The following is a 112452-nucleotide window of genomic DNA, read 5'->3' as shown; positions in this document are numbered from 1 at the left end:
CTCGCTCGCCGACGCCCCCGAGCTCGGCCCGTGGCTGTAGAGGAGTGCATCCCATGTCCCACCCTGATGTGATCGTCGTCGGCGGCGGCATCGGCGGCCTCGGCGTCGCGTTCTCGCTGACCCGCCAGGGCCAGAGCGTCCGCCTGCTGGAGAGCGCCCCCGCCTTCGGCGAGGTCGGCGCCGGCATCCAGCTCGCCCCCAACTGCACCCGCATCCTCGACGACTACGGTCTCCTGGAGGAGGCCAAGAGCCTCGGCGTCGTCCCGGACGCGATGGTCATGCGCGACGCCGTCGACGGCGACGAGCTGACCCGGCTCGACCTGCGCGACCTGGAGAAGCGCTACGGCTACCCGTACCTCGTCATCCATCGCAGCGACCTGCACGGCCTGCTGCTGCGTGCCTGCGAACGCGCCGGTGTCGAGCTGATCAACGACGCACGCGTGACCTCGTACGAGAACACCGATGGGGGTGCCCGTGTGACCGTCGCCTCCGGCGAGACCCACGAAGCCGGCATGGTGATCGCGGCCGACGGCCTGCACTCTCCGGCCCGAAGGCTGTTCGTCGACGACCAGCCCGTCTCCTCGGCGTACGTCGCCTACCGCGGCACCGTGCCCGCCGAGCAGCCGCGGGTGAAGTCCGTCGACCTCAGCGAGGTCGTGGTGTACGTCGGCCCCGGCTGCCACTTCGTCCACTACGGCCTGCGCGGCGGCGAGATGCTCAACCAGGTCGCGGTCTTCGAGTCGCCCAAGGCGCTGGCCGGGCAGGAGGACTGGGGCACGCCCGACGAGCTCGACGCCGCCTTCGCCAAGACCTCCGACTTCGTCCGGGAGGGTCTGCCGTTCATGTGGCGGGACAAGTGGTGGCGGATGTTCGACCGCGACCCGATCATGAACTGGGTCCACGGCCGGATCGCGCTGCTCGGTGACTCCGCGCACCCACCGCTGCAGTACATCGCACAGGGCGCGATCATGGCGATCGAGGACGGCTGGGTGCTGGGCGAGCACGTCGCCCGCAACCGTGCCGAGGACGGCACGGTCGACTGGAGCACCGCGCTTGCGGCCTACGAGGCCGTCCGCCCGGAGCACTGCCGCCGCGTGCTGACCACCTCCCGCAAGTGGGGCGAGCTGTGGCACCTCGACGGTGTCGCCCGCGAGCAGCGCAATGTGCTGCTGCGCGTCCGCGACACCTACGACTACGCGTTCACCGACTGGCTGTACGGGCCGACCGCGCTGACGCCGGACGAGGAGCCGCAGATGTTCACGCCGGTTCCGCTGTCCTCGGCGGCCGTCGGGGAATCGGTGCTCGCGGGTGACGCGGCATGAGCGACGCCTACTTGTACGCGGCGGCCCGCACCCCGTTCGGCCGGTTCAACGGGGCCCTCGCCGGGGCGCGCCCCGACGACCTCGCCGCCACCGCGCTGACCGGCCTGCTCGCCAAGGCGCCCGGCCTGGACCACGCCGCGATCGGAGACGTGGTGTGGGGCAACGCCAACGGTGCCGGTGAGGACAACCGCAACGTCGGCCGGATGGCGGTGCTGCTGGCCGGACTGCCGGTGAGCGTCCCCGCCACCACCGTGAACCGGCTGTGCGGCTCCAGTCTGGACGCGGCGATCATCGCCTCGCGCACCCTGGACTCCGGCGACGCGGACGTCGTCGTCGCCGGCGGCGTGGAGTCCATGACCCGGGCACCCTGGGTGTTGCCCAAACCGGACCGGGCCTACCCCGCACGCGATGTCACCGCCGTCTCCACCACCCTGGGCTGGCGGCTGGTCAACCCGGCGCTGCCGAAGGAGTGGACGGTCTCGCTGGGGGAGAGCAACGAACTGCTCCAGGAGAAGTTCTCGATCTCCCGTGAGCGGCAGGACGAGTTCGCGGTGCGCTCGCACCGGCTCGCGACAGCCGCCTGGGACGACGGCTTCTACGACGACCTGGTCCTCCCGACGGAGGACCTCGCCCGTGACGAGGGCATCCGCCCCGGCACCGACCCCGCGAAGCTGGCGGCACTGAAACCGTCGTTCCGCCCGGACGGGACGATCACGGCCGGCAACGCCTCCCCGCTGAGCGACGGGGCGTCGGCCGTGCTGCTGGGGACCGGGGCGGCGGCCGGCCGGATCGGGCTGGCCCCTGTCGCCCGCGTCGCCGGGCGCGGCGTGCACGCGGTCCAGCCGCAGATGTTCGGCTTCGCCCCGGTGGAGGCGGCCGAGAAGGCGCTGCGCCGGGCCGGGATCGGCTGGGGCGACGTCGGCGCGGTCGAGCTCAACGAGGCGTTCGCGGTCCAGTCGCTCGCCTGCGTGGACGCCTGGGGCGTCGACCCGGAGATCGTGAACACCCGGGGCGGCGCCATCGCGCTCGGACACCCACTCGGCGCCTCGGGCGGCCGGCTCCTCGGGACCCTGGCCAAGGTGCTGCGCGAGCGGCGACAGCGCTGGGGCGTCGCGGCCATCTGCATCGGCGTGGGCCAGGCCCTCGCCGTGGTTCTGGAGAACGTGACCGACGAGGTGAGCCAGGGATGACCACGACCATCGCCGCCACTGCCGACGAGGCCGTGGCGGGCATCGAGGACGGCTCGACGGTCCTGGTGGGCGGATTCGGTCTGGCGGGCATGCCGTTCGACCTCATCGACGCCCTCATCCGGCAGGGCGCCGGCGACCTGACCGTGGTGTCCAACAACGCCGGCAACGGGGACGTGGGCCTGGCCGCGCTGCTGAAGGCCGGCCGGGTGCGCAAGGTGATCTGCTCCTTCCCCCGGCAGAGCGACTCCTACGTCTTCGACGGCCTGTACCGGGCCGGCCGGGTCGAGCTGGAGGTCGTACCGCAGGGCACCCTCGCCGAGCGAATGCGGGCCGCCGGGGCGGGCATCGGCGCCTTCTACAGCCCGGTCGGCGTCGGCACCCCGCTGGCGGAGGGCAAGGAGACCCGGGAGATCGACGGACGCGTCCACGTCCTGGAGTACCCGATCAAGGGCGACGTGGCTTTGATCTCGGCGCACCGGGCGGACAGCACGGGCAATCTCGTCTACCGCAAGACCGCCCGGAACTTCGGCCCCGTCATGGCCACCGCGGCCGGCACGGTCATCGCCCAGGTCACCGAGATCGTGACCGCCGGGGAGATCGACCCGGAGACCGTGGTCACCCCGGGCATCTACGTCGACCGCCTGGTCCGGGCCGAGGCCCGCCGGCTGACCGTGCAAGGAGCCCGCTGATGACGACCGCAGCCACCACCGTGGAGCACACCGACCGGGGCCCGCTCACCACCGACGAACTCGCCGCCCGCATCGCCCGCGACATTCCGGCCGGCTCGTACGTCAACCTCGGCATCGGGCAGCCGACCCGGATCGCCGAGCACCTGTCGCCGGACGCGGGGATCGTGCTGCACACCGAGAACGGCATGCTCGGCATGGGTCCGGCCGCGACCGGCGACGAGATCGACCCCGATCTCACCAACGCCGGGAAGGTGCCGGTCACCGAGCTGCCGGGGGCGGCGTACTTCCACCACGCCGACGCCTTCGCGATGATGCGCGGCGGCCACCTGGACGTGTGCGTCCTCGGGGCGTTTCAGGTGTCCCAGCACGGTGACCTGGCCAACTGGCACACCGGTGACCCCGATGCCATCCCCGCCGTGGGCGGTGCGATGGACCTCGCCGTCGGAGCACGGCAGGTCCTGGTGATGATGAAGCTGTTCACCCGGGACGGCGCTCCCAAACTCGTTCCCGCGTGCACGTACCCGCTCACCGGACCCGGCTGTGTCCACCGCGTCTACACCGACCACGGCGTCTTCACCGTCGGCCCGGACGGGGTCCGGGTCCTGGAGACGTACGGCATCTCGGTGGCGGAACTGAGGGAGCGGCTCTCCGTGCAGTTGGACGCCTGAAGTCCTTACGCCAGATAAAGGTCACGTTTGGCATGTAAAATAAAAGTCCGGTGTGTGCGTTCGCCATGCAGAGACGGCGTTAGGATCTCGGGCATGGCGAACCTTCGTGAGGCACAGAAGCAGATGACCCGCCGTCTGCTGCTGGAGTCGGGACTCGAGCTGTTCAAGACGAAGGGGTACGCAGCCACCACGGTCGACGACATCGCGACCGCCGCGGGCACCACGCGCGTGACCTTCTACGCGTACTTCCCCTCGCGCAGTGACCTGATGAGGGCGCTGATCGACGAGCAGCTCAACGAGGTGCTGCAGCGCGTCCGCTCTCCCGAACACGGTTCCACGGCGCGGGACCTGGTGGCCACCGTCGCCGAGGGGACGCCGGAGGCGATCATGGCGTGGCTGCGGCGGACCGCCGAGAGCTGGCCGGCCGTCCGGCCGATCATCCGCATCGGCCGCGATGCCGCGGTGATCGATCCGGAACTCCCCGACCTGGTCGAGCGGTGGCTGGAGGAGGCCATCAGCGACATCGAGGACGGGCTGACGGCGGCCGGGCGCCTCGAACCCCACCAACGCCACTTCCGGGGCGTTCTCGCCATGTCCCAGCTCGACTATGTCGCCCAGCACTGGGACGGTGCCGACTGGAAGATCACGCGCGACCAGATGCTCGACGAGCTCGGTGCCAGCTGGGTGCGGCTGCTGAGCTGACCGGGGTCAGAGCCCCGCCGCGGCGTCGAAGAGCAGCGCCCGGAGCCATTCGATGAAGTCCTGATCGGCCAGCCGGGGGTTCCAGACCATGTCGATCCCGAGTCCGGGAAGCGGGAAGGGGAACTCCTCGATCCGCACGTCGGCGAGCGTGCGCATGGCGGCGGCGACCCGGTAGCGCAGGAGAGCGACGCCGCCCGCGCGGGCGACCAGGAAGGGCACCAGCAGGAAGTCGGAGCTCAGCTGGCCCACCCGGTAGGGGATGCCCTTGTCCTCCAGCACGGAGTAGGGAAAGACCCGCCGGTCGGTGTCGACGACGATGTGCGGCTGGGTCGTCAGGAGTTCGAGCGCGCCGACGTCCGGTGGGGTGTCCGGTGAGGCCACCACCACACAGCGGTCGTCGTACAGGCGCTCGCGCGGATACGGCGAGAAGTGCCCCTCGGAGATCAGCACGACGTCGACGCCCTGATCGGTGAAGGTCGCCTCGGTCGGCACCGTGATCGTCCGCAGTCGCAGCGTGGCGTGCGGAGCGCGCTCGGTGACGAGCCGGGTCAGCCGGGGCCCCACGACGAACGCCGTGCTGTTCGTCATGGCGACCGTGATGACCCGCCGGTCGGTCGCGGGGTCGAAGAGGGGGAAGTTCACGACGCGTGCCGTCTGCTGCAGGGCACTGCGCAGCGGCCCCATCAACTCCAGTGCGCGCGGGGTCAGCGTGATACCGCTCCCTTGCCGGACGACGAGGTCGTCCCCCAGCATCCGCCGCATCCTCGTCAGGGCGTGGCTCATCGCCGGCTGCGACAGACCGACCCGCTCCGCGGCCCTGGTCACCGAACGCTCCTCCAGGAGCGCGAGGAGGGGCACCAGCAGGTTCAGGTTGACCGATGCCAGCCGGTCCAGGCCCGAACCCGTGGCGCCCCGTTCCTCTGTGCTCATGCGAAGAACCCTACGTGGCCGCCCCGGTCATCCGGCGCAGCCGGGGGATCGGGATCCGGTAGTTGAGCGCCACGGCGTCACCGGTGCCGTCCTCGTGCGACCAGCGCATCAGCGCCGGACCGCCACCGGACCCTCCGTCGACGTACTCCGGCTCCCCTTCCACCGGCAGGTTGCCCACCGCCTTCAGGCTCAGTCCGAACTGCTCCGTCCAGAAGTACGGCTGGAACTGCAACGGCGGAGCCTCGTCGCCGCGGACGAGTGCCCGCGCCGCGACCTTCGCCTGCTCGATCGCGCTGCTCCACAGAGGGATGCGGCGCAGGCCCTGCGGGGTGGGGAAGGCCGCGAGATCGCCGACAGCCGCCACGTCGGGGCGGACGAGACCGCGCTCGTCGACCGGGATGGCGCCCGTGGCGGCGAGTCCCGAGCCGGCGAGCCACTCCGTGTTGGGAACGTCGCCGGCGGCGGTCAGGATCACCTCGGCCTCGAGAACCCCGCCCTCGTCGAGGACGACCCGGGTGCTCCTGTCGCTCCCCTCGAGCCGGGCCGCCGCGGTCTCCAGGATGGTGAGCCCCCGGCCCAGCGCGGCCTTGACGAACACGTCTGCGAGATACGGGCCGAGCTGGAGAAGCAGCGGCGCGCCCTGGGAGACGAGCGTGACCTTGCAGCCGGCGGCCAGACAGCCGGAGGCGATCTCCATGCCGAGTGGGCCGCCGCCCACCACGACGACCGACGGCCCGGCCGCCAGCCGGCCGCGCAGGGACAGCGCGTCGTCCAGCCCGCGCAGGGTGACTTCCCCGGGCAGATCGGAGAGACGTCGCGCCCGGGAACCGGTGGCCACAACGACGCGGTCGTACGGCAGCGCCGTACCGTCGTCGAGCGTGACGAGCCGGCGGTCGAGGTCGAGGCCGGTCGCCCGCACGCCGAGCAGTTCGCTCGCCCCGTGGCCGGCCGGCGGCAGCTCGTGCGACGACGTGTCGTCACCGTCGAGCAGGAGCGCCTTCGACAGGGCCGGGCGGCTGTATGCCGGGTGCCGTTCGTCGCCGACGATGGTCAGCTCGCCGTCGAAGCCGGCCTCGCGGAGGGTGTCGGCCGCGGTGAGCCCGGCGATCCCGTTGCCGACGACGACGACGCGCTTCAGGGTGCCGGTGCTCATACGACCCTCAGCGCCGCGACCGGACACACACGGACGGCGGCCTTCGCCAGGGCGGCGTCGGCCTCACCGACCTCCTCGCGGTCCAGGACCAGTTCGCCCTCGTCGTCAAGGTGCATGAGCTGCGGCGCGGCCTCCTCGCACAGGCCGTGGCCCTCACAACGGGGGCGGTCAAGGACGATCTTCATGCGGAGATCACCTCCAGGACGGGGAGCTCCTCGATGCTCCGGGTGGTGTTGCTGGGGACGCGGACCTCGGGTCCGGCGACGAGGCGCTCGACCCGCCGGGAGAGCGCCTCGATCACGGCGTGGGCCTCCAGGCGGGCGAGCCCCTGGCCGGCGCAGCCGTGCGGGCCGTAGCCGAACGACAGGTGGTCGACCGGATTGCGCTCGACGAGGAAGGCGTCCGGGTTCTCGTAGTGCCGGGGGTCGCGGTTGCCGGCGCCGAACAGGACCGCGACCTGTGCGCCCGCCGGGACGACCGCCCCTTCGATCGTGACGTCCTTCGTGACGCGTCGGCCCCAGGCGTGAACGGGAGCCCAGAAGCGCAGTACCTCGTTGAACGCCGCGGGGACCAGCGACGGGTTCTCGCGGACCAGGGCGAGCTGGTCGGAGTGCCGGGCGAAGAGGGCGACGATGTTTCCGATCGCCGCGATGGTGGTGTCGACGCCGGCCCCGAGGTACTGGTGGATGATGCGACCGGCCGTGTCCGCCGGGATGGCGCCGCGGGCCTCGGCCTCGAAGATGCCGCGGCCCACGGACCCTTCCACGAGGTCGTCGGCCTTGACCTGGGAGCACCAGGCGTAGAGCTCGCCGGCGATGGGGAAGTTCTCGGCCGTGCGCTGGTTCATGGGGCCGAGGACCTGCATGGCGGCCTGTCCCCAGCGGAGCATGTTGTCGCGTACGTGACCGGTGAAGCCGATCAGGTCCGCGACGACCGCCAGCGGGAAGGCCCGGGCGAGCGCGTCGATGGCCTCGAAGGAGCCCTTCTCGACGAGTTCGGCGACGAGGGCGTCCGCCTTCGTCTCGATCCCGGCCTTGAGACCGCGCAGCGCACGTGGGGAGAGGTTCTCGGTGAGCGTGGCGCGCAGTTGGGTGTGCACGGGCGGGTCGGACGCGAGCGAGGTGCCGGTGAGCGCCTCGTTGGCCATCGGATTGAACGCGATCGAGGCCGAGGAGAACGACTCCCAGTCGGCGAGGGCGCCACGGACGACGTCGTACCGCGTCAGTGCGTAGACGTCGTTCTCCGGGAGGTGGACGACGGAGCCCCGTTCCCGGAGTTCGGCGTAGACGGGGTAGGGATCGAGGACTACTTCGTCGGCGAAGAGATCGACGTCGGAGGTGGGCGGGGTGCTCATGCCCCACAGTGAAGTGTCCGATCCCATATCGAACAAGTGAATGCTTCTCATGCCCCTGCATGCATGACGTGCATGTGCCATGCACTCGACAGTACGCCCGTGCAAGGGATCCGGTCCCGTTCGCGCAACCCTTGGCGAATTGTTTTTTCGTGGTGTTCGTTTCATTGACGGCATGTAAAGCAAATGGCTACCGTGATTCCAGCCACAGGGTGCGCGGGCACCCCACACCGGACATGTGAGGCAAGGCATGAGCGTCGAAAGCAACACCGTGAACACCGTCCTGGGCCCGGTGCCGGCCGCCGAGCTGGGTGTCGTCTCGGTCCATGAGGCGCTGCTGTCGGTGGTGCCAGGCGCCGAGCACGCCTTCGACATCACCATCGACCGCGCCGAGATCTTCGAGACCCTCGCCGCGAAGCTGAAGGACTTCCGCGCCCACGGCGGCGGCACGATCGTCGACAGCACCGGCATGTTCCACGGCCGGGACGTCCGGCTGTACGAGACCCTCGCCCGCACGACCGGCGTGCACATCGTCGCGTCGACGGGTCAGGGCCCCGAGGAGTTGCTCGGCGGTTACTTCCTCACGCCGCAGACCAACCCGCCGACGCCGTGGCCGGCCGAGAAGTTCGCCGACCTCTTCACCAAGGAGGTCACCGAGGGCATGGTGGTCCCGCGGGTGGAGCGCCGCGGCGCGGCGGGCCTGGTGGCCACCACCGCGACCCGCGAGGGCATGACCGCGACCGACGAGAGCCTGTTCCGGGGTGCGGCCCGGACCGCTCTGAGTACCGGCATCGCGGTCTCCATCCGCTACGGGAGCGACGCCCTGCACGACCTGGACGTCGTCCTGGACGAGAACCTGGCGGCCGACCGTGTCGTCGTCGGCGGACTCGACCGCAAGGACGCCGTCGCCGCCGGAGCACCCCTGGAGGTCGCCCGGCGCGGCGCCTACGTCGCCCTCGACCACGTGGGCGTGGAGGACGGGGAGCACGTCAGCGACACCGAGCGTGCCGCTCTGGTCGCCGACCTGGTGAAGGGCGGCTTCGCCGACCGGGTCCTGCTGTCGAGCGGCGCGACCGGTGTGGCGAAGGGACACTCCGGCAACGACCTGCCGTACAGCCATGTCCTGACCACCTTCGTCCCGCTCCTGAAGACACGGGGTCTCAGCGACGAGGACGCGCGGCGGATTCTCGTGGAGAACCCGCGCGACCTGCTGTCGGTGCGCTGAGCGCGCCGACACGAACGACCATCAAGTCTCTTACTCAAAGGTGAGTGTTGTGTCGAGAGTGAACACGGTCCTGGGGCCGGTCCCGGCCGAGGAGCTGGGGCTCGTCGCGGTCCACGAGCACATCGGGTACGGCATGCCCGGCTCCGAACTGGACACCAAGTGGTGGAAGACCCCCGAGCAGCGGTACGAGGAGACCGTCCCGAAGCTGCGCGCGTTCCAGGAGTACGGCGGCGGCACTTTCGTCGACGCGACCGGCATCTGCAACGGCCGTGACGTCGACTATTACAAGTCGCTGTCCGCGAAGACCGGCGTCCACATCGTCGCCTGCACCGGCTTCGTCGGCGGCGACACCGCCCTGCCGCACTTCGCGAACGCCGACGTGGACTACCTGATGCGGCAGTTCGTCCACGAGATCACCGTCGGCATCGGCAGCACCGGCGGCCTCGCCGGTGTCATCAAGGTCGGTGTCAGCCGCGGCGGCCGCATGACGGACCTGGACAAGCGGATCTACCGCGCCGCGGCCCGCGCCTCGCTCACCACGGGCGTGCCGATCCTGACCCACCTCGCGATCGACGCCGAGAACGCGATCGACATCTTCGACGAGGAGGGCCTGCCGCTGGACCGCGTCCTGTTCGGACACGTCGACGACGGCGTGAACGCCGACAAGACGCGCGACGTCTGGATCGCGGAGAAGGGCGGCCGCATCGGCTTCGACACCTTCGGCTACGAGACCGAGCTGCCCGGCCCACCGTTCTGGGCACGCCCCCGCAAGGAGCGGCTGGACCACTTCCTGCGGTTCATAGACGGGGGCCGGCGGCTGAAGCAGGTCCTTGCCTCCGCCGACGCCAACTGCAGCCCGCTGGGCTGGCCGGGCGTCAAGGGCCACACCGTCAACTACATCTTCGAGGACCTCATCCCGGACCTCCGCGCTGCCGGTCTCGACGAGGCAGCCATCAAGACGATCTTCGTCGACAACCCCGCCGACTTCCTCACCCTTCAGAAGTAAAGAGAGAACCACCATGCAGTCCTCAGACCTGAAGAACCTGAAGATCGCCATCGTCGGAGCGGGGTACGGCGGCGCGGCGGCGGCCAAGGCCCTGAGCCTGCTCGGCGCCGAGGTCGACGTCTATGAGCAGGCCAACCAGATTCGCGAGGTGGGCGCCGGTATCGGTCTGCGTCCCGTCACCATGAACCGGTTCCGCCAGTGGGGGATCTTCGACGCGATCGCGAAGGTGACCTCGCCGAGCGAGTACTTCGAGATCCTCACGGCCACCGGTGACCCGATCATGAAAGAGACGTGGCCGGTCGACGGCGAGCAGACCCATACCCACCTGATCCACCGCGGCGACTTCATCGACGCGCTTCTGGGCGTCCTCCCCGAGGGCATGGTGCACCTCGGCCACAAGCTCGAGAGCATCGAGGACAAGGGGGACAGCTCCGTCCTCACCTTCGCGGGCGGCAAGACCGTCGAGGCCGACCTGGTCGTCGGCGCCGACGGCATCAAGTCGGTGGTGCGGGGGCAGCTCGTCGGCGAGAAGGGCCCGGTGTTCTCGGGCGAGCACGCCTACCGCGCGGTCATCCCCGTCGCCGCCGCCCACGGGATGGTCGTCGACGACAACCTCCGGATGTACATCGGCAAGGGCACGAAGATCTACCTGCTGCCGCTGCGCCACCGGGGCCAGGTGTCGTTCGACATCACCGCCCTGTGCCCGGACGGCACCTGGAACCCGCAGGTCACGAAGGACGACATGCTGAAGACGGTGGAAGGCTTCGACGAGCGCCTCGTGAGCATCACGCGCGACCTCGACATGGACACCGTGAACATCCGTGCCGTCTACGACATCGACCCGGTCGACACGTGGCACTCGGACTCCGTCGTCCTCGTCGGCGACGCAGCCCACTCGATGCTCCACCACCAGGGCCAGGGCGCCAACTCGGCCATCGAGGACGGCGGCGCGCTCGCCGACGCCCTGCGGCAGGCGGACTCCGTGAAGGAGGCGCTGGCCCTGTACCAGGCCACCCGCAAGCCGGTGACCGACGAACTGCAGCGCATCTCGCGCCAGGGGTGGACCGAGGACGAGATCAACGACGTCTTCCCCGGTCAGAAGCCCGCCGCTGCCGGGCAGGAGTGACACCGTGACGCTGCATCCCGAGATCGCCGAATTCATCGCGAGCCTGCCCGCCCCGCCCGAGGGCCCGCTCGACCCGGTCGCCCTGCGCGCCGCGGACGAGGCGCACGTTGCCCCCCTGGAGGAGCGCCTGCCGCTCCACGCGGTCGACGACGTGACGGCCAGGACGGCCGCCGGCGAGGTACCGGTACGGATCTACACCCCTGTCGAGGCCGACAGCTACGGCGTGCTGGTCTACTTCCACGGCGGCGCGTTCTTCCTCGGCAGCCTGGAGACCCACGACCACGTCGCGCGCTCACTGGCCAAGGAGACCGGGCTCAAGGTCGTCTCCGTCGGCTACCGCCTGGCACCCGAGGCGGCGTTCCCGGCCGGTCTCGACGACTGCTACGCGGTCGTGCGCTGGGTCGCCGAGGAGGGCACGGGCCTGGCCTGGGACGGTACGACCCTCGCCGTCGCCGGTGACAGCTCCGGCGGCACCTTCGCCGCCGCGGTCGCCGCCAGGGCGCACGACGACGGCTTCGACCGGATCACCCACCAGATCCTCTACTACCCCTCGCTCGACCTGGACTTCGACGTCGACCGCTACCCGTCGCTGCGGGAGAACGCGGTGGGCTACGGCCTGGAGACGGCGGGGCTGAAGCCCTTCAACGCCTTCTACCTCGACAGCGGAGCCGACCCCGCGGACCCACTGGTGTCGCCGATCAAGCGGACCGACCTCACCGGTCTGCCGCCCGCGCTGGTCGTCACCGCCGAGCACGACCCCATGCGCGACGAGGGCGAGCTGTACGGCGAGCGGCTGCGCGAAGCCGGTGCGGAAGCGACGGTGAGCCGGTACGAGGGAGCGGGCCACGGGTTCGTCCAGCACTTCTCCTGGATCCCGGAGTACCACGCGGTCTTCACACAGACACGCGACTTCCTCGGCCGCAGCTGACCGGCCGGCCGTGCACGAGCGGAGTAGGAAAGCATGACGCACCCAGTCACCGTCCACCCCCTGGTCTCGCCCTGGGGCCGGTTCGGTCTCTACAGCTTCTTCATCGACGCACCCGAGCCGGCGATCGTCGACACCGGCATCGCCTCGTCGCCCGCCGAAGGGATGGCTCCCGTGCTCGAGGCCATCGGACGCCGCATCGAGGACGTGCGCTGGATCCTGCTGACCCACGGTCACATCGACCACGTCGGCGGAGCGCACGCCCTGTGGGAGCTCACCGGGCGACGCGCCCAGGTGGTCATCCACGAGGCCGACGCACCGATGCTCCGCTCGCGCAGGGCCCACGTCGAGGAGTACCTCGCGGGACGGGGCCGGTATCTGGACGACCCCGAGGGCGAGGCGAAGGTGGCGGCCGCCACGGAGGCCGTCATCTCCGGCGGGATGGAGCCCTCCCTACTGGTCAAGGGCGGCGAGACCCTCTCCCTCGGCGGTGATGTCACCGTGTCGGTTCACTCCGTACCGGGCCACACACCCGGATCGGTCGCCTACGTCGTCGACGGACAGCGCTCGGTGTTCACCGGAGACGCCGTCCAGGTCCACGGGGCGGCCAACGGCTTCCCGGGCTACACGGACCCGGTCGCCTACCGCGCCGGCCTGAAGTACCTGCGGGACGAGATCCGCCCGCGGCACCTCTACCTGGGGCACCCCTACCGCCGCGTCGACGGCACACCGTACGGCGTCGAGCTCGACGAGGCGCAGGCCCAGGAGGCCATCACCCAGAGCCTGGACATCGAGGCCCGTGTCGCCGCGGCCGCCTGCGGATGCCTGGAGGCGGGCCTGCCGGAGACGGATTCGCCGTACTCCCCGTTCGCCCGTGCCGCCGAGGAGCTCGGCTACACCGGGGACCCCGCGCTCGAGCCGTCGCCGTTCTTCACCTCCATGGCCGGCTACCGCACGCACCTCGAACAGAACGCGTAACACAGGAGCTTCACACCCATGACTGACCTTCACACGATCCGCGCGGGCGAGCAGTCGATCGTCGTCCGCAAGGATCTCCAGGTGCCGATGCGCGACGGCGTCACGCTGGTGGCCGACGCGTACAGCGGTGTGGACGACACACCGCGGCCCGCGCTGGTGGCCCTGAGCCCGTACGGCAAGGAGCTCCAGGCCCTGGCCCTGACGACCCCGCCGCAGCGCCGGCCGAGCCCCATGTGGGACGGCTGCATCGAGGCCGGCGACATCGCGCGCGTCGTCCAGGAGGGCTACGTCCACGTCATCGGCGACCTGCGCGGCTCCGGCGCCTCCGAGGGCGAGCACATCGGCAACTACAACGCCGGTGGCGTCTCGCTCGGCCAGGACGCGTACGACTTCATCGAGTGGGTCGCCGCGCAGCCGTGGTGCGACGGCAACGTCGGCATGATCGGCATCTCCTACTTCGGCTCGATGCAGGTGCTGGCGGCGGCCGAGCGTCCGCCGAGCCTCAAGGCGATCTTCGTCAGCGGCGGCCACTACGACTTCTACGAGACCACCTACCACGGCGGCGTCATGTGGTTCATGCCGCGCGCCGCCCGTGAGGGGCGCGGCGGCGACTCCGGCTGGGCCTTCACCGACGGCGTCAAGTCCCGCATGCTCGAGACCTGCTCGCCCGCAGAGATCAAGAAGCGGGCCGCCGAGCGACTGCAGGACCCGGACGTGGCCGCCTGGCCCAACCTGGTCCACGTGCTGAACTACCCGAAGAACCACGAGGCCTGGTTCGACATCGTGATGAACGAGGTCGACGGCGAGTGGTACGAGGAGCGCAACCCCGTCACCCTGGCGCCGAACATCGACATCCCGGTCTGGCTCCAGATCGACCAGGGCCGCGGCTGGACGATGGACGGCACCATCGAGGTCTTCAACCGCCTCAAGGGCCCCAAGAAGCTGGACATCGGACCGTACCCGCCCATGCAGTCGCGCCCCTTCATCGAAGAGCACGACAAGATGTTCCGCTGGTACGACTACTGGATCAAGGGCATCGACAACGGGATCATGGACGAGCCCGCCGTCACCGTGCACGTCGAGGGCTCACGCCAGTACGTCACCGGGGCCCAGTGGCCGCCGAAGGACGTGGAGCACAAGCCGCTCTACCTCCGCCCGCGCCACAAGCTCTCCTTCGAGCCCGAGCCCATGGGCGCCGAGCACGCCGTCCCCGACGGCTTCTACCAGGCGCCGCTCACGGTCACCGACAAGGTGGAGATGGTCAGCTGGAGCACCGAGCCGTTCACCGAGCCCACCGAGATGATCGGCCAGGGCGCGGCGCACCTCTTCGCGGAGATCGACCAGCCCGACACCAACTTCATCCTGCGCATGTGGGACGAGGCCCCGGGCGGCAAGCGACAGCTCATCACGACCGCCTACCTCAAGGCCTCGCACCGCGAGCTCGACGAGGGGCGCACCACCGAGGGCGACCCCTACCACCCGCACACCCGCGCGGTGCCGGTCGAGCCGGGGAAGATCGAGGAGTACGTGCTGCGCGTCTACCCGTTCGCGGCGTCGTTCCTGCCGGGCCACAAGCTGGTCGTGGAGCTCTCCAACGACGAGCCGCTGGCCGACGCGCACAACGCGCTGCTGCCACCGGACGCCTTCCACCTGCCGGTGGGCCGCCCCGTCACCCACAAGATCTACCGCGACGCCGCACACCCCTCCCGGCTCGTGCTGCCGTTCACGACGGTCACGGCGCGGGACGTGACGCGATCGGGCTCTGCGCGCAACGAAGGCGGCGACCGGCGCAGCGGCTCCTGACGAGGCCGACGCCGACCCGGGGGGACCGCCGGACCCCCGGCGGCCGGCCTCGCCTTTTCGCCCGGTCGGCGTCCGGACCTTCGCGCTCCCAGGCGCGTCGTCCCGGCCGCCGGCCCAGCAGCGGTCCGCCATGCCGGATACCGGCGGTCGGCCGATCCGGTCCGCGGTGGGCCGGCCAATGTGTTCGCCGAGGCAGCAGAACCATCGCCGACCCGTCCGTCGCCGCGTGACCAGTCAGCTGTGTTCCGTCCGGTCGCCTCGGGCTCGACCACCCAGCGCCGACATACAGACTTCGACAACCCGCTCGCCTTGAACCAGCTTCCAGCCTGGCGCGGAACGGCTTGCTGAGGCCCTTCGCCACGCACCACCCCGGCCCGCGTGCGCCGCAGACATCCGATCCTGCACCCACCCGTGTCTTCTGCGCCCACGCGGCCGTGACCGCAGGCGATCCGACCTGCCGGCTGCGTGTCGTCGCGGAACGTCACTGTCCGTGGCCGTCTGCGCGTGCCGTGGAGACACCGAGTCACTAGGCTCGTCATCGTGTCCACCGTGTGTGTGATGTCGGCTTCCCTGATCCCCGCCGGAATGGCGGTCGCGACGCGCTATCTCGACCTTGCCGGTGTCTTCTCGTGCGCGCTGTTGGGGGGCGCCGTGGCCCGCACGGCCGGGTTGGACCTGTTCGGGTTCCTGGTGGTGGGCATCATCTCCGGTCTGGGCGGTGGCGTGATCAGGGACGTGCTGCTGCAGCACGGCACACCGGTCGCGCTGACTGACTACGCCTACCTGCCGACCGCCATCGCCGGTTCCGTGGTGGTCTTTCTCATCAAGATCAGCGAGGCGTCCTGGACCCGGCTCTTCACCGCCCTCGACGCCGCCGTCCTCGGGTTCTGGGCGGTCACCGGGGTCAACAAGACGCTCGCCGTGGGGCTGGGATGGCTTCCGGCCATCCTCCTGGGCACGGTGACCGCCGTCGGCGGCGGCGCCCTGCGCGATGTCGTCCTCGGCCGGGTGCCGGCCGTCTTCGGGGGCAACGGTCTGTACGCCACCGTCGCCGTCGCGGTCGCCGGAGTCACGGTGCTCTGCGTGTACCTCGGCGTGCCGGCCATCGGTGCCGGCCTGGGCATCACCCTGGCCCTGGCCTTCCGGCTCAGCGCCGTGCGGTTCGGCTGGAATCTGCCCAACAGCCTGGACTGGCAGCCCCGTTCCAGGATGGCCGCGACACTGCGGCACGGCACCGGCACCGCCGCCCGGAAAGGGAAAGAAGACCAGTCCCACCCGCGCAAGGAGACGTCGTGAGCGACCGAAACGCTGCGGTACTGTCCGGCCTCGCCGGTATCCGCTCCGATCTCGAGGACCTTTACCGGGACCTGCACAGGCATCCCGAACTCGGCCTGCGCGAGCACCGCACGGCGAAGAAGGCGTCCGACGCCCTGCGGGATCTCGGTCACGAGGTGACCGACGGCATCGGCGGCACGGGTGTGATCGGCGTACTGGCCAACGGCGACGGACCCACCGTCATGGCCCGCGCGGACATGGACGCCCTCCCGGTACGCGAACAGACCGGTCTGCCCTACGCCTCCACCGTGACCCTGACCGGTCCGGACGGCACCGAGCAGCCGGTCATGCACGCCTGCGGGCACGATGTGCACGTGACCGCCCTGCTCGGCTGCGCACAGCTGATGACTCGGGCCAAGGACGCGTGGCGCGGTACCTTCGTGGCGCTGTTCCAGCCCTCGGAGGAGAACGGCGACGGCGCCCAGGCCATGATCGACGACGGTCTCACGGCAAGGGCGCCCCGGCCCGACGTGGTACTCGCCCAGCACGTCCTGCCCTATCCGGCCGGCTACGTCGGCACCCGTCCGGGGTCCTTCCTGTCGGCCGCGGACAGCCTGCGCGTCACCGTTCACGGCCGAGGGGCCCACGGCTCCATGCCCCAGGCAGCGGTCGACCCCGTGGTGATGGCCGCCATGATCGTGGTGCGCCTGCAGACCATCGTGTCCCGGGAACTCGCCGCCATCACCCCCGCCGTCGTCACCGTGGGCAGTATCCACGCCGGCACCGGTCCCAACGTCATCCCCGACAGCGCCGTCATCGAGCTCAACGTCCGCACCTACGACGATGCGACGCGCAGCCAGGTGCTGAAGGCGATCGAGCGCATCGTCCGGACCGAGAGCGAGGCGTCCGGGTCGCCGAAGGCACCCGAGATCGAACGAACGGCGGCCTTCCCGCCCACCGTCAACGACGAGGAGACGACCCGGCGCGTCGCCGAGGCGTTCGCGGCCCACTTCGGCGACGACGCACACACCATCGACCTGCAGACCGCCAGCGAGGACATGAGCGAGATCCCCCAAGCGTTCGGCGCGCCGTTCACCTACTGGGGCATCGGAGGCATCGACGCCGAGCTGTATGCCGAGGCCGCCAAGAAGGGCACCGTCGCCCAGGACGTCCCGGTGAACCACAGCCCCGCCTTCGCCCCCGTCGTCCAACCGACCCTGGACACCGGCGTCAGCGCCATGACGGTGGCTGCCCTCGCCTGGCTCGGCGGCTGACGTGAAGGCGCTTCCAGCGGGCCGTGGCTGAGGCGACCGCTGCCTGGCAGCGCGTCGGCGCTGCGGTCCCGGAACGTGGTGCGTAGAAGGCCGGCTTGCGGGTGCTGACGAGCTACGGGCATGGGAACGCCTCGGCGGCATCCTCCATGAGTACGAGCATGCTGCATGACCTGCGTAGGCGCGATTTTCGGCAAGGGCAGGGGGTCCCTCTCCGGAGGAGACGCAAAGCACCGCCGATGCCTGTCTGTTGTCACCAGCCGGCGTGGCCAGGTGACGCCACATCACCCGCCCGAGCGACCCACGCGATGACCGACGAAACGTCGAAAGTGGAGAGTACGTCACCGCACCAGGCAGGGGCGTTTGCTGTCGAAGGCCCAGTCCTTGACCAGGTAGCGCATCCCTGCGGCGTCGTCACGGCCTGACAGCCGCTTCTCCAGGTAGAGCTCGTGGGCGGCGAGCAGCCTGTCCGTGTCGAGCTCGATACCGAGTCCGGGTGTGTCGTCGACAGCGATCTCCCCGTCGGTGATCTGCGGGGGCCGGACCGTGAGACGTTCCAGACCCTCCTGCCAGATCCAGTGGGTGTCCAGCGCGTTGTAGTCACCGGGGACGGCGGCTCCGCAGTGCGCCATCATGGCGAGTGAGATGTCGAAGTGGTTGTTGGAGTGGCAGCCCCAGGTCATGCCCGCGTCGTGGCACAGCTGGGCCACCCGCACCGACCCCTGCATGGTCCAGAAGTGCGGGTCCGCGAGAGGGATGTCGACCGACCGCAGCGCCAGTGAGTGGGTGAGCTGGCGCCAGTCGGTCGCGATCATGTTGGTCGCGGTGGGCAGTCCGCTGGCCCGGCGGAACTCCGCGAGGATCTCCCGGCCCGAGTAGCCGTCCTCGGCTCCGCAGGGATCCTCGGCGTAGGTGAGCGTGCCGGCCAGTGGCCTGCACAGGTCGACGGCTTCGCGCAGGGACCAGGCCCCGTTGGGGTCGAGGGTGATCCGCGCCTCGGGGAAGCGTTCTTTCAGTGCCTGTACCGCCTTGACCTCCTCAACGCCCGGCAGGACGCCGCCCTTGAGCTTGAAGTCGCAAAAGCCGTAGCGTGCGTACGTCGCCTCGGCCTGCCGGACGATCGCCTCCGGAGTCAGCGCCACCTGGCGGCGGATCCGGTACCACTCCACGGCGGAGTCCTCTTCACGGACGTAGTCCAGATCGGTCCGATCGGGGTCGCCGACGTAGAAGAGGTAGCCCAGGACCCGTACGGAGTCGCGCTGCCGGCCGTCGCCGAGCAGCGCGGCTACGGGGACCTCCAGATGCCTGCCCAGCAGGTCCAGCAGCGCCGATTCGACGGCCGTGACGACATGCACGGCGGTGCGCAGGTCGAAGGTCTGCTCGCCCCGTCCGCGATCGTCACGTCCGCCGAATCTCTCCCCCACGGACCGCAGGACGCGTTTGTAGTCGCCCAGCCGTGCGCCGACGACGAGGGACTCGGCTTCGCGCAGCGTCCGGGTGATGTCCTCACCGCCCGGCACCTCGCCCAGTCCCGTCCGGCCGTCCGAGTCCTCGACGACGAGGACGTTCCGGGTGAAGTACGGGGCGTGCGCGCCGGAGAGGTTCAGCAGCATGGAGTCACGGCCTGCCACCGGGTACACGGAGAAGCGGGTGACGACAGGCTGGCTCATGAGATGAATCCTTCGTTGCTAGGGGGTTGGGCGTGGGGGAAACCGCCGCGCGGGCGGGACGCCGCTCGTGGAGTGCTACGGCGCCCGCTCACGGGTGAGGGCGTCCACTCACAGGTTGAGGACGTCCAGGACACGTTCCATGGCCAGGACGCCGCCCAGGCCGAGGATCGCGAGGACGGTCGTGTAGGTGGTACGGACCTTGATCGCGTCGATGACCGACAGGTTGAAGTACTCCTTGAACATCCAGAAGCCCGGGTCGTTGACGTGCGAGAAGGCGATCGAGCCGCAGGAGACGGCGAGCACCATGATTTCGGCGTGGATCCCGCTGCCCGCGACCAGCGGCAGCGCGACACCGGACGCCGTGACGACGGCGACCGTCGCCGAGCCCAGCGCCACCCTGAGGATCACGGCGATGAGCCAGGCCAGGATGATCGGCGACACGGACCAGCCCGAGGTCGCCTGCTTGATGTAGTCCGAGATCCCGCCGTCCACGAGGACCTGTTTGAAGGCGCCGCCGGCCCCGATCACCAGCAGGATCATCGCCATCGCCTGCGCCGCTCCCCGGCACGAGGCACTGACCTCCTCCAGGCTCCGGCCGATGCGCGGTCCGAAGGCCCAGACCGCGACGAGCAGCGTCAGCAGCAGCGCGATCGGCGCCGAGCCGACGAAGTTGATGAAGTGCACCCACGCGGTGTCCGCCGAGGTGACCATGTCGGTCACCGCCGCGCCCGCGATCAGCACCACGGGCAGGAGGGCGACCGACAGCGACCAGGCGGTGCTCGGCATCTCTTCCTCCTCGAAGGTGCGGTCGCTCACCAGGCCCGTGGGCACGGACGGGTTCATCGCCCGGACGAACGGCAGCCTCGGCCACACCAGGGCGATGAGCGCGCCGGCCGGGACGGCGATGAACAGGCCGTAGAACAAGGTCAGTCCGACCGAGGCGTGGAAGGTCGCGGCCACCGCGGTCGGGCCCGGGTGCGGGGGCAGGAAGCTGTGCATGGTGGACAGCGCGATGGACATCGGCAGTCCGACCCAGAGCAGGTTCGAGCGGGTGACCCGCACGAGCGTGAAGGCGACGGGCACGATGATGACGAAGGCGACCTCGTAGAACATCGTGACGCCGATGAGCATGGCCGTCAGCACCATGGCGACCTGCACCCAGCGCGGACCGCAGACAGCGAGCAGCTTGGCGGCTATGCGCTGGGCGGCGCCGGAGTCCCCCATGACACGGCCGACCATCGCGCCGAGCCCGATGGTGAGCATCGTGTCGCCGATCTGGCCGCCGATGCCCTTGGAGAGAACGTCCGGGATGTCCGCGACCGGGATCCCTCGCACTAGGGCAACGCCGACGGCCACGAGGAGGAGGGAGGCGAAGCCGTTCAGTCTGAGCTTCGTCATGAGGAAGAGCAGGACCAGCACGCTGATCCCGACGACGACAAGTGGCATGAATCAGTTCTCCTTTGAACTGTGCTGTCGGCTGTCTTCCGGCTGTTGGGCTTCCGCTCGGGGTCAGTGCTCGACGCCGACCAGGTCCAGACCGTGGTCCAGGAGATCGCGGAGGGCGGCGAGGTCGTCCGGGCCGGGGTCGGTGAGCGGGGCGCGTACGGAGCCCACGGGCAGTCCGCGCAGCCGGGCCGCCGCCTTGACCAGCGAGACGGCGTACCCGGGCCTGCGGTCGCGCAGTTCGACGAGCGGGACGTAGAAGCCGCGCAGCAACTCGTCCATGCGGTCCGAATCGTTCTTGTGAAAGGCCTCGAAGAAGGCGCGTGCGATTTCAGGGGCGAATGCGTGGACGGCCGACGAATAGGCGCGCACGCCCATACCGGCGTACGCACGAGCCTGGACCTCGGCCGTGGCGGCGCCGTTGAAGAAGAGGAAGTCGTCGGGCGCGGCCAGGGTGAGGCGTTGCAGGCGGTCGAGGTCGCTGTGACCGTCCTTCAGACCGATGACGGTCGGGATCCGGGCGATGTCGCGCAGGCTGTCGGCGGTGAAGGCGACCTGGTCGCGCTGGTAGGCGATCAGGGGCAGCCGGGTGCCGTCGGCGATCCTGCGCAGCTGTTCCACGAGGCCGTCCTGGGGTGCCTGGATCAGATAGTGCGGGAGGACGAGCGCGGCGTCCGCGCCCGCGTCCTGCGCGATCCGCGCGAAGCGCAGTGCCTGGGCCCAGCCGTAGCCGATGCCCGCGACGACCGGAAGGCGTCCGCGTGCCACGTCGACCGCGATGGTGATGACCGTGCGGTACTCGTCCTCGTCCAGGGCTGTGAACTCACCCGTCCCGCAGGCGGGGAAGACCGCTCCCGGGCCGGCCGCGATCTGCCGTTCGAGGTAGGCATGGTAGGCGCCCGGATCCAGGTCGCCGTTGCGCTGAAAACTCGTCAGCGGGAAGGACAGCACACCCCGCCCCATCCCTTCACCGAGACGCCGCACGACGTCCGCGATCTCCCTCATGTCCACCCCACTGGAAGCGTCTTCAAATAAAGACGGTGTCTATGTATGAAGACGGAGGCTAGGTACATGGACAGTTGAGGTCAAGGGCTCTGCACCGACGGGCTTAGGATCGCGACATGGCGCAGAGTGGGGGCGTACCCGAAGTGAAGTCAGCGGTCCGAACCGTCGCACTGCTGGAACTGCTGGCCGCGAGGGGTGACCGCCCGGCGCGGCTGCGCGAGCTTTCCGAGGAACTGGGCGTGCCCCGCAGCAGTATGTACGCACTGCTCCAGACCCTCGTCGAGCACGGCTGGGTCCGCACCGACACCACCGGGTCCCTGTACGGCATCGGCATCCGGGCGCTGCTGACCGGCACCAGCTACCTGGACAGCGACATGCGCGTCCGCCTGGTCCGCCCTTACCTCGACGAGGCGTCGGACGCCCTGGGTGAAACCATCCACCTGGCCCGGCTGGACGGCGCGGATGTCGTCTACCTGGCGACCAGGGAATCCCACGAGTACCTGCGGACGATCAGCAGGGTCGGCCGCCGGGTCCCCGCACACGTCGGCGCCCTGGGCAAGGCCCTGCTCGCCGAGTGCCCGGACGACGAACTCCCGCTACCCGAAGACCCGTTGCCGGCCTCCACCCCAAACACGCTCACCACCCGGACGTCACTGCTGGCCGACCTGGCCGAGGTGCGGGAACGTGGCTACTCCATCGACCACGAGGAAACCGTCACCGGCATCACCGGCTTTGGCTTCGCCCTGCGCTACGACACCCCTGCCACCGACGCCATCAGCTGCTCGGTGCCGACCTCCCGCCTCACCGACGAACACGAACACCGCATCGTCGCCGTCATGCGCGAGGTCCGCACAAAGATCGAGACCCTCCTGCCGCTACCGTCCCGTGACGTCGACTGGCGGGAACCGCAACGATGAGCGAGCGGCAGGCCTCACGAGTGTCCACGATGGTTGTGAGCCCACCGCACTGCGCCGACTCGGCACACGTTCGAATGCACTGTGTGAAGGGATACGGGCAGACGTTGGCCCGGCTATGGTCCGGACCTTGGGAGAGGGGACCCGACCGGCCGTCTCAGCGGCTCTGCTGTTAGGCAGGGGCGGCCACCGTCCGCTGGCTGAACGAGCGGCCTGCTGGGCCCAGGAGAGCCCCGAGGCTTGGTCCGCCACCTGTACGCCGATCTGCTCGACCGCGTCGGCGGGCACGTGGCCGCCGACGCAGCCATGATCGTCCTGCAACGCACCGCCTGGGGGCGAGGCCCCGGGGAGGTCGGCGGCGCGCACCACCGCGGGATGCCAGGGCATGAGCTGCGCGGGTCCGGGGTCGCTGTTAGTGCTTGCGGGGGCGGATCTCCACGAAGCCGGATACTTTTCCATGCTTCTCCACGATGAGGAGGCCCCCATGTGTGGAATCTCCGGTTGGGTGTCCTATGGGCGTGACCTGCGGCAGGAACGCCCCGTCGCCGAGGCCGTGAACGCCACGATGGCCTGCCGTGGACCGGATGCACAGGGCCTCTGGCTCGACCGCCACGCGGCCATGGGCCACCGTCGGCTCGCCATCATCGACCTGCCCGGCGGCGTCCAGCCGATGACGCAGGACACCCCGGACGGCGATGTCGTGCTGGTGTATTCCGGGGAGGCCTACAACCACACGGAGTTGCGTGACGAGCTGCGCCATCGCGGGCACCGCTTTCGGACCGACAGCGATACCGAGGTCGTGCTGCGTGGCTATCTGGAATGGGGCGCTGAACTCACGAACGCCTGAACGGCATGTTCGCGTTCGCGATCTGGGACGGACGGTCAAAGTCGCTGCTCCTGATCCGCGACCGCATGGGCATCAAGCCCCTGTACTACTTCCCGACCGAAGACGGCGTGCTGTTCGGCTCCGAGCCCCGCCGTCCTGGCCAACCCCATGGTGCCCCGCAGTGTCGAACTGGACGGCCTGCGCGAGCTGTTCTCCAGGGCCAAGACCCCCGGCCACGCCGTCTGGGCGGCGATGAGGGAGGTGGAGCCGGGCACGGTGGTCACCGTCGAGCGCTCGGGCCTGCGTGCCCGCCCCTACTGGCAGCTGCGTGCTGCCGAGCACACCGACAGCCGCCAGGACACCGTGGCGCGGGTGCGAGAGCTACTCGACGACATCGTCCGCCGCCAGTTGGTCTCCGACGTGCCGCGGTGCGTCCTGCTCTCGGGTGGTCTGGACTCCAGTGCGATCACGGCACTGGCCGTCGAGCAGATGCGCGGAAAGGAGACGGTGCGCAGCTTCTCCGTCGACTTCGTCGGCCAGAGCGAGAACTTCATCCCCGACGGTCTGCGCTCCACGCCGGACACCCCCTACGTCCACGACGTCGTACAGCAACGGTGCGAAACCCAGCGCGAACAGCACGATGCCGAGAAACTTCAGCCACCACGGGTACGGCGGCGGCGCCGCCTCGATCTCCATCAGTCTGCGGTCGGCCTCCGCGATTCCGGTCCGGCGTGCCCGCACTTCGGCGAGGAACGGTTTGAGGGCTTTCGAGCCCTCACCCATGACGGGGATCGTGCCGCCCGAGGTGCCCTGAGGCGGCCGCTCGTGTAAGCAGGAACTCCTGGCTCTGGAGCGAGGAACAGGCGGTGGAGGCGGGCGTGGAGCAGCGATCGGTCGCGGATATCGACGATCTCACGGCGTTCCTGGCCCGGCTGGCCGGCCTGTTGCTGCGCTCGTCCGGCGAGGGCGCCCATCTCATCGAGCGAGCCGTGGCCGACAGTGCCCGTGCCTTCGGCGGCGTCGCGTCCCTGCTGCTGGTGCCGGAGGCGGCGGCGCTCACGGTCACCGCGGCGGACGGCAGTACCGGCACCGTCATCGTGCACGGCTTCCCGGAGGTCTTTCGCCTCGACCAGGTCGCCGCGCGATGTGAACACCGTGAGGCCGAGGCATTGCGCCCACCAGCAATACCGCCCCTTCACCAGTTCGACGCCTGTAGCAGGCAGCCCAGACGCAGGAGGGGCCCGAAGGCCCGGGCGTGATCAGGGCCCCTCCTCCGCGTACGCGTCCACGGGGGCTGCACGCGTGCCGTGTTCAACGTCTAGCCCTGCAGGAAGGTTACGTCGCACCGCACCGCACCGCACCGCCTGCTGCTGGAGGCTATTCGCATGCCCGGCCCAGCGGCCTCGGCGCGCGTGGGGCGGGCAGCGGTGCGAGCGTGGAAGCAGATGCCGACTAAGGCGCTGAAACGCACGGGATGGAGCACGGTCCCGGAACGTCGTAACGGCCGGCCCGCGGAGCGTCGCACGACGCGGCGCGGGCCGACCGATGGTCGGTGAAACCGCAGGTCAGCCCACCTTGCGGAACAGCCCCTCCTGCACCACGGACACGATCAGTTGCCCCTCGAGGTTGTAGATGCGGCCCCGGGCAAGGCCCCGGCCGCCCACCGCGATCGGCGACTCCTGGTCGTACAGGAACCACTCGTCCGCACGGAACGGCCGGTGGAACCACATGGCGTGGTCCAGCGACGCCATGTCGAAGCCCCGCGGCCCCCACAGCGGCTCGACCGGGATGCGCACCGCGTCGAGCAAGGTCATGTCGCTGGCGTAGGTCAGCGCGCAGGTGTGCACGAGCGGGTCGTCACCGAGCGGCCCCACCGCGCGCATCCACACGGCGCTGCGCGGTTCGGCTTCCTTGAGGTCCTCGGCGCTCCAGCGCAGCCGGTCCACGTACCGGATGTCGAACGGCTGACGCCGTGCCATGCGCTCCAACTGCTCCGGCAGCGTGCCCAGATGCTCCCGGATCTCGTCCGCGACCGTCGGCAGGGACTCCGGCTCCGGGATCTCGCGCTCCGGCGGCATCTGGTGCTCGAAGCTGCCTTGTTCGGGCTTGTGGAAGGAGGCGGTCAGATTGAAGATCGTCCGGCCCTGCTGTACGGCGGTGACCCGGCGGGTGGTGAAGGACCGCCCGTCCCGTACCCGCTCCACCTGGTACACGATCGGCACACCCGGCCGGCCCGGGCGCAGGAAGTACGCGTGCAGTGAGTGGACCGGGCGCTCGCCGTCCGTGGTGCGCCCGGCGGCGACCAGCGCCTGGCCGGCCACCTGGCCGCCGAAGACCCTCTGGAGGGACTCCTGCGGACTGCGACCGCGGAAGATGTTGACTTCTATCTGCTCCAGGTCGAGCAGGTCGACGAGCCTTTCGGCCGGGTTCGTCATGGGTGGAAGACTCCTGGGTTCAGAACGGGGCGACCTTGGCTCACAGCTGACCGACGTCGGTCACACGGATGACCGCGCGGCCCTCGGCGTCGGACGCCGCGAGATCGACCTCGGCGCTGATGCCCCAGTCGTGGTCGCCGGCGGGGTCGTCGAAGATCTGCCGCACGCGCCACAGCGCGTTCTGCGGCTCCTCCTTGATCACCAGCAGCTTGGGCCCGCGGGCGTCGGGACCGGTACCGAGGTCGTCGTACTCGTCCCAGTACTTGTCCATCGCCTCGCCCCAGGCCTCGGCGTCCCATCCGGCCTCGGCGTCCATCTCGCCCAGCTCCGCGACCTGGTCGAGGGCGGCGAGTTCGGCGCGGCGGAACATGGCGTTGCGGACCAGGACGCGGAACGCGCGCGCGTTGGAGGTGACCGGCTTGACCTGGTCGGCCTTCTCCTGGGCCTCCTCCGCGGTCATCTCCTCCGGGTTGGCCAGCTGCTCCCACTCGTCCAGCAGGCTGGAGTCGACCTGGCGCACCATCTCGCCGAGCCAGGCGATCAGGTCCTGAAGGTCCTCGGACTTCAGGTCGTCCGGGACGGTGTGCTCCAGGGCCTTGTACGCGCTGGCCAGGTAGCGCAGCACAATGCCCTCGGTGCGGGCCAGCTCGTAGTGGGACACCAACTCCGTGAAGGACATGGCCCGTTCGTACATGTCGCGGATCACGGATTTCGGCGACAGCGGGTGGTCGCCCACCCAGGGGTGGCTCTTGCGGTAGGTGTTGTACGCGTGGAAGAGCAGCTCTTCCAGCGGCTTGGGGTACGTGATCTCCTGGAGGCGCTCCATGCGCTCCTCGTACTCGACCCCGTCCGCCTTCATCGCGGCCACGGCCTCGCCTCGCGCCTTGTTCTGCTGGGCGGAGAGGATCTGCCGCGGATCGTCCAGCGTGGACTCCACGACGGACACCATGTCCAGTGCGTAGGAAGGCGATTCGGGATCCAGCAGCTCGAACGCGGCGAGCGCGAAGGTGGACAGCGGCTGGTTGAGCGCGAAGTCCTGCTGGAGATCGACCGTGAGCCGGACGATCCGGCCTTCTGCGTCCGGCCGGTCCAGCTTCTCCACGATGCCGCCGTCCAGCAGCGAGCGGTAGATGGCGATCGCCCGTCGGATGTGCCTCAGCTGCTGCTTGCGCGGCTCGTGGTTGTCCTCGAGCAGGCGCCGCATCGCCTCGAAGGCGTTGCCCGGCCGTGCGATCACCGACAGCAGCATCGTGTGCGTCACGCGGAAGCGGGAGGTCAGGGGCTCGGGTTCGGAGGCGATGAGTTTGTCGAAGGTGCTGTCCGACCAGCCGACGAAGCCCTCCGGCGCCTTCTTGCGGACGACCTTGCGGCGCTTCTTCGGGTCGTCGCCCGCCTTGGCGAGGGCCTTCTCGTTCTCGATGACGTGCTCGGGGGCCTGCGCGCAGACGAAGCCCTCGGTGTCGAAGCCCGCGCGGCCGGCCCGGCCGGCGATCTGGTGGAACTCACGGGCGCGCAGCGTGCGTACCCGGCTGCCGTCGTACTTGGTCAGCGCGGTGAACAGCACCGTACGGATCGGCACGTTGACGCCCACGCCGAGCGTGTCCGTGCCGCAGATCACCTTCAGCAGCCCGGCCTGCGCCAGCTTCTCCACCAGACGCCGGTACTTGGGCAGCATGCCGGCGTGGTGGACACCGATGCCGTGCCGGACGTAGCGGGAGAGGTTGCGGCCGAACCTGGTGGTGAAGCGGAAGTTGCCGATCAGCTCGGCGATCTGGTCCTTCTCCTCACGCGAGCACATGTTGATGCTCATCAGCGCCTGCGCCCGCTCCACCGCCTGCGCCTGGGTGAAGTGGACGATGTACACCGGCGCCTGGCGCGTCTGCAGCAGATCGGTGAGCGTCTCGGTCAGCGGGGTGCGCCGGTACTCGTACGACAGGGGAACCGGGCGGGTGGCCGAGCGGACCACCGCGGTCGGGCGGCCGGTGCGGCGGGCGAGGTCCTTCTCGAAGAAGGAGACGTCGCCGAGCGTCGCCGACATCAGGACGAACTGCGCCTGCGGCAGTTCAAGGAGCGGAATCTGCCAGGCCCAGCCCCGGTCGGGCTCCGCGTAGAAGTGGAACTCGTCCATGACGACCTGGCCGACGTCGGCGTCCTTGCCGTCGCGCAGCGCGATCGACGCGAGGACCTCCGCCGTGCAGCAGATGACGGGGGCGTCGGCGTTCACGGAGGCGTCGCCGGTGAGCATGCCGACGTTCTCGGTGCCGAACAACTTGCACAGTTCGAAGAACTTCTCCGACACCAGCGCTTTGATCGGTGCCGTGTAGAAGGTGACCTCGTCCCTGGCCAGCGCGGCGAAGTGGGCGCCGGCGGCGATCATGCTCTTGCCGGACCCGGTGGGCGTCGACACGATCACGTTGGCCCCGGAGACCGCCTCGATCAGCGCCTCCTCCTGGTGGGGGTAGAGCGTAAGACCGCGCTCCTGCGCCCAGGATTCGAAGGCCTCGTACAGGGCGTCGGGGTCGGCGGTCGGCGGGAGCTGATCGATGAGGGTCACGCCCCCATCTTGCCTGGCACCCCGGCCGAGACGGGAATCGGATGCCGGACCGAAGATCAAGACCGCTACGCTGTGTCGCCGGCAGTACTTCGGCACACCGGGTCAACTGGACAGCGGCGCAAGAGGAATGGGGCGGGCAACGGCCATGATGGGACCAGCACACTCACTGTCGGGCGCGGCGGCCTGGCTCGGCGTCGGAGCGGCGGTCGCCGCGGCCGGGCACCCGATGCCCTGGCCGGTCCTGCTGGTCGGTGCGCTGATCTGCGCCGGGGCCGCGCTCGCCCCGGACCTGGACCACAAGGCCGCCACCATTTCGCGCGCCTTCGGACCGGTCTCGCACGCGTTGTGCGAGATCGTCGACAAGCTGTCGTACACCGTCTACAAGGCGACCCGGAAGCAGGGCGACCCGCGCCGCTCCGGCGGGCATCGGACGCTGACGCACACCTGGCTGTGGGCGGTGCTGATCGGGGCGGGCACCTCCGTGCTGGCGATCACCGGAGGCCGCTGGGCGGTGCTGGGCATTCTCTTCGTGCACATGGTGCTGGCCATCGAGGGCCTGCTGTGGCGGGCGGCCCGCGGCTCCAGCAGCACGGTGCTGGTCTGGCTGCTGGCCGCGACCAGCGCCTGGATCCTGGCGGACGTCCTCGACCAGCCCGGCAACGGGTCGGACTGGCTGTTCACCGCGCCGGGCCAGGAGTACCTGTGGCTGGGCCTGCCGATCGTGCTGGGCGCGCTCATGCACGACCTCGGGGACGCGCTGACCGTCTCCGGGTGCCCCATCCTGTGGCCGATACCGATCGGCCGCAAGCGCTGGTACCCGATCGGGCCGCCGAAGGCGATGCGGTTCCGGGCCGGCGACTGGGTCGAGCTCAAGGTGCTGATGCCGGCGTTCATGGTGCTCGGCGGAGTGGGCTGCGTGGTCGCGCTGAACGTCATCTGAGGGAGGCGCTCAGCAGGGCTCGCTCCGGCGCCGGTGGCCGGTCAGGCGGCTCCGTCGCCTCCGGGCGCCTGACCGCCGCCGTAGCGCCGCTCGAACCGGGCGATCCGGCCCTCCGAGTCCACCGTGCGGGCCCTGCCGGTGTAGAACGGGTGGCTCTCCGAGGAGATCTCCACGTCCACGACCGGGTAGGTCGCGCCGTCGTCCCACTCGATGGTCTGCTCACTGCGCGCGGTGGACCGGGTGAGGAAGGCGTAACCGGCGGCGCGGTCCCGGAACACGACGGGGTGGTAGTCGGGGTGCTTGTCCTGCTGCATGGGTGCTCCTCGTGCGGCGGGGGACAGAGTGAGGCACGCGGGCGGCCGGGTCAGGCCCGAGGGGTCTCCTCGTCGACGACGTGCATCGCGGCCTCCTCCGCGGACGCGGCCGCGCCGTCGATGCCCACGTCGGTGGCGACCAGGGCGCTCTCGTCGTCCTCGTGCGCTCCCTCGTCGGGGGCGACGAGACGACCGGAGCGGGCGGCACCGACCTCGTTGTCCAGGAGTTCCCCGTCGGTGTCCTCGCAGTCGCCCATGTCGTCGCCGTCCCAGGCGACCGGTTCGGGCAGTTCCTCGGAGAGGCGTTGGTCCAGGGTTTCGCCCTGGTGGCGCTCCTCGGCGGTCACGCCGGTGTGCTCCACGGCCCACGGCCGCTCCGGCGGCGACCAGCCACGGTCCAGGGGATCGTCGACACCGTCGTACACCAGCGTGTCCTCCGGGTCGAGCACTCCCGTGTCTTCTTTGACCTCGGAGTCGTCGGGCTGGTAGACGTCGTCTCCCCATCCGTCGGCGCTGTCCACGGGTACCTCCAGGTGGTGGGGACGGGCCCGTTCTCTCCGCGGCCGCCGTGCGGCCGCCGGTGCGCGGGGCACAGCCGGCACCCGGCACGAACCGTACGGTTCCCGGGCGCTCCCCGAGCCGTTTCCGCTTTCCAGCCTTCCACCGCTGTTCGGCACCGCGCAACGGCACCGGCCGCGACACCCGCCCGGCGCCCCCTCCAGCGCTGGTGCGGTCCCGGTCGGTGCCGCCCCCGGCCAGGCCCGCCGACCGCAGCCGTCACCGTCATGGGACCGGCACCGGCGGCCGCGCCCCTCGCCATGTCCGCCGCCGCACCGTCACCGCACCTGCCAGCCCGAACGCCAGAGAGGGCCTGGAGCCTTCGTGCGGTCACCCGTGCCAGGAGCGCCACAGCGCCGCGTAGGCGCCGTTCGCCGCCACGAGCTCGTCGTGACTGCCCAGCTCGCTGATGCGGCCGTTCTCGACCACGGCGATGACGTCGGCGTCGTGGGCCGTGTGGAGCCGGTGGGCGATGGCGACGACCGTGCGGCCGTCCAGGACGCGGGCCAGGGACCGCTCCAGATGCCGGGCCGCACGCGGGTCGAGCAGCGAGGTCGCCTCGTCCAGGACCAGCGTGTGCGGATCGGCCAGGACCAGCCGGGCCAGGGCGATCTGCTGGGCCTGGGCAGGGGTGAGGGCAAGACCGCCGGAGCCGACCTCGGTGTCCAGACCGTCGTCGAGGGCGCGGGCCCAGCCGTCCGCGTCGACCGCGCCCAGTGCCGCCCACAGCTCGGCGTCGACGGCGTCCGTGCGGGCCAGCAGCAGGTTGTCGCGCAGGGAGCCCACGAAGACGTGGTGCTCCTGGTTGACGAGGGCGACATGGGAGCGGACGCGTTCCGCGGGCATCCGGGAGAGTTCGGCGCCGCCGAGAGCTATCCGGCCGTCCCGGGGCGCGTAGATCCCCGCGAGCAGACGGCCCAGCGTGGACTTCCCGGCGCCGGACGGGCCGACCAGGGCCAGCCGCGTGCCCGGGGCGACCTTCAGGGAGACCTCGCGCAGCACGTCGACGCCCTCCCGGTAGCCGAAGCGCACCCGTTCCGCGTCCACGTCCCGGCCGGCGGGGGCCAGGGAGTCGTCCCCGGCGTCCGGCTCGATGTCGCGCACTCCGACGAGCCGGGCCAGCGACACCTGTGCCACCTGCAACTCGTCGTACCAGCGCAGGATCAGCCCCACAGGGTCGACCAGCATCTGCGCGATGAGGGCGCCCGTCGTCAGCTGGCCGACCCCGATCCAGCCCCGCAGGACGAACACGCCGCCGGCCATGAGCACCGAGGCGAGCACGGTGACGTGGGTGACGTTGACGACCGGGAAGAGCACCGACCGCAGCCAGAGCGTGTAGCGTTCCCACGCGGTCCATTGGGTGATCCGCAGTTCCGACAGGGCGACGCGGCGTTCGCCGAGGCGGTGTGCCTCCACGGTGCGCCCCGCGTCGACGGTCTCGGTGAGCGCGGCGGCCACGGCGGCGTAGCCCGCGGCCTCCGAGCGGTAGGCGGACGGTGCCCGCCGGAAGTACCAGCGGCAGCCGACCACCAGCAGCGGCACGGCCAGCAGCACGGCCGCGCCGAGCGGTGGCGCGGTCACGATCAGACCGCCCAGCAGCAGCGCCACCCACACGACCCCGATCGCCAGTTGCGGCACGGCCTCGCGCATCGCGTTGGCGAGGCGGTCGATGTCGGTGGTGATGCGGGAGAGCAGGTCGCCGGTGCCCGCCCGCTCCAGCACGCCCGGCGGCAGGCCCACCGACCGGACGAGGAAGTCCTCGCGCAGGTCGGCCAGCATCCGCTCGCCGAGCATCGCCCCGCGCAGCCGAACTTCCCGTACGAACACCGCCTGGACGAGCAACGCGGCGACGAACAGCGCGGCGGTGAGCGGCAGATGCAGCTCGCGGGTGGGGTCCGACACCCGTTCCACCAGACCGCCCAGCAGCCAGGGGCCGGCCATGGAGGCCATCACGGCGACGGTGTTGACGGTGATGAGCAGGACGAAGTCGCGCCGGTGCCGACGCAGCAGTTCGCTCACATAGGAGCGCACGGTCGAGGCGGAGCCGACGGGCAGGGTGTCGGCCGTCGTCGGGGCCGCCGGGTCGTACGCGGGGGGCGCCACGCCGATCACGCCGTCTCCTCCATCTCTTCCATCTGATCCGTCTCTTCCAGGGGCTTTTCCGTGGCGTCCCGCGGGGCGGCCTCGTCGTCGCGCGGCGCGTCGTCCGACGGGTGTTGCGGTGCGGCCCGCAGTCTGCCGCCGCCGTCGAGCAGGTCGTGCGCGGCGCGTTCCTCGTCGGTCTCCCGGGTCACCACCGCGCGGTACCGGGGTTCGGTGCGGAGAAGGTCCCGGTGCACACCGACCGCGGCGACCGCGCCCTCGTGGACGAGCACCACCCGGTCGGCACGGTCCAGGAGCAGGGGCGAGGAGGTGAACACGACCGTGGTGCGTTCGGCCCGCAGGCCGCTCAGGCCCTGGGCGATCCGCGCCTCGGTGTGGGAGTCGACGGCGGAGGTGGGTTCGTCGAGGACGAGCACCTCCGGGTCGGTGATCAGCGACCGGGCCAGAGCCAGGCGCTGGCGCTGGCCGCCGGACAGGGACCGGCCGCGCTCGGTGATCCGGACGTCCATCGGGTCGTCGGCGGCCGGCGACGACTGCGCGAGCGCGTCCAGGACGTCGTCGCACTGGGCGGCGGTGAGCGCCTCCCCGGCGGTGACCTTTCCCGAGGCGGGCACGTCGAGCAGTGCGCGCAGCGATCCGGACAGCAGTACCGGGTCCTTGTCCTGGACCAGGACGGCGGTGCGCGCGGAGCCGAGCGGCAACTCGTCCAGCGGTACGCCCCCGAGCCGCGCCGAGGTGCCCGGCTCGGTGGGGTGGCCGCCGAGCCGTTCCGCCAGCCGGCCCGCCGCGTCCGGGTCGCCGCAGACCACGGCGGTGAGCCGGCCGGCCGGCGCCCGGAGGCCGGTCTCCGGGTCGTGCAGATCACCTGACGGCACGACGGGCGCCCGTGTCCCGGTCCCGTCGGTGGCCCGTTCCAGGGACAGCACCCGCGCGGCCCGGGTGGCCGAAGGTCGGGAGAAGGAGTACGCCATGGCGATCTCGACGAAGTGCCTCAGCGGATAGGTGAGGACCATGACCGAGCTGTAGACGGTGACGAGTTCGCCCACGCCGATCCGGCCCGCGCGGGCCAGGTGGACGCCGTACCAGACGACCCCGATCAGCAGCAGGCCCGGCAGCAGAACCTGGATCGCGGCGATGAGTGACCACATGCGGGCACTGCGGACGGCCGCGTGCCGCACCTCCTGGGAGGCACGCCGGTAGCGATCGAGGAACAGCTCCTCCCCGCCGATGCCGCGCAGCACCCGCAGCCCGGCGACGGTGTCCGAGGCCAGTTCGGTGGCGCGGCCCGCCTTCTCCCGCTGGACGTCGGCGCGCCGGGTCGCGCGGGGCAGCAGCGGCAGCACCGCGAGAGCCAGCGCGGGCAGACCCACGGCGACGACCACGCCCAGCGCGGGCTGGTAGAAGAGCAGGGCGACACAGACCAGCACGATGGTGACGGCCGCCGCGGTGAACCGGGACACGGCCTCCACGAACCAGCCGATCTTCTCGACGTCCGCCGTGGAGACCGCGACCACCTCGCCGGCGGCCACCCGCCGGGTCAGCGCGGAGCCCAGGCCGGCGGCCTTTCGGGCGAGCAGTTGCTGGACGCGGGCGGCGGCCGTGATCCAGTTGGTGACCGCCGCGCGGTGCAGGTAGGTGTCGCCGACCGCGTTGCCGGCACAAGCCACCGTCAGCAGCCCGCCGGCCAGGGCCAGCCGCGCACCCGAACGGTCGACGACCGCCTGCACGGCGAGGCCGACGCAGAACGGCAGGGAGGAGACGGAGGCGAAGTGCAGCAGCCCCCACGCCAGTGCCTTCATCTGCCCGCCGAGCTGGTTGCGCCCCAGCCACCACAGGAGTCGGGGACCCGAGCGTGCGTCAGGAACCCCCGGATCGGAATACGGAAGGTCTTGGATCTGCATGACGTCCCAGTGGCTCGTGTCAGTGGCGGAGCGCTGCCGCCGGGGCGGCGGGCGAGCCGTGACAGCCTGGCTCGCGAAGTGGTCGAGAGCAAGCGGTTTTCCGTACGGGGGTACGGGATTGGCCGTTTCGCTCCCTCCTCCTCGGCTGCTCGCTCCGGTCGCGCCACGGCCTCCGTGCCAGGGTTCTCCGACCAGGAGTCGAGGGGCGAGATGCCCCAATGGAAAGGAGATAAGGCTATTTGGACCAATCTCGACTAGATCACGTCGTGCCTCCTGGTCAAGATGAGGACATGCAGACTCGCGGTGCAAGGCGTGCGATGGTCGCTGCGGCGACCTGTGGTTTCTTTCTGGCGGCGGTGGCCGCGTGCGGCGGAACGCCCAACGGGGTCCACCATTACGGCGACATACCCAGACCGGGCGGCCCTACAGGGACCGCCCGGCCCAGCCCGCCCGTGGTGCAGTCACGGGTTCCGGGAATCGGGGACCGCATGTGGCAGCGGATACCCGTCGGCACACGGCAGATCGTGGCGGTCTTCGGCGACGACAAGACCTCCCCCGACTCGACGCTCGTGCTCTACGAGAAGCACGGCACCAAGTGGGAACCGCAGGGGACTTGGCCGGCCCACAACGGCAAGCGCGGCTGGGTGACGGACCACCGGGAGAACGACGAGCGCAGCCCGGTGGGAGTGTTCACCCTCTCCGACGCGGGCGGTGTCCTCGACGACCCGGGCACCCGGCTCCCCTACACGCAGGACGAGGACGCCTTCATCTCCCCCTTCTACTGGGAAGAAGCGCACTGGCATGACTTCGACTACGTCATCGCCATCGACTACAACCGTCTGCGTGGCACCCGCCCGGACGATCCGACCCGTCCGCTGGGCCAGAGCAAGGGTGGCGGCATATGGCTGCACCTGGATCATGGTGACGGCACGCTGGGCTGCGTGAGTGTTCCGGAGTCCGCGATGGAGTACCTGCTCCGCAAACTCGATCCGAAGGACAAGCCCGTCATCGTCATGGGGGACAAGGCCAATCTGCGGCTGTAGCCGCCGCACCGGCCCGGCGGCCGGCGAAAGGGCGCGCGTGCTCAGGCCCGCGCCGTGCGCGCGAGCTGCTCCGCACTCCCTCCGCTCTCCCCTCGCTCCGGCGTCAACCCGTTGCGTTCGGCCCGGCGTCAACCGGCCGTGCCCGTACCGGCGTTGAAGCGTCGTTCCCGGCCCGGCGCGGACGCGTCGAAGACACCGTTCAGCAGCCGCGCCCCTGGGCGGGCACCGTGCCCACCAGCGTATCCAGCAGTCCACCGAGCGTCTCGCGCTGCTCGCCCGTCAGGGGCGCCAGGATCTCCTCCGCGGCGGCCCGGCGGGCGCGGCGCAGCTCCCTCAGGGTCGTGCGCCCGTCGTCGGTGAGTTCGATGCGGATGACCCGGCGGTTGGCCGGATCGGGGACCCGGCGCACCTTGCCGTTCGCCTCCAGGCCGTCCACGAGCGTGGTCACCGCGCGGGGCACGACCTCCAGGGACTCGGCGAGATCCGCCATGCGGGGCGGCTCACCGAAGTGCGCCAGGGTGCGCAGCAGCCGGGACTGGGCCGGTGTGATGCCCAGAGCGTGCTGTTCGAGGTGCCGCTTCTGGATGCGGTGCAGTCGGCGGGTGAGCCGCAGCAGTTGCTCGGCGAGGAGACCGTCGGAGTCGGGGGAGGCCATGCGGGAACAATACCAGGACCTTGTTCATTGTGAGTATAGGTAACAGTGAGCTAGGATCGGGTGTCCACCGTCGGTCGCGCCGGCGGTCCGGCACCCACCCACCCCCCGTAGGAGCCCATGCACCCCGACCGTCAACCCATCTGGACCCCGCCCGCCGACGCAGGGGAGCAGCCGCGCCAGGTCCGCAGGATCCTGCGCCTCTTCCGCCCCTACCGGGGCCGTCTGGCCGTCGTCGGCCTGCTGGTGGGAGCCGCCTCGCTGGTCTCCGTGGCCACGCCCTTCCTGCTGAAGGAGATCCTCGACGTCGCGATCCCGCAGGGCCGCACCGGTCTGCTGAGCCTGCTCGCCCTGGGCATGATCCTCAGCGCCGTCCTCACGAGCGTCTTCGGCGTGCTGCAGACGCTGATCTCCACGACCGTCGGCCAGCGCGTCATGCACGACCTGCGCACCGCCGTCTACGGGCGGCTGCAGCGCATGTCCCTGGCCTTCTTCACCCGGACCCGCACCGGCGAGGTGCAGTCCCGCATCGCCAACGACATCGGCGGCATGCAGGCCACTGTCACCTCCACCGCCACCTCGCTGGTCTCCAATGTCACCAGCGTGGTCGCCACGATCGTCGCGATGGTCGCCCTCGACTGGCGGCTCACCGTCGTCTCACTGCTGCTGCTCCCGGTGTTCGTGTGGATCAGCCGCCGTGTCGGCAACGAGCGCAAGAAGATCACCACCCAGCGGCAGAAGCAGATGGCCGCGATCGCCGCCACGGTCACCGAATCCCTCTCCGTCAGCGGCATCCTCCTGGGCCGCACGATGGGCCGCTCGGCCTCGCTGACCGAGTCCTTCGCCAAGGAGTCGGAAGGCCTGGTCGACCTCGAGGTGAGGTCGAACATGGCCGGGCGCTGGCGCATGGCCGTCATCACGATCGTCATGGCCGCCCTGCCCGCCGTCATCTACTGGACCGCGGGCGTCGCCCTCCAGTTCGGCGGACCGCAGGTCTCCATCGGCACGATCGTCGCCTTCGTCTCGCTCCAGCAGGGCCTGTTCCGGCCGACCGTCAGCCTGCTGTCCACCGGTGTGCAGATCCAGACCTCGCTCGCGCTGTTCCAGCGCATCTTCGAGTACCTGGACCTGCCGATCGACATCACCGAGCGCGAGCGGCCGGTCCACCTCGACCAGGTCAAGGGCGAGGTCCGCTTCGAGGACGTCGACTTCCGCTACGACGACAAGAGCGGCCCGATCCTGGAGGGCATCGACGTCACGGTGCCCGCGGGCAGCAGCCTCGCGATCGTCGGTCCGACCGGCGCCGGCAAGTCCACACTCGGCTACCTGGTGCCCCGGCTCTACGACGTCACGGGCGGCCGCGTCACCGTAGACGGGGTCGACGTGCGCGACCTCGACTTCGACACCCTCGCCCGCGCGGTCGGCGTCGTCTCCCAGGAGACGTACCTCTTCCACGCCTCGGTCGCCGAGAACCTCCGCTTCGCCAAGCCGGACGCCACCGACGAGGAGCTGCGGGCGGCGGCGCAGGCGGCGCAGATCCACGACCACATCGCGGCCCTGCCCGACGGCTACGACACGGTCGTCGGCGAGCGCGGCCACCGTTTCTCCGGCGGTGAGAAGCAGCGCCTGGCCATCGCCCGGACCATCCTGCGCGACCCGCCGGTCCTCATCCTCGACGAAGCCACCAGCGCCCTGGACACCCGCACCGAGGCCGCCGTGCAGGAGGCCATCGACGCACTGTCCGCCAACCGGACGACCCTGACCATCGCGCACCGCCTGTCCACCGTCCGCGGCGCCGACCAGATCGTGGTCCTCGACTCCGGGCGGCCCGTCGAGCGCGGCACGCACCAGGAACTGCTGGAGCTCGACGGACGCTACGCGGCCCTGGTCCGCCGGGACGCGCAACTGGAACCGGCAACGCAACTGGAACCGACAAGCTGACGATATGCCGGGTTTACGGCCCTTTGAGGGTTACCGTGCCCGCATGCAGAGGAACACTCCGTCACGGAGAACGACCCGACTGACACGCCGGGGCCGTCTGGTCCTGCTCCTGACCGGGGCCGTCCTGGCCGGCGCCGCCGTGGCGGTGCCGCTGCTGACGCTCCACCACGACGAGGCCCCGGCACGCCCCCGCACGCTGGTGATCCCCGAGGGCTGGCGGGCCGGCCAGGTCTACGCCGCCATCGACAAGGTCCTCGCTCTGGCCCCCGGCACCACGAAGCAGTCGGTCCCCGACGCCCACCTGAACCTGCCGAACTCCGCCGAGGGCAACCCGGAGGGCTACCTCTTCCCGGCGACGTACCCCGTCGACGGGAAGAGCACCCCGCAGTCCCTGCTGTCCTACATGGTCGACACCGCGAACAAGAGGTTCAACGCCGCCCCGGTCGCCGCCGGCCCGCAGCGCAACTCCATGAACCTCTACCAGGCGATCACCATCGCCAGCATCGTCCAGGCCGAGGCCGCCTCGAAGTCCGACATGAGCAAGGTGGCCCGCGTCGTCTTCAACCGGCTGGAGCGCGGTATGCCGCTGCAGATGGACTCCACCCTCAACTACGCCCTCAACCGCAGCACGGTCCGCATGACCACGGAGGACACCCGGCTGGACAGCCCCTACAACTCCTACCAGCGCATGGGGCTGCCGCCGACGCCCATCGACAATCCGGGCGAGGACGCCATGCGCGCCGTGGCCAACCCGGCCCAGGGCGACTGGCTCTACTTCGTCACCGTCAAGCCGGGCGACACGCGCTTCACCGCCGACTACCCCGAGCACCAGCGCAATGTGGCGGAGTTCAACGCCCGTCTGAGGGGCAGTGCTCCGCAGTCCGCGAAGTGAGCCGCCCCCGGCCGCGGCGGATGCCGGTCACGCCGCGGCGGCCGGCTCCTCCTCCAGCAGGCGCCTGATGTCCCGCACGGCGGCGCGTCCGGCCCGGTTGGCGCCGATGGTGCTGGCCGAGGGGCCGTAGCCGACCAGGTGGATCCGGGGATCGGCGACCGCCCGGGTGCCGTCCACCCGGATGCCGCCGCCGGGCTCGCGCAGACCGAGCGGCGTCAGGTGGCGCAGCGAGGCCCGGAACCCGGTCGCCCAGAGGATGACGTCGGCCGTCACGTGCCGTCCGTCCGCCCACCACACCCCGTCGGGGGTGATCCGGTCGAACATCGGCCGCCGGTCCAGGACCCCGTCCTCCAGCCCCTTCCGGACGGCGTCGTTCAGCGGGAGTCCCGTCACCGATACGACGCTCCTGGGCGCCAGCCCCTGCCGCACCCGCTCCTCGACCAGAGCCACCGCCGCACGCCCCGCGTCCTCGTCGAACGGGCCGTCACGGAAGACCGGCGGCCGGCGCGTCACCCAGGTGGTGGCGGCCGCGGACGGGGCGATCTCCAGCAGATGCTGGGTTCCGGAGGCGCCGCCGCCCACCACGACCACGCGCTGCCCGGTGAACTCCGCCGGACCGGCGTACTGCGCGGTGTGCAACTGCCGCCCGTGGAAGGTCTCCTGACCCGGGTACCGGGGCCAGAACGGCTGGTCCCAGGTGCCGGTCGCGTTGATCAGCGCCCGTGCCGCCCAGGCGCCGTCGGAGGTCTCGACGAGCAGCCGCCCGCCGGGGCCCTCCCTGACCGCGGTGACCTCCACCGGCCGCCGCACCCGCAGGTCGAAGGCGCGTTCGTAGTCGGCGAAGTACGCGGCGACGACCTCCGACGACGGCCGCGCGGGGTCGGCCCCGGTCAGCTCCATCCCCGGCAGCGCGTGCATCCCGTGCACCTTGCCGTACGTCAGCGACGGCCATCGGAACTGCCAGGCGCCGCCCGGACCCGGCGGGCGGTCCAGCACGACGAAGTCCCGGTCCGGTTCGAACCCGGTGCGCCGCAGGTGATAGGCGCTGGACAGCCCTGCCTGACCGGCGCCCACGACGACCACGTCGACCTCACGAAGGGTGTTCACGTACCTGCCAACCGTGCCGGGTGCGCCGATCTTCCCCGGGGATCGAGGAGGATGGGGGACATGTCACCTGCCTTCACCACCCGAGTGCTGAACGTGGCCTCCGGTTCCCGGGAGACGGTCGTCGACCTGACCCGCGACTGCGAGGCCTTCCTCCAGGAGACCGCGGACGGCCGGGACGGTCTGCTGAACCTGTTCGTGCCGCACGCCACCGCCGGCCTCGCGATCATCGAGACCGGCTCCGGCAGCGACGACGACCTCCTTGCCGCCCTGCACACCCTGCTGCCCGCCGACGACCGCTGGCAGCACCGCCACGGCAGCCCCGGGCACGGCCGCGACCACGTCCTGCCAGCCGTCGTGCCGCCGCACGCGACCATCCCGGTCCTCGGCGGCCGACTGGAACTGGGCACATGGCAGTCGGTGTGCCTGGTGGACACGAACAAGGACAATCCCAACCGCCAGGTGCGGCTGAGCTTCCTGGGCTGACCAAGATCGCTCGCGGGGGCCGTGCCCTAACGGGTTGCGTGGCGGCGCCTGGGATCTTGATGACCCCGCTGACGAGAATCGCTTCACCATGGAAGCGTGGGGCGCGCAGAGAGATCCTTCTGCTCGGAGTCACCCCTCGTAGCGGGTGGCCAGGGTCCGTACCGTCTCGGCGATGCGGTCGCGGAGTTCGGCCGGTGCGATGACCTCGACGTCGGTGCCCAGCCGCAGGAACTCTCCGTGGGCGTGGTCGATCGATTCGATGGGGACCCGGATCTCCGTCCATCCGTCACCCGCGGGTGTCACGCCGAGGCGGCGGGCTCCCTCCGGCGTGAGCCGTACCAGAGCCTCCCCGGTGTGCAGCCGGGCTTGGAAATCGGCCAGATAGCTGTTCCAGTGCGCGGCCAGGTCGAACCCGTCCGGGATGACGAACTCTTCTTCCAGGGAGCGGAGTTCGATGATCTGGTCGACCCGGTAGGTGCGGATTCCGGACGGCCCGCCGGCGACCAGGTACCAGCGGCCGGCCTTGAGTACGAGCCCGTACGGCTCCACCCGCCGCTCGATCTCCTCCGGCGCGCGCCACCGCCGGTACCGCAGGACCACCGCCCGCCGCGCCCACAACGCGCCGGCGACCGCGGCCAGGTGAGGCGTACGGTCGGCATCGCCGTACCAGCCGGGGGCGTCGAGCAGGAAGCGTTCCTGGATCCGCCCGGCGTGCTCGCGCAGCTCCGTCGGAAGGGCGGCCCGCAACTTGAGTTGGGCGGTGGTGAGCGCCTCGCCGAGGCCGAGGTCGGCGGCGGTGCCGGGGAGTGCGGCGAGGAATGCGGCCTGCGCCTCGTCCGCGGTCAGTCCGGTGAGGCGGGTCCGGTAGCCGTCGACCAGTCGGTAGCCGCCCGCATGTCCAGCGTCGCCGTACAGCGGGATACCTGCGGCGCCGAGCGCCTCGACGTCCCGGTAGACCGTACGGACGGAGACCTCCAGCTCCTCGGCCAGTTGCCGGGCCGTCATCCGGCCCCGGTTCTGGAGCAGCAGAAGCAGGGTGACCAGCCGACTCGCACGCATGCTCCCCAGTATCCACTGACAGTGGATGTCAGTGGAGTTTCCCTAACCTGCGACGCATGGACGACTTCGACTTCCTGCACGGCTCCTGGAACGTGGCCAACCGCCGCCTCACCACCCCGCTCGGCGGCCCGGGCGCCACCACATGGGTGGAGTTCCCCGGTCACGCGGTGGTCCAGCCGCTGTTCGGGGGCGCCGGGAACATCGACGAGATCACCTTCCCCACCCTCGGCCGCCAGGGCGTGACGCTGCGGCTGTTCGACCACGAAACGCGCCAGTGGTCGATCCACTGGTCGGACAGCCGGACCGGCCGACTGGATCCCCCGGTGATCGGCGGCTTCACGGGCGACCGCGGTGACTTCCACGGCGAGGACACCTACGACGGCCGCCCGATCCAGGTGCACTTCACCTGGTACCGCCTCGGCCCGGAAGCTGCCCGCTGGGAGCAGGAGTTCTCCGGCGACGGCGGCCGTACCTGGGAGCTCAACTGGATCATGGACCTCACCCGCACCCGGTCGGCCGGCGCATGAGCATCGTCGAATTCCGCCAGTACACCCTGCATCCCGGCGCCCGGGAGACACTGATCGAGCTGTTCGAGCGCGAGTTCGTGACCGGCCAGCAGGCGGCCGGCATCACCGTCGGCGGCCGGTTCCGCGACCTTGACGACCCGGACCGCTTCGTCTGGCTGCGCGCGTTCCCCGACATGACGCACCGCCGGCGCGCACTGGAGGCGTTCTACACCGGCACTGTCTGGCGGGAACACCGCGACGCGGCCAACGCCACCATGATCGACAGCGACGACGTCCTGCTGCTGCGCGGTCCCGGCTTCATGCCGGAGCCGGGCACCCGCGAGGTGGTCGCGACGGTCTGCCGGCCGTCGGACGCGGCTGCCTTCGACGCGTACGCCGCCCGGCACCTGGGCCCGCTCCATGCGCTGCACCGCACCGAGCACGCCGAAAACGACTACCCCCTCCTGCCCGTCCGCACCGGGGCGGACATCCGGGTCTGGTTCGGCCCGGCCGAGGCACCACCCTGGCCGATCCGGCGGCTGCGGCTGGAACCGGTGACGATGTGCAGGTGACAGCACCGCAAAATGTCTCTGACAGCGAGAACGAGGACAGCCAAGGCCTTGGTTCCCGCACCCGTCAGAGGCACTTGTCAGGTGAGCAAGCGAATCGGTTGCCACCCGCGCTTGCGGGTCCTCGGGGTTGCTTCAACGGAGGTTGGTGGACACGAACAGGGGCAATCCCAACCGCCAGGTGCGGCTGAGCTTCCTGGGCTGAGCGAGATCGTCGGCGGTCCTGAGCTCCCTGTTCGTCACCCGCTTTGCCCTGCCGTACTGCCCTGCGGCTAGTTTGTGTGCAGGAGAGGTACAGGTACGCAGGCCCGTGGCGGCAGAGGTGCACGGGGGACGGAAGGTCGGGAAGAGTGTCGCTGCGCGCAGGTGATCCAGCCGAGATCGGCGGCTATCCGCTTGAGGCGCGGCTCGGCTCGGGCGGCATGGGCACGGTCTTTCTGGCCCGCACGAGTTCGGGGCGACCTGTCGCGATCAAACTGATCCACCAGCAGTACGCGGAGGACGACGAGTTCCGCATCCGTTTCCGGCAGGAGGTGGCGGCGGCGAGGCGGGTGAGCGGCGCGTTCACCGCCGCGGTGGTCGACGCCGACCCCGAGGCCGAGCAGCCGTGGATGGCGACGACCTATATCGGGGGGCCCACGCTCGCCCAGCGCATCGCCACGAACGGCCCGCTGAGCGGAGCGGAGCTGAGGAGGCTCGCCATCGGGCTGGCGGAGGCGCTGCGCGACATCCACCGGGTGGGGGTCGTCCACCGTGACCTGAAGCCCTCGAACGTCGTGCTCTCGCCCGAAGGCCCGCGCGTCATCGACTTCGGCATCTCGCGCGCCGTGGACCAGCAGACGCTGACGATGACGGGGCGGGTCATCGGTACGCCGCCCTTCATGTCGCCGGAGCAACTGCAGGCGCCGCGTGGCGTGGGGCCGCGGTCCGATGTCTTCTCGCTGGGCACGCTGCTGGTGTACTCGGCGACCGGCCGCGGGCCCTTCGACGCGGACAGCCCGTACATGACGGCGTATCAGGTGGTGCACGAGGAGCCGTCGCTGGGTGCCGTGCCGGCGGCTTTGCGCGCGGTCGTCGAGTTGTGCCTGGACAAGGAGCCCGAGGGGCGCCCCTCGGCGGACGAACTCCTCGTGCTGCTGCGGGATCTGCCGGCCGACCTCGGTGGGACCGCCGCGAACGGGGTTGCCGCCGGCCGCACCCGCGACGTGATCACCCAGCATCACTTCGCGGCGCGGGCCACCCCGGCGCCGACTGCCCCGACCACCGCTCCGGCCGGCCCCGATACGGGGAGCACCGGCATCCCCACCGGCCGCCTTCTGCTTCGCCGATGGCGTCCTGTGCTCGCGGCCGCGGTCGCGGTGGCAGCGATCGGCGGGGGAATGGCCGCACTGAAGGTGGGCGGCCTCGGGGGCAACAGCGGCGGCGACAAGGGCAACAGCGTTGCGGCGCCGGGCGCCGCACTTCCGGACGGCTTCAAACCGTGGCACAAGACCGTGCGGGGCGGGCGCGAGGACATCCCCGACGAGTTGCGTTGCGTCGCACGCGGCGACGCGCTGTTCTGCGGGGGCGGCGGTGTTGTCGCGACCCGTATCAGGCCCTCGGACGGCTCGCGGGTGTGGACGGCGAAGAGTCCGGGCGTCCCCGTCCAGGCCATGCACCTGGTGGGCGCCACCGACGACACCGTGCTCGGTTACCGCTTCGCCGCCGAGGACGCCCCGCAGGGCCCTCCCAGCGAGGTGGTGGCCGTCGACGCCGACAACGGCCGGGAGCTGTGGTCCGTGGCGTCCGGCGCCCAGTCGCAGGCCGTCACGGGTCGGACTCAGGACGCCGTTGTGGTCGGTTCCACCGTGGTGACGGTCGACGCTTCCAACTCCGGCTTCGAGGCCCGGGACGCGCACAGCGGTGAGGTCACCTGGACGACGTCGTTCCCGGCGGGTACGCAGTGCGCTCCCGTCCCGGTGGGCCCGCAGCTCGTCGCGATGTGCGCGACGGATACGGAGGTGGATGCCTCAGAGGTGCGCCACCCCACCCTGTACACGGTCGACCGCGCCTCGGGGGCACTGGGCAGGCCCATCGCGGTCAACGGCCCCGCCGTGCCGGTGGGCGTCACCGACGGCAGGCTCGTACTCCTTCGGGTGCACAGGGAGGGAACAACGCCGGCCGGCTACGACGGGGTGACGCGGGTCGACCCCGTCTCGCGGAAGGTCACGTACTCACGGCTGACCAAGACATACGTGGGGACGCCCGGCATGACGGACGGCACCGTCTACGTGAGCGGGCAGACCGGTCTCATCACGGCGCTCGACCCCGTGACCGGCCGGAAGAAGTGGTCGCGGCAGACTGGCGTGGAGGGTGCGTCGGGTCCCGTCGCGGGAGCCGACGCGCTGTATTTCAGCTCGGCCACCGGCCGGGTGGTCGCGCTGTCGCCGCACGATGGCGAACCCCTGTGGACAACCGACCCGCAGGCCGATGGTCTGACGGGCGAGCAGGGCGCAAGTCCGCGCGTGACCGTTGCGGGGCGTGCGTTGATCGTGGCCGCGGCCAAGAACACCCTCTTCGCCTTCGACGCGCAGAAGGCGCCGAAGTCGGACTGACGGACTGGCGTCAGTGCAGCCAGGCGGGCAGGGTCTCGTAATCGGTCAGGTTCCGGGCGGCGCACCAGAGGGTGAAGGGGACCGTGTCGACGGCTGACCCGGCGTCCGTTGCGGCGACGGCGACCGCGACGGCCCCGGCGACGGCCTCGGGGTGGGTGTGGGTCACCGCGGCGGACATGGCAGCCCGCCGGGCTGCGTTCTCCGGGTCGCCTGTGTAGCGGACACCGAGAGGGGCGACGCGCATCGCCGCCCTGGCGGGCCAGGCCATCTCCGTGTCGTCGGTCCACGGTCAGGGCGCTTCCGGCAGTTGCTGGTGACGCAGGGTGGGGAGGTTGGAATCCCAGCCATGCCGGCCACTGGTTTCGTCGTGCGGAGGAACTGCACCCAGAGTTCACTTTCGTATGTATTGACGTCGGCCGACGTGCTGATCGTGCGCGCACCATGCTAAAATTGCGGCAGTTGCAGTTGTGGTTCCCGAAACTTCAAGTGCCTCGGTGGCCATCGCCGCCGGGCATTTTTGTATCTCCGGTGCTCATCCCGGACGGGGTTCATTGTCGCAACGCAGGGGTTCACACGGTGTGGGCCCGCGGGCACTGCCCCCAAAGGAGATATGACATGGCTACTGGCACCGTCAAGTGGTTCAACGCGGAAAAGGGCTTCGGCTTCATCGAGCAGGACGGCGGCGGCCCGGACGTCTTCGCCCACTACTCGAACATCGCCGCCCAGGGCTACCGTGAGCTCCAGGAAGGCCAGAAGGTGAACTTCGACATCACGCAGGGCCAGAAGGGTCCGCAGGCCGAGAACATCACTCCCGCCTGACGTCGAAGCGTATGAGATGGCTGGGGCCCCGCCGTGCGGCGGGGCCCCAGCTTGCTGTTTTTTGAATTCCAATGGAATTCTTTTGGTTTCGCGTTCGTTTCGCATTCGGCTCGTTCTTGCAATTCATCCGGCTCATTTCTGTCGGGAATTCCTCGATGCGCGCCCCGTCGAGGAAGGTTCTCCATGAGTCGTTCAGCTCGCACGAATGACCGTCTCCGCCCACAGGCTCAGGGACGCCCCGGCGCAGGCCCGGGCGATACCAGGCACCGCCCCTCCGCGCCGCAGGGGGAGTTCGCGCTGCCGGTCACCGTCACCCCGGCCCTGCCCGCGGCCGCCACCTTCGGTGAACTGGACATGCCAGTCGTGTTGCTGAAGATGCTCACCAGCAACGGTCTGCACGAGCCGTTCCCGATCCAGGCCGCCACGTTGCCGAACTCCCTCGCAGGGCGCGACGTCCTGGGCCGCGGGCGCACCGGATCGGGCAAGACGCTCGCTTTCGGCCTGGCGCTCCTCGTGCGCACGAGCGGGCAGCGTGCCGAGGCGCGGAAGCCGCTTGCGCTGATCCTCGTCCCCACGCGCGAGCTGGCCCAGCAGGTCACCGACGTGCTCGCGCCGTACGCCCGGTTGCTGAAGCTGCGGCTGGCCACCGTGGTCGGCGGCATGTCGATCGGCAGACAGGCCGGCGCACTGCGCGCCGGGGCCGAGGTGGTCGTCGCGACTCCCGGCCGCCTCGCGGATCTCGTCGAGCGCAAGGACTGCCGCCTGGACCGGGTGAACATCACCGTCCTGGACGAGGCCGACCAGATGGCGGACATGGGTTTCATGCCGCAGGTCACCGAACTGCTGGACCAGGTACGTCCCGGCGGCCAGCGCATGCTGTTCTCGGCCACGCTGGACCGCAACATCGACCTCCTGGTCCGTCGTTACCTCCATGACCCGGTCGTCCATTCGGTCGACCCGTCGGCGGGCGCGGTCACCACGATGGAGCATCACGTGCTGCAGGTGCACGGCGCCGACAAGTACGCGACCGCCACCGAGATCGCTGCCCGCGACGGGCGCGTGATCATGTTCCTGGACACCAAGCACGCTGTCGACCAGTTCACCAAGCACCTGCTGAGCAGTGGCGTCAAGGCCGCGGCTCTGCACGGTGGCAAGTCGCAGCCCCAGCGCACCCGCACTCTCGCACAGTTCAAGACCGGCGACGTCACGGCGCTGGTGGCCACCAACGTCGCGGCTCGGGGCATTCACGTCGACAACCTCGATCTCGTCGTCAACGTCGACCCGCCGAACGACCACAAGGACTACCTGCACCGCGGTGGCCGAACTGCCCGCGCCGGCGAGTCCGGCCGTGTCGTCACGCTGGTCCTCCCCGGCCAGCGCCGGGACATGGTCCGTCTGATGTCCGACGCGGGCATCAGGCCGCAGATCACGCAGGTCCGCTCCGGCGAGGCCGAGCTGAGCCGCATCACCGGCGCCCAGGCTCCCCCCGGTGTCCCCGTCGGCGGCAGCGGGCCGGTCGCGGAGCGCCCGAAGCGCGGCGGTGCTCCCTTCCGCGGTCTGGGCACCCGCCCGGGGCGGGCCGGCGGCGGTGGCGAGTCCCGCCGGTCCGCTGAGGCCCGCCAGATCGCCGAGGCCCGCAAGGCCGCCCGGGTCCGCCGTGGCGCATAGCCGGCGACGGTGCCCTCGTACGTGGTGTGCCTGACTCGGGCCGGAGGTGACCAGGCGCCGCGTCAGCGCTGCGCCGGCACGTCCCAGCGGACGCGCAGAGCCGGGGGCTTCCGGAAGACCAGGCCTCTGGGCGCGGTGGGCGAGGCCGGGTCGAGCCGCAGGCCGGGGAGACGGTCGAGGAGTGCGACAAGGCAGGCGCGGGTTTCCAGACGGGCGAGATGGGCGCCCAGACAGAAGTGCGGGCCGTGCGCGAAGGCCAGCTGGCGGCGGGAGTTGTCCCGTCGCAGGTCGAAACCGTCGGGGTCCTGGAACACCTCGGGGTCGCGGTTCGCGCCGGCGAGCGAGACGACCACCAGATCACCGCGCCGCACGTCGGCCCCGCCGATCGTCACGTCGGCGGTTGCGTAGCGGTCCACCACCGCCGCGGCGGGTTCCAGGCGGAGCGATTCCTCGATCGCCGCGTCGACCAGGTCCGGATCGGCACGCACGAGGGCGAGTCGACCAGGGCGCGCCAGCAGGTGCAGTACGGCGTTGGCGACCACCTCCGGCAGCTTCAGGCGCTTGCTCCCGGCCGCTGCGACCAGCAGCGACGCGTCGCCTCCGGCCGCGACCGTCGCCTCGACGCTTCCTCGCAGCCGGTCGAACGCCGCCGCCCCGGCGGGGTTCGCCGACAGCCCGGCGGTGATGTCGGAGACCGCGCTCACGATGGCGTCGTACCAGGACAGCACCGCCTCGGCGTCCGCGCCGACCAGGCCCAGCGACTCGGCAACGACGGAGACGGCCAGCGGCCCGGCCACCTCCCGGCGCAGTTCGGCGTTGCCACGCGGCCGGATGCCTTCCACGAGCCGGGCGGCTTCCTGTTCCACGAACCCGGTGAACCGGTCGTGTACATCGTGCGCGCGGAACGGGTCGGTGAAGGGGGCGCGGTGCCGCTTGTGCTCGGCGCCCTCCACGGAGAGCATGCTCGGACCGACCACCTGGGCGGTGGAGAAGCGGGGATCGTCCACCGTGAAGGTCGCCGCGTCGCGCATCACACGCAGTGCGAGATCATGCCGGGTCACCAGCCAGCCGCCCAGCACGGGGAGCCACGAAACCGGTTCGCGGGCGCGCAGCAGGGCCAGCCGGGGGTGGAGGTCCTCCTCCAAGTCCCTGAGCGTGGTCGCGGCGCCGAGTGGAAACCGGCGCGCTGTCACCATGGAAGCTCCCCCTGTTCCCTGGAATTCCGGCCGCCGCGGAGCCCACCGGGACAGCTCCGGCCCGCGGATGGCTCCGGCGCCCCTGTCCCGGCCGTCTTCGCCGGGGCCGACTGCTCGATGTCAGTGGTCCCTGTCAGGATGGCGGATGTAGCGAAGAACGGGACAGAACGGGGAACAGCGCATGATCGAGCATGTGGTCCGCCGCATGGCCGAACAGATCGTCAGGGACGCACCGCAGGGACGGACCCGGGTCGTGCTCTCCGGTCACGCGGGCCGCGGCGGGACCGGGATCACGGGCGGGCACGCCTTCGCCGGGCGGCGCGACTCCACGGGGGTGCCCGAGATGCACCACCGGCTGACGGAACTCGCGGGGGCCGTACGCGAGGACCGCGGCTGGGACCCCGTCAACTGGGAGATGGACTGCCGCACCTCCGGCGCCTACCGGCTCGTCGCGTTCAGGGACGCCGTCAGCCGGGTGAGCGGATCGGGAGGCTGTTACCAGATCGTCCTGGACCCCGACCACCGCCTGCCGCAGCCGGGCATGCGCCAGCAGGCCGGCACCGCCGCCCCCGCCGGTGACGCCGAGTCGGCCGCGACGACGTTCCGTGCCTACCTCGAGCGGCGCGCCGCCGTCCTCGGGCGCCCCGAGGAACTGCCCCCGCCCGTCACCGAAGCCGCGCTGGACGAAGCCGAGCGCCGCATCGGGCGGCCGCTGCCCGCCGACCTGCGCGCGCTGTACCTGATCGCCGACGGGGACGGCATCGATCACGAGCATCGCTATCTGATCGAAGACCACGCCTGGCTGCCGCTGAAGAGTCTGGTCGGCGAGTACACCGACGGCCGGGCGTGGCAGGACCGCCCCTGGTTCGGCTGGGACCTGGAATGGGACGCCGTGGTGTTCGACACCACCCCCGCCGAGACCGTCCGCCGCTGCGGAGGCCACCCCGGCTGGATCCGCTTCGCCGGCGGCGAGGACGGCAACTACCTCGCCGTCGACATGGACCCCGCCCGTAACGGGCGGCCGGGCCAGGTCATCGCCTCGGGCCGCGACCACGACGACGGACCCGTGCACGTCGCCGACTCCCTCACCTCCCTGCTCCGGGAGCACCTGGAACTGCTGGAGCAAGGCTCCTACGAGAAGCACGACGGCTGCATATCCCTGCGCCGGCCCCGCCGCGACAACGGCACACAGCAGATCATCGGCGACATCCCCGAAGAGGTACCGCCCACCCTCCAGGCCATCCACATCAACGACGCCTCCGGCACCGTCGACCTCAGCCCGCTGACCGGCGCCCCCGGCCTGCGCCGCGTGCACCTCAACCGCTCCACCACCGCCGACCTCGCAGCCCTGCGCGACCTGCCGGTCGAGTCGCTCCGCGTCACCCTCACCGGCGGCGACCTCACCCCACTGGCGGGACACCCCCACCTCGCGTCGCTGGATCTGAAGACCACCGCCCCGGTCGACCTCGCGCCGCTGCGCAGCGCCCCCCACCTGCACGGTCTCGACCTCACGGGCGCCGAGACAACCGACCTGACCGTCCTCGCCGACCTCACGGACCTTCGCTACCTCGCCCTCGGCCGGCAGCAGTGGGCCACACTGCTCGACCACGGCAAGCTCCCGCCGGGGCTGGCCGCCATCAGCCTCGTGGGGGACGACATCACCTTCGACGACGCCCTCGCCCTGGCCTCCCGTGCCGGCCTGGACACAGGCGACGTTCTCCGTGTCGCCGGGAGCCTTTGAGGAGTGCGGGACGCGGGGAGAGGAAGGGGGTGGCTCAAGCCGGCTTGCGCCACACGGAGACGTGCTGTGCGGAGTCCTCGGTGAACGGCGCTCCGTCCCAGTCGGCGACGCGCCGTTCCAGTTCGAGCCCGGCGATCCGCGCCATCAGGTCGAGTTCCGCCGGCCACGCGTACCGGTGCCGGGAAGCGGTGCGGCGGTAGTGGCCGTCGTCCTCGCCGTCACGGCTGAAGTGGTGCGAGACGAGGATCTGCTCGACGAGGTCGAAGGTGTCGAAACCGAGGTGCCGGTCAGAGACGTCGAAGGGCACCGCGATCTGCCCGGGCGGCAGGAACCGCAACGGCGGCACGCCCAGCTCGATGACGAACCGGCCGCCGGGCGCCAGATGGCGGGCGGCGTTGCGGAAGCACTCGACCTGCTCGTCCTGGGTGAGCAGGTTCGTGATCGTGTTGTAGACGAGGTAGACCAGGGTGAACTCGCCGGGGACGGTCGTCGTGGCCATGTCCCCGAGAGCGACCGGGAGCCGGTCCTCGTCGATCTTGCGCCGCAGGACGGCTGTCATGTGCTCGGACAGTTCGATGCCGACCACGGGCACGCCGCGTTCCCGGAGCGGGACGCCGACGCGTCCGGTGCCAATGGCGAACTCCAACGCCCGCCCGTCACCGGCGAGTTCGGAGAGGAAGTCGAGAGTCGGTCCGAGGAAGGCGACCGAGGACCTCTCGGCCTCCCCGGCGTCGTAGCGTTCGGCGGTTTCGTGGCTCCACAGTTCGCTGCTCGTCACGGGCGGCCACTTTGCCGGGCGGGGCGGGACGCTGTCCACGGGTTTTCCCGCCACCGGCACCGTCGGCAGGTCAGCGGCCCGGCGGTTACTCCGTGTCCTGCTCGGCGCGTTCGGTGGCGCGCTGCTTCAGGCGTGCCGTCTCCTTGCGCACCTCGGCCTGCGTGGTGCGCTCCTTCTCCAGCCACTCGGGCTGCTCCTGCTTCAGCGCCTCGATCTGCTCGGTGGTCAGCGCCTCGGTGACCCCGCCGCGCGCGAGACCGGAGATGGAGACACCCAGCTTGGCCGCGACCACGGGGCGGGGGTGGGGACCGTTGCGTCGCAGTTCCCGCAGCCACTCGGGCGGATCGGTCTGGAGCTCGTTGAGCTCGGCACGCGAGACGACGCCCTCCTGGAACTCGGCGGGCGTGGCGGGGAGGTACACACCCAGCTTCTTCGCCGCGGTGGCGGGCTTCATCGTCTGGGCGGTCTGGTGCGACTTCATGGTGTCCAGACTATCGACCGCGGACGAGGGCGCCGACCACGCCGGGTAACCTGGCGGCGTGACCGGCTCGGATGCATCTGCCTCGTTCCGGCTCGCGTACGTCCCCGGGGCGACGCCCGCCAAGTGGGTGCGCATCTGGAACGAGCGCCTGCCCGACGTCCCCCTCGACCTCGTCCAGGTCCCGGCCGCCGAGGTGGCCGACGTGCTGCGCGGCGGCGCGGCGGACGCGGGGCTCGTACGCCTGCCGGTGGACCGTACGTACTTCAGCGCGATCCCCCTCTACACCGAGACCACGGTGGTGATCGTCCCCAAGGACCATCTGGTGACCGCGGCGGACGAGGTGTCCGTGGCGGACCTGGCCGACGAGGTCGTCCTCCACCCGCTCGACGACGTCCTCGGCTGGGACCGGCCGCCCGGCGAAGAGGCCTTCGAACGGCCCGCCACCACGGCCGACGCCGTCGAGCTCGTGGCGGCCGGAGTGGGCGTGCTCGTCGTCCCCCAGTCGCTGGCCCGCCTCCACCACCGCAGGGACCTCACCTACCGACCGGTCGCCGACGCCCCGCAGTCGGGCATCGCGCTCTGCTGGCCGGAGGAGGCGCACACCGACCTGGTGGAACACTTCATCGGGATCGTGCGCGGCCGGACCGTCAACAGCACCCGGGGCCGCGCCCAGACCCCGCCCGAGGAGCAGCCGGGGCGCAAGGACCGGCGTGCCGAGCAGGGGGAGACCCGCCGCAAGCCCGCCACCGGCGGAAAGACCGGCGGACAGACCGGAGGCAAGTCCGGCGGCAGGGCGGGCGGCCGAACGGGCCAGGCGGCAGGCCGCTCCGGCAGGGCGACCGGCCGTGCGGGCGGGTCCGCGGCCCGCAACCGGCGCGGCGGCTCAGGCGGCTCCGGCGGCTCGGGCGGCGGCAGGAGCGGCGGGCGGGGCAGGCCGGGCCGCGGGGCGTAGCCGCCTCCGCGTCACGTCCGGGCGCCGCGGCCGATCGACTCCACCAGCGGCAGCAGCCGGAACGGAACCCGCTCGCGCAGCGCCACCTCCGTACGGGTGCGCACCACGCCCGGCAGGCTGATGAGCTTCTGGATGACGTCCTCGAGGTGGGCGTTGTCGCGCGCCACGACACGGGTGAGCAGGTCGCCTCCGCCCGTCATCGAGAACGCCTCGACGATCTCAGGTACGGCCGCCAGCGCGTCCCCGACGTCGTCCAGGTGCCCCTGGGTGACCTCGATGTGCACGAACGCCAGGACCGGGTGGCCGAGCGCGACGGGGGAGAGGGCGGGACCCGTGCCGGTGATCACGCCGTTCCGTTCGAGACGGTCGAGGCGGGCCTGCAGGGTGCCCCGCGCGACGCCGAGGATGCGGGCGCACTCGCGCACGCTGGTGCGCGGCTGCTCCAGGAGCAGCCGCAGGATGCGGGTGTCGAGTTCGTCCACGGCCATGGCGACGAGGGTTTCCTCTCAGGTCGGTGATCGGCAGTTACTGTACCAATGGCTCACCAGAACGCGGTCCGACTGGGCCAGCATCCGTGGTCCATTGGCTTGCGGCCAGCGCGTTGATCACGTGTCCGATTATGCCAATGGCTCAGTGTTGCCGGGTTCGCTTGAGCCAGGGGCGCCGGGGATGCTCTCATGGACACGTCGACGGCGCTGCGGATCCCCGCGGCGCCTTTCTCATGCCGGTGTCGCGCCGGCGTTCCAGGTGACTTCCACAGGGGGCGGTAAGCAGTGCTGAAGAGGGTGTTCGTGGCTCCGGACCCGGGGCGGACGCGGCTGCGCTTCGCCGCCAGGGCCGTCCTCGGCATCGGCCTGGCGGTCGCCGTCTGCGGGGTGGCCGGACACTCGCTGCCGGGCGCCGTCGCCGGTGGGCTCGCCGCGCTGCTCGCCCTGTTCACCGTCACCGACCCCACGGTGCGCGGACAGCTCGTGACCACCGCGCTGCTGCCGGTCGCCGGCCTGCCCGTGCTGGCCGTCGCGGCCGGCCTCCACGACCACCCCTCGGCACGCGACCTCGCCTTCCTCGCCGTGGTCGGCGCGGGCGTGTACGCGCGCCGCTGGGGGCCGCGCGGCCACAGTCTCGGCGTGTTCGCGTTCATGACCTTCTTCGTGGCGCAGTTCCTGCACACCAGGACCGGGCAGCTGCCCGAGGTGTTCGCAGCCGTCCTGCTGTCCGTGCTCACCGCGGCGGCGGTGCGCTTCGGCATGTGGTGTTACGAACGCCGGCTGCCCGCCGCGGCCGCACCCGCCGTTCCGGGCGGCCGCGGGCTGGGCCGGGTGACCACCCGGCAGGCCGTGCAGGCGACCGCGGGCGCCGGCTTCGCCCTCGTCGTGGGCCAGCTCGTGTCCGGGGAGCGCTGGTACTGGGCCGTCGGCGCCACCTGGTGGGTGTTCGTGAACACCACCTCGCGCGGCGAGACCCTGGTCCGCGGCTTCCGCCGGGTCCTCGGCACGGTGCTCGGCATCGCCCTGGCCGCCGTGGTCGTCGTCCCGCTGCACGGGGCCGCGCTCCCCACCGCCGCCCTGGTCGCCGTCTGCGTCTTCGGCATCTTCTACACCGCCGCCGTGTCCTACACCTGGATGATGCTCTGGGTCACCCTGCTCGCCACGGCGCTCTACGGCCTTCTCGGCGTCCTCGCGCCCGGGCTGCTCGCCCTGCGGCTCGGCGAGACGGCCGTCGGCGCGCTCGGCGCCTGGCTGGCCGTGCTGTTCGTGCTGCCCGTCACCACCCACGCCGTCACGGACGCCTGGATCCAGCGGGCCCTGCGCTGCGTCCACGCGTGCACGGCGGAGGCCGCGGCCCGGCTGGCCGGCACCGCAGGGGCCGACCCGGCACCTGGCGTGGCCGAACTCGAGCAGCTGCTCGGCCGGGTGCGGCTCTCCGTCGCCCCGCTCGTGCACCCACTGAACCCGATGCTCGGCCGCAAGCGGCGCGCCCGGCAGGTGCTCGCCCTGCTCGACGACTGCGCCCGCGAGATCCGTGGCCTCGTCGCCGTCGCCGCCGACCCGGAGGCCTCCCACGACGAGCGGCTGGCCGCCGCGTGCCACCGAGTGGAGAGCGCGGTGGAAGCCCTCACCGACGACGGCGCGGACACCGTTCTGCGGGTCGCCCCCGCCGCTCCCCGGCCGACGGCCGCGGAGGCCGCTCTCACCCACCTCCACGCCCTGGAACACGCCCTGGCGGAACTGGCCACGCCGTTGCGTGCGCCGTCGGGCTCGCCGCTGGTGGGCGCGTGACGCCGACGTCACCGTGATGCCGACGGCACGAGGGGGGCCACGCCGCGACTTGGTCTAGACCGAACGGGGGTGACTGCTACCGTCGCTCGGACGGGACGACCGAGAGGGGACCAGTGGTGGCACACGGCGGCAGGCGGCGGGCGTTCATCGGGTCGTTCACGGCGGCGGGAGGCCCCGGGGTCGTCACCGCGGCGGTGTCCGAGGACGGCGGGGCGCTGACCGTGCTCAGCGGGGTCGACGGTGTCCTCGACCCTTCCTACCTGGCCCTTTCCCGCGACGGCGGCACGCTCTACGCGGTGAGCGAGACGGCCGAGGGCGCCGTGGCGGCCTACCGCGTGAAGGGCGAGACGGTCGAGCTGACCGGGCCGCCGGTGAGCGTCGGCGGCAGCGGCCCCACCCACCTGAGCCTGCTCGACGGGCACGTCCTGACGGCCAACTACGGTTCCGGCAGCGTCAGCGCCGTTCCCGTCCGCGCCGACGGGCGCCTCGCCCCGGCCGCCTCGGACGTGCTGCGGCACACCGGCTCGGGCCCGCACGAGCGGCGCCAGCGCGGTCCGCACGCCCACCAGGTGCAGCCGGACCCGAGCGGCCGCTGGGCCGTCAGCGTGGACCTCGGCACCGACTCGGTGCGGGTCTGCACCCTGGTCGACGGGCAGCTCGCCGTGCACCGGGAGATCGCGCTGCGGCCCGGCTCCGGACCCCGCCACCTGGCCTTCCACCCGGACGGCGGGTACGCCTACGTGGTCAACGAACTGAGGCCCACCGTCACGGTCTGCCGCTGGGACGCCGCCGAGGGCTCGCTCAAGCCCCTGACGGAGAACCCGCTCCTGCCGGACGCCCCGGCCGGGGACGCCTATCCCTCGGGCATCGCGGTGGCGCCGGACGGCCGGTTCCTGTGGACCGCGACGCGCGGCGAGGACGTCCTGTCCGTGTTCGCGGTCGAGGCGGACGGGGAGCGGCTGCGGCTGGTCGGGTGCGTGCCGTGCGGCGGCCACTGGCCCCGGGCGCTGACCCTGTCCGACGGCTTCCTGTACGTCGCCAACGAGCGCTCCGGGGACGTGACCTGGTTCGCCGTGGACGGGAAGACGGGGCTGCCCGCGCGGGCCGGCAAGGTCGCGGTGCCGGCGGCGTCCTGCGTGGTCTTCGGCTGAACGCGCGCACGGCCGCGCATGTCCACGAGCGCTGCCAGGACGGCACGAGGTTCCGTACGGCGAAGGGCCCGCCCCTCGGATGGCGAGGAGCGGGCCCCGGGTCGTACGGGGTGAAGGCCGCGGGCGTCAGCGCGCCGGCGCGCTCTGCGGCTGCTGCGGGGCGATGCCCAGGGCCGTCGTGTAGCCGGCCAGGGCGAGCTTGCCGATCGCCGGGTACGGGCCGAGTGCCTCGGCGGCGGCACAGCCGGCCTCCTCGGCGGCGGCCTGGACCAGCTCCGCGTCGATCTCCGGGCCGATCAGGTACGGCGCCAGGGCAAGCTGCTGGGAGCCCGCGGCCCGCAACTGCTCGGCGACGTCGGCGATCGAGCCGTCCTGGTCGAGAGCGGCCGCCATCACCGGAACGGCGAGGCGGGCGGCGAGCAGCATGCCGGTGATCCCGGCCGCCTGCACGGCCTCTTCGCCGCCGACCGAGGCCAGGATGATCCCGTCGGCCGCGGTCGCCACGGTGAACAGGCGGGCGCGGTCGGCGCGGGCCAGGCCCGCCTCCGACAGCCGGACGTGCAGCGCCTCGGCGAGCAGCGGGTGCGGGCCGAGCACGTCGGTCAGCTCGGCGGCGACACGGCTGTCCATGACGGCCTGACGGATCCGGCGCAGCAGCGCGTTGTCCGGACCGGCCAGCAGCGGCACCACGACCGCGACGGGACCGTCGGGCTGCTTGACGTCCGCTCCGGCGGCGACGGCCTGCTCGTAACGGGCGGTCCGCTCCTCGGCCGCACGGGTGAGTACGGTCTGCACGGTCGGGTGGTCCGCGTCGTCCCCGTCGAGGTAGCCGATCCGGGCGTCGAGGCCGGGCAGCTCGGAGCGCGCGATGCTCACGACCTCCTCGGCGAGGCCCCGCGTGGCGTCGCCAGGGGTCCCCGGCACCGCGAGGACGAGAGCGGGTGCGCCCTCGGGCGCCGCCAGCGGTTCGGGGCGGCGGTGCCGTCCCGGCTGGCGGGGGCGCGGCATTCGTACTGGTAGGCCGGGCGCGGGCCCAGTGGGGGAGCTCATGGCGCCGCATGTTACTGGCTTCGGGGGTTCCCCTGTTCGGGGAGGGTGCAGGTGAGCGGTATCCGTCCGGTTTTGTCTGATGGGTTACGTACCGGTGTGCGGCGTGGTCCGGCGTCACCAGGCCGGATGCGGCAACTGGCGCGGTCCATCAGTGCATTTGTCCGGCAGATGCGGACGTGGGGGATCAATCCCTTTGTGGGGGAGGTACGTACAGCAGCTTCTCATCATCCGGAAGGGCGAGGACGTCCCTGGCCAGGTCGGTCGCGATGCGCACGCAGCCGTGCAGCGGATCGCCCTCGGCGGGCACCCGCCGTGCGTGCGGGAGCCGCTCGGAGAGTTCCTTCTCCAGCGGCACGAGGAGCGGGTCGCCGAGCTTGAACAGGCCGCCGGTCAGGGCGAGCAGCGGCTCTTCCGAGGGCGGGCAGACGGCCGCGGCTGACTCGGCCATGTGCCGGGCGGCCGCGCGCAGCACACCGGCCGCGACGGGGTCGCCGGCCGCGCAGGCCGCCACCTCGGGGGCGAAGGAGGCCAGCACGGCGGCCCGGTCGGAGCGCGGGTAGAGCCGGCCGGGCAGTTCCGCCGTCGGCCCGAACACCTCCTCGGCGCGGGCCAGCAGTCGCGCCGAGCCGCCGTCCCGCCCGTCGTGGGCGCGCAGCGCGGCCTCCAGGCCCGCCCGTCCGATCCACGCTCCGCCGCCGCAGTCGCCGAGCAGATGTCCCCAGCCGTCCGCGCGCCGCCAGCCGGTGAGATCGGTGCCGATCGCGATCAGACCGGTTCCGGCGGCGACGACCGCGCCGGGGCGGGGGCCCAAGGCTCCGGCGTAGGCGGTGACGGCGTCGGCGGCCAGCGCGACCCGGCGTACGCCGAGCTGCCGTGCCAGCGCTCCGGGCAGTTCGGCCCGCAGCGCGTCGCCCAGGGTGGCGAGCCCGGCCGCCCCCAGTACGGCCGTCTCCAGCCGTCCCACGCCGGCCTCGGCGGCCAACGCGCGGGCCATGGGCACCAGTTGCTCCATGAGGTGTCCGGGTTCGATGCCCCGCGCGCCGGTGCGCACCGGCTCACCGGACTCCCCCCGCGCCAGCGCCCCGCGCCCGGGCACGCCGACGACGGCCCGGAGCCCGGAGCCGCCCGAGTCCACGGCGAGGAATCCGGCCGCGCCGGCCGGCGAGTCCCCTGTCACGGCAGCACCTGGCTCGGGCACTGGACGCACCGGGCTCCTTCCCGCTGACGGCCGGCCGCGCGATCCGCGCGGCCCGCTCGACGGCCTTGGTGAGGAGGAACACTAGCGTCCGCGGACGCCCGCGGGGACCGGTCCGCGGGCAGGGATTGTCGGTGTGGGCCGCTAGAGTGACGCAGCGTGGCACCACGACCGTTGTATGAACTAGTAGAGGCCGGCTGGGCGAAGGCCCTGGAACCGGTGGCCGGACGTATCGCGGGCATGGGGGACTTCCTGCGCGCCGAGGTCGCGGCCGGCCGGACGTATCTCCCGGCGGGGGCGAACGTCCTGCGGGCGTTCCAGCAACCCTTCGACGACGTAAGGGTCCTGATCGTCGGTCAGGATCCCTATCCGACGCCCGGAATGGCCATCGGCCTGAGCTTCGCGGTCGCGCCGGAGGTGCGGTCGCTGCCGGGCAGCCTGGAGAACATCTACCGGGAGCTGAACTCGGACCTTAACCTGCCCAGGCCCTCCAACGGTGATCTGACCCCGTGGACCCGGCAGGGCGTGCTGCTGCTCAACAGGGCGCTCACCACGGCCCCGCGCAAGCCCGGCGCCCACCGGGGCAAGGGCTGGGAGGAGGTCACCGAGCAGGCCATCCGCGCCCTCGTCGCGCGGGAGCGGCCGCTGGTGTCGATCCTGTGGGGGCGAGACGCGCGCAATCTGCGGCCGCTGCTCGGCGAGTACCCGGCCATCGAGTCGGCGCACCCCTCGCCGATGTCCGCGGACCGGGGCTTCTTCGGCTCGCGCCCGTTCAGCCGGGCCAACGACCTCCTCCAGCGGCAGGGGGCCGAGCCGGTGGACTGGCGACTGCCCTAGGCGCAACGGCGGTCGCCGGCAAGGAGGTTGATCAACCAACCCATCGGCCTGATCCTGCTCGGCATCCCGGTCGCGGCGGACATCACCCGCGACCAGGCCCACGCGGTCGCGGCCGTGGGCCTGATGGAGTGGGCGCCCCTCTCAGCCGATGACCGCCGCCCGCACGCAGAGCACGTCGGGCAGGTGCGAGGCCAGTTGCCGCCAGCTGTCGCCGTCGTCCGCCGACGCGTACACCTCGCCGTTGCGATTGCCGAAGTAGACGCCGGCCGGGTCCGCGTCGTCGGTGCACAGCGCGTCGCGCAGCACCGTGCCGTAGTGGTCCTCCGACGGCAGGCCCGCCGAGAGCGGTTCCCAGCTCCGGCCCGCGTCCGCGGTGCGGAACACACGGCAGCGGCGGCCGGCGGGCACCCGGTCCGCGTCCGCGTTGATGGGGAAGACGTACGCGGTGCCGCCGCGGTGCGGGTGGGCGGCCGCGGTGAAACCGAACGTCGACGGCAGGCCCTCGCCGATGTCCGTCCAGTGCGCGCCTCCGTCGTCGCTGCGGTACACGCCCCAGTGGTTCTGCAGGTACAGCCGGTCGAGGTTCTCCGCGTCCTGCGTGACCTTGTGCACGCACTGGCCGAACTCCGGGTTCGGATCGGGCAGGAACACGGCGGACACCCCGGAGTTGGACGGTGCCCAGCTCGCTCCGCCGTCGGCCGTGCGGAACACCCCGGCGGTCGACACGGCGACCGTGACCGCCCGCGGATCGCGGCGGTCCGTCACCACGGTGTGCAGGCCCTCACCGCCGCCGCCCGGCACCCACTTCGACCGTGTGGGGTGTTCCCACAGCGGGCGGACCAGGTCGAAGCTCTCGCCGCGGTCCTCGGAGCGGTACAGCGCGGCCGGTTCCGTGCCCGCGTAGACCACGTCGGGCTCGGCGGCGGCCGGGTGGAGCTGCCACACCCGCTCCAGCGAGGCGCCGGTGTCCTTGGGGAACCGCACGGCCGGGCGGGCCGGTTCGGTCCAGGTGCGCCCGAGGTCGTCGGAGTGGAACACCGACGGGCCCCAGTGGGCGCTGTCCCCGCCGGCCAGCAGCCGCGGGACGGGGCCGCGGACGTCGATGGCGACGGAGTAGACGGCCTGGGCGTTGAAGTGGGGACTGTCGTCGAACTCCCAGACGCCCTCCCGCCGCCGCCCGATGAACAGGCCCTTGCGCGTGCCCACGGCGAGCAGTACCTCGGTCATGCCGATCACCTCCGCGAGGTCTTCGTCCGGACCTCTTTGTCCCGGACACCGGCCAGTGTGCACCCCACCACTGACAGTCCTCTCCGCATCGGCGTCGTCGCAGGTCACAGCGGCATGGCTGGAATACGGGCCCGGTCGTGCCCGCCGCCGGAACCAGGGGGCGCCCGGGGCGCGGCACCCATGGGACGCCCGGGCCTGGGAACTCGGCGTGAGCATCGGGGAGCCCTCCGCCGTATGGGAGGGCGGTCCGGCAGGTACGTGTGCCCGTGAGGAGGATGCCGTCGATGGCGTTCCGTGGTCCGAAGGTGCGGCTGTGGCGATGGCGCCGCAATCCGCTCAAACGCCGCGCCGACACGGTGGAGGCCTGGGTCGTGCTCGGCACCTGGGTGCTCGGCGTTCTCGCCGGGGTGCTCGCCGGATGGACGGCGGCCCGGGGCGCGGAGCAGGCCACGGCCCTGGAACCCCTCGCGCGGACGCCCACGGTCGCGCGGGTCACCGAGCGGGCGCCCGGCACGGCCGCGGGGACCGAGGAGGGTGCCGGCACGAACCTGCGGGTGTGGGGAAAGGTGCGCTGGACCGCCCCGGACGGCACCACGCGCACCGGCTGGGCCCGGGTGTGGCCCGGCAGTGCCGTCGGCACCCCGGTCACCGTGTGGACCGACTCCAGGGGCCGCCTGGTGACCGAACCGGCCTCGCCCGCCCAGGCCCGCGCGCGGGCCGTGATGGCCGGCGGCCTGGTGGGGCTGGGCGCCGCCTCCGTCCCCCTCGTCGCCGGCCACGTCGTGCGCGCCGGACTGGAACGCCGCCGCCTGGCCCAGTGGGACACCGAGTGGGCCCGCCTGGGCCCTCTGTGGAGCCGCAACGCCTGGTGACCGTCCCGGCCGGAGGGCGGCGACGCCGGACGGGCCGGGCAACCCCGCGGCGCCGGGCCCCCGCCCCCGCCTCGCCCCTACACCGGAAGCGACCGTTCCAGAATGGCGTCGATGTCCGCGCCGTTCGGCAGTGTGCCGAAGGAGTGGCCCCAGTCGCCGCCCAGGCGGGTCGCGCAGAAGGCGTCGGCGACGGCGGGCGGGGCGTGCCGGACGAGCAGGGAGGCCTGCAAGGTCAGGGCGATGAGCTCGACCAGGCGGCGGGCGCCGGCCGGGGACGCCTCGCTCAGACCGGCCTTCAGCCGGGTCACGGCCGCGTCCAGGCGGGTGTCCGCGCCCCGGGCCAGGGCGAGTTCGGCGAACAGCGCCTCCGCCGTGCCGGGCTCCCGGCCGAGCGCCCGCAGGACGTCGAGGGCGTTGACGTTGCCCGAGCCCTCCCAGATCGACAGCAGCGGCGCCTCCCGGTAGTGCCGGGGCATCCCGGACTCCTCGACGTAACCGTTGCCGCCCAGGCACTCCAGGGCCTCCGCCGTGAAGGCGGGCCCCCGCTTGGTCACCCAGAACTTGCCGACCGCGGTCGCGATCCTCCGGAACGCGGCCTCGCCGCCCCCGCCGCCGGCGCCCACCGTCCGGTCGGCCGCACCGGCCAGCCGCAGCGTGAGAGTCGTCGCCGCCTCGGACTCCAGCGCCAGGTCGGCCAGCACGTTCCGCATGAGCGGCTGGTCGATGAGCAGCGCGCCGAAGGCGCCGCGGTGCCGGACGTGGTGGCCCGCCTCGACGAGGGTCTTGCGCATGAGCGCCGCCGACATCATCACGCAGTCCAGGCGCGTGCAGTTGACCATCTCGATGATGGTCTTGACGCCCCGCCCCTCCGGCCCGACCAGCCAGGCCACGGTCCCGTCGAACTCCGGCTCGGAGGAGGCGTTGGACCGGTTGCCGAGCTTGTCCTTGAGCCGCTGGACGCGGAAGGTGTTGCGGCTGCCGTCCGGCAGCACGCGCGGCACCAGGAAGCAGGACAGCCCGCCAGGAGCCTGGGCGAGCACCAGGAAGACGTCGCACATGGGCGCCGAGGTGAACCACTTGTGCCCGCGCAGGGTGTACACCCCGGGCTCCGCGGTCGGCGTGGCCGTCGTGGTGTTCGTCCGTACGTCCGAACCGCCTTGTTTCTCGGTCATTCCCATGCCCGCGAGCAGGCCCTGCTTCTCGGTCGGCACCCGCAGCCCGGGCTCGTACACCCTGCCGGTCAGCAGCGGCTCGTACACGGCGGCCAGCTCCGGCTGGGCGCGCAGGGCGGGCACCGCGGCGTACGTCATCGACGTCGGACAGCCGTGCCCGGCGTCCGTGTGCCCCCACACCAGGCCGCCGGCGCTGCGGGCCACGTGCGCGCCGGGCCGGTCGTCCGCCCATGGCGCGCCGGCCAGGCCCTCGGCGACCGCGGTCCGCATCAGGTGGTGCCAGGCGGGGTGGAAGTCCACCTCGTCGACCCGGTTGCCGTAGCGGTCGTGGGTGCGCAGTACGGGCTCGTGCCGGTTGGCCTGCTCGGCCCACTCCTGGGGCTCGACGCTCCCGGCCAGCGCCCCGAGCCGCCGCAGGTCGTCCTCGGCCCAGCCGGCGCCCTCCCGGCGCAGGCCCTCCAGCAGCGCAGCGTCGTCGGACGCGTCGTAGGGCGCCAGGGGAGGGGCCTGGTTGGTGACGGCGTGCGTCGCGTCCGGCGCGAAAGGCCGGGGCCGTGGTCCGGCCGGCGCCTCCCCGTCCGGCCGCACCTCCTGCCCCTGCCGCTCCTGCCCGGCCCGCCGTGTCAGTCGTTCCTGCTGCTCCTGCGCGAGTGTCGAGACCATGCGTCCATGTTGCACTCTGGCTGCGGTCGCAGCAAGAGTGCAACATGCCGAAGGTCCGTACAGTACATGACCATGAACGCCTCCCAGGAGCCCGCCGGGGCCGGGCTGCGCCCGCTGTCCGCGCGGTCGGTCGTCCTGAGCCTGCTGCTGGGCACGCACCCGCCCGAACTGCCCGTGAAGGACCTCGTACGAGCGGTCGAACCCTTCGGGATCGGCGGATCCACCCTGCGCGCGGCCCTGAGCCGCATGGTGGCCGCCGGCGACCTGCGACGCTCCGACACCGTCCATGGCCTCAGCGAGCGGCTGCTGGAACGCCAGCGGCGCCAGGACGCGGCCGTGCACCCCGAGACGCGTCCCTGGAACGGGGAGTGGGAGATGGTCGTCGTGACGGCGACCGGCCGCGAGCCCGCCGAACGCGCCGACCTGCGCGCCCGGTTGACGGCTCTCCGGCTCGCCGAGCTCCGCGAGGGCGTCTGGCTGCGCCCCGCCAATCTGCTCCGCCCCTGGCCGGGCGAACTGTCCCCGGCCGTCCGGCGTTTCACCGCCCGGCCCGAGGAGCCCGCCGCCGATCTGGCCGCGCGCCTGTGGCCGGTCGACGACTGGGCGGCGACCGCCCGCGCGTTGCTCGACCTGGTCGCGCGCACGGACCGGCCCGCCGACCGCTTCACCGCCCTCGCGGCCGTCGTACGGCACCTGCTGGCCGACCCCGTGCTGCCCGCGCCCCTGCTTCCCGCGCGCTGGCCCGGCCCGGAGCTGCGCAGCACGTACACCGACTGCCGACGGGAGCTGACCGAGGAGATGCTCGGACGCGCGAGGCGGTGAACGCACGGCCGCGGTCGCGCGCGGCGCCCCCGGGCGCACCGCGCGCGACCGCGCTCTCACCGCGTCGGGATCACTTGTAAGTGATGTCGGACGCCGTGTACTTGCAGTACGTGCCGTCGGCGTCCGTGCCGCCCTTGGTCGGCTCGGCGCCCGTGTTGTTCCCGGTGTACTTCTGGCAGGGGATGATCTTCTTGCCCGAGTCCCCGATGATGGTGATCTTCTTCAGGGTGGCGCTGTCACCGTAGTTGGTGTTGATCCCCGCGATCCGGCCGCCCTTGTAGGTGGCCTCGATCGTGTTGAGGTTGATGGTCCGCTTGTACTGCGTCTTGCAGTTGCCGCAACTGCGCACGAAGGTGCCGAAGTTCTGCGCCGCGAAGTTCGACACGTTCAGCGTGCCGGCGCCGTTGAACTGGAAGACCTTGTCGCTGGCCTCCTTCGCGCCGCCGCCGGAGACGGTGTAGACGTTGGAGGACGCGGAGCCGAGGAACGTCGCCGCGTCCTCGCCGACGTCCTCCCACCAGACGTTCTGCAGCGTGCAACTGCCCAGGCAGTGAATGCCGTCGGCGGCGGGAGAGCCGATGATGACGTTCTTCACGACGGCGCCTGCGGCCAGTTCGAGGATCGGCTTCTGGTTCTCCTCCTGGCCACCGGTGCCCAGGGCGCCGCTGCCGTACAGGCGTTTCATCCCGTAGTCCTTGGTGCCGGACACCGAGATGGTGGCGGTCACCGCCTGACTGCCGTTGGCGGTGGGCCAGGTGGCGGCGCTCGCCGAGGCCCCTTGTGTCATGAGCATGGCAACCGAGAGGCCGAGTGCGGCCAGGCCCCCGGTCAGCGCGCGTCGTCGCGGGCGCGGTCGTGCTGCGGGCGTCATGTCCTTTTCCTTCCGTGCGGTCCGGTGACGGCCGTGCGGTTGGGTGACGGCCGTGGTTGGGCGATGGCAGGGCGATCGGGCGGTGCGGGGCGGCGGTCAGATCTTCCCGGTGCCCGCGCCCGCGGTCACCGAGGAGGCCACACCGGAGGCGGCCTCGGCCGTGTAGCTGTACGGCGGGCTGGTGAAGGTGCCGGCCTGCGACACCTCGGTCGCGGCGCCGCCGAGGTCGTTGCCCCGCAGGTTGGCGTAACCGTCCTGCTTGCTGTCCCGGTTGGTGGTGACGGCGACCGACGTGCTGCGGAAGACGTTGTTCTCGACGAGCATCTGGGCGCCCATGCGCGAGTGCACGGCGGTCTCGGCGCCCACGACGTAGTTGTCGTAGAAGTGCCCCGTGCCGAAACGCAGGCTGGGGATGCGGGAGTTGACGTTGTTGAACCAGTTGTGGTGGTACGTCACCCGCAGATGCCCGGTGTCCTCGCTCGCGTTGCTGTCGCTGTGGCCGACGAGCGAGCCCTTGTAGTGGTCCTTGAAGGTGTTCCAGGACACCGTGACGTAGTCGGAGGCGTGCGAGACGTCGACCAGGCCGTCGTAGTAGTCCTTGCCGTGGTCGCGGTCGGAGGACAGGGAGTTGTGGTCGATCCAGACCTTGGTCGAGCCCTGGACGGTGATCGCGTCCGTCCCGACGGCCTTGCTGATCTGGAGGTTGCGGACGACGACGTTGCTGACGTTCTTCAGCCGCAGCCCGCCGCCGGTGAACCCGGAGGACGAACCGACGCCCAGCACCGTGGTGTTGGAGCCGATGTCGACCTGACCGCTCAGCGAGATGAGGCCGTTCACCTTGATCACCTTGGCGGTGCCTCCGGTCACGGCCGACTTGAAGGCGCTGAGCGTCGAGACGGTCACCGCCGAGGCGCTGCCGCCGCCGGTCGTGCCGGCGCCGAAACCGACCGGTGAGCTCTCGGCGGCCCCGGCCTGCTGTGGCAGGGCGAGCACCGCGAGGGTGGCGGCAGCGGCGACGGCCGCAGCCAGCGCAGACCTGGGCACGCGGGGGCGTGAGGGGCGAGTACGCATACGGATGCTGTCCCTTCGGAAGGACCGGGTGGGGGGCGTATACGAGGGTGCGTCAGGTCGTATACGTGAATGCCGTACAGCGAGCAGAACGATTTACGCGTCAGCGTGTCCATTGAGGGCCTCAAGTAGCGCCCTGCGGTCACGTTGTTGAACGGAACGTAGAGTGCAAGCGCTTTCTAGTCAACGCCTCGCGCAGGTCACATCCAGCCACTCGCGGGTGGATGGTGGAGGGTGCCGACGGTGAGGCGTGGGAGCGCTTCCATGACGGCCATGTCCATGCCACCATGCAGCGGCGGCAGCCCGCCTCGGGCAGTCCCGCGCGCCTCGGGCCGCCGCGGGTACCCCGTCCGCTCGCACCCCCGCACATCCAACGGAGGACGCACGTGACACCGCCCGGAACAACCCGCCATTCCAGAACCCGCCGCGCCGACCTGATCGGCGTGTGCGTTCTGGTCATGGCCCTCGTCGTCACCGTCTCGGCCGTCACCGCCCTGGTGCACCGGCCGGACCGGGTGATCGCCGCCGACCGGCCGCCGACCGCGGCCGCACGGCACTGGGTGAACACCTGGACGGCGATGCCGCAGCTCACCGAGCCCGGCAACCTGCCCCCGGCACCCTTCACCGGCGACCGCGCCGTCCTCGTCGACACCACCGTGCGGCAGACGCTGCACGTCTCCACCGGCGGCCACCGCATCCGGCTGCGCTTCTCCAACGCCTTCGGTGACACCCCGCTGCCCCTGACCGCCGTGACGGTGGCGCTGCCGCGCGACGGAGCGGCCGGTGTCAGCGCCGTCGAGCCGCGTACGACCCGGAAGGCGACGTTCTCCGGGCGGGCGTCGACGACCGTACCCGTCGGGGCGCAGGTCGTCTCCGACCCGCTGGACCTCGACCTGCGGGCCGCGTCCAACCTCACCGTGACGGCGTACCTGGCCGAGGGCCAGCCCTCCCTCGCCCTCACCTCGCACCCGGGCTCGCGTACGACGTCGTACTTCCTCCACGGCGACCACACCCGGGACGCGGACCTGTCCGGGGCGACCCCGGCCGACCACTGGTACCTGATCAGCGGCGTCGAGGTGGAGGCCAAGGCCTCGACCGAGGCCTTGGCGATACTCGGCGACTCGCTCACCGACGGGCGCGGCTCCACCACCAACGCCAACGACCGCTGGCCCGACCAGCTCTACGACCGGCTCCGCTCCCGCCCCGCCACCGCGGACCTCGCCGTCCTGAACCAGGCCGCCGGGGGCAACCGCGTCCTGAACGACGGCCTCGGCCCCAACGTCCTCGCCCGCCTCGACCGCGACATCCTCTCCAGCAGCGGCGTCGCCTGGCTGATCGTCTTCGAGGGCGTCAACGACATCGGCACCGCCGACGCGACCCCGGCCGCCCAGCGCCAGGTCACCGAGGACCTGATCGCCGCCTACCAGCAGATCGTGGTGCGCGCCCACGCCCAGGGCATCCGCGTCTACGGCGCCACCCTGCTGCCGTTCGGCGGCAACGACCCCTACGACGACCCGGCCGGCCTGCGGGAGAAGTCCCGTCAGGCGGTCAACGCCTGGATCCGGGCGAGCGGGCACTTCGACGCGCTCGTCGACTTCGACCGCGCGGTCCGCGACCCCGCACAGCCGAGCCGGCTGCGGCCCGACTTCCACGCCGGGGACTGGCTGCACCTCAACCCGCAGGGCTACGGGGCCCTCGCCGGCACGGTTCCCGCGGGGCTGTTCCGCCACTGACGGCCCCGCCCCACGGGCCTGCCGGGCGGCGGCCCGAAGGGCGCCGGTCGTTCTCGCCGGTGCCGTCTCGTTCCCCGTGCTGGTTCCCCGTGGGTGCGTGCCGCTGCCGCTGCCGGGCGGTCGGCCTGTGAGGCGGGCGCCCGACGGCCTTACTGCCGGGCGTCGGCCTTTTCGGCGGTCCGGCTTGTGGCCCTTTCGGCGGGCGCGCGCGGGTGTGCCGTAGCGGCAGCGGCGCCTGAGCCGTGCCGGTGGTGTTTTCCGGAGCGGTCGCGCCGGATCCGCGTCCGGAAACCGCGCCCCGCCCGTGCTGCGGACAGGATGCCGGTCCGCACGCGGGCCGCAACCCGGGCCGTGGCGGACGGCGGAGCCCGGTGGCGCGGAAGCGGGCCGTGACGTTCTCTGGGAGGGACGGGGTGACCAGCACGCTTGTGGGCACCCGGTGGCCACGAGGAGTCGATCTCATCCCAGGCGAGGAGAGTCATGGCTGAGCAGAAGTCGTCGTCCGCCCTTGCGGCGCCGCTGCACGGTGCGGCCTCGGTGCTGCGGAGGGTGCCCGGCGCCGGGACGGTGGGCCGGGCAGCGCAGGGGACGCTGGACAAGGTCGGCGCCGTCTCGCCGCGCGGGCGGCGGCTCGCGGTGTACACGGGGGCCGGGGTACTCGGTGTCGCCGGGGTGCTGGAGTGGCCGGTGGCGCTCACCGGCGCGGCCGTCGCCTGGCTCACCCAGCCCCGACCCGAACGGCCCACGGACGGCGGGGAACAGGCACATACAGGCGGGGAGCAGGCACCGACGGAGACACAGGCACAGACACCGCCGCGGCCATCGGCCACCTCCACGACCACCGCCACCGCGGCCCGCAAACCCGCGAAGAAGCGCGGCACGGCTGCCCGTGAGACCGCGCAGGACACCGGCCCCGGGAAGCAGGCGTCCACGCCGGGCACGGACATGGACACCGGGCCCGACGGACCCGGGAAGGCCAAGACGTCCGCGGCCGGCCGAGGCAAGTCCTCCAAGGGACAGGCGGCGGCCACCGGACCCCTCGGCCCGACGGCGCGGCCCGACCGCACCTCCCTCTGAGGAGGTGTCATGGTTCTCGGACTGCTGACTTCCCCGTCGGCCGCCGCCCGGCTGGTCACCCGGGCGGCCGCACCGGCGGTGGGCGCCGCCGCGGGCGCGGTGGCCGGCACGGCACGGGCCGGCGTACGCGGCGCTGACGCCGCCGTGCGGGTCGCACGGGTCGCCCGCAACGCCGTGCCCGGCATGGACCGCCAGTGGCGGTCCGGCACCCGGGCGCACCTGTCGCTGCGCTCCCTGGACCGGGAGAAGATACTGCGCGCGGGCGGGAAGGCGCATCTGGCCCGGCGCATCGCCGCGACACTGGCCGAGCGGCCCGACGTGCTCTTCGCGTACTGGGACGAGGGCCTCGGGCGGCTGGTCGTCGCCGTGACGGAGGAGGAGGCCGCCGACGAGGTCGCGGACCACGCGGCCGGCCTCGCGGCCCGGCACGGACTCGTCATGGACGGTGACGACCCGGAGGAGATCACACATCCGGGCGACCCGGCCAGGGTGCGGGCGGCCGCGGCCACGCTCGCCTCCGACGTGGTGGGCGTCGGCCTCGCCCTGACCTCCTACGCGTTGCGCCTGCCGCCGTCGCCGCGCATGGTGACCGCCGCGGTGACGCTGCTGCGGGAGAACCCGAGCTTCCGTGCCGGACTGAGCGCCCGGCTGGGCAGGTCCCGCATGGACTTCCTGCTCGCCTGCGCGAACGCGGCCGCCCACGGCACCGGCCAGACCCCCACCTCGCTGGTCCTCGACGGCGCCCTGCGCGCCGGCCAACTGGCCGACACGATGGCCCGCACGGCCGCCTTCGACGCGCTGCACGACCAGTTGTGCGCACCCGGCCGCGTCAGCATCGCCGCGGACGACACCCCGCGCCCGCCGCTGCGAGTCACACCGGCCCAGGAATACGCCAACCACGCCTCCGCCGGCAGTGTGCTGGGCGCGGCGCTGACCATGCTGGTCAAGCACAACGGGGCCGAGGCCGCCGAGGCGGTGCTCGCCGGCTCGCCCAAGGCCGCGCGCTACGGACCCGCGATCTTCCACGCCGTGCTCGGCACCCTGCTCGCCCGGACCGGCGTGCTGGTCCGCGTACCGGAGCGGCTGCGGCAACTGGAGATGGCCGGCACCATCGTCCTGCACTCGAGCGCGCTGCGCACCGAGGACGGGGAGGCCGACCCGTGGGTCGAACCGGTCCTGGACGCCGCACGCCGGGCCCGGCTGCGGGTGGTCCTGGTGGACGACCCCGCCCTGGAGGACCTCACCGGCCTCGCCGACCAGGTCGTGGACGCCCGGCGGCCGCTGGACGACGTGGTGTACGGGCTGCGCGGCGAGGAGGGCACAGTGCTCACCGTCGCCCGGATGCGCTCCGCCGACGACCACGACGTCCTGGCCGGACTGCGCGGCAGCGACCTCTCCGTCGCCCTCGTGGACGGCGATGCCGCGGTCGTGTGGGGCGCCGACATCCTCGCCCTGCACGGACTGTCCGACGTGTGGCGGGTGCTGACCGCCGTCCCGGCGGCCCGGTCGACCGGGCACCGCGCCCAGACCCTGGCCCGGTCCGGCGCCGCGCTGTCCGGGCTGCTCGTGGCCATCGGCGAGTCCAAGAGCGGCCGTGGCCGCCGGGCCCTCCTGCCCGGGCTGCGGCACGCACCGGTCGACGCCGCCGCTGCCGTCGCCCTGCTGTCCGGGACGCGCGCCGCCTTCGCCGTGGCCGCTGCCCACGCCCCGCACCCGCGGCCACGTGTGCACTGGCACGAACTCGGCGCCAAGGAGGTCCAGGAGCGGCTGAACCACGAGTCGGCCGGCCGGCGCACCCTGTCCCAGGGGGCCGCCGCCCAGGTCCGCAAGGCGGTCACCGGCGTCGTCCGGCACCCGGTCCTCGCCCCGTTCCGCTGGACGTACGAGCTGGGCGAGGCCGTGCGCGGCGAACTGCGGGACCCCCTCACCCCGGTCCTGGCCGTCGGCTCGGCGGCCTCGGCGATCCTCGGCTCCGTGGTGGACGCCCTCCTCGTGGTCGGCGCCCTCGACCTGAACGCCCTGGTCGGCGGATTCCAGCGGCTGCGCGCCGAGCGTGCCCTGTCCGGCCTGATCGCCGAGCAGAAGCGGAAGGCGCGCATCGCGCCCCCGGACTCCCGGGCACCGGACGGCTCCGCCGTGACGATCGACGCCGGGAAGCTCAAGCCGGGGGACGTGATCGAGCTGAAGGGCGACGAGGTGGTGCCCGCCGACGCCCGGCTGCTTTGGGAGGACGGCCTGGAGGTCGACGAGTCCGCGCTGACCGGGGAGTCGCTCCCGGTGGAGAAGCAGATCGCCCCGACCCCGCACGCCGCGGTCGCGGACCGCAGCTGCATGGTCTTCGAGGGCACGACCGTCGTGGCCGGGGAGGCCCGGGCCGTCGTGGTCGACACCGGCGACTCCACGGAGGCCGCCCGCGCCGTGCACCTCGCCGCCCGCACGCCCCCGTCCGCGGGCGTGCAGGCCAGGCTCCAGGAACTCACCCGCAAGGCGCTGCCGCTGACGCTGGCGGGCGGCGCCTTGGTGACCGGTATCGCGCTGCTGCGCGGCACCTCCGTCCGCGAGGCGGTCAGCGGCGGTGTGGCCGTCGCCGTGGCCGCCGTCCCGGAGGGGCTGCCCCTGGTCGCCACCGTGGCCCAGCTCGCGGCGGCCAGGCGGCTCAGCCGCCACGGCGTCCTGGTCCGCACCCCGCGCACGCTGGAGGCGCTGGGCCGGATGGACACCATCTGCTTCGACAAGACCGGCACCCTCACCGAGAACCGGCTGCGTGTGGTGCGGGCGTCCGACGCCGAGGGCGAGGTCCACGTGGTGGGCGACGAGGCCTCCGCGCGGACCCTGCGGTCCGCGGCGCGGGCCTGCCCGCGTCTCAACGGCGACTCGGACCGGCCGGTCCACGCCACCGACGAGGCCGTCCTGGACGCGGCCGGTCCCGACCCGGACTGGGTCGAGCTGGAGGATCTCGGCTTCGAGGCCGCCCGCGGATACGCGGCCGCCGTCGGCCGGGTCGCGGACGGCCCCCGCCTGCTCGTGGTCAAGGGCGCCCCGGAGACGGTGCTGCCCGCCTGCCCCGGCCTCCCGGCCCACGCCACCGAAACCTCGCACGCCCTGGCCGGCGACGGACTGCGCGTGCTGGCCGTGGCGCAGCGCCGGCTCGACGAGCACGAGAGCGAGGAGGACGCGCTCGAACGGATGCTTGAGGGGCTGGAGTTCATCGGCCTGCTGGCACTGTCGGACGTGCCGCGCGACACGTCCATGGCGCTCGTGAGCGGGCTGCACGAAGAGGGCGTACGGCCGGTCATGCTCACCGGCGACCACCCGCAGACCGCCCGGGCCATCGCCACCGAACTGGGCTGGCCCAAGGACACCACCGTGGTCACCGGGGACGAACTCGCCGCCGCGGACAGGTCGGCCCGCGCCCGGATGCTGCGCGACGCGGGTGTGGTCGCCCGGGTCGCACCCGAGCAGAAGCTCCAGGTCGTCGAGGCGCTGCGGGACGCCGGCCGGGTGGTCGGCATGGTCGGCGACGGCGCCAACGACGCCGCGGCGATCCGCGCCGCCGACATCGGCGTGGGCATCAGCGCCCGCGGCTCGGCGGCGGCGCGCAACGCCGCCGACATCGTCCTGACCGACGACGACCTGACGGTCCTGATCGACGCGATCGGCGAGGGCCGCGCCCTGTGGCACAGCGTCGCCGACGCCATCGCCATCCTGATCGGCGGCAACGCGGGCGAGATCGGCTTCGGTCTGTTCGGCACGCTGCTGTCGGGCACCGCGCCGCTCTCCACCCGGCAGATGCTCATGGTGAACCTGTTCACGGACCTGTTCCCTGCGATGGCCGTGGCGGTGACCCCGAAGGAGGACGCCGAGCAGGCGCGGTCGGCGGCGCCGGAGGACCCGGCCGGGTCCGTACTGGGCGAGGGGCTGGTCCGGCAGATCCGCCACCGTGCCCTGACCACCTGCCTGGGCGCGGTCACGGCCTGGCTGATCGGCCGCTGGACACCCGGCACCGCCCGCCGCTCCAGCACCATGGCCCTGTGCGGCGTGGTCGGCACCCAGCTCGCCCAGACCCTGCTCGACCGTCGCGGCAGCACGCTGGTACGGGTGACGTCCGTGGGCTCCGCGCTCGCCCTCGCCGCCCTGATCCAGACCCCCGGCGTCAGCCGGATCCTGGGCTGCACCCCGCTCGGCCCGGTGGCCTGGACCGGAGTCGCCGCGTCGATCGCCCTGGCCCTGACCGGCCAGCGGGTCCTGCCCCGCCTGGAGGAGACCGTCGTACGGCTGCTGCCGGAGAGCGGCTCCGCGGTCTTCCGCGAGCTGACGGCCGGGGTAACCGGGGGATGAGGCCGGAGGCCCCGGTCCCGCCAGGGCTTGGCGGGACCGGGGCCCTTCTAGGACACCGCGGTGCCGGCCGCCGCCCGCAGGGACTCCCAGTCCGGCAGCTTGACCACGCTGCGCCCGAGGGAGACGCCGAGTTCCGCCTCGGCCCGCTCGATGGCCTGCCAGCCCGCCCACAGCACGGGCTCGGCACCCTCGGCACGCAGCATCGCGAAACTGTCGTCCGGCACCGGCCTGCCCAGGAGGCCGGGCGCGTCCTGGAGCAGCGAGGACACGGTCTCCTTCGCGCACGGCCGGTTGGTGCCGATGACACCGGTGGGACCGCGCTTGATCCAGCCGGCCACGTACTCGCCCGGCGCGACGGCACCGTCCCGCAGCACGCGCCCGTCCCGGTGCGGCACCGTGCCGGTGCCCGCGTCGAACGGCAGCCCGTCCAGAGGCACTCCGCGGTAGCCCACCGACCGCAGCACCAACTGGGCCGCGATGTCCTCGTACCGCCCCGTGCCGGTGACGCCGCCGTGTCCGTCCGGTGCCGTGCGCTCCAGCCGCACCGTACCCACGCGGCCGTCGTCGGCGAGCAGTTCGACGGGGCGCAGGAAGAAGCGCAGCCGGATCCGGCGGCTGCCGCCCCTGGGCGGCGTGGCGGCCCAGCCGCGCAGGACCTCGACGTTGCGGCGCTGGGCGGCGGGCAGCGCCGAGGGGTCCGCGCAGGCCGGGTCCAGCGCCAGCTCCTCGGGGTCGACGACGATGTCGGTGTCCGGCAGGCCGCCCAGCTCGCGCAGCTCCTTGGTCGTGAAGCGGGCCTGCGACGGGCCGCGCCGGCCCACCATGTGGATCTCGGTGACCCGGCTCGCGGCGAGCGCGGCGAGCGCGCCCTCGGGCATGTCGGTGGGACTCAGCTCGTCCGGGCCGCGCGCCAGGATGCGCGTGACGTCCACGGCGACGTTGCCCACCCCGACGACGACGGCCGACCGCGCGCCGCGCACGAAGCCGCTGTCCACGGAGTCGGGGTGGGCGCTGTACCAGGAGACGAACTCGGTCGCCGACCAGCTGCCCGGCAGGTCCTCGCCCGGGATGTGCAGACGGCGGTCCGTGGCGGCGCCCACGCAGTACACCACCGCGTGGTACAGCTCGCGCAGCCGTGCGACGGGCAGTCCGCCGGGGCCGCCGACCTGGACGCCGCCGACGAACCGGACCCGCTCGTGCTCGAGGACCGTCCGCAGGTTGTTCTGCAGGGACTTGATCTTCTCGTGGTCCGGCGCCACGCCGTAGCGCACGAGCCCGTACGGGCACGGCAGCCGGTCGAGGACGTCCACGCGCACGGAGGGGTCCTGCTGGACCAGGCCCTGAGCGGTGTAGCACCCGCTCGGCCCCGAGCCGACGACGGCGACACGCAGCACGGCGGAACTCCTTACCCCGGGGGCTCACAGGCGGATCACAGGAGATCGCTGATGGCTCCAGCATGGCACCAAGCGGCCCGCCGGGGGAGGGAGGCGGCGCGGGACCGCCCGCGTGTCGCGGCCCGTACCGCACGCGGGCCGCCGGCTACCGCTCCTGCGGGGGCGCCGGCATCCGGCCGGTGGCGAAGAAGCGGGACAGGTCCGTGTCGCAGGACCCGCCGGGCGGCTGCGCCTCCGGCGGCGTTCCCATGTCCCAGTCGAGCCCGTAGCGCTCGAACAGTTCGGCCCGCAGCGCCGGCACCGGCATCGGCGCCCCGGGCACCAGCGCGGCGTAGACGGCGCCCATCAGCAGGGCGCGCAGCATCGGGTAGTCGGCGTCGACGTCCCGCGAACCGCGCCGGGCCACCGTGTCCCGCAGCAGCTCCGAGAGGCGCTGCTGCTCCGGGCACTGCACGAAGCCCTCCTCGTGCAGGATCCCCGCCATGTGCTGGCGCATCAGCACCGGCCGGTCCCGGGCCAGGCCCAGGATCGCGTCGATGGCCCGTGCCAGCCGCTCCCGGCCGTCCTCGGTGTGCGGCTCCCGCTCCAGCGCCTCCTGGAGCGTGCGGTGCATCAGCCGGTGCACGGCGGACTGCACGAGCTGGCGCTTGCCGGGGAAGTAGTAGGAGACCAGACCGCGTGCCGACCCCGCGCGGTCGGTGATGGCTCCGAGCGTCGTCGCGTCGTACCCGTGCTCGCCGACCAGCTCGACCGCCGCCTGGAGGAGCCGCTCCCGGGAACGCCGGCGCAACTCTTCATTGACCGAGGCGCTTCGCGGGGACATGCTGTGACTCCTGCGTTGACTGGCTGCCAGCCAACTATACTCAACGTGAGCGGACCGGCCCCGGTAGGGGTCCGTCGTGCTGCCGTCCGTCTCGGGCGAAACGGGGGATCGTCCGAGGCGGGCGGCTTTTTCGGCGCCGGGCGCCGTCAAGGGGCCGCCGCCGGGGCCAGGCCAGGGCGCGCCGGTGGCTCAGTTCCTCGCGCCGAGCAGGTCGAGGACGGGCAGCAGCGCGTCCGGCCGCAGCGCGACCGGCAGATGGTCGACGAAGTGCAGGCCGCAGCCCAGGGCGGCCGCGCCGCCGTCCGCGTGGCGGTCGTCGCCGACCATCAGCACGTCCTTCGGGTCGGCGTCGAGCGCCGTGCAGGCGAGGGCGAACAGGCGCGGGTCCGGCTTCTGGATGCTGTGCTCGTACGACAGCACATAGGCGTCCACGTACGCGTCGAGGCCGTGGGCGCGGAACACCGGCCGCAGATCCCAGCCGATGTTGCTCACCACGCCCACGCCGACCCCGCGCTCGTGCAGCGTGCGCAGTACGTCGGCCGCGTCCGGGTAGGGAGCCCAGGCCGCCGGTGTCATGTGCCGGTCGTACAGCGCGTCGTGCAACGCCGGGTCGGGCAGCGGCACTTGGCGGGACAGGGCGGTGTAGGCGGCCCGGTGCTCCTCGGCGCTGCGGTCCCGGTTCTCCCACAGCCCGGCCACCTCGTCGGGCACGCGCACCGGCGACGCCCCGCCCGGCAGCGCCCCGGCCTCCTCCAGCGCGAGCGCCGTCCGGGCCAATTCCGGCTCCCCGAGGGTGAGTTCCGCCGTGTCGAGGACGGCTCTCAGCCAGGAGTCGCAGGACTCGATGCGGAAGAGGGTCCCGGAGAAGTCGAAGAGCACAGCCGTCATGGGCCGATCATGGCCCAACTCCGGTTGCCACGGCCACCGCGCCTCGGCGGGGCCCTTCCTAGCCCAGCGCCCTCAGGCCGGGCGTCACCGCCACCAGAACCGGTATCACCGGTACGAGGGAGGCGACCGCCGTCAGGCGCAGTCGGCGGGCGGCCGGGAGGCGGTCCGGGGGAGTGAGGAGACGGTGCACGCGCTGAGGGATGTGCGCCTGGGTGGCCGGGCAGGGGTCGAACACACCACGGTGCTCGTTGAGTTGGACCAGGGCGAGGGCGGTCGTCAGGCGGCCGAACCGGCGTGAGGCCATGTCGTCGGCGGAGAGTTCGACCAGGCGGTGCATCTCGTCGCGGAACGCGGCGAACACCGGCACCTGCGGAAAGCCGCCGGCGAGCGCGGCGGAGCAGTGCAGCAGCCAGTCGTGCCGGGCCCGCGCATGGCCCTGCTCGTGCGCCAGGACGGCGTCCAACTGCCGTCCGGTCAGCCGGCGCAGCGCGGCCGTGGTGACCACCAGTTGGGGCGAGGGACCGGGCAGCCACCAGGCGTCCGGCCGCTCGCCCTCCAGCACCACGAGCCGGTCGGAGCCGGGCTCCTCGCCGGGCAACAGCGGGGCACGGACGAGGAGTTCGGCGCGCCGCAGCCTGCGTCGCGCCCGGGCCCGTACCACCTCGCGGAGCAGCATCGCCGCGCTCCACGCCCCGCCGCACGCCAGCGCCACCGCGGTCGCCGGTGCCCAGGCATCGGCCGTGCCGAGCGCGTAGGCCTCCACCACCGGGCGCGGAGCCGGAGCGAACAGATGGCCGCGCACCGCCTGCCAGGCGGCGGCCGCGCTGAGCGCCATCGACAGCGCGCAGCACAGCAGGACCGCGGCGACCACGCACTGCCACACCCACAGCGCGAGGACCGGTTCACGGTCCGGCCAGTCGGCCCGCGCCAGCAGCCGGGGCGCGGCGACGGCGGTCAGGGCACCGAGCAGCAGCAGGACCGCGGGGACCATCATGGGAGCCACTTTATGAGCGGCCGACAGCCCGGGGGGCACGGCTCCGCGGCGAAGTGACGCAGACCACGGCACCGTGGTGCCGGTCTCGCTTGCATCCCGCGCACACCACATGGACTGCGGTGCAAGACCTCCTGGAGCGCTTCAGGGAGGGGAGCAGTCAAATGGTCAGCAGCATCGCCACCATCGCGATCCCCATCGACAGCCGGCATGCCCGGGCCAGTTCCGGGCGGTCGCCCCAGGCCGTGGCGCCGGGTGGGCCGCCGGTGGGCACCGCCGCGGCGGGGACCAGCCGGACGCCCGACAGCAGGACGTATCCGGCGAAGTACAGCAGCAGCGCGCCGGTGAGCGGTGGGACGCCCGTCCCGCCGTGGTGGTGGGGGCCGGGCGAGACGGCCATCACCACGGACATGTAGACCATGGCCACCGTGCCCACCAGGTGGTGCCGGTGGTGCGGACTCGTCCGCGCCGACCACAGTGAGCGCAGCGCGGTCGCGCCGAGGAGCGCCCCGTAGGCCGACCAGGCCCACGCCGGCGGTGTGAACACCGCCGCCGGGACGGCCATGGCGGCCATGCCGAAGCCCATGAGCGCCTCACCGCCGGCGGCACGGCGCTGCTCCTCGACGCTGCTGCGCATCCGCAGCAGGCAGTACGCCCCGGTCGCCGCGCACAGCGCGACCAGCAGCCAGCCGGGCGAAGCCGATCCGTGCACCCCCCACCTCCCCGTTCGACGGTTCGCGGCCGCCGTGGGCGGCCGGTCGGTCAAGCGATGCCCGGCGCGCGCGGTGCGCACACGAGCGCAAGGAGGTATACGGGGCGCGTTCGGGGAAGCACAGCACGTCACGTGCGTCCAGCGATCGTCCGGCGAATATGCTTTACATGTAAAACACCTGTTAAGCTTGTCGATATGAGCAGTGTGCCCTCCACCCCCCTGAACCGGATCGCCCGGCATCTCCCGCTCACCGGCGTGCTGCGGCTCGGCCGCCCCTCGGACATCTGGTTCAAGCCCGCCCTGAGCGTCGTCGTCTCGGTCGCCGTGCCCACTCTCACCCTGCTCGTCCTCGGCCGGCTCGATCTCGCCATGTACACGATGGCGGGCTCGCTGTGTGCCCTGTACGCGCACAACCGCCCCTACGCCGCCCGGGCCCGCGCCCTGGCCTGGGTGGTCCTCGGCATGATCGGCGGCCTCGCCGTCGCCCTGGTCACCGCCTCGCTCACCACCGACCCGGTCGTCCTGGTCACCGTCGGCGCCCTGATGGCCGCCGTGCAGAAGGCGCTGTGCGACGCCACCCGCATCGGACCGCCCGGCAACGTCGTCCTCACCTTCATCAGCTCGGCCTCCCTGTTCGCCCCGCAGACCCTCGGCCAGGTGCCCGCCCACCTGGCGCTGGCCCTCGCCGCGGCGGCCTGGGCCTGGCTGGTCGGCATGGCACCCGGGCTGCTGCGCCCGCACGGCCCCGAGCGCCGCGCCACCGCGCAGGCGCTGAACGCGGCCGCCGCCCACGCCGCCACCGGCGACGGCCACACCCGCACCCGCGCCGCCGCGGCCGCCGCCGTACAGGCCGCCTGGCAGACGCTGCTGTCCACCGGTGCCCACACCGCTCCCCGGCGCGCCCTGGAGCGGCTCGTCGTACGCGCCGAGGTCGCCCTCGCCGCCCCCGCGGACGCGGACCCCGAGCGGCTGCGCACCTGGGCCCGCCAACTGCGCGGAACCGGTCCGGTCCCCGAGGCCGGCGAGAGCGCGGCGGACACCGACGAACTGCTCGGCGTGGACGCCGAGGCCACCGCCCCGCACCGCCCCTGGTGGAGCCTGCTCGGCCCGCTCACCCCGATCGTGGTGCGCACCGCGCTGGGCTGCGCCCTCGCCGGCTACGCCTCCCTCGCGCTCGGTATCGGCCGCCCCTACTGGGCCCTGGTCACCGCCGCCTCCCTGTACCAGGTCAACATGACCCTGACCTGGAAGCGAGGCATCCAGCGCGTCGTCGGCAACCTCGTGGGCGTCCTTGTCTTCGCCGCCGTCGCCCCGCTGGCGCACGCGAGCGACCTGGTCCTCGTCCTGCTCTGCATGGCCTTCAACTTCGGGGCCGAGGCACTGATGGGCCGCAACTACTGGCTCGGCAGCATCTGCGTGACCCCGCTGGCCCTGCTCGTCGTCGAGTTCGCCGGGTACCACGAGCCGGGCGAGCTGATCACCGAGCGGGCCGTGGACACCGTCGTCGGCGCGCTGGTCGGCTTCGTGGCCGCCGTCACCGTCACCAACCGCAGGGCCGGCGACCGCATCGAGCACGTCCTGGCCTCCGTCGACCGGGCCCGCGAACGGGCCGCCCGCCTGCTCGCCGAGGAGCGGCCCGCGCCCGCCGCCCTGGAGTCCGCCCGCCGTAGCCTGGCCGCCGCACTGGTCGACCTGCGCGCCACCGCCGACGCCGCGTCCGGCGAGTGGTGGCAACGAGCCCTGCCCCAGGAGCGGGTCGTGCTCACCGAGCAGTCCGCACACCGTACGCTCGCCGCGACGATACGACGCCAGGGCCCGCACGCCCCGGCGAGCACGGGCGAGACGACGGAGGACGTACGGCCATGACGGCGAGGAACGGGCGGCCGGCCCACGGGGAGGCCGCTACCGGGGACGCGGCGCACGAGCGGACCCGGCCCGCGGGGACCGGGCCCGCGGGGACCGGGCCGGGCGACGACACCGTCGCGGGCGTGGTCCGCCAGTGGCGGGCCGTCCACCCCGACCTGGACACCGCGCCCATGGAGATCATCGGCCGGATCAACCGCTGCGCGGCCCTCCTGCAGCAGGCCGAGGACGCGCCGCTGCGCCGGGCGGGTCTCAGCCGGCCCGAGTTCGACCTGCTCGGGGCGCTGCGGCGTACCGGGGACGAGCTCACCCCTAGCGAACTGACCCGCGAGACGTTCTCCTCGGGGGCCGCCGTCACCAAACGCCTGAAGCAGCTCACCGAACGCGGCCTGGTGGAGCGCCGCGGCGACACCCGCGACCGCCGGGTCGCCCACGTCCGTCTCACGGACGCCGGACGCGACCTCGTCGACGGCGTCCTGCCGGAGCAGCTCGCCTACGAACGGGCCGTCCTGTCCGGCCTGGGCAGTCAGGACCAGGACGGCCTCGCCGCGCTCCTCGGCGAGCTCCTCGGCCGCCTCGAGGGCCGCCCGGGCGCCCTGCGGCTCTGAGCCGGGTTACCCGCCTCAGCCCTCCTCGGGGCTTTCCTCGGCGTTCTCCTCGGCGGACTTGTAGACGCCGAAGGTCGCGCCCTGGGGGTCCCGCAGCACCGCGATGTGGGGGCCGTCCCCGAGCGCGGTGGGCTCCAGCAGCGCCTTGGCCCCGGCCCGTACCGCGACGTCCGTGGTCGCGTCGACGTCCTCGACCGCGAAGTACGGCAGCCAGTGCGGCGGCACATCGGCCGGGAAGCGGTCGTGCATCGCCGTCACGCCGCCGAAGTCCTCGCCGTGCAGACCCCACTGCGTGTACCACTCCGAGGCGTTGACGCTCCAGCCGAACACGCTCGTGTAGAAGTCCCTGGCCCGCTTGGGGTTGCGGGTGACCAGCTCCACCCAGCCGAGCGAGCCGGGCCGGTTGAACACCCCGGCACCGGAGAACCCCCGCGGCTCCCACATCTGGAAGGCCGCGCCCGACGGGTCCAGGGCCACGGTGAAGCGGCCCTCCTCGAAGATGTCCCTCGGACCGTGGATCACCGTCCCGCCTGCCTCCACCACCCTGTTCGCCGCGGCGTCGGCGTCGGCGACGGCGAACGAGACGTTCCACGCGACCGGCTGCGACTTCTGGTACAGGGGGGTGATCGCGGCGACCGGCGCGTCCCCCAGGTGAGCGAGGGTGTAGCCACCCGAGACCAGCCGGGGGTCGCGGCGCAGGCGCCAGCCGAAGACCTCCGTGTAGAACCGCGTGGACGCATCCAGATCGCTGGTGCCCAGCTCCGCCCAGCAGGGTCCGCCGATTACAGGCTTGTCGAACTCCATGGCTTTCCTCCGGGAGGCTCGTTCCCACCCACCAGCACGCTAGCTCCGGCCGCCGACGCGGGCCAGCGGGAGCCGCCGGGCCCGCCCGTGTCCACCCGCGCCCTGGATCGGGCTCAGATCCCCGGCCGGTACCGCAGCGGATGTCCGGCCGGCACCTCGACGAGGACGATGGGCGTGCCGTCAGGATCGGCGATCCACATCTCGATCAGCCCCCACGGCTCGCGCGCCGGCTCCCGCGTGATCTCCACGCCCTTCGACCGCAGCTCCTCGTGCGCCGCCGCCACGTCCTCGACCTGGAGCCACAGCCGCAGGGAGGGGGACGGCGGCCCGTCGGAGCGCCCGGAGAGCTCCAGGAAACCGCCCCCGAGGAAGTAGACGGTGCCGCGCTCCGGCCCCGTGCCGAACTCGCGGTGGACGGCGAGACCGAGCCGCTCGCCGTAGAAGACACGGGAGCGCTCGGGGTCCGAAGGCCGGACCAGTGTCCGGCTGCTGAGTACGTGCACCATGCCCCCCGAGGCTAGTGGCAGGATGGCGCTCGCCCCCCGCCCGACAGCGCCCGAACCGAAAGGCACGCCCATGACGACCGCCGCCGGCGGACTGACCTTCCGCGACGCCCGCGACACCGATGTCGACACGCTGGTGCGCCTGATCGAGTCGGCGTACCGCGGGGACTCCAGCAGGGCCGGCTGGACCACCGAGGCGGACATCCTCCAGGGGCAGCGCACCGACCCCGAGGGCGTGCTGGAGGTGATCGAGTCGCCCGGCAGCCGGCTGCTGACGGTGGAGCGGGACGGCACTGTGGTCGCCTGCTGCCAGCTCGAGCACAAGGGGGACCACGCCTACTTCGGCATGTTCGCCGTCAGCCCCACCATGCAGGGCGCGGGCCTGGGCAAGGTGGTCATCGCGGAGGCCGAGCGCCGGGCCCGCGAGGAGTGGGGCGTCAGGGAGATGCACATGACCGTGATCTCCGTGCGCGAGGACCTGATCGCCTGGTACGAGCGCCGCGGCTACCGCCGTACGGGAAAAACGACCCCCTTCCCGTACGGCGACGAGCGCTTCGGCATCCCGCAGCGCGACGACCTGGAGTTCGAGCTGCTGGTCAAGGAACTGCCGTAGGCATCCTCGAACAAGGGGGTCAGGCGGTGAAGCGGCCGGTGAGCTTGATCTCCGGGTAGTCGGTGGTCGCCCCGTCCAGCTCCAGGGCGCGGACCAGGCGCAGATGGTCCAGGGTGTTGACGACCCAGCCGATGATCCGCAGGTCCGCCTTGCGCGCGTGCTCGACGATCTCCAGGGTGAGCCGGCGGATGTTGAGGCAGACGGTGGCGGCGCCGGCGGCGGTGGCGCGCTCGACGACGTCGGAGCCGTAGCGGCTGGCCACGAGCGCGGTCCGCACCCCCGGCACCAGCCGGGCGATCTCGGCGATCGCCTCGTCGTGGAACGAGGACACCTCGACCCGGGAGACCAGGTCCCGCTCGTGCAGGACGTCGGCCAGCGCGCGGGCCGCGGACACGTCCTTGATCTCGGCCTGGAGCGGCGTCCGCACCGCGTCGAGGACCTCCTCGAAGACCGGGATCCGCTCGCCGCGGCCGGCGTCCAGGGAGCGCAGCTCGGCGAGCGTCTTGTCGGCGATCGCGCCGCTGCCGTCGGTGGTGCGGTCCACCTCGTCGTCGTGCATGACGACGAGGGCGCCGTCCTTGCTCAGGTGCAGATCGAGTTCGATGACGTCCAGCCCGGCCTGCTGGGCGGCGACGAAGGAACGGAGGGTGTTCTCGGGTTCGACACCCATGACTCCGCGGTGACCGATGGTAAGGAAGTTCAAGGTTCAACTCGCTTCCGTCGACGGCGGCTCGGCGCGGCGCGAAGCGGACGGACCTCGTCGTCCGCGCGGTAGTGCCGCAGCCTAATGGCCCACACGCGGGTTGCACCCCGGCGTACACGGCGCAGTGGGGTGACGGCCCCCGGGAGCCGGGCCGTATCGGCCGTGGCGGTCACTCCGGCGTGGGCGAGTCTCATGGGCGTTGACCGCAGGGCCCCGCAGCCTCCGCTCGGTCGCCCACGGCCGAAAACGGCTCGCGCGGCGACGTGGCGTCTGTCACTCGACCGGCCTATCGAACCTGACCCCGTCCGGGTGTACGGCAGGAAAATGGCCGGTGACCATGGCTGTGCACAGAATTTTTTCCAGGGGGTCCCCTTGCTGGGAGAAACCCTGTATGTATACCGTCTCCTTACGCGAGGTTCTCCCGTGGAGGATGAGACATGACGGAAATTCTTGTGCAGGTGGGTGCGGAGGAGCAGGTTCCTCCGGTGACCCGGGTGGTCGAGCACCTGGCTTGGCCCGTGCTCAAGGATGCCGTGGAACGAATCCGGCCATGGCAGTCGAAGGACGGCTCGATCGACTTCACGGCCGAGGGCGCCCCCGGCCGCGCGGACGCCGACGCCGCCGTGCGCCGCGTGATCGACGCCGTCGAGGAGCTGTCCCCGCTGCTGCCGCACGACGCCGCCTACCACGAGGCGCTCGTGCGGGACCTGCGCCGCTGGGCCGAGGGCGGCTTCGAGGTGCCGGACTTCCTGGACTCGCTGCTGGCCTTCCAGCCCGCCGCGAACCGCGCCGACGGCCTCCAGCACCTGGTCGTCTTCCCCATGTACACGCAGAACGGCAACCCGGACCGCAACCTGGAGGCGGTCGTGCTGCGCATGGTCTGGCCGGACTGGCTGGCCGAACTGGAGCGCACCCGCTACGACAACCCGCTGTTCTGCGGCATCACCTTCGAGGACTTCACGGGCGGCTACGACACCAACTCCGCCGTCCTCTTCCCGGAGACCATCGCCGTGCGCGAGGCGCCGGAGCGGTTCTCCTGGGGCGGCATCTTCTGCGACCGCGAGGCCGCACGCTTCCGCCGCGTCACCGCCGCCGCCGTCGACCTCCTGGGCCTGGAACTGCCCGAGGACATCGCCGCCATGGTCCACGACCAGAAGCGCTGCGAGGAGGCCTTCGTACTGTGGGACATGGTCCACGACCGCACCCACAGCCACGGCGACCTGCCGTTCGACCCGTTCATGATCAAGCAGCGCCAGCCGTTCTGGATGTACGGCCTGGAGGAGCTGCGCTGCGACCTCACCGCCTTCAAGGAGGCCGTGAAGCTCCAGGCCGACGGTGTCGCACAGGCCCGTGACGTGCAGTACGCGGTGCTGTTCGACCGCATGTTCCGCTTCCCGGTCACCGGCGAGCGCGTGCGCAACTACGACGGTCTCGGCGGTCAGCTGCTCTTCGCCTACCTCCACAAGCACGACGTGGTGCGCTGGACCGACAACAAGCTGACCATCGACTGGGAGCGCGCCCCGCAGGTCACCAACGAGCTGTGCGCCCGGATCGAGAAGCTCTACCGCGACGGCATCGACCGCCCCAAGCTGGTCCACTGGTTCGCCGGCTACGAACTGGTCTCCACCTACCTCGCCCCGCACCCCGGCTCGAAGTGGGCCAAGGGCCCCGACGCCCTGGACCTGACCCAGCCCCCGCGCAAACTCGTGGACGACGTCCTCCCGGACGAGTTCCCGCTCAGCATGTTCTACGAGGCCCTGTCCAAGAAGCTGAAGAACGTGATCGCCTCGACGAAGGGCATCGTCGGAGCCGCCTGAGCCACGGGCAAAAGAAGTCGGCCCGGCGCGCGGAGCCTCTCCTCGCGTTCGCTGTCCGGGATCGTCATCGACTCGGCAAGCGCGGCGGCGAGCGCGTCCACCTGGGTGTCGGCCGGTGCGCGAGCTGCGTCGGGAGGGCGGGGTGGGCGTCCCGCTAGCGGCCTCGGCGAGCAGTGGGGGCAGGCCGAAGGCATTCTGGCAGGGGGGTGTGAGCACAGGCTCGTGCGCACAGGCTGGGGAGGCGGGCGTGCTTCGCGGGCATGTAGCCCGGGGCTGTGGGCAAGATCGCCCCGTACGAGGGGCCGGGGCCGGTGGATAGACTCTGCCTTGCATGAAGATTTACGGCGTGGACGACGTTTTGGTGGAGGAAGAAGTGAAAACTGAAGGACGCAGGCAAATTACTTCCACCAGGGGCGTCACGGCGGTCCGCGCCGAGCGGGTCGTCGCGTGAGCGGCCGCGGGACCGAGGACACTGCGCAGGAGGCGAGGAAAATGGTGGGGAACGGGGCTCTCAGCGGTGCGGTGATCGCGGTGGCCGGCGCGGGTGGGCCGGCCGGGCGGGCGACGCTGCTCAGGCTCGCCGAGGCGGGGGCGACCGTCGTCGGCGCGGACAACGACCCGGAGCGGCTCTCGCAGGCCGTGGACGCCGCCCGGTACGGCTCCGGTGGCGCCAGCGTCACCGGGGACACCGTCGACCTGCTCGACCTCCAGTCCACCCGTGACTGGGCCGCGCACGTCGAGAAGGACTTCGGCCGGGTCGACGGCCTGGTCCACCTCGTGGGCGGCTGGCGCGGCAGCGAGACCTTCACCAAGACCGTCCTGGACGACTGGGACTTCCTGGAGCTGCTGCTCATCCGCACGGTGCAGCACACCTCGCTGGCCTTCCACGAGGCGCTGCAGCGCAGCGAGCGCGGCCGGTACGTCCTGATCAGCGCGGCTGGCGCCAGCAAGCCCACCGCGGGCAACGCGGCCTACTCCGCCGCCAAGGCCGCCTCCGAGGCGTGGACGCTGGCCATGGCCGACTACTTCCGCAAGGCGGGAAAGGCGGAGGGCGCCGAGGGGCCGACATCCGCGGCTGCGATCCTGGTGGTGAAGGCGTTGGTGCACGACGCGATGCGCGCCGACCGCCCCAACGCGAAGTTCGCGGGCTTCACGGACGTCAAGGACCTGGCCGAGGCCATCGTCGACGTATGGAGCAAGCCCGCCGCGGAAGTGAACGGAAAGCGTCTGTGGCTCACCGAGAAGCCGTGAACCCTCCCCGGACCGACGCGCGTCGCCACCACGACCCCCAGGTCCGCGGGTTCGCCAGCGACAACTACGCCGGGGTCCACCCGGAGGTGCTCGCCGCCCTGGCCGTGGCCAACGGAGGGCACCAGGTCGCGTACGGCGAGGACGACTACACGGAGAACCTCCAGCGGATCGTCCGCAGCCACTTCGGCGCCACGGCGGAGGCCTTCCCGGTGTTCAACGGGACCGGCGCGAACGTCGTGGCGCTCCAGGCGGTCACCGACCGCTGGGGCGCGGTGATCTGCGCGGAGAGCGCGCACATCAACGTCGACGAGGGCGGCGCCCCCGAGCGCATGGGCGGCCTGAAGCTGCTCACCGTGCCCACGCCCGACGGCAAGCTCACCCCCGAGCTGATCGACCGCCAGGCGTTCGGCTGGGAGGACGAGCACCGGGCGATGCCCCAGGTCGTCTCGATCACCCAGAGCACCGAACTCGGCACCCTCTACACGCCCGAGGAGATCCGCGCGATCTGCGAGCACGCGCACGCGCGGGGCATGACGGTGCACCTGGACGGCTCCCGCATCGCCAACGCGGCCGCCTCCCTGAACGTGCCGATGCGGACGTTCACCAACGCGGTCGGCGTCGACATCCTCTCCCTGGGCGGGACGAAGAACGGCGCGATGTTCGGCGAGGCGGTCGTCGTCCTCAACCAGGACGCCGTCCGCCACATGAAGCACATCCGCAAGATGAGCATGCAGCTCGCCTCCAAGATGCGTTTCGTGTCGGTGCAGTTGGAGGCGCTGCTCGCCAAGGACCTGTGGCTGCGCAACGCCCGGCACGCCAACGAGATGGCGCAGCGGCTCGCGGAGGGCGTGCGCGCCGTGCACGGGGTGGAGATCCTCTACCCGGTTCAGGCCAACGGGGTCTTCGCCAAGCTCCCGCACGACGTGAGCGAGCGTCTGCAGAAGCGGTTCCGCTTCTACTTCTGGGACGAGGCGGAGGGCGTCGTGCGCTGGATGTGCGCCTACGACACCACCGAGGACGACGTGGACGCCTTCGTGGCCGCGCTGAAGGAGGAGATGGCGCGCTAGATCGCGCGCTGTCGGATTGGCCAGAGATCTGATCTGCATAGTTATGCGATCACCCGGAAAGCCATTGACGTCGAGTGGTCGCATTCCTATGCTCTGCGGGCATGGAGCCGATCCAGAACACCCCCGACCTGTCTGCCTATCTGGCCGCTGACGAGGCGATCGACCATGAGCACCCGTTGGTCCGCGAGACGGCTGCCCGGCTCGCCGAGGGGGTGGCGGACTCGTATGCCTATGCGCGGTCCGCGTACGAATTCGTGCGTGACGGCATCCCGCACGCGCAGGACGCGGGCGACCCGCGCGTCACCTGGCGCGCCTCCGACGTCCTCCGTCTGCGCACCGGCATCTGCTACGCCAAGGCCCATGCCCTGGCGGCGCTGCTGCGGGCGGAGGACATCCCGACGGCACTGTGCTACCAGCGGCTGACGCACGACGACGGCGGGCACGTGGTGCACGGACTGGTCGCCGTCCGGTTCGACGGAGCCTGGCACCGGCAGGACCCGCGCGGCAACAAGCCGGGCGTCGACGCACAGTTCTCCCTCGCCGGTGAGCGCCTGGCCTTCGTGCCGGATCCGAAGTCCAACGAGGTGGACTACCCGGTGCTGTACGCTGAACCGCACCTGGCCGTGCTGGCCGCCCTCAAGGCCGCTCCGGACCGGCCGCGGCTGTGGAAGACGCTCCCTGCCGCACTCTGACCGCGAGGCGGGAGAACATGACGCTGACGCTCACCGTGTCCGACGAGGTCCGCACACTCGCGCCCGGCTTCACGCATGTGGCCGTGGAGGCCCACGGGCTGGCCGGCGGACCGAGCACCGAGGCCTCCTCGGCGCTCCTCGACGACGCCGCACGCCGTCTGGCGGCCCGCCTGGACGGACGCGCACCGCACGAGGACCCGCACATGGCCGCCTGGCGGGAGACCTACTCGGCGTTCGGCTCCAAGCCCTCCCGCACCCGCAACTCGGCCGAGGCGCTGGCCCGGCGGGCGCTGACCGGCGCCGGCCTGCCCCGCATCAACCTGCTCGTCGACCTCTACAACGCCATCAGCGTCGCCCATCTCATCCCCGTCGGCGGCGAGGACCTCGACCGGATCGTGGGCGGGATGCGCCTCGTGCGCGCCAGTGGCGAGGAGGACTTCGTGACCGTCGCGGGCGGCGAGGAGACCGTCGAACACCCGGACGCGGGCGAGGTCGTGTGGTGCGACGAGGCCGGCGTGACCTGCCGCCGCTGGAACTGGCGCCAGGGCCCGCGCACCCGCCTCACCGAGCAGACCGTGTCGGGCGTCTTCCTGCTGGAGAGCATGTCCCCGATGCCGGTTGCCGAAGTGGAGGCTGCGGCGGCCGAACTCGCCGAACTGCTGGAGAAGTTCAGCCCGGGAGCAGAGGTCGCCGTACGGCCGCCCGGGGCCTGAGCCCCGGTTCTTGCGGCCGCGGGGTCAGTGCGCCCCGGCCGTGCGGAGCTGGTCCGGGGTCGGGGCCGTGCCGCCGAGGTGGGCGGGCATCCACCAGGTGTCGTCGGAGGACCGGGGGCGGACCGGGTAGGCGCGCTGGGCCGCCTCGAGGAGCTCCTGGACGCGCTCGCGCAGCCGGCGGGTGAGGGCGCCCGCGTACAGGTCGCGGGAGGCCTCCATGGCCTCGCCCACCCGGATCGTGATCGGGATGTGGCTGCGCTTGAAGTTGCGGGGGTGGCCCTTGGTCCACAGTCGCTGGGTGCCCCAGACGGCCATCGGGACCAGGGGGACGCCCGCCTCCTGGGCGAGGCGCACCGCGCCCGACTTGAAGCTCTTCAGCGTGAACGACTGCGAGATCGTGGCCTCCGGGAACACCCCGACCACCTCACCGGACCTCAGCGAGTCCAGCGCACGCGCGTACGCCGCCTCGCCGTTGGCGCGGTCCACCGGGATGTGCTTCATGCCGCGCATCAGCGGGCCGGAGATCCGGTGCCGGAAGACCGACTCCTTCGCCATGAAACGCACCAGGCGCTTCTGCGGAAGGGCCGCGAGCCCGTTGAAGACGAAGTCCAGATAGCTGATGTGATTGCTCACCAGCACGGCGCCGCCCGTGCGCGGAATGTTCTCCGACCCCCGGCAGTCGATCTTGAGGTCCCACGCCTTGAACATCGTGCGGGCGAGACCGATGACGGGGCGGTAGACAAGCTCTGCCATGAGCGGGACGGACCCTTCTCTCTGCCAGGGAAGGGGACCCAGGCGGAAGTTACGCTGCCGTAGGTTTACGGCCTGTCGCAGATCGTGCCCCAAGAACGGCGCGGGAGCCAGCCCACGTGCCCGTCCATCGCGAGATCCTCGTCACGTCACCCCTCAGATTCCGCCCGACGGCCCATCGAGGGCACGCACCATGTGCCTGGGAGACCTTCCGGGAACCCGTCCCGGTAGCCCGGGAATCTCCGTGCCCCCGGGCGCGCTGAACCGGTGGGCGCGCGCGGGGGCGCGTTCGCGAAAGTACGGCAAGGTACGGCGGAGGAACGGGAGAACAGGCGTGCCGGGAAGTGGCGAGGCCAGGCGGCTCGGAGCGGCCGAACTCGGTGAGGACCTCGGCGCGCGGGCCACGCTGGTGCAGTTCTCCAGCGCCTTCTGCGCTCCCTGCCGGGCGACTCGGCGGATCCTCGGCGAGGTGGCCGGCGTGGTCCCCGGGGTGGCTCACGTCGAGGTCGACGCCGAGGCCCGGCTCGACCTCGTACGCGCGCTCGGGATCCTCAGGACGCCGACCGTGCTCGTCCTCGACGCGGACGGCCGCGTGGTGCGGCGGGCCGCCGGACAGCCGCGCAAGGCGGATGTCATCGCGGCCCTGGGGGAGGCGTTGTGAGGCGGCTGTCCCCGGTGGTCGGGCCTCCTGCCGTGGCAGCGGGACGGTTCACACGTCCCGGGGCGTACTTGACTGCGCACGCCAACTATCGTGAGCCTGACCGCATGCCCTCGGAACTCCTTCTTCTCGGGCGGCCCCGCGTCGACCCAGCCCGCCCCACGAGCGCGCGCCGCCCGGACTGTTGAGCAGCCGCGGATCCCGCTCGTCCGACCAGCAGAAGGACCGCTCCATGACGGCCACGTCCGACCTGGGTGCCTCGGGCACCGTCCAGTTCGCCTCCCCGCAACTGCTGCGCTCCGTCTTCCGGCGGCACGCGGCGGGCGTCGCGGTGATCACCGCCCGGGGCGACGCCGGACCGGTCGGCTTCACCGCCACCTCTCTCACCTCCGTCTCCGCCGAGCCCCCGATGCTCTCCTTCGGCGTCGGCACCGCCGGTTCCAGCTGGCCGGCCATCGCCACGACCGACCATGTCGGCGTCCACATACTCGGTGAGCACCAGGAGGAACTGGCCGCCACCTTCGCGCGCAGCGGCGCCGACCGCTTCGGAGCGCCGACGGCGTGGCGCGAGGGTCCCGAGGGGGTGCCCGTCCTCGACGGCGTGCTCGCCTGGCTGGTGTGCCGTGTCGTCACGCGGGTGCCGGCCGGGGACCACCGGATCGTGCTGGCCGAGATCGTCCTGGGCGATCCCACGGGCGCCGGACGTCCGCTTCTCTACCACCAGGGCCGCTTCGGCGCGCTGCGTGATTGATCACCCCGCCCCTCTCCTGCGAAGCCGTCGGGTTCCGGTTACGCTGCGTTGCGAAGGTCACAGTTCAAAGCGCTTGCTCAGCGGGCATGAACTGGGTGTACTGACGAGTAATATTCCGCTCGGTGCGCGCGGTCGCCCTGACCGGGATCGGCCGCTTCAGACGCCTATGCTGCCTAGGAAGGCAGCCCAGAGAAGACGATGCAGTAGGAGAGCCGGCGTGAGCTTGAGGATCGTTGTCACTGTGAAGTACGTGCCCGACGCCACTGGCGACCGGCACTTCGCCGATGACCTGACCGTCGACCGGGACGACGTGGACGGTCTGCTCTCCGAGCTGGACGAGTACGCGGTCGAGCAGGCGCTGCGCATCGCCGAGAACTACGACGGGGAAGGCGACGCCGAGGTCACCGTCCTGACGGTGGGTCCGGAGGACGCCAAGGACGCGCTGCGCAAGGCGCTGTCGATGGGCGCCGACAAGGCGGTCCACGTCGAGGACGACGACCTGCACGGCACGGACGCCATCGGCACCTCGCTGGTGCTGGCCAAGGCGGTCGAGAAGGCCGGCTACGACCTGGTGATCTCCGGCATGGCCTCCACCGACGGCTCCATGGGCGTGGTCCCGGCGCTGCTGGCCGAGCGTCTGGGCGTCCCCCAGGTGACGCTGCTGTCGGAGGTGTCGGTCGAGGACGGCACGGTGAAGGGCCGCCGGGACGGCGACACGGCCTCGGAGCAGCTCGAGGCGTCGCTGCCCGCGGTGGTGTCGGTCACCGACCAGTCGGGCGAGGCCCGTTACCCGTCCTTCAAGGGCATCATGGCGGCCAAGAAGAAGCCGGTTCAGTCCTGGGACCTGTCCGACCTGGACATCGACGAGGACGAGGTCGGTCTGGAGGGCGCCTGGACGGCCGTGGACTCCGCCGCGGAGCGTCCGGCCCGTACCGCCGGCACGATCGTCAAGGACGAGGGCGAGGGCGGCAAGCAGCTCGCCGAGTTCCTCGCGAGCCAGAAGTTCATCTAAAGGCAGCCCCCGCCGACCGCCCCCCTTCGCAAGCAGGAGAGAAGAAGTCCCATGGCTGAAGTCCTCGTCTACGTCGACCACGTGGACGGTGCCGTCCGCAAGCCGACCCTGGAGCTGCTGACCCTGGCCCGCCGCATCGGCGAGCCGGTCGCCGTCGCCCTCGGCGCCGGTGCCGCGGACACCGCCGCGACGCTCGCCGAGCACGGCGCGGCGAAGGTCCTCACTCACGACGCGCCCGAGTACGCCGACTACCTGGTCGTGCCCAAGGTGGACGCCCTGCAGGCCGCCGTCGAGGCCGTCTCGCCGGCCGCCGTGCTGGTGCCGTCCTCCACCGAGGGCAAGGAGATCGCCGCGCGGCTGGCGCTGCGCATCGGTTCGGGCATCATCACCGACGCCGTCGACCTGGAGGCCGGCGACGAGGGCCCGGTGGCCACGCAGTCGGTGTTCGCCGCCTCGTACAGCACCAAGTCCCGTGTCACCAAGGGAACTCCGGTCATCACCGTCAAGCCGAACTCGGCCGCCGTGGAGCCCGCTCCTGCCGCCGGTGCGGTCGAGGCGCTGTCCGTGACGTTCTCCGGTCCGGCGACCGGCACGAAGATCACCGGCCGTACGCCGCGTGAGTCGACGGGCCGTCCGGAGCTGACCGAGGCCGCGATCGTGGTCTCCGGCGGCCGTGGCGTGAACGGCGCGGAGAACTTCGCGGTCATCGAGGCGCTCGCCGACTCCCTCGGCGCGGCTGTCGGCGCCTCGCGTGCCGCCGTCGACGCCGGCTGGTACCCGCACACCAGCCAGGTCGGCCAGACCGGCAAGTCGGTCTCGCCGCAGCTCTACATCGCCAACGGCATCTCCGGCGCGATCCAGCACCGGGCCGGCATGCAGACCTCGAAGACCATCGTCGCGGTCAACAAGGACCCCGAGGCCCCGATCTTCGACCTGGTCGACTACGGCGTCGTCGGCGACCTGTTCGAGGTCGTCCCGCAGCTCACCGAGGAGATCAAGACCCGCAAGGGCTGAACCTCCGGCGCTCGACCGAGGCCTCCGTGCCCTGCCCCTACCGGGCGGGACGCGGGGGCCTCGGCTCGTTCCGGCGGCACCCCTGCCGGGCTTCGGCAGGTGATCCCGTGCTCCCGCGCGCCAGGATGAGAGGCATGGGGCGGTCGCACGGAGGAAAGACGGTGTTGACCCACGGGAAGATCCACGGATAACTTCGTACTGCGGATTAATGATTCCGGGAAGCGGAAAACAGGAGGGTGTGGGATGGGTCAGGGCCAGCAGGAGAACGTGGCGACGAGCCTCGCGGGCGCCGTCAGCGAGGAGATCAGCGCCTCCCTCGCGCCGGTCGACGCCGAACTGGAGCGCCTCTACCCGGGCGACCCCGGCACCCGCCAGCCCGTGCACACCGTCTACGTGCCCGGTGACGTCTTCGAGGCCGGCACCATCCGCTCCTGGGGCGACCAGGCGCTCGCCGCGCTCGACGAGCACGCCCCGGACGCGGCCTCCTTCGCCGCCGTCCTCGGCCTGAGCGACGAACTGGCCGCTCCCGTGTACGACCGCGTCCGCGCCAAGCTGGAGCGGGAGCCGATCGAGGACCTGCGGATCGACTTCGAGGACGGGTACGGTCCCCGGCCCGACGCGGAGGAGGACGAGGCGGCCGCACGCGCGGCCAGGCTGGTCGCCGAGGCGTACCGGAACGGGACGGCCGCCCCGTACATGGGCATCCGCATGAAGTGCTTCGAGGCGGCGGTCCGCGACCGGGGCATCCGCACCCTGGACATCTTCCTCACCGGCCTGATGGAGGCCGGGGGCCTGCCCGAGGGGCTGGTCCTGACCCTGCCCAAGGTGACCTATCCCGAGCAGGTCACCGCCATGGCCCGGCTGCTGGAGGCCTTCGAGAAGGCCCATGGGCTGGCGCCCGGGCGCCTCGGCTTCGAGCTCCAGATCGAGACGAGCCAGTCCATCCTGGCCGCGGACGGCACCGCGACGGTCGCCCGGATGATCCAGGCCGCCGAGGGCCGGGCCACCGGACTGCACTACGGCACCTTCGACTACAGCGCCTGCCTCGGTGTCTCCGCCGCCTACCAGGCCAGCGACCACCCGGCCGCCGACTACGCCAAGGCCGTGATGCAGGTCGCCGCGGCGGGCACGGGCGTACGCGTCTCGGACGGGTCCACCAACGTCCTGCCGGTCGGCCCGACCGGGAAAGTGCACGACGCCTGGCGGCTGCACTTCGGCCTCACCCGCCGCGCCCTGGCCCGCGCCTACTACCAGGGCTGGGACATGCACCCCGGCCACATCCCCACCCGGTACGCGGCCGTGTTCGCCTTCTACCGCGAGGGCTTCGAGCAGGCGGCGGCCCGCCTGGCCCGTTACGTCAACCGGGACGGCGGCGACGTCATGGACGAGCCCGCCACCGCCAAGGCGCTCAGCGGCTACCTGCTGCGCGGCCTGGACTGCGGCGCCCTCGGCTCCGCCGAGGTCGCCGAGCTCACCGGCCTGACCCGGGCCGACCTGGAGTCCTTCGCGGCCCCCCGCCGCGGCGACCTGACCGCGTCGGCGCAGTAGCCGGACGGCGGACCGGCAGGGGCGTGACCGCGGGGCCCGTCCCCGTGGTCACGCCCCTGTGCGTGTGCCCTCGGCGCGGGCGTCCGGCCGGGTGTCCGCTCGCTCGCGCGGCACGGGCGGCCCGCCGGACGTGGAGGGGGGTGGGCGTCGGGCGTCAGGTCAGCGGGGGCAGTTCGCCCGACCCCCGGGTGATCAGGCGGGTCGGGATTTCGATGCGTTCCGGGGCGAGGAGGGTGCCGTCCAACTGACGGAAGAGACGGTCGGCGGCGGTCCGGCCGAGGGCCGCCGCGTCCTGGGCGACGACGGTCACGCCCGGCTGGAGCAGATCGGCCAGTTCGATGTCGTCGAAGCCGACGAGGGCGACCCGCCGCGCCTGTTCGGCCAGTACGCGGATCACGGTGACGGTCACCCGGTTGTTGCCCGCGAAGACCGCGGTGACCGGGTCGGGCCCGGCCAGCATCGTCTCGGTGGCCCGGCGCACCCGCTCCGGGTCCGTGACGCCCAGCGACATCCAGGAGTCCTCGACCGGTATGCCCGCGTCCTCCATCGCCGCCCGGTAGCCGCGCAGGCGCTCGGCGGCCGTGTGGATGCGGGGCATGTCGCCGATGAACCCGATCCGGCGGTGGCCGTGGGCGATCAGATGGGCGACGCCGTCGCGGGCGCCGCCGAAGTTGTCCGACAGCACGACGTCGGCGTCGATGTTGCCGGCCGGGCGGTCCACGAACACGGTCGCGACGCCCGCCCTGAGCTCGGGCTCCAGATAGCGGTGGTCGTCCCCGGCCGGGATCACCACCAGCCCGTCCACCCGCCGTGCGCACAGCGCCAGCGCCAGTTCCTGCTCGCGCTCCGGGTCCTCCGCGCTGGAGCCGTTGATGAGCAGGGCGCCGTGCGCGCGGGCGACCTCCTCGACCGCGCGGCTCAGCGGCCCGTAGAACGGGTCGGCGAGGTCTTCCAGGATCAGCCCCACGCTCGCCGTACGGCCCTTGCGCAGCACCCGCGCGCTGTCGTTGCGGCGGAATCCCAGGGCCGCGATGGCGTCCTGCACGCGTCGCTCCGTGTCCGGAGTGACTCCGGGCTCACCGTTGACCACGCGGGAGACGGTCTTCAGGCCGACGCCCGCGCGCGCCGCCACGTCCTTCATCGTGGGACGGCTGCCGTAGCGGTTCCCCGATGCGCGGTCCGGGCGGTCTGCGGGGCGGTCTGCTCGACGGGCGGTCTCGGGCACGGTGCGGCGTCCTGTCCTGTCGTCCACGGGGACGAATCGCGTCCACGGGGATGCGTCGGTCCATGGGTTCGTATGAGGATGTGGCGTCGAGCATAGAACCTGGACAACGTTGTCATATGCACGAGAGACTGTCCATCGAACACTCCGGCCCGCGCCGCTCCACGGCGATACCGGACCGCGCCCACCTCTTGGTTTTCTCATGGTTGACGGGGAGATCTGACTCTGATGCACACCGACCTCGTGGCCGCGCTTGACATCGGCGGCACCAAGATCGCCGGAGCGCTGGTGGACGGCCGCGGCGGCATCCTGGTGCGCGCGCAGCGCCCGACGCCCGCGCAGGAGGACGGCGACACCGTGATGCGGGCCGTGGAGGAGGTGCTCGGCGAGCTGGGCGCCTCGCCGCTGTGGGAGCGTGCCACGGCCCTGGGCATCGGCAGCGCGGGCCCGGTGGACGCCTCGACGGGCACGGTCAGCCCCGTCAACGTGCCCGGCTGGCGCGACTATCCGCTGGTCGAGCGGGCCCGCGCGGCGGCCGGCGGCCTGCCCGTGGAGCTGATCGGCGACGGCGTGGCCATCACGGCGGCCGAGCACTGGCAGGGCGCCGCCCGGGGACACGACAACGCGCTGTGCATGGTCGTCTCCACCGGCGTCGGCGGCGGCCTGGTCCTCGGCGGCCGGCTGCACCCCGGCCCGACCGGCAACTCCGGGCACATCGGCCACATCAGCGTCGACCTCGACGGCGACCCGTGCCCGTGCGGTTCGCGCGGCTGCGTGGAGCGTTTGGCGAGCGGACCGAACATCGCCCGGCGGGCCCTGGAACAGGGCTGGCGCCCGGGCCCCGACGGCGACACCTCGGCCGCCGCGGTGGCCGCCGCCGCCCGTGCCGGGGACCCGGTCGCCGTGGCCTCCTTCGCCCGCGCCGCCCGCGCCCTGGCCGCGGGCATCGCCGCCACCGCGACCCTGGTCGAGATCGACATCGCGGTGATCGGCGGGGGAGTGGCCAAGGCGGGCGACGTGCTCCTCGCCCCGCTGCGCCGGGCCCTGGCCGACTACGCCACCCTCTCCTTCGTACGGCGCCTGACGGTCGCCCCCGCCCAGACCGGCACGGACGCCGGCCTGGTGGGAGCGGCGGCGGCAGCGCTCGCGGCGCGGACGGGTGTCACGGCGGCAGGGGTCTGAGTCGGAGACGGAGGGCCCAGCAGCGACTGACCGGCCCGCCGGCCGTTGAAACAGCCAGGGCCCCATGTTCCAGCGCCTCAGGAACGTCCCGAGGCGGGGCTGACCATGCCCACCCAGGTACGGGGGTGGCACGGACATGACCATCAGGTCGCAGGAATGGTTGCCCATCCCATCGCCGCCGCCCGGGTCCGGGCAAGGTCGTCAGCTCCCGCGATGTCTGCCTGGACACGGGCCTCGCCCGGCTGTTCCATGGCCGACTCACCTGCGCCCCCGGATGCTGCGGTTGAACACACGAGCTCACCAGTAGAGCCCCGGCTACAGATCCGCAATCCAGGGGTGTCCCGGGTGTACGCGGGCGAGCAGCTCGGCCAGGGTCTCGCGCTGAGCCGGGGTCATTTGCGGGACGGTCGCCTCGAAGTCTGTTCGATCCTTTCGGCGGGGGTGCTTGGCCTTGAACAGCAGGACCAGCTCGGGCGCCAGATACGGGATGCCGTCCCGGGTGTGATGGATGACGTCGCTGTAGGGAAGCCGGATCCTCTCATCGCGTCGGCAGATCCAGGTGTCGCCGTCGTGCGGTTCGCGGAACACGTCGAGCAGGTAGTTTCCGGCGGCCGGATCGCGGAGCCATGTCTGATGCACGGCGGCCAGCACCTCCGGTGTGGCGTCCTCCCAGATCCGGCCGCTGCCCACCGCGTCGAAGACGTATCCGCAGAAGCGGTGGCGGACCTCGGGAAAGCTCGCGGCCGGAATCGCTATCTCGATGTCTCCATGAGCGCGCGTCTGTGTGCCGCGAAACAAGTCCAGCGCCCAGCCCGCGGCCACGTACCAGGGCGTGCTGATCCCGGCCAGCTGCTGCGCGACCTCACTCGGGGTCCAGCAGGATGACCACCTGGCGTGGAGGGCTTCGCTCTCGTCGGGTGACAGCTCGATGCCGCCGCTGGGCAGTTGCTCGCTCACCGCGGGAATCCATCAGCGGAGTCGAAGGTCCCTGGCCATGGTCGATGACCAGGAGCGACCCCGTCTCGACCCCCGTTCAGCACACCAGGCGGGCGTCCGCCCAGTCCGCGTGGTCGGAGTCGATGCCGTCGCCGCCGTCCGTGACGACGAGGCGGACCACCTGGGCGCCGGTCACGTCCGCCGACAGCGGCCGGGCGCCCATCGCGTTGGTCAGGACCCCGGTGGAGGCTGCCTTCCGGCCGTCCGCCCAGATCTCGAACGCCACCGTGCCCCTGCCGTCCTTCTCGTCGTCGACGCCGACGTCCGCGGTGACCGTCCGGCAGGTCGCGCCCGTGTAGAACTCGACGGCGCTCTCCGCGTGGACGCCGAGTCCCTTGGCGTACACCGCCCCGCCGAGGGTGATCGGATGACCGTCGCCCGCGGCGCTCTCGCCGTTGCTGGTGTCGCGCTCCACCGGGCCGTAGCCGTTGGCGGCCGACAGCCAGGGGAGGTCACTGAGGTACGACGTCCCGGCGGGCGGCCGCACCACCACGCCGGCGGCGAGGGTCAGGGCGCTGTCGGCGCGGTCGCCGCCCGGGGAGCTGTGGTTCTCCCTGAGCGTCAGTTCGTACGAACCTGTCGGCGTCCCGGCCGGTGCGGCGACCGTCCAGCGGGTGCGCAGTGCCTTGCCCGTCGGTAGGTCCGGGGCCCGGGTCGCGGACTTTGGCCGTATCGTCCAGCCCGCCGGGCCGGTCAGCGACACGGAGACCTGTGTGGCCGGCGTACGGCCCAGGTCGGTGACGGTGGTGGTCAGCGTCGCCGGCTTGCCCGCTTCCAGCAACAGGCCGCCCTCCAGTCCGAGTTCGACGGCGGGCGGGTTCGCGGCCCAGCGGTTGTCGGAGGAGACCCGGACCAGGACGGTGCCGTGGGCCGGAACGGTCGCCGAGATCGTGCCCGCGGTGTTGTAGGAGCGGTGTTCCCACAGGTCGCGCAGCGTGTAGGCGGCGGCGCCGGGCAGGCCCACGGCCCGCGCGGTGGTGGCGATGCGCTGCGGGCTGCCGGTCTCGTTGAACAGGGCGACGGCGCGGCTGCCGTCCTCCATCTCCTTGGCCACGACCCAGCGCCCGTCCTCGGAGGAGACGACGGCGCCCTGCTTGCCCAGCGGGTCCTGGTCGACGGCGATGACCTCCTTGTTGCCCAGGATGCCGAGGGTCGCCTCGGAGGCCTTGCGCAGGTCCGAGCCGATGAGGAGGGGCGCGGCCATCACGGACCACATCGAGAAGTGGGTGCGGTACTCGGTGTCCGTCATGCCGCCGTTGCCGACCTCCAGCATGTCGGGGTCGTTCCAGTGGCCCGGACCGGCGTACGGGGCGAGCGGCAGGTTCTGCTTGAGGATCGACAGCATCGAGCCCCAGTTGTCGCTGATGTCATCGGTGGTGCGCCACAGGTGCCCGATGCCGGAGGCCCATTCCCAGGGTTTGTTCTGGCCCCATTCGCAGATGCTGTAGACGATGGGCCGGCCGGTCGCCTTCAGCGCGTCCCGCATGGTGGTGTACCGGAGCCTGGCGTCCACGCCCTGGTTGTTGCAGTTGTCGTACTTGAGGTAGTCCACGCCCCAGTCGGCGAACTGCTGGGCGTCGCTGTACTCGTGGCCGAGCGCGCCGGGGAATCCGGCGCTGTTGCAGGTCTTGGTGCCGGCGCTGGTGTAGATGCCCAGCTTGAGCCCCTTGGAGTGCACGTAGTCCGCGACGGCCGCGATGCCGTTGGGGAACCTGACCGGGTCGGGTACGAGCTTGCCGTCGGCGTCGCGGACGGGCAGGGCCCAGCAGTCGTCGAGGTTGACGTACTGGTACCCGGCGTCCTTCAGGCCCTTGGTGACGAAGAGGTCGGCGATGCCCTTGACCATGGACTCGTCGAACTCGGCTCGGCAGTTGGTGGAGTTCCAGTTGTTGAAGCCCATCGGAGGGGTGAGGGCGAGTCCGTCGGCCCGCGTGGGCGCGACGGAGTCCCGTGCCGAGGCCGCCGCGGCGGGGGCGGCGACGGCGGGGGCGGCGAGCCCCGTGGTGCACAGCAGTCCTGCGGCCAGGGCCCCGACCACGGTGCGGCGGGCGGTGCGCGTGTGCGGGTGACGCATGAGAACGCTCCTCCGAACTCGCGAAAGATGGGATGACATCGTGTTCGCGTCATCGGTGCGCGGTTATGGTAGGACGTGTCCAACTCTGTTGGAAGAGAAGCGGTAACGGTTGTTCGATATCCCGTCAGATCCCTTGACTGCTGCGCCGGTTGGCGGTGAGATCCCATTCTCGCGTTCGGTTGTGTTGGGGTGCACCCCGAGGAGGGGGACATGGCGCAGTCATCGTTCAACCGGCTCGTCCCGCCGACCGGTGCGGCAGGACACCCGGTCTCCCGGCGCGATGTCCTGCGCGGCGCGGCCGCCGGAGCGGGCATGGTCACCCTTCCCGCCGTGCTGGCCGCCTGCGGCTCCGGCCCCGGCGGAGACAAGAACGAGGTCACTGTCGGGTCGAACGCCTCGGACGCGGTACCGAAGAAGGCGTTCGCGGCGGCGTTCGACGCCTACCGGAAGCAGTCCGGCAAGAAGGTCAAGGTCAACACCAAGGACCACAACGACTTCCAGGAGAACATCAACCGGTATCTGCAGGGCCGGCCCGACGACGTCTTCATGTGGTTCGCGGGGTACCGGATGCAGTACTTCGCGCAGAAGGGGCTGCTGACCGACATCAGCGACGTGTGGTCGTCGTTCTCCGGGTTCTCCGACGCCCTCAAGGAGCAGTCGACGCACGACGGCCGGCAGTTCTTCGTGCCGTACTACTACTATCCGTGGGCCGTCTTCCACCGTAAGAGCCTGTTCCAGCAGAAGGGCTACCAACAGCCAAAGAACTGGGACCAGTTCATCGCGCTGGCCAAGCAGATGTCCAAGGACGGCACCCCGGTCGCCTTCAGCGACAAGGACGGCTGGCCCGCCATGGGCACCTTCGACTACATCAACCTGCGCCTGAACGGATACGACTTCCACAAGTCCCTGATGGCAGGCGAACAGGCGTGGACCGACAACCGGGTGAAGAAGGTCTTCGACACCTGGCGCGAGCTGATGCCGTACTACCAGAAGGGCGCGCTCGGCCGGACCTGGGAGGAGGCCGGGCAGAGTCTTCAGCAGCGCAAGACGGGCATGGCCGTCTTCGGAATGCCGCACCCCGGCAGCCAGTTCCCGGAGAACGAACGCGACGACATCGACTTCTTCGCGTTCCCCGAGATCGACCCGCAGTACGGCCAGGACGCCGTGGAGGCCCCCATCGACGGCTTCCTCGTCGCGAAGAAGTCCAAGAACGTCGCCGCCGCCAAGGACCTGCTCAAGTGGCTCGGCACAGCGAAGGCCGAGGACATCTACCTGCGGTACGACCCGAACAACGTGGCCGTCAACTCCGGTGCCGACACCTCCGCCTACAGCGCCCTGCAGAAGAAGTCCGCCGAACTCGTCTCCGGCGCCCGGCAGATCTCGCAGTTCCTGGACCGCGACACCCGCCCCGACTTCGCCTCCACCGTGATGATCCAGGCGATCCAGGACTTCATCGGCAACCCGAAGGACGTCGACGGGCTGTGCAACAGCATCGAACGGCAGAAGAAGACCATCTTCTCGCAGCCCGTCGGCTGATCACTGGGGGACATGTTCCGTGGCGCTCACCTCCCCGCGGCGCGCCGGACGGCCACGACTGCGCCGGTTCACCCGCCGTGACCTCGCCGTCCTCGGCGTGCTGCTCGGCATCCCGGTACTGCTCGACATCGCCATCGTCTGGGGGCCGACGCTCGCCTCCATCGGGCTGTCCTTCACCTCCTGGGACGGCATCGGGGACATCCACTGGGCCGGCGGCGAGAACTACCGGAACCTCGCCGAGAACTACCCGCCGTTCTGGCCCGCGGTCCGCCACAACGTCCTGTGGCTGCTCTTCCTGGGCCTGATTGCGACACCGTTCGGGCTGTTCCTGGCCGTCCTCATCGACCGGGGCGTCCGCTTCAGCCGCTTCTACCAGTCCGTGCTCTACCTGCCGGTCGTGCTCTCGCTGGCCATCGTCGGCTTCATGGCCCAACTGCTCCTTGGCACCGACCAGGGCGTGGTCAACACGCTCCTCGGCAACCACGCCGACCCCGTCGACTGGCTCGGCGACTCCCGCCTCAACATCTGGATGATGATGATCGCCGCGAGCTGGCGGCACGTCGGCTACGTCATGATCCTCTACCTCGCCGGACTGAAGTCCGTCGACCCGGCGCTGAAGGAGGCGGCGGCGATCGACGGGGCGAACGAGCGCCAGACGTTCTTCCACGTGGTCCTGCCGACCCTGCGCCCGGTGAACGTCGTCGTCGGCGTCATCACGGTCATCGAGGCGCTGCGCGCCTTCGACATCGTCTACGCGGTCAACAAGGGCCGCAACGGCCTGGAACTGCTGTCGGTGCTGATCACCGACAACATCATCGGCGAGGCGAGCCGCATCGGCTTCGGCTCCGCCATCGCCGTGGTCCTGCTCACCGTGTCCCTGGGGTGCATCGTGACGTTCCTGGTCCAAGAGCTGCGAGGTGCGCGCGACCGATGACGGCGGACATTCGCACCACCGCGCCCGTACACCGCCCGGCGCCGGCGCCCGCACGGTCGGCGGGACCCCCGCGCCGGGGCCGCTGGGGCGTGCAGATCTTCCTCGCGGCGGTGTCGCTGGCGTTCGTCGCACCGCTGCTGCTCGCGGTCTACGCCTCACTGCGTCCGTACCAGGACACCGCGCAGCACGGCTACTTCTCCTGGCCCAGCCATCTGTCCTTCGCCTACTACCGGCAGGCCTACACCGAGTCCGGCATGGGCAGGTACTTCGCCAACACGCTGATCATCGCGGTGCCCGCGGTGATCGTCACACTGTTCCTGGCGGCGTTCGTGGCGTTCGCGGTCGCGCGTCTGAGACTGCGCGGCGGCCTGGTCCTGCTGATGTTCTTCACGGCGGGCAACCTGCTCCCGCAGCAGGTGATCGTCACGCCCCTGTACGTCCTGTTCAACAGGATCCCGCTGCCGTGGTGGATGTCCGACTCCCTGACGATGTACGACTCCTACTGGGCCGTCATCGTCGTCAACATCGGCTTCCAGCTGGGGTTCTGCGTCTTCGTCCTGGCCAACTTCATGCGCACGCTGCCCCAGGAGATCCTGGAGGCGGCGATCGTCGACGGCGCCGGCGTGTGGACCCGGTTCTGGCGCATCACCCTGCCGCTGTGCCGGCCGGCCCTCGCGGCCCTGGCCACCCTGGAGTTCACCTGGGTCTACAACGACTTCCTGTGGGCCCTGATCTTCATCTCCGACCCCGACAAGCTCCCGATCACCTCCTCCCTGAACAACCTGCGCGGGCAGTTCTTCACCGACTACAACCTGCTCGCGGCCGGATCTGTCCTGGTGGCCCTGCCCACGATCCTGGTCTTCCTGCTCCTGCAACGCCACTTCATCGCGGGCCTGACCCTGGGGTCGACGAAGGGCTGAGTGCTCCCGTCGGGTGCACGGGCGTGACCCCGGGGCGGTCGGCGCAGTTGAACCGAGCATGAAGAAGCGCAGCATGCTCGCCCTCGCGTCCCTGGCCACCGGTTTCGTCGTGGCCGCCGTCTCTCCGTCGCACGCCGTCGACCACGACGGGCTCGGCGACCGGAGCGTGAAGGACATCGTGGGGACCGTCGACCAGGTCGTCGGTCAGGAAGGCCTCGCCACGGACGACGACGCGTCCGGGCACCACCACGGCTGACGCCCGCCGGCCGAGCACGGCGCCGGTACCCCCGCCGCGGGGGTGCCGGCGCCGTCCTGCGGGCAGCCCTCAACTGCGGCTGGTTTCCGTGACAGGGTGAAGCGGGCAAGCCACAGGGGGCCGACAGCAGAGGGGGACCCGTGATCGTCTGGATCAACGGCGCTTTCGGTGCGGGGAAGACGACCACCGCACGGGAACTGATCGAACTGATCCCGAACAGTACGCTCTTCGACCCCGAGGTCATCGGCGGTGCGCTGACATGTCTGCTGCCGCCCAAACACCTCGCCGAGGCCGGCGACTACCAGGATCTGCCGATCTGGCGGCGCATGGTGATCGACACGGCGGCCGCCATGCTCGCCGAGCTGGGCGGAACGCTCGTGGTGCCCATGACCCTGCTGCGCCAGGAGTACCGCGACGAGATCTTCGGCGGGCTCGCCGCCCGCCGCGTCGCCGTACGGCATGTACTCCTGGCCCCGGCCGAAACGATCCTGCGCGAGCGCATAGCCCACCGGGAGGTCCCGCCCGACCTGCCCGACGGCGAGATACGCGTCCGCCAGTGGGCCTACGACCACATCGAGCCCTACCGGACCGCCCTGGCCTCCTGGCTCACCACCGACGCCCACCCCGTCGACACCAGCGCCCTGACCCCGCACGAGAGCGCCGTGCGCATCGCCGAGGCCGTCGGCAACGGTGCCGTGCCCGTCTGCGACATCGTGCAGACCCCGGAGCCCACGGCCGAGACCGTCGCCTCCGGAGTGCTCCTCTTCGACGAACAGGACCGCGTGCTGCTCGTCGACCCCACCTACAAACCCGGCTGGGAGTTCCCCGGCGGTGTCGTCGAACCCGGCGAGGCCCCGGCCCGCGCGGGAATGCGCGAGGTCGCCGAGGAGACGGGGGTACGGCTGGACGAGATGCCCCGGCTTCTCGTCGTCGACTGGGAGCCGCCCGCGCCCCCCGCCTTCGGCGGTCTGCGCTTCCTCTTCGACGGCGGCCGGCTGGACTCCGCGGCGGCCCGCCGTCTGCTGCTGCCCGGACCCGAGCTGCGCGACTGCCGCTTCGTCACCGAGCGGGAGGCCGCCGATCTCCTCCCACCCGTCCGCTACGCCCGGCTGCGTTGGGCGCTGCGGGCCCGCGAGCGCGGCGCGGCGGTGTACCTGGAGGCGGGCGTCCCGGTCGGCTGACGCCCCCGTGCCTACGCGGAACGCGCTGCAGGGACGGAGCTGTCGCAGGCGCCGTCCAGTTCCTCGTACGGATAGGGGGTCAGCCTGCTCTCCTTGCGCAGGCGGTCGTGGAAGGCGTTCAGGCGCGCGGCGACCGGCGCGTGACGGGTCAGGAGCGCCGCGGCCGCCGGCGGCACGCCCTCGGGCCGCGCGCCCTCGGCGCAGGCGCGGACGAAGGCGCGGCGCTCCTCCAGGTCGTAGGTGTACAGGGCGTTGACCAGCCAGTTCACCAGGTGCGTGACGGTGTAGGCGCGGTCGTAGCCCCGGTGCCTGCCGAAGAAGTCGCGTTCCCGCTCGGTGAGCCGGAACCGGTCGCTCAGCGCGAGACCGAAGTCGGAGAGGTACAGCCGGGTGCCGTCGGTGAGGATGTTGTGGAAATGCGCGTCCAGGTGCAGCAGCCGGTGCTCGTGCAGGAAGCCGGTGAGGGCCTCCAGACCGGCTTCGACGAACTCGCAGGCGCTGTCCGCCGCGTCGCCGTGCAGCCGGGCGGCGAGCCAGTCGTCCGCGGTGTGCGGCACGTACTCCAGGAACAGGATCAGGCTCGCGGTGGCCGTGCGCAGGGCCTCGACGCGGTGCTCCACCTGCGGGGCACCGCCCCAGTAGGCGACGGTCCGCTCCACGTCGGCCAGCAGCTCCGGCATCGGTCCGGGCGTGTCGGGCAGCGCCCGCCAGTGGTGCAGCAGGGGGAAGCCGGGGAAGCGGCCGGAGAGCACCCAGTTCGTGGTCATGCGGTGCGCGGCGAGTTCCCGCCACGCCCCGAGTCCGGGGCTGCCGATGCCGTAGTGGAAGTAGGGCGGCAGGTCGAAGAGGTTCGCGGTCGACCGCAGATGGCCGGGGCGCCGTTCGACGTCGGTCAGGCGCACGTACTTGACGAAGACCTGGTGGCCGTCCACGTCGACGATCGCGGAACGGCCGCCGATGCCGGTGCCGAACGGCTCGCCGCCCGCCAGGAGTTGAGCGAGTTCGTCGTCGCTGAGGAGCGAGAGCGTGGTGGAGATGCCGGCGTGGGCCGCGATACGTGTGGAGAGGTCCATGATCCCATCCTCAGCCGGACGACGGGTGCCCGTCAGCCTCTTTTGCCTCGGGAACGGCCCACCGGGGCAAGGGAGTCGAAGCCGAGGCTGTCGTGAGCGCGTCCGCGGCCCGGGCCCCCACCGCACGGCGGGGGCCCGGGCCGCGGGCAGCGCGGAGGGTCAGCTCGCCGCGTAGTTGCGCAGGAACAGGGCCTCCGTGACCGACAGGCGCTCCAGCTCCTCGGGAGAGACGCTCTCGTTCACGGCGTGGATCTGCGCCTCCGGCTCGCTCAGGCCGATCAGCAGGATCTCGGCCTGCGGGTAGAGCGCGGCGAGGGTGTTGCACAGCGGGATGGAGCCGCCCTGACCGGCGTACTGCATGTCCTGGCCGGGGTAGGCGACCGCCATCGCGTCGGCCATCGCCCGGTAGGCCGGGCTGGTGGTGTCGGCGCGGAACGCCTGGCCCTGGCCGATCTGCTCGGTGCGCACCCGGGCGCCCCACGGGGTGCGGGCCTCCAGGTGGGCCTGGAGCAGCTTGGTCGCCTCGCCCGCGTCGACGCCCGGCGGCACCCGCAGGCTGACCAGGGCGCGGGCGCCGGCCTGCACGGACGGGGTGGCGCCGACGACCGGCGGGCAGTCGATGCCGAGCACGGTGACGGCGGGGCGGGCCCAGATGCGGTCGGCGACCGTGCCGGAGCCGATCAGCTCCACGCCGTCCAGCACCTTGGCGTCCTTGCGGAACTGCTCCTCCTCGTAGGCCAGGCCGTCCCAGACGGAGTCGCCGGCCAGGCCGTCGACGGTCGTCGAGCCGTCCTCGGCGCGCAGCGAGTCGAGGACCCGGATCAGCGCGGCGAGCGCGTCCGGGGCGGCACCGCCGAACTGGCCGGAGTGCAGGTTGCCTTCCAGCGTGTCGACCTGGATCCGGACCAGGGTCATGCCGCGCAGGGTGCTGGTGACCGTGGGCAGGCCGACGCGGAAGTTGCCGGTGTCGCCGATCACGACGGTGTCGGCGGCGAGGAGCTCGGGATGCTCCTCGGCGTAGCGCTCCAGGCCGCCGGTGCCCTGCTCCTCCGAGCCCTCGGCTATCACCTTGACGTGGACCGGGACGCCCCCGTCGGCCTTCAGGGCGCGCAGGGCGAGCAGGTGCATGATGAGGCCGCCCTTGCAGTCGGCGGCGCCGCGCCCGTACCAGCGGCCGTCACGCTCGGTCAGCTCGAAGGGCGGGCTGGTCCAGCCGGCCTCGTCCAGCGGCGGCTGCACGTCGTAGTGGGCGTAGAGCAGGACCGTCTTCGCCCCCTCCGGACCGGGCAGGTAGCCGTAGACCGACTGGGTGCCGTCCGGAGTGTCGAGCAGCGCCACGTCCGTGAAGCCCTCGGCGCGCAGCGCGTCCGCGATCCAGTTCGCGGCGCCCTCGCTCTCGCTCTTCGGATACTGGTCGAAGTCCGCCACCGACCGGAAGGCCACCAGCTCGGCGAGTTCCGCCCGCGCCCTGGGCATCAGGGACGCGACGGTCTCCGCGACCGGATTCGACGACATGGGCAGGCTCCTTGTAGGTGCGAAGGAGAACTCGTGAGTATGGGGAAGATACTTCCGAGCACTTCTGTATTCCGGATGATCGTGTCAGCGTAGGCGCGACCCCGTGTACGCGGCACGTACGCTGCTGATCCTCCCACAGCGGCCCACCGCCGGGGCCGCCGTAGGATGCGTGGGACAGCAGCGGCAGGCGGCTTGATCGGGAGCGGTAGACCATCGTGAGCAGCGACAACTCTTCGGCGGACGACGTGCAGCGGGTGTGGGACGTCGTCGTGGTGGGCGCGGGACCCGCGGGGGCCTCGGCCGCCTACGCGGCAGCGGTCGCGGGACGGCGCGTGCTGTTGCTGGAGAAGGCGGAGCTGCCCCGGTACAAGACGTGCGGCGGCGGGATCATCGGCCCCTCGCGCGACTCGCTGCCGCCCGGCTTCGAGCTCCCGCTGAAGGACCGCGTGCACGCGGTGACCTTCTCACACAACGGCCGCTTCACCCGCACCCGCCGCTCCAGGCAGATGCTGTTCGGGCTGATCAACCGGCCGGAGTTCGACCAGCAATTGGTCGAGCACGCGCAGAAGGCGGGCGCCGAGCTGCGGACCGGCGCCGCTGTCTCGCGGGTCGAGCAGCACGGTTCGGCGGTGCCGGACCGGCGCACGGTCGCCGTGGTGCTCCAGGGCGGTGAGACGGTGCTCGCGCGTGCGGTGGTCGGCGCCGACGGCAGCGCCGGCCGGATAGGAGCCCATGTCGGCGTGAAGATGGACCAGGTGGACCTCGGCCTGGAGGCGGAGATCCCGGTGCCGGAGACCGTCGCCGAGGACTGGCGCGGGCGGGTGCTCATCGACTGGGGCCCGATGCCGGGCAGTTACGGCTGGGTCTTCCCCAAGGCGGACACGCTGACCGTAGGGGTGATCTCGGCGCGCGGCGAAGGCGCCGCCACCAAGCGGTACTTGGAGGACTTCATCGCCCGCCTCGGCCTGGCCGGGTTCGAACCGAGCATTTCCTCGGGGCATCTGACCCGCTGCCGTGCCGAGGACTCGCCGCTCTCGCGCGGGCGGGTGCTGGTGTGCGGGGACGCGGCCGGACTCCTCGAGCCGTGGACGCGCGAGGGCATCTCCTTCGCGCTCAGGTCCGGGCGGCTTGCGGGGGAGTGGGCGGTGCGCGTCGCCGAGGCCCACGACGCGGTGGACACCCGGCGCCAGGCACTGAACTACGCGTTCGCCATCAAGGCGGGCCTGGGCGTGGAGATGGCCGTGGGCAAGCGGATGCTCGCGGTGTTCGAGCGCCGGCCCGGGATCTTCCACGCCGTCCTGACCGGCTTCCGGCCCGCCTGGAAGGCGTTCAAGGAGATCACGCAGGGTTCGACCTCGCTCGGTGAGCTCGTCCGCACCCACCCCATGGCCCACCGCGCCCTGACCGCGCTGGACCGGCGGCCGGCCCCGCCCGCCGCCGAGGACGGGGCCCCGGTCAGTTCCTGACCGTGATGCGGAAGACCGGGTGGTCGGGGGCGGCCGCGGCGATCTCCTCGTCGGAGGACTTCGCCGTGACGCCCTTGAAGTACCCGTCGACCTGCCAGCCCCACCGCTCCAGATAGGTACGCAGGACCGGCAGCTTCTCGGCGTCGGGCAGCTCCACCGCGGTGAACTCGCGGACCTTGCGCCCGACGCGCAGTTCCCCGCCGCCCGCCGCGCGCATGTTGCGCACCCACTGGGAGTGGCCGCGCGCCGAGACGAGGTACTGCGCGCCCTCGTAGGTGTGCGGGTTGACCGGAATGCGCTGCGGCTTGCCGCTCGTACGGCCGCGCACCGTCAGCTCGGCCGAGCCGGCGAGGCTCAGCCCGCGGCGGGCCAGCCAGCCGATGACGCCGTTGAGACGGACGGCCGTCGGGCTGCCCTTGAGGTAGTACGGCGACGCGGAAGGCGAAGCGGGCGAAGAAGAAGACGACATGGTGACCCCCACGGGTTCGGTTCGGGAGAGCAGTGCTCTCGCTCGATGAACAGTGTGGGGTGGATCGGCGATCCAATGCAAGAGCGGTGCTCTCTTTTGTGTGCAGTGCTCCGAATTCATGGAACACTGGTCCCCATGAGGACCGCACAGGGAGCCCGCGCCAGGGCCAGGACGGAGATCACCGCCGCGATCAAGGACGAGGCCCGCAGACAGCTCGCGGCCGAGGGCGCCGCGAAACTCTCGCTGCGCGCCGTGGCCCGCGCGCTCGGCATGGTGTCCTCCGCGCTGTACCGGTACTTCCCGAGCCGGGACGACCTGCTGACCGCGCTCATCATCGACGCCTACGACTCCGTGGGCGAGGCCGCGGAGGCGGCGAACGCGGCGGCGTCCGGCGCCGAGCCCCTGGAGCGCTGGACCGCCGTGTGCGAGGCGGTGCGCCGCTGGGCGCTCGCGCATCCGCACGAGTACGCCCTCATCTACGGCACTCCCGTGCCCGGATACACCGCCCCGATGACGACCGTCCCGGCCGCGGCCCGCGTCGGACTGGTCCTCATCGGCATCGTGCGCGACGCCCACGAGCGGGACGGGCTGACCGGGCCGCCGCTGCCCGCCGAGCTGCGGGCCGAGGCCGAGCGGATGACCGCGGACCTCGCGCCCGGCCTGCCGCCCGAGGTGGGGGCCGCGCTCGTCGCCGCGTGGGCGCAGTTGTTCGGGCTGGTCGGGTTCGAGCTGTTCGGGCAGTTCAACCGGGTGGTGGAGGAGCGCGAGCCGTTCTTCCGGCACGCGGTGGTCCGGCTCGCGCACGGGATCGGGCTGGAGGCCTGACCGCTGCCGGGGCCGGCCGGACCTGCGTGGCGCGTCCTCCCCTCGCGGGAGGCGCGTACTTCCCGGGGAGTACGCGTGATCACCTCGCCCGGGTGACGCCCCCGGCGGCGCCGGGCGTCTAGCGTGGCGGTCATGACGGAGCAGCGCGTACGCCGGGGCGGCCCGCCGCAGTGGTGGCGGCACGGCCCCCCGTGGTGGCACCGCGCCGCAGACGAGGAGGCGGAGCCCGGCCGCCGCCGGCCGTGGCTCTCCACGGCGCTGTTCACCGCCTTCGTGCTCGTCGGTACGCACTTCTCGGCACACAACCAGCACGCCCACCGGGAGCCCCTGGACGCCTTCGGGTTCGCGCTGCTGCTCGTGACCTCGGGGATGCTGCTGTGGCGCAAGCGGTATCCGGCGTTCGTGGTGTGCGGCACGGCGGCGACCACCCTCGTCTACTACGCCGCCGGATACCCGTACGGACCGGTCTTCCTGGCCGTCGTGATCAGCTGCTTCAGCGCCGTCGTCGCCGGGCACCGCAGGGCCGCGTGGGCGGCGGTGGGCTCCCTGTGGGCCGCGCACGCGGTGATCTCGCTCTGGCTGTACCGCTGGCTGCCCCCGCCCGGGGACACCGCCGCCTCCTGGGGGCAGGAACTGGCCGTCGCCACCTGGGTGGTGGCCGTCGTCGCGGTGTCGGAGCTGGCCCGCGTGCGCCGCGAGCAGTGGGCCAAGGAACGCGCCGAGCGCGCCCAGGCCGCCCGGCGGCGGGCCGACGAGGAACGGCTGCGGATCGCCCGTGAACTGCACGACGTCCTCGCGCACAGCATCTCCGTCATCAACGTCCAGGCCGGCGTCGGACTCGCCCTGCTGGACACCGACCCGGAGCAGGCGCGCACGGCGCTGGCCACCATCAAGGCCGCCAGCAAGGAGGCGCTGGGGGAGGTGCGTCAGGTGCTCGGCACCCTGCGCACCCCCGGCGATGCCCCGCGAGCTCCCGCGCCGGGCCTGGGCCGGCTGTCCGAGCTGGTGGACCAGGCGGCGGCCGCCGGGCTCACCGTCGAGCTGGAGGGGACACCGCCCCGCCTTCCGCCCGGCACGGACCTCGCCGCCTTCCGTATCGTCCAGGAGGCGCTCACCAACGTCGTACGCCACTCGGGCTCGCGGCACGCGCGTGTCCGCCTCGACCACGACCGCCGGGCGCTGCGGCTGCGCGTCGACGACGACGGGCCCGCCACCGGGGCGGACGCCGGCGGCAGCGGCAACGGCCTGGCCGGGATGCGGGAGCGGGCCGCCGCGCTCGGTGGCACCATCGACGCGGGCGCGCGCCCCGACGGCGGCTGGCGGGTGCTCGCCGTGCTGCCCCTGACGACCGAGGAGGAGAACCGGTGATCCGGGTACTGCTGGCCGACGACCAGTCGCTGGTACGGGCCGGCTTCAAGGCGCTGCTCGACGCCCAGCCGGACATCGAGGTCGCCGGGGAGGCCGCGGACGGTGAGGAGGCCTTGCGCAAGGTGCGCGAGCTGAGCCCCGACGTGGTGCTCATGGACATCCGCATGCCACTGCTCGACGGGCTGGCCGCGACTCGCCGCATCACCGGCGAGCCGCGGCTGAAGGACGTCAAGGTGGTCATGCTCACCACCTTCGAGCTCGACGAGTACGTCTTCGAGGCGATCCGCTCGGGCGCCTCCGGCTTCCTGGTCAAGGACACGGAACCCGACGAACTCCTGCGCGCGATACGGGCGGTGGTCGACGGTGACGCCCTGCTGTCCCCCGGCGTGACGCGTCGCCTGATCGCCGAGTTCGCCGCCCGCTCCAAGAAACCGGCGGCCGCCGGCGCCCTCGCACAGCTCACCGAACGCGAACGTGAGGTGATGGCCCTGGTCGGTATCGGCCTGTCCAACGAGGAGATCGCCCGCCGCCTGGTCGTCAGCCCCCTCACCGCCAAGACCCACGTCAGCCGCACCATGGTCAAACTCGGCGCCCGCGACCGCGCCCAACTGGTCGTCCTGGCCTACGAATCGGGCCTGGTGCGCCCGGGCTGGCTGGGCTGACCACCCCGTGCGGTGCACGCGGCCCGGGGCGGGTCACACGGTCCACACCGAGGGCGCTGGCGCGGCACCCCACGGTGGCGGTCGCCGCGACCGGCGTCTCGAGCAGGCGGTGCCCGGCCCGGCGGCGCTGAGGATCGGCCGTCCGGCGCAGTGACGTGCGGGCGTCCGCGACGGTGCGATGCCTGCGGCACACCCCCGCACCGCGGCCGTATGACGCGGCAGCCCCCGGTACTCGCCACCCGGGGACGGACCAGCGCCGCGGCGGCGGGCCCCGTCCGTTCGGCGGGCCGGCGCCCGCCGCCGGGGGGGACGGGCGGGCCACGGCGGGGGGTACGGCGCGGTCTCCGCCGGAGGCGGCGGCACCGGACCGGCGTAGGTCGCGTTGCGGTACTCCATTCGGCGGGTTGGGCTAGAAGGTGACTCCATTGCCCACGTTCCGGACGGCGATCATGACGATGTCCCCCTTCGGTGCCTCCTTCGGCGGC

Annotated in this window: 101 protein-coding genes and 2 pseudogenes (2 of these 103 cut by a window edge); 61 read left to right on the top strand and 42 right to left on the bottom strand. The window is 71.9% G+C overall.

All coding sequences use genetic code 11. From position 1 onward, the window contains the following. The 6 genes from ACF09J_RS20685 to ACF09J_RS20660 all read left to right on the top strand — a co-directional run. Nucleotides 1-40 carry the final stretch of a maleylpyruvate isomerase N-terminal domain-containing protein gene (locus tag ACF09J_RS20685; RefSeq protein ID WP_392306887.1) on the top strand. Its footprint begins 596 nt before the window's first position, so the window shows 40 of its 636 coding nt (coding positions 597-636); the start codon falls outside the window, past its left edge; the stop codon is at nt 38-40. A 13-nt stretch (nt 41-53) separates the two neighbouring features. After that, the gene (locus ACF09J_RS20680) at nt 54-1322 is read left to right on the top strand and encodes an FAD-dependent oxidoreductase (RefSeq protein ID WP_392306886.1); all 1269 of its coding nucleotides are present in this window, start codon (nt 54-56) and stop codon (nt 1320-1322) included. Beyond that, entirely contained in the window at nt 1319-2512 is a 1194-nt protein-coding gene (locus tag ACF09J_RS20675; protein WP_392306885.1) for a thiolase family protein, read from the top strand. The genes ACF09J_RS20680 and ACF09J_RS20675 overlap by 4 nt, the downstream gene beginning before the upstream one ends. Beyond that, nucleotides 2509-3201: a 3-oxoacid CoA-transferase subunit A gene (locus ACF09J_RS20670; protein WP_392306884.1), complete on the top strand. Its 693-nt coding sequence runs from the start codon at nt 2509-2511 to the stop codon at nt 3199-3201. The genes ACF09J_RS20675 and ACF09J_RS20670 overlap by 4 nt, the downstream gene beginning before the upstream one ends. Next, nucleotides 3201-3869 carry a 3-oxoacid CoA-transferase subunit B gene (locus ACF09J_RS20665; protein ID WP_392306883.1) on the top strand — a complete coding sequence of 223 codons (669 nt, stop codon included), beginning with the start codon at nt 3201-3203 and terminating at the stop codon, nt 3867-3869. Before ACF09J_RS20670 ends, ACF09J_RS20665 begins: the two co-directional genes overlap by 1 nt. Nucleotides 3870-3962: 93 nt before the next feature. Continuing rightward, on the top strand, nt 3963-4571 hold the full coding sequence (locus ACF09J_RS20660) for a TetR/AcrR family transcriptional regulator (RefSeq protein ID WP_392306882.1): 609 nt from the start codon (nt 3963-3965) through the stop codon (nt 4569-4571). Nucleotides 4572-4577: 6 nt separating this feature from the next. Here the strand turns inward: ACF09J_RS20660 and ACF09J_RS20655 are convergent, their stop codons facing one another. The 4 genes from ACF09J_RS20655 to ACF09J_RS20640 are packed head-to-tail and all read right to left on the bottom strand — an operon-like array spanning nt 4578 to nt 8008. Beyond that, a complete protein-coding gene (locus ACF09J_RS20655) occupies nt 4578-5501 on the bottom strand; it encodes a LysR family transcriptional regulator (protein WP_392306881.1) in 924 nt (307 codons plus the stop codon). Nucleotides 5502-5511: 10 nt separating this feature from the next. Then, nucleotides 5512-6654, bottom strand: coding sequence for an NAD(P)/FAD-dependent oxidoreductase (locus ACF09J_RS20650; protein ID WP_392306880.1), 1143 nt, complete (start codon nt 6652-6654; stop codon nt 5512-5514). After that, entirely contained in the window at nt 6651-6839 is a 189-nt protein-coding gene (locus tag ACF09J_RS20645) for a ferredoxin (RefSeq protein ID WP_392306879.1), read from the bottom strand. The genes ACF09J_RS20650 and ACF09J_RS20645 overlap by 4 nt, the downstream gene beginning before the upstream one ends. After that, nucleotides 6836-8008, bottom strand: coding sequence for a cytochrome P450 (locus tag ACF09J_RS20640; RefSeq protein WP_392306878.1), 1173 nt, complete (start codon nt 8006-8008; stop codon nt 6836-6838). The genes ACF09J_RS20645 and ACF09J_RS20640 overlap by 4 nt, the downstream gene beginning before the upstream one ends. 247 nt (nt 8009-8255) lie before the next feature. Between ACF09J_RS20640 and ACF09J_RS20635 the strand changes: the two genes are divergently transcribed. The 8 genes from ACF09J_RS20635 (at nt 8256) to ACF09J_RS20600 (ending at nt 17617) form a co-directional block, all read left to right on the top strand. Then, nucleotides 8256-9230, top strand: a complete 975-nt coding sequence (locus ACF09J_RS20635) for a phosphotriesterase (RefSeq protein WP_392306877.1) — start codon at nt 8256-8258, stop codon at nt 9228-9230. A gap of 49 nt (nt 9231-9279) precedes the next feature. Then, complete coding sequence (locus ACF09J_RS20630; protein WP_392306876.1) at nt 9280-10236, top strand: phosphotriesterase; 957 nt, start codon at nt 9280-9282, stop codon at nt 10234-10236. A 13-nt stretch (nt 10237-10249) separates the two neighbouring features. Next, nucleotides 10250-11362 (top strand): FAD-dependent oxidoreductase, encoded by a 1113-nt coding sequence (locus ACF09J_RS20625; RefSeq protein ID WP_392306875.1) that lies wholly within the window; start codon nt 10250-10252, stop codon nt 11360-11362. Between the two features lie 4 nt (nt 11363-11366). Further along, nucleotides 11367-12290, top strand: a complete 924-nt coding sequence (locus ACF09J_RS20620; protein WP_392306874.1) for an alpha/beta hydrolase — start codon at nt 11367-11369, stop codon at nt 12288-12290. 33 nt (nt 12291-12323) lie between these two features. Beyond that, complete coding sequence (locus ACF09J_RS20615) at nt 12324-13265, top strand: MBL fold metallo-hydrolase (RefSeq protein ID WP_392306873.1); 942 nt, start codon at nt 12324-12326, stop codon at nt 13263-13265. A gap of 18 nt (nt 13266-13283) precedes the next feature. Next, nucleotides 13284-15068: a CocE/NonD family hydrolase gene (locus tag ACF09J_RS20610; RefSeq protein WP_392306872.1), complete on the top strand. Its 1785-nt coding sequence runs from the start codon at nt 13284-13286 to the stop codon at nt 15066-15068. A 558-nt stretch (nt 15069-15626) separates the two neighbouring features. Further along, on the top strand, nt 15627-16364 hold the full coding sequence (locus ACF09J_RS20605; RefSeq protein WP_392306871.1) for a trimeric intracellular cation channel family protein: 738 nt from the start codon (nt 15627-15629) through the stop codon (nt 16362-16364). Continuing rightward, on the top strand, nt 16361-17617 hold the full coding sequence (locus ACF09J_RS20600) for a M20 family metallopeptidase (protein WP_392306870.1): 1257 nt from the start codon (nt 16361-16363) through the stop codon (nt 17615-17617). The genes ACF09J_RS20605 and ACF09J_RS20600 overlap by 4 nt, the downstream gene beginning before the upstream one ends. Before the next feature lie 338 nt (nt 17618-17955). Here the strand turns inward: ACF09J_RS20600 and ACF09J_RS20595 are convergent, their stop codons facing one another. The 3 genes from ACF09J_RS20595 to ACF09J_RS20585 all read right to left on the bottom strand — a co-directional run bounded on the left by ACF09J_RS20595 (nt 17956) and on the right by ACF09J_RS20585 (nt 21732). Continuing rightward, entirely contained in the window at nt 17956-19284 is a 1329-nt protein-coding gene (locus ACF09J_RS20595; protein WP_392306869.1) for an enolase C-terminal domain-like protein, read from the bottom strand. 108 nt (nt 19285-19392) lie between these two features. After that, nucleotides 19393-20730, bottom strand: coding sequence for a gluconate:H+ symporter (locus ACF09J_RS20590; protein WP_392306868.1), 1338 nt, complete (start codon nt 20728-20730; stop codon nt 19393-19395). Nucleotides 20731-20793: 63 nt separating this feature from the next. After that, nucleotides 20794-21732, bottom strand: a complete 939-nt coding sequence (locus ACF09J_RS20585; protein ID WP_392306867.1) for a 5-dehydro-4-deoxyglucarate dehydratase — start codon at nt 21730-21732, stop codon at nt 20794-20796. 116 nt (nt 21733-21848) lie between these two features. Here ACF09J_RS20585 and ACF09J_RS20580 point away from each other — a divergent pair, with 116 nt between their 5' ends. The 3 genes and pseudogenes from ACF09J_RS20580 (at nt 21849) to ACF09J_RS20570 (ending at nt 24731) form a co-directional block, all read left to right on the top strand. Then, nucleotides 21849-22649, top strand: a complete 801-nt coding sequence (locus ACF09J_RS20580; protein ID WP_392306866.1) for an IclR family transcriptional regulator — start codon at nt 21849-21851, stop codon at nt 22647-22649. Nucleotides 22650-23130: 481 nt separating this feature from the next. After that, a pseudogene (gene asnB, locus ACF09J_RS20575) lies at nt 23131-24150 on the top strand (asparagine synthase (glutamine-hydrolyzing)); the annotation flags it as partial. A 200-nt stretch (nt 24151-24350) separates the two neighbouring features. Then, complete coding sequence (locus ACF09J_RS20570; RefSeq protein WP_392306865.1) at nt 24351-24731, top strand: hypothetical protein; 381 nt, start codon at nt 24351-24353, stop codon at nt 24729-24731. Between the two features lie 306 nt (nt 24732-25037). On the opposite strand, the gene ACF09J_RS20565 is transcribed toward ACF09J_RS20570, so the two are convergent. Next, a complete protein-coding gene (locus tag ACF09J_RS20565) occupies nt 25038-25907 on the bottom strand; it encodes an acyl-CoA thioesterase (protein WP_392306864.1) in 870 nt (289 codons plus the stop codon). A gap of 40 nt (nt 25908-25947) precedes the next feature. Continuing rightward, the gene (locus ACF09J_RS20560) at nt 25948-28461 is read right to left on the bottom strand and encodes a DEAD/DEAH box helicase (RefSeq protein WP_392306863.1); all 2514 of its coding nucleotides are present in this window, start codon (nt 28459-28461) and stop codon (nt 25948-25950) included. A gap of 145 nt (nt 28462-28606) precedes the next feature. On the opposite strand from ACF09J_RS20560, the gene ACF09J_RS20555 reads away from it, so the two are divergent. After that, on the top strand, nt 28607-29401 hold the full coding sequence (locus ACF09J_RS20555; protein ID WP_392306862.1) for a metal-dependent hydrolase: 795 nt from the start codon (nt 28607-28609) through the stop codon (nt 29399-29401). A gap of 41 nt (nt 29402-29442) precedes the next feature. Here the strand turns inward: ACF09J_RS20555 and ACF09J_RS20550 are convergent, their stop codons facing one another. The 4 genes from ACF09J_RS20550 to ACF09J_RS20535 all read right to left on the bottom strand — a co-directional run bounded on the left by ACF09J_RS20550 (nt 29443) and on the right by ACF09J_RS20535 (nt 34277). Further along, nucleotides 29443-29715 carry a type B 50S ribosomal protein L31 gene (locus tag ACF09J_RS20550; RefSeq protein WP_392306861.1) on the bottom strand — a complete coding sequence of 91 codons (273 nt, stop codon included), beginning with the start codon at nt 29713-29715 and terminating at the stop codon, nt 29443-29445. 50 nt (nt 29716-29765) lie between these two features. Further along, a complete protein-coding gene (locus tag ACF09J_RS20545) occupies nt 29766-30236 on the bottom strand; it encodes a DUF5709 domain-containing protein (protein WP_392306860.1) in 471 nt (156 codons plus the stop codon). A gap of 367 nt (nt 30237-30603) precedes the next feature. Beyond that, nucleotides 30604-32385, bottom strand: coding sequence for an ABC transporter ATP-binding protein (locus ACF09J_RS20540; RefSeq protein WP_392306859.1), 1782 nt, complete (start codon nt 32383-32385; stop codon nt 30604-30606). Then, nucleotides 32382-34277: an ABC transporter transmembrane domain-containing protein gene (locus tag ACF09J_RS20535; RefSeq protein WP_392306858.1), complete on the bottom strand. Its 1896-nt coding sequence runs from the start codon at nt 34275-34277 to the stop codon at nt 32382-32384. Before ACF09J_RS20535 ends, ACF09J_RS20540 begins: the two co-directional genes overlap by 4 nt. Nucleotides 34278-34765: 488 nt before the next feature. On the opposite strand from ACF09J_RS20535, the gene ACF09J_RS20530 reads away from it, so the two are divergent. Then, the gene (locus tag ACF09J_RS20530) at nt 34766-35320 is read left to right on the top strand and encodes a L,D-transpeptidase family protein (RefSeq protein WP_392306857.1); all 555 of its coding nucleotides are present in this window, start codon (nt 34766-34768) and stop codon (nt 35318-35320) included. Between the two features lie 199 nt (nt 35321-35519). Here ACF09J_RS20530 and ACF09J_RS20525 read toward each other — a convergent pair whose 3' ends face one another. After that, nucleotides 35520-35975: a MarR family winged helix-turn-helix transcriptional regulator gene (locus ACF09J_RS20525; protein ID WP_392306856.1), complete on the bottom strand. Its 456-nt coding sequence runs from the start codon at nt 35973-35975 to the stop codon at nt 35520-35522. Nucleotides 35976-36092: 117 nt separating this feature from the next. Between ACF09J_RS20525 and ACF09J_RS20520 the strand changes: the two genes are divergently transcribed. Then, nucleotides 36093-37913, top strand: coding sequence for an ABC transporter ATP-binding protein (locus ACF09J_RS20520; protein ID WP_392306855.1), 1821 nt, complete (start codon nt 36093-36095; stop codon nt 37911-37913). Between the two features lie 43 nt (nt 37914-37956). Then, on the top strand, nt 37957-38805 hold the full coding sequence (gene mltG, locus ACF09J_RS20515; protein WP_392306854.1) for an endolytic transglycosylase MltG: 849 nt from the start codon (nt 37957-37959) through the stop codon (nt 38803-38805). Between the two features lie 27 nt (nt 38806-38832). On the opposite strand, the gene ACF09J_RS20510 is transcribed toward mltG, so the two are convergent. Continuing rightward, entirely contained in the window at nt 38833-39912 is a 1080-nt protein-coding gene (locus ACF09J_RS20510; RefSeq protein ID WP_392306853.1) for an NAD(P)-binding domain-containing protein, read from the bottom strand. 60 nt (nt 39913-39972) lie between these two features. Between ACF09J_RS20510 and ACF09J_RS20505 the strand changes: the two genes are divergently transcribed. Next, nucleotides 39973-40395 (top strand): secondary thiamine-phosphate synthase enzyme YjbQ, encoded by a 423-nt coding sequence (locus tag ACF09J_RS20505; RefSeq protein ID WP_392306852.1) that lies wholly within the window; start codon nt 39973-39975, stop codon nt 40393-40395. 129 nt (nt 40396-40524) lie between these two features. On the opposite strand, the gene ACF09J_RS20500 is transcribed toward ACF09J_RS20505, so the two are convergent. Beyond that, nucleotides 40525-41454, bottom strand: coding sequence for a helix-turn-helix transcriptional regulator (locus ACF09J_RS20500; protein WP_392306851.1), 930 nt, complete (start codon nt 41452-41454; stop codon nt 40525-40527). Between the two features lie 56 nt (nt 41455-41510). Between ACF09J_RS20500 and ACF09J_RS20495 the strand changes: the two genes are divergently transcribed. The 3 genes from ACF09J_RS20495 (at nt 41511) to ACF09J_RS20485 (ending at nt 45123) form a co-directional block, all read left to right on the top strand. Beyond that, on the top strand, nt 41511-41981 hold the full coding sequence (locus tag ACF09J_RS20495) for a hypothetical protein (protein ID WP_392306850.1): 471 nt from the start codon (nt 41511-41513) through the stop codon (nt 41979-41981). Continuing rightward, nucleotides 41978-42532, top strand: a complete 555-nt coding sequence (locus ACF09J_RS20490) for an NIPSNAP family protein (protein WP_392306849.1) — start codon at nt 41978-41980, stop codon at nt 42530-42532. Before ACF09J_RS20495 ends, ACF09J_RS20490 begins: the two co-directional genes overlap by 4 nt. A gap of 347 nt (nt 42533-42879) precedes the next feature. Beyond that, entirely contained in the window at nt 42880-45123 is a 2244-nt protein-coding gene (locus tag ACF09J_RS20485) for a protein kinase (protein WP_392306848.1), read from the top strand. A 34-nt stretch (nt 45124-45157) separates the two neighbouring features. Here ACF09J_RS20485 and ACF09J_RS20480 read toward each other — a convergent pair. Further along, nucleotides 45158-45388, bottom strand: a pseudogene (locus tag ACF09J_RS20480) (ADP-ribosylglycohydrolase family protein); the annotation flags it as partial. 350 nt (nt 45389-45738) lie between these two features. Here ACF09J_RS20480 and ACF09J_RS20475 point away from each other — a divergent pair. Further along, entirely contained in the window at nt 45739-45942 is a 204-nt protein-coding gene (locus ACF09J_RS20475) for a cold-shock protein (protein WP_384436196.1), read from the top strand. Nucleotides 45943-46125: 183 nt separating this feature from the next. Continuing rightward, entirely contained in the window at nt 46126-47610 is a 1485-nt protein-coding gene (locus tag ACF09J_RS20470) for a DEAD/DEAH box helicase (RefSeq protein WP_392306847.1), read from the top strand. A 62-nt stretch (nt 47611-47672) separates the two neighbouring features. On the opposite strand, the gene ACF09J_RS20465 is transcribed toward ACF09J_RS20470, so the two are convergent. Then, complete coding sequence (locus tag ACF09J_RS20465) at nt 47673-48806, bottom strand: cytochrome P450 (protein WP_392306846.1); 1134 nt, start codon at nt 48804-48806, stop codon at nt 47673-47675. Nucleotides 48807-48987: 181 nt separating this feature from the next. On the opposite strand from ACF09J_RS20465, the gene ACF09J_RS20460 reads away from it, so the two are divergent. Further along, a complete protein-coding gene (locus ACF09J_RS20460; RefSeq protein ID WP_392306845.1) occupies nt 48988-50547 on the top strand; it encodes an SMI1/KNR4 family protein in 1560 nt (519 codons plus the stop codon). A 34-nt stretch (nt 50548-50581) separates the two neighbouring features. On the opposite strand, the gene ACF09J_RS20455 is transcribed toward ACF09J_RS20460, so the two are convergent. Then, nucleotides 50582-51325 (bottom strand): class I SAM-dependent DNA methyltransferase, encoded by a 744-nt coding sequence (locus ACF09J_RS20455; protein ID WP_392306844.1) that lies wholly within the window; start codon nt 51323-51325, stop codon nt 50582-50584. Nucleotides 51326-51410: 85 nt separating this feature from the next. Beyond that, nucleotides 51411-51806 carry a DUF5997 family protein gene (locus ACF09J_RS20450; protein ID WP_392306843.1) on the bottom strand — a complete coding sequence of 132 codons (396 nt, stop codon included), beginning with the start codon at nt 51804-51806 and terminating at the stop codon, nt 51411-51413. Nucleotides 51807-51864: 58 nt separating this feature from the next. Between ACF09J_RS20450 and ACF09J_RS20445 the strand changes: the two genes are divergently transcribed. After that, the gene (locus tag ACF09J_RS20445; protein ID WP_392306842.1) at nt 51865-52758 is read left to right on the top strand and encodes a LysR substrate-binding domain-containing protein; all 894 of its coding nucleotides are present in this window, start codon (nt 51865-51867) and stop codon (nt 52756-52758) included. 11 nt (nt 52759-52769) lie between these two features. Here the strand turns inward: ACF09J_RS20445 and ACF09J_RS20440 are convergent, their stop codons facing one another. Then, complete coding sequence (locus tag ACF09J_RS20440; RefSeq protein ID WP_392306841.1) at nt 52770-53246, bottom strand: Lrp/AsnC family transcriptional regulator; 477 nt, start codon at nt 53244-53246, stop codon at nt 52770-52772. Nucleotides 53247-53531: 285 nt separating this feature from the next. Here ACF09J_RS20440 and ACF09J_RS20435 point away from each other — a divergent pair, with 285 nt between their 5' ends. Together ACF09J_RS20435 and ACF09J_RS20430 are read left to right on the top strand one after the other, a co-directional pair. After that, nucleotides 53532-55037, top strand: coding sequence for an FUSC family protein (locus ACF09J_RS20435; protein ID WP_392306840.1), 1506 nt, complete (start codon nt 53532-53534; stop codon nt 55035-55037). Nucleotides 55038-55153: 116 nt separating this feature from the next. Then, entirely contained in the window at nt 55154-56188 is a 1035-nt protein-coding gene (locus ACF09J_RS20430; RefSeq protein ID WP_392306839.1) for a lactonase family protein, read from the top strand. A 126-nt stretch (nt 56189-56314) separates the two neighbouring features. Here the strand turns inward: ACF09J_RS20430 and ACF09J_RS20425 are convergent, their stop codons facing one another. Together ACF09J_RS20425 and ACF09J_RS20420 are read right to left on the bottom strand one after the other, a co-directional pair. Further along, nucleotides 56315-57238 (bottom strand): sirohydrochlorin chelatase, encoded by a 924-nt coding sequence (locus tag ACF09J_RS20425; protein WP_392306838.1) that lies wholly within the window; start codon nt 57236-57238, stop codon nt 56315-56317. Between the two features lie 184 nt (nt 57239-57422). Next, nucleotides 57423-58415: an N-acetylglucosamine kinase gene (locus ACF09J_RS20420; protein WP_392306837.1), complete on the bottom strand. Its 993-nt coding sequence runs from the start codon at nt 58413-58415 to the stop codon at nt 57423-57425. Between the two features lie 177 nt (nt 58416-58592). Here ACF09J_RS20420 and ACF09J_RS20415 point away from each other — a divergent pair, with 177 nt between their 5' ends. Then, nucleotides 58593-59270: a uracil-DNA glycosylase gene (locus tag ACF09J_RS20415; RefSeq protein ID WP_392306836.1), complete on the top strand. Its 678-nt coding sequence runs from the start codon at nt 58593-58595 to the stop codon at nt 59268-59270. 141 nt (nt 59271-59411) lie between these two features. Here ACF09J_RS20415 and ACF09J_RS20410 read toward each other — a convergent pair whose 3' ends face one another. After that, on the bottom strand, nt 59412-60497 hold the full coding sequence (locus ACF09J_RS20410; RefSeq protein WP_392306835.1) for a WD40/YVTN/BNR-like repeat-containing protein: 1086 nt from the start codon (nt 60495-60497) through the stop codon (nt 59412-59414). 284 nt (nt 60498-60781) lie between these two features. Here ACF09J_RS20410 and ACF09J_RS20405 point away from each other — a divergent pair, with 284 nt between their 5' ends. Next, nucleotides 60782-61369: a hypothetical protein gene (locus ACF09J_RS20405; RefSeq protein WP_392306834.1), complete on the top strand. Its 588-nt coding sequence runs from the start codon at nt 60782-60784 to the stop codon at nt 61367-61369. 77 nt (nt 61370-61446) lie between these two features. Here the strand turns inward: ACF09J_RS20405 and ACF09J_RS20400 are convergent, their stop codons facing one another. Next, nucleotides 61447-63204 (bottom strand): acyl-CoA dehydrogenase family protein, encoded by a 1758-nt coding sequence (locus ACF09J_RS20400; RefSeq protein ID WP_392306833.1) that lies wholly within the window; start codon nt 63202-63204, stop codon nt 61447-61449. Nucleotides 63205-63270: 66 nt separating this feature from the next. On the opposite strand from ACF09J_RS20400, the gene ACF09J_RS20395 reads away from it, so the two are divergent. After that, a complete protein-coding gene (locus tag ACF09J_RS20395; protein ID WP_392306832.1) occupies nt 63271-64026 on the top strand; it encodes a PaaX family transcriptional regulator C-terminal domain-containing protein in 756 nt (251 codons plus the stop codon). Between the two features lie 70 nt (nt 64027-64096). Here the strand turns inward: ACF09J_RS20395 and ACF09J_RS20390 are convergent, their stop codons facing one another. Beyond that, nucleotides 64097-64897 carry a pectate lyase gene (locus tag ACF09J_RS20390; RefSeq protein WP_392306831.1) on the bottom strand — a complete coding sequence of 267 codons (801 nt, stop codon included), beginning with the start codon at nt 64895-64897 and terminating at the stop codon, nt 64097-64099. Nucleotides 64898-64993: 96 nt separating this feature from the next. After that, nucleotides 64994-65968: a polysaccharide lyase family 1 protein gene (locus ACF09J_RS20385; protein WP_392306830.1), complete on the bottom strand. Its 975-nt coding sequence runs from the start codon at nt 65966-65968 to the stop codon at nt 64994-64996. A 455-nt stretch (nt 65969-66423) separates the two neighbouring features. Between ACF09J_RS20385 and ACF09J_RS20380 the strand changes: the two genes are divergently transcribed. From ACF09J_RS20380 to ACF09J_RS20370, 3 genes are all read left to right on the top strand, one after another. Then, the gene (locus ACF09J_RS20380) at nt 66424-67698 is read left to right on the top strand and encodes an SGNH/GDSL hydrolase family protein (RefSeq protein WP_392306920.1); all 1275 of its coding nucleotides are present in this window, start codon (nt 66424-66426) and stop codon (nt 67696-67698) included. Between the two features lie 480 nt (nt 67699-68178). Then, nucleotides 68179-68775 carry a hypothetical protein gene (locus ACF09J_RS20375; protein WP_392306829.1) on the top strand — a complete coding sequence of 199 codons (597 nt, stop codon included), beginning with the start codon at nt 68179-68181 and terminating at the stop codon, nt 68773-68775. Between the two features lie 9 nt (nt 68776-68784). Next, on the top strand, nt 68785-73113 hold the full coding sequence (locus tag ACF09J_RS20370) for an HAD-IC family P-type ATPase (RefSeq protein WP_392306828.1): 4329 nt from the start codon (nt 68785-68787) through the stop codon (nt 73111-73113). Nucleotides 73114-73160: 47 nt separating this feature from the next. On the opposite strand, the gene ACF09J_RS20365 is transcribed toward ACF09J_RS20370, so the two are convergent. The 5 genes from ACF09J_RS20365 to ACF09J_RS20345 all read right to left on the bottom strand — a co-directional run bounded on the left by ACF09J_RS20365 (nt 73161) and on the right by ACF09J_RS20345 (nt 77921). Then, the gene (locus ACF09J_RS20365) at nt 73161-74507 is read right to left on the bottom strand and encodes an FAD-dependent oxidoreductase (RefSeq protein WP_392306827.1); all 1347 of its coding nucleotides are present in this window, start codon (nt 74505-74507) and stop codon (nt 73161-73163) included. A 145-nt stretch (nt 74508-74652) separates the two neighbouring features. After that, nucleotides 74653-75330 (bottom strand): TetR/AcrR family transcriptional regulator, encoded by a 678-nt coding sequence (locus tag ACF09J_RS20360; RefSeq protein WP_392306826.1) that lies wholly within the window; start codon nt 75328-75330, stop codon nt 74653-74655. A 189-nt stretch (nt 75331-75519) separates the two neighbouring features. Beyond that, on the bottom strand, nt 75520-76218 hold the full coding sequence (locus ACF09J_RS20355) for an HAD family hydrolase (protein WP_392306825.1): 699 nt from the start codon (nt 76216-76218) through the stop codon (nt 75520-75522). 58 nt (nt 76219-76276) lie between these two features. Then, nucleotides 76277-77212, bottom strand: coding sequence for a M56 family metallopeptidase (locus tag ACF09J_RS20350; RefSeq protein WP_392306824.1), 936 nt, complete (start codon nt 77210-77212; stop codon nt 76277-76279). Between the two features lie 157 nt (nt 77213-77369). Next, a complete protein-coding gene (locus ACF09J_RS20345) occupies nt 77370-77921 on the bottom strand; it encodes a DUF5134 domain-containing protein (protein ID WP_392306823.1) in 552 nt (183 codons plus the stop codon). A 195-nt stretch (nt 77922-78116) separates the two neighbouring features. On the opposite strand from ACF09J_RS20345, the gene ACF09J_RS20340 reads away from it, so the two are divergent. Further along, nucleotides 78117-79787: an FUSC family protein gene (locus tag ACF09J_RS20340; RefSeq protein WP_392306822.1), complete on the top strand. Its 1671-nt coding sequence runs from the start codon at nt 78117-78119 to the stop codon at nt 79785-79787. Next, entirely contained in the window at nt 79784-80392 is a 609-nt protein-coding gene (locus ACF09J_RS20335; protein WP_392306821.1) for a MarR family winged helix-turn-helix transcriptional regulator, read from the top strand. The genes ACF09J_RS20340 and ACF09J_RS20335 overlap by 4 nt, the downstream gene beginning before the upstream one ends. 15 nt (nt 80393-80407) lie before the next feature. Here ACF09J_RS20335 and ACF09J_RS20330 read toward each other — a convergent pair whose 3' ends face one another. Beyond that, a complete protein-coding gene (locus ACF09J_RS20330; RefSeq protein WP_392306820.1) occupies nt 80408-81196 on the bottom strand; it encodes a VOC family protein in 789 nt (262 codons plus the stop codon). A 113-nt stretch (nt 81197-81309) separates the two neighbouring features. After that, on the bottom strand, nt 81310-81702 hold the full coding sequence (locus ACF09J_RS20325) for a VOC family protein (protein WP_392306819.1): 393 nt from the start codon (nt 81700-81702) through the stop codon (nt 81310-81312). 70 nt (nt 81703-81772) lie between these two features. Between ACF09J_RS20325 and ACF09J_RS20320 the strand changes: the two genes are divergently transcribed. Continuing rightward, on the top strand, nt 81773-82312 hold the full coding sequence (locus ACF09J_RS20320; RefSeq protein WP_392306818.1) for a GNAT family N-acetyltransferase: 540 nt from the start codon (nt 81773-81775) through the stop codon (nt 82310-82312). A 19-nt stretch (nt 82313-82331) separates the two neighbouring features. On the opposite strand, the gene ACF09J_RS20315 is transcribed toward ACF09J_RS20320, so the two are convergent. Continuing rightward, nucleotides 82332-83015, bottom strand: a complete 684-nt coding sequence (locus ACF09J_RS20315; protein WP_392306817.1) for a glycerophosphodiester phosphodiesterase — start codon at nt 83013-83015, stop codon at nt 82332-82334. Between the two features lie 437 nt (nt 83016-83452). Here ACF09J_RS20315 and ACF09J_RS20310 point away from each other — a divergent pair, with 437 nt between their 5' ends. From ACF09J_RS20310 to ACF09J_RS20290, 5 genes are all read left to right on the top strand, one after another. Then, complete coding sequence (locus ACF09J_RS20310; protein ID WP_392306816.1) at nt 83453-84832, top strand: DUF6421 family protein; 1380 nt, start codon at nt 83453-83455, stop codon at nt 84830-84832. A 495-nt stretch (nt 84833-85327) separates the two neighbouring features. Then, on the top strand, nt 85328-86083 hold the full coding sequence (locus tag ACF09J_RS20305) for an SDR family NAD(P)-dependent oxidoreductase (protein ID WP_392306919.1): 756 nt from the start codon (nt 85328-85330) through the stop codon (nt 86081-86083). After that, entirely contained in the window at nt 86080-87150 is a 1071-nt protein-coding gene (locus tag ACF09J_RS20300; RefSeq protein ID WP_392306815.1) for a threonine aldolase family protein, read from the top strand. The genes ACF09J_RS20305 and ACF09J_RS20300 overlap by 4 nt, the downstream gene beginning before the upstream one ends. 101 nt (nt 87151-87251) lie before the next feature. Beyond that, nucleotides 87252-87842, top strand: a complete 591-nt coding sequence (locus tag ACF09J_RS20295; protein WP_392306814.1) for a transglutaminase domain-containing protein — start codon at nt 87252-87254, stop codon at nt 87840-87842. Nucleotides 87843-87859: 17 nt separating this feature from the next. After that, entirely contained in the window at nt 87860-88555 is a 696-nt protein-coding gene (locus tag ACF09J_RS20290; protein WP_392306813.1) for a B3/4 domain-containing protein, read from the top strand. Between the two features lie 24 nt (nt 88556-88579). Here ACF09J_RS20290 and ACF09J_RS20285 read toward each other — a convergent pair whose 3' ends face one another. Then, on the bottom strand, nt 88580-89308 hold the full coding sequence (locus ACF09J_RS20285; protein WP_392306812.1) for a lysophospholipid acyltransferase family protein: 729 nt from the start codon (nt 89306-89308) through the stop codon (nt 88580-88582). Nucleotides 89309-89564: 256 nt separating this feature from the next. Between ACF09J_RS20285 and ACF09J_RS20280 the strand changes: the two genes are divergently transcribed. The 5 genes from ACF09J_RS20280 to ACF09J_RS20260 all read left to right on the top strand — a co-directional run bounded on the left by ACF09J_RS20280 (nt 89565) and on the right by ACF09J_RS20260 (nt 94288). Then, on the top strand, nt 89565-89966 hold the full coding sequence (locus ACF09J_RS20280; RefSeq protein ID WP_392306918.1) for a TlpA family protein disulfide reductase: 402 nt from the start codon (nt 89565-89567) through the stop codon (nt 89964-89966). A 229-nt stretch (nt 89967-90195) separates the two neighbouring features. Further along, entirely contained in the window at nt 90196-90714 is a 519-nt protein-coding gene (locus tag ACF09J_RS20275) for a flavin reductase family protein (protein WP_392306811.1), read from the top strand. A gap of 217 nt (nt 90715-90931) precedes the next feature. Next, nucleotides 90932-91726 carry an electron transfer flavoprotein subunit beta/FixA family protein gene (locus tag ACF09J_RS20270; RefSeq protein WP_392306810.1) on the top strand — a complete coding sequence of 265 codons (795 nt, stop codon included), beginning with the start codon at nt 90932-90934 and terminating at the stop codon, nt 91724-91726. A gap of 51 nt (nt 91727-91777) precedes the next feature. Next, the gene (locus ACF09J_RS20265) at nt 91778-92740 is read left to right on the top strand and encodes an electron transfer flavoprotein subunit alpha/FixB family protein (protein WP_392306809.1); all 963 of its coding nucleotides are present in this window, start codon (nt 91778-91780) and stop codon (nt 92738-92740) included. A gap of 243 nt (nt 92741-92983) precedes the next feature. Next, on the top strand, nt 92984-94288 hold the full coding sequence (locus ACF09J_RS20260) for a DUF6986 family protein (protein WP_392306808.1): 1305 nt from the start codon (nt 92984-92986) through the stop codon (nt 94286-94288). Between the two features lie 154 nt (nt 94289-94442). Here ACF09J_RS20260 and ACF09J_RS20255 read toward each other — a convergent pair whose 3' ends face one another. Further along, nucleotides 94443-95513 carry a LacI family DNA-binding transcriptional regulator gene (locus ACF09J_RS20255; RefSeq protein ID WP_392306807.1) on the bottom strand — a complete coding sequence of 357 codons (1071 nt, stop codon included), beginning with the start codon at nt 95511-95513 and terminating at the stop codon, nt 94443-94445. Between the two features lie 225 nt (nt 95514-95738). Here ACF09J_RS20255 and ACF09J_RS20250 point away from each other — a divergent pair, with 225 nt between their 5' ends. Further along, the gene (locus ACF09J_RS20250) at nt 95739-96692 is read left to right on the top strand and encodes an ROK family protein (protein ID WP_392306806.1); all 954 of its coding nucleotides are present in this window, start codon (nt 95739-95741) and stop codon (nt 96690-96692) included. Nucleotides 96693-97007: 315 nt separating this feature from the next. On the opposite strand, the gene ACF09J_RS20245 is transcribed toward ACF09J_RS20250, so the two are convergent. Together ACF09J_RS20245 and ACF09J_RS20240 are read right to left on the bottom strand one after the other, a co-directional pair. Beyond that, entirely contained in the window at nt 97008-97649 is a 642-nt protein-coding gene (locus ACF09J_RS20245) for a nucleotidyltransferase domain-containing protein (protein WP_392306805.1), read from the bottom strand. 76 nt (nt 97650-97725) lie between these two features. Then, a complete protein-coding gene (locus tag ACF09J_RS20240) occupies nt 97726-99762 on the bottom strand; it encodes an NPCBM/NEW2 domain-containing protein (protein WP_392306804.1) in 2037 nt (678 codons plus the stop codon). A gap of 210 nt (nt 99763-99972) precedes the next feature. Between ACF09J_RS20240 and ACF09J_RS20235 the strand changes: the two genes are divergently transcribed. The 5 genes from ACF09J_RS20235 (at nt 99973) to ACF09J_RS20215 (ending at nt 104589) form a co-directional block, all read left to right on the top strand. Next, nucleotides 99973-101298 carry an ABC transporter substrate-binding protein gene (locus ACF09J_RS20235; RefSeq protein ID WP_392306803.1) on the top strand — a complete coding sequence of 442 codons (1326 nt, stop codon included), beginning with the start codon at nt 99973-99975 and terminating at the stop codon, nt 101296-101298. A 19-nt stretch (nt 101299-101317) separates the two neighbouring features. Next, the gene (locus ACF09J_RS20230) at nt 101318-102232 is read left to right on the top strand and encodes a carbohydrate ABC transporter permease (RefSeq protein ID WP_392306802.1); all 915 of its coding nucleotides are present in this window, start codon (nt 101318-101320) and stop codon (nt 102230-102232) included. Then, nucleotides 102229-103152: a carbohydrate ABC transporter permease gene (locus tag ACF09J_RS20225; RefSeq protein WP_392306801.1), complete on the top strand. Its 924-nt coding sequence runs from the start codon at nt 102229-102231 to the stop codon at nt 103150-103152. Before ACF09J_RS20230 ends, ACF09J_RS20225 begins: the two co-directional genes overlap by 4 nt. Before the next feature lie 58 nt (nt 103153-103210). Beyond that, nucleotides 103211-103408: a hypothetical protein gene (locus ACF09J_RS20220; protein WP_392306800.1), complete on the top strand. Its 198-nt coding sequence runs from the start codon at nt 103211-103213 to the stop codon at nt 103406-103408. Nucleotides 103409-103548: 140 nt separating this feature from the next. Continuing rightward, a complete protein-coding gene (locus tag ACF09J_RS20215; RefSeq protein WP_392306799.1) occupies nt 103549-104589 on the top strand; it encodes an NUDIX domain-containing protein in 1041 nt (346 codons plus the stop codon). 11 nt (nt 104590-104600) lie between these two features. Here the strand turns inward: ACF09J_RS20215 and ACF09J_RS20210 are convergent, their stop codons facing one another. Both ACF09J_RS20210 and ACF09J_RS20205 read right to left on the bottom strand, forming a co-directional pair. Further along, entirely contained in the window at nt 104601-105662 is a 1062-nt protein-coding gene (locus ACF09J_RS20210) for a protein kinase family protein (protein ID WP_392306798.1), read from the bottom strand. A 159-nt stretch (nt 105663-105821) separates the two neighbouring features. Further along, the gene (locus ACF09J_RS20205; protein WP_392306797.1) at nt 105822-107177 is read right to left on the bottom strand and encodes a dipeptidase; all 1356 of its coding nucleotides are present in this window, start codon (nt 107175-107177) and stop codon (nt 105822-105824) included. Between the two features lie 215 nt (nt 107178-107392). Between ACF09J_RS20205 and ACF09J_RS20200 the strand changes: the two genes are divergently transcribed. Next, complete coding sequence (locus ACF09J_RS20200) at nt 107393-108643, top strand: geranylgeranyl reductase family protein (RefSeq protein WP_392306796.1); 1251 nt, start codon at nt 107393-107395, stop codon at nt 108641-108643. On the opposite strand, the gene ACF09J_RS20195 is transcribed toward ACF09J_RS20200, so the two are convergent. After that, nucleotides 108633-109112, bottom strand: a complete 480-nt coding sequence (locus ACF09J_RS20195; protein ID WP_392306795.1) for a nitroreductase family deazaflavin-dependent oxidoreductase — start codon at nt 109110-109112, stop codon at nt 108633-108635. The genes ACF09J_RS20200 and ACF09J_RS20195 overlap by 11 nt on opposite strands. A gap of 135 nt (nt 109113-109247) precedes the next feature. Here ACF09J_RS20195 and ACF09J_RS20190 point away from each other — a divergent pair, with 135 nt between their 5' ends. The 4 genes from ACF09J_RS20190 to ACF09J_RS20175 all read left to right on the top strand — a co-directional run. Beyond that, nucleotides 109248-109937 (top strand): TetR/AcrR family transcriptional regulator, encoded by a 690-nt coding sequence (locus ACF09J_RS20190; RefSeq protein WP_392306794.1) that lies wholly within the window; start codon nt 109248-109250, stop codon nt 109935-109937. A 132-nt stretch (nt 109938-110069) separates the two neighbouring features. Continuing rightward, a complete protein-coding gene (locus ACF09J_RS20185; protein ID WP_392306793.1) occupies nt 110070-111305 on the top strand; it encodes a sensor histidine kinase in 1236 nt (411 codons plus the stop codon). Then, complete coding sequence (locus ACF09J_RS20180; RefSeq protein WP_392306792.1) at nt 111302-111967, top strand: response regulator; 666 nt, start codon at nt 111302-111304, stop codon at nt 111965-111967. Before ACF09J_RS20185 ends, ACF09J_RS20180 begins: the two co-directional genes overlap by 4 nt. A 449-nt stretch (nt 111968-112416) precedes the next feature. Further along, nucleotides 112417-112452, top strand: partial view of an ATP-dependent Clp protease ATP-binding subunit gene (locus ACF09J_RS20175; RefSeq protein ID WP_392306917.1) — the beginning only. Its footprint extends 2478 nt past the window's final position; 36 of the gene's 2514 nt are visible here — the first part of the coding sequence; it begins with the start codon at nt 112417-112419; the stop codon falls past the right edge of the window.

Source organism: Streptomyces sp. NPDC014889 (assembly GCF_043081205.1).
Lineage (GTDB): Bacteria > Actinomycetota > Actinomycetes > Streptomycetales > Streptomycetaceae > Streptomyces.
Note: the sequence above shows the minus strand (reverse complement) of the source record. Positions and strands in the feature narration are given on the sequence as shown.

Bases quoted from the DNA above. Each gene is read 5' to 3' on its own strand.
- ACF09J_RS20680 (WP_392306886.1), top strand. From the start codon at position 54: ATGTCCCACCCTGATGTGATCGTCGTCGGCGGCGGCATCGGCGGCCTC.
- ACF09J_RS20675 (WP_392306885.1), top strand. From the start codon at position 1,319: ATGAGCGACGCCTACTTGTACGCGGCGGCCCGCACCCCGTTCGGCCGG.
- ACF09J_RS20670 (WP_392306884.1), top strand. From the start codon at position 2,509: ATGACCACGACCATCGCCGCCACTGCCGACGAGGCCGTGGCGGGCATC.
- ACF09J_RS20665 (WP_392306883.1), top strand. From the start codon at position 3,201: ATGACGACCGCAGCCACCACCGTGGAGCACACCGACCGGGGCCCGCTC.
- ACF09J_RS20660 (WP_392306882.1), top strand. From the start codon at position 3,963: ATGGCGAACCTTCGTGAGGCACAGAAGCAGATGACCCGCCGTCTGCTG.
- ACF09J_RS20655 (WP_392306881.1), bottom strand. From the start codon at position 5,501: ATGAGCACAGAGGAACGGGGCGCCACGGGTTCGGGCCTGGACCGGCTG.
- ACF09J_RS20650 (WP_392306880.1), bottom strand. From the start codon at position 6,654: ATGAGCACCGGCACCCTGAAGCGCGTCGTCGTCGTCGGCAACGGGATC.
- ACF09J_RS20645 (WP_392306879.1), bottom strand. From the start codon at position 6,839: ATGAAGATCGTCCTTGACCGCCCCCGTTGTGAGGGCCACGGCCTGTGC.
- ACF09J_RS20640 (WP_392306878.1), bottom strand. From the start codon at position 8,008: ATGAGCACCCCGCCCACCTCCGACGTCGATCTCTTCGCCGACGAAGTA.
- ACF09J_RS20635 (WP_392306877.1), top strand. From the start codon at position 8,256: ATGAGCGTCGAAAGCAACACCGTGAACACCGTCCTGGGCCCGGTGCCG.
- ACF09J_RS20625 (WP_392306875.1), top strand. From the start codon at position 10,250: ATGCAGTCCTCAGACCTGAAGAACCTGAAGATCGCCATCGTCGGAGCG.
- ACF09J_RS20615 (WP_392306873.1), top strand. From the start codon at position 12,324: ATGACGCACCCAGTCACCGTCCACCCCCTGGTCTCGCCCTGGGGCCGG.
- ACF09J_RS20610 (WP_392306872.1), top strand. From the start codon at position 13,284: ATGACTGACCTTCACACGATCCGCGCGGGCGAGCAGTCGATCGTCGTC.
- ACF09J_RS20605 (WP_392306871.1), top strand. From the start codon at position 15,627: ATGTCGGCTTCCCTGATCCCCGCCGGAATGGCGGTCGCGACGCGCTAT.
- ACF09J_RS20595 (WP_392306869.1), bottom strand. From the start codon at position 19,284: ATGAGCCAGCCTGTCGTCACCCGCTTCTCCGTGTACCCGGTGGCAGGC.
- ACF09J_RS20590 (WP_392306868.1), bottom strand. From the start codon at position 20,730: ATGCCACTTGTCGTCGTCGGGATCAGCGTGCTGGTCCTGCTCTTCCTC.
- ACF09J_RS20585 (WP_392306867.1), bottom strand. From the start codon at position 21,732: ATGAGGGAGATCGCGGACGTCGTGCGGCGTCTCGGTGAAGGGATGGGG.
- ACF09J_RS20580 (WP_392306866.1), top strand. From the start codon at position 21,849: ATGGCGCAGAGTGGGGGCGTACCCGAAGTGAAGTCAGCGGTCCGAACC.
- ACF09J_RS20565 (WP_392306864.1), bottom strand. From the start codon at position 25,907: ATGACGAACCCGGCCGAAAGGCTCGTCGACCTGCTCGACCTGGAGCAG.
- ACF09J_RS20555 (WP_392306862.1), top strand. From the start codon at position 28,607: ATGATGGGACCAGCACACTCACTGTCGGGCGCGGCGGCCTGGCTCGGC.
- ACF09J_RS20550 (WP_392306861.1), bottom strand. From the start codon at position 29,715: ATGCAGCAGGACAAGCACCCCGACTACCACCCCGTCGTGTTCCGGGAC.
- ACF09J_RS20535 (WP_392306858.1), bottom strand. From the start codon at position 34,277: ATGCAGATCCAAGACCTTCCGTATTCCGATCCGGGGGTTCCTGACGCA.
- ACF09J_RS20530 (WP_392306857.1), top strand. From the start codon at position 34,766: ATGTGGCAGCGGATACCCGTCGGCACACGGCAGATCGTGGCGGTCTTC.
- ACF09J_RS20525 (WP_392306856.1), bottom strand. From the start codon at position 35,975: ATGGCCTCCCCCGACTCCGACGGTCTCCTCGCCGAGCAACTGCTGCGG.
- ACF09J_RS20520 (WP_392306855.1), top strand. From the start codon at position 36,093: ATGCACCCCGACCGTCAACCCATCTGGACCCCGCCCGCCGACGCAGGG.
- mltG (WP_392306854.1), top strand. From the start codon at position 37,957: ATGCAGAGGAACACTCCGTCACGGAGAACGACCCGACTGACACGCCGG.
- ACF09J_RS20505 (WP_392306852.1), top strand. From the start codon at position 39,973: ATGTCACCTGCCTTCACCACCCGAGTGCTGAACGTGGCCTCCGGTTCC.
- ACF09J_RS20500 (WP_392306851.1), bottom strand. From the start codon at position 41,454: ATGCGTGCGAGTCGGCTGGTCACCCTGCTTCTGCTGCTCCAGAACCGG.
- ACF09J_RS20495 (WP_392306850.1), top strand. From the start codon at position 41,511: ATGGACGACTTCGACTTCCTGCACGGCTCCTGGAACGTGGCCAACCGC.
- ACF09J_RS20490 (WP_392306849.1), top strand. From the start codon at position 41,978: ATGAGCATCGTCGAATTCCGCCAGTACACCCTGCATCCCGGCGCCCGG.
- ACF09J_RS20475 (WP_384436196.1), top strand. From the start codon at position 45,739: ATGGCTACTGGCACCGTCAAGTGGTTCAACGCGGAAAAGGGCTTCGGC.
- ACF09J_RS20470 (WP_392306847.1), top strand. From the start codon at position 46,126: ATGAGTCGTTCAGCTCGCACGAATGACCGTCTCCGCCCACAGGCTCAG.
- ACF09J_RS20465 (WP_392306846.1), bottom strand. From the start codon at position 48,806: ATGGTGACAGCGCGCCGGTTTCCACTCGGCGCCGCGACCACGCTCAGG.
- ACF09J_RS20460 (WP_392306845.1), top strand. From the start codon at position 48,988: ATGATCGAGCATGTGGTCCGCCGCATGGCCGAACAGATCGTCAGGGAC.
- ACF09J_RS20450 (WP_392306843.1), bottom strand. From the start codon at position 51,806: ATGAAGTCGCACCAGACCGCCCAGACGATGAAGCCCGCCACCGCGGCG.
- ACF09J_RS20440 (WP_392306841.1), bottom strand. From the start codon at position 53,246: ATGGCCGTGGACGAACTCGACACCCGCATCCTGCGGCTGCTCCTGGAG.
- ACF09J_RS20425 (WP_392306838.1), bottom strand. From the start codon at position 57,238: ATGAGCTCCCCCACTGGGCCCGCGCCCGGCCTACCAGTACGAATGCCG.
- ACF09J_RS20410 (WP_392306835.1), bottom strand. From the start codon at position 60,497: ATGACCGAGGTACTGCTCGCCGTGGGCACGCGCAAGGGCCTGTTCATC.
- ACF09J_RS20405 (WP_392306834.1), top strand. From the start codon at position 60,782: ATGGCGTTCCGTGGTCCGAAGGTGCGGCTGTGGCGATGGCGCCGCAAT.
- ACF09J_RS20400 (WP_392306833.1), bottom strand. From the start codon at position 63,204: ATGGTCTCGACACTCGCGCAGGAGCAGCAGGAACGACTGACACGGCGG.
- ACF09J_RS20395 (WP_392306832.1), top strand. From the start codon at position 63,271: ATGACCATGAACGCCTCCCAGGAGCCCGCCGGGGCCGGGCTGCGCCCG.
- ACF09J_RS20390 (WP_392306831.1), bottom strand. From the start codon at position 64,897: ATGACGCCCGCAGCACGACCGCGCCCGCGACGACGCGCGCTGACCGGG.
- ACF09J_RS20385 (WP_392306830.1), bottom strand. From the start codon at position 65,968: ATGCGTACTCGCCCCTCACGCCCCCGCGTGCCCAGGTCTGCGCTGGCT.
- ACF09J_RS20380 (WP_392306920.1), top strand. From the start codon at position 66,424: ATGGCCCTCGTCGTCACCGTCTCGGCCGTCACCGCCCTGGTGCACCGG.
- ACF09J_RS20375 (WP_392306829.1), top strand. From the start codon at position 68,179: ATGGCTGAGCAGAAGTCGTCGTCCGCCCTTGCGGCGCCGCTGCACGGT.
- ACF09J_RS20370 (WP_392306828.1), top strand. From the start codon at position 68,785: ATGGTTCTCGGACTGCTGACTTCCCCGTCGGCCGCCGCCCGGCTGGTC.
- ACF09J_RS20360 (WP_392306826.1), bottom strand. From the start codon at position 75,330: ATGTCCCCGCGAAGCGCCTCGGTCAATGAAGAGTTGCGCCGGCGTTCC.
- ACF09J_RS20355 (WP_392306825.1), bottom strand. From the start codon at position 76,218: ATGACGGCTGTGCTCTTCGACTTCTCCGGGACCCTCTTCCGCATCGAG.
- ACF09J_RS20350 (WP_392306824.1), bottom strand. From the start codon at position 77,212: ATGATGGTCCCCGCGGTCCTGCTGCTGCTCGGTGCCCTGACCGCCGTC.
- ACF09J_RS20340 (WP_392306822.1), top strand. From the start codon at position 78,117: ATGAGCAGTGTGCCCTCCACCCCCCTGAACCGGATCGCCCGGCATCTC.
- ACF09J_RS20335 (WP_392306821.1), top strand. From the start codon at position 79,784: ATGACGGCGAGGAACGGGCGGCCGGCCCACGGGGAGGCCGCTACCGGG.
- ACF09J_RS20330 (WP_392306820.1), bottom strand. From the start codon at position 81,196: ATGGAGTTCGACAAGCCTGTAATCGGCGGACCCTGCTGGGCGGAGCTG.
- ACF09J_RS20325 (WP_392306819.1), bottom strand. From the start codon at position 81,702: ATGGTGCACGTACTCAGCAGCCGGACACTGGTCCGGCCTTCGGACCCC.
- ACF09J_RS20320 (WP_392306818.1), top strand. From the start codon at position 81,773: ATGACGACCGCCGCCGGCGGACTGACCTTCCGCGACGCCCGCGACACC.
- ACF09J_RS20310 (WP_392306816.1), top strand. From the start codon at position 83,453: ATGACGGAAATTCTTGTGCAGGTGGGTGCGGAGGAGCAGGTTCCTCCG.
- ACF09J_RS20295 (WP_392306814.1), top strand. From the start codon at position 87,252: ATGGAGCCGATCCAGAACACCCCCGACCTGTCTGCCTATCTGGCCGCT.
- ACF09J_RS20290 (WP_392306813.1), top strand. From the start codon at position 87,860: ATGACGCTGACGCTCACCGTGTCCGACGAGGTCCGCACACTCGCGCCC.
- ACF09J_RS20285 (WP_392306812.1), bottom strand. From the start codon at position 89,308: ATGGCAGAGCTTGTCTACCGCCCCGTCATCGGTCTCGCCCGCACGATG.
- ACF09J_RS20275 (WP_392306811.1), top strand. From the start codon at position 90,196: ATGACGGCCACGTCCGACCTGGGTGCCTCGGGCACCGTCCAGTTCGCC.
- ACF09J_RS20265 (WP_392306809.1), top strand. From the start codon at position 91,778: ATGGCTGAAGTCCTCGTCTACGTCGACCACGTGGACGGTGCCGTCCGC.
- ACF09J_RS20260 (WP_392306808.1), top strand. From the start codon at position 92,984: ATGGGTCAGGGCCAGCAGGAGAACGTGGCGACGAGCCTCGCGGGCGCC.
- ACF09J_RS20250 (WP_392306806.1), top strand. From the start codon at position 95,739: ATGCACACCGACCTCGTGGCCGCGCTTGACATCGGCGGCACCAAGATC.
- ACF09J_RS20240 (WP_392306804.1), bottom strand. From the start codon at position 99,762: ATGCGTCACCCGCACACGCGCACCGCCCGCCGCACCGTGGTCGGGGCC.
- ACF09J_RS20235 (WP_392306803.1), top strand. From the start codon at position 99,973: ATGGCGCAGTCATCGTTCAACCGGCTCGTCCCGCCGACCGGTGCGGCA.
- ACF09J_RS20225 (WP_392306801.1), top strand. From the start codon at position 102,229: ATGACGGCGGACATTCGCACCACCGCGCCCGTACACCGCCCGGCGCCG.
- ACF09J_RS20220 (WP_392306800.1), top strand. From the start codon at position 103,211: ATGAAGAAGCGCAGCATGCTCGCCCTCGCGTCCCTGGCCACCGGTTTC.
- ACF09J_RS20210 (WP_392306798.1), bottom strand. From the start codon at position 105,662: ATGGACCTCTCCACACGTATCGCGGCCCACGCCGGCATCTCCACCACG.
- ACF09J_RS20205 (WP_392306797.1), bottom strand. From the start codon at position 107,177: ATGTCGTCGAATCCGGTCGCGGAGACCGTCGCGTCCCTGATGCCCAGG.
- ACF09J_RS20195 (WP_392306795.1), bottom strand. From the start codon at position 109,112: ATGTCGTCTTCTTCTTCGCCCGCTTCGCCTTCCGCGTCGCCGTACTAC.
- ACF09J_RS20190 (WP_392306794.1), top strand. From the start codon at position 109,248: ATGAGGACCGCACAGGGAGCCCGCGCCAGGGCCAGGACGGAGATCACC.
- ACF09J_RS20185 (WP_392306793.1), top strand. From the start codon at position 110,070: ATGACGGAGCAGCGCGTACGCCGGGGCGGCCCGCCGCAGTGGTGGCGG.